Source organism: Bacillus sp. FJAT-27001 (assembly GCF_019039175.1).
Lineage (GTDB): Bacteria > Bacillota > Bacilli > Bacillales > Bacillaceae > Bacillus > Bacillus velezensis.
The window spans coordinates 167,134-282,476 of record NZ_JAHOAA010000001.1 but is presented as its reverse complement, the minus strand read 5'-3'; the positions used below and the strand labels follow the sequence as shown (position 1 = coordinate 282,476).

Here is a 115,343-nt window from a genome sequence, read left to right as displayed (position 1 = left end):
GGCGAAGTAACGAACAAAGCTTATAAAGAGAGCGGGCTATACAGCATCACGAATGCAGAAGGATTACAGCTCCTTGACGGCATACTTCTTGAATCAGCAAGGGGCCCGGTGCTGCCGGCCGTTCTGAATCCTAAGCTGTGGAAGCCGGAGCGATTCCTGCGGCGGAGCAGGCAGGATCAGCCAATGAGTCCGGCTATGGTAAAACCGGCGGAAAAAACCGCTGATACTGCCGCAGACAACGCTCAATTAACAAGGAAAACAGAAGAATGGCTGAAAGAATTATTTTCTGAAGAGCTGCGGATTGACCAGGATCAGCTTGAGACAGACGTATTATTCCAAGATTACGGAGTGGACTCCATTATCCTTGCCCAGCTTCTGCAGCGGATCAATCGGAATCTCTCGGCATCGCTTGACCCGTCCATTCTGTATGAATATCCGACGATTCAATCTTTCGCAAATTGGCTTCTCGAAGGATATACAGAAGTTTTGTCAGAACGGTTTGATTTGGCGGCGGCGGAGCCTGTTCTGAAGAAGCCGGCTGAGCCGGTGATTGAAACACAAGCCGTTAAGGTGCAAGAAGAGCCGGCCGGAAAACAGATTCACCGGGAAGATATCGCGGTCGTCGGCATGTCCTGCCGGTTTCCGGGAGCGGCTTCTTTAGAGGCGTACTGGTCGCTTTTGGCTGAAGGCCGTTCGGCTATCCGTCCTGTTCCGGCTGAACGATGGGGGTGGAAGACGCCTTATTACGCGGGAATGCTTGACGGAATCAATCAATTTGATCCGGACTTCTTTTTACTGGCAGAAGAAGATGTAAAGGCAATGGACCCTCAAGCTTTGGCCGCTCTGGAAGAATGCCTTAACCTGTGGTATCACGCGGGCTATACGCCGGATGAGATAAAGGGAGAAGCAATAGGTGTGTATCTCGGCGGACGCAGCCGTCACAGACCGGGTGAAGAGAAACTGCTGGACGCGAAAAACCCGATCGTCGCACTGGGCCAGAATTATTTGGCCGCAAATCTCTCTCAATACTTTGATATGCGCGGCCCGAGCGTTGTCCTCGATACGGCTTGTTCTTCTGCTTTAGTCGGAATGAATATGGCCGTGCAGGCTCTTGTAACAGGAGAAATAAAAGCGGCCGTCGTCGGCGGCGTGAGCCTGTTTGAATCAGAAGAAACCCATAAATTATTTGCACAGCGCGGCATATTAAGTAAAGCGCAGTCGTTCCATGTATTTGACGAACGCGCCGATGGAGTCGTGCTGGGCGAGGGTGTCGGAATGGTTCTATTAAAAACCGTGTCTCAGGCGATTGAAGACGGAGATTCTATTTATGCCGTAGTGAAGGCGGCATCCGTCAATAATGACGGAAGAACGGCCGGCCCGGCTACGCCGAGTCTGGAAGCGCAAAAATCCGTCATGAAGACGGCTCTTGAAAAAAGCGGAAAACAGCCGGAAGACATTACTCATATTGAAGCGAACGGTTCAGGCACGGTCGTGACGGATCTGTTAGAACTGAAGGCCATTCAATCCGTCTACCGTTCAAAAGACGCCGGCCCGCTCGGAATCGGATCTGTGAAACCGAACATCGGGCACCCGCTTTGCGCGGAAGGAATTGCAAGTTTCATAAAAGTTGTTCTCATGCTGAAAGAAAAGAGCTTTATTCCGTTTTTATCAGGCGAGCATGAAAACACACATTTTGATAGAGAAAAGGCCAATATTCAGTTCAGCCGCACTCTGGCAGACTGGCCGTCACCAATACCGGCGGCAGGAATTAACTGCTTTGCCGACGGCGGAACAAACGCCCACGTCATTGTGGAAGCGTGGCAGGAAGACGAAGGGCGCCGAATCAAGCGCCATCCTTTAACACCGCCTGCATTAAATAAGCGGCTGATTTCGCCGGACAGCAAAGAAGAAACGAACGAAAAAGCTGCGGCAAACATCTGGGATACCTATGAAGTGGAGGTTTAACGTGAAGAACTTCAATAAGCAAATCACTTTATCGCTGAAAAATCCGTTTATTTTACATCATGACGTTTACGGACAAAAAGTCCTTCCGGGATTGGCTTATATTGATATGTTTTATCAGATTTTCAAAGAGCGCGGCTATTCATACGACGGGCTTCAGCTGCGCCATTTATCCATATATCAGCCGCTTATTGCGAAAGAAGACAGCGCCGTCAAGCTTACGGTTGAATGTACAAAGGTAAAAGAAGGGCGCTGGAAACTTACCGCAAAAGGGGCTGAGGTCAGCGGCGGACGAGTACAGCCGGAAGAACGTATTTACGTCAAAGCGGAAATGCACGAGACGGCACCCGCAATTTTCAGTGACACGCTTGATCTTGACTCTGTCAAACGCGAGGCGGAACGCACCATCGATTTAAATGAGCTGTATGCACAATGCAGAAGCCAGGAATTGGTTCACAGCGGATATATGAAAGCAGAAGGAGAAGTGTTTGAGGAGCGGGACGGCGTCATCTTTGATGTATCGCTCGGAAAAGACGCGATGGGACAGGCCGGGGGGTTTTTGTTCCATCCGACTCTCCTTGACGGAAGCGGCGTCGGCGCAAACCTATTGATCTCATCGCTGTTAAATGGGGAAAAGAGGCTGTTTCTGCCTCTTTTCTACGAATCTTTTACAGCTTCCGAACCTTTGCAGGCCGGCTGCATCACGAGAATCAAACGTTCGTCGCTTCGGCAGGAAAAGGAGCTCATTTACATTACACTGGAGTTTTTTAACGCATCCGGCCGAAAAGTAGCCGAGCTGAAAGATTTCACAAGCAAGCTCGTGCGGGATGCCGAGCTGATCAATACAGAACGAAAGACTGCTGAGAAGTCTCCTGAAAAAGCCGGTTTACCGGAAGTTGCGGCATCGCTTGAAGGCGGACACCCGCATGAGGAAGCAGAGCGGTATGTCATGAATCTGATGGCGGAAAAAATCGGCAAGCCGCTTGAACAGATTGATTCTCAAGTCGGCTACTATGAAATGGGGCTGACATCGTCCGGACTGCTTGACGTCGTCGAAACGATCAGCGAAAAAATCGGCGAAACCCTTTCTCCGACTTTGCTGTTTGAATATACGACGGCAGCAGAGCTGGCAGCTTTCCTGACTGAGCAGTACGGGAGCCATTTCAGCGCGTCTCCGGCAAAAATGGAGAAGCCGGTTGAGCCGCAAACAGAGAGAAGACGGAAAAGCAGTGTTCCGCAAGATGAAGATATCGCGATTATCGGCATGGCCGGCCGCTACCCGCAGGCCGAAAATATTCATCAATTCTGGGAAAACCTGAAAGAAGGAAAAAACTGTGTCACCGAAATTCCGGAGTCTCGCTGGGACTGGCGCCGGTTTGAAAATGTAAAGTCGCCTTCCGGAAAGAGCATTTCAAAATGGGGCGGATTTATTGATGATCCGGATTGCTTTGATCCCCAATTTTTCCGGATTACGCCGCGGGAAGCTGAAACAATGGACCCTCAGGAACGGCTGTTTTTACAAACATGCTGGGAAACGATTGAGGATGCCGGATATACGCCGAAGTCGCTCGCAGAGGCGCGCGGACGGAATAAGAGACAGCGCGTCGGCGTCTTCGCAGGGGTGATGCATAAGGATTATACGTTGGTCGGGGCTGAAGCTTCTTCTGAAGATCATGTATTCCCGCTTTCTCTTAATTATGCGCAAATCGCAAACAGAGTTTCATATTTTTGCAATTTTCACGGGCCGAGCATGGCGGTCGATACGGTCTGTTCATCTTCGCTGACTACGGTTCACCTTGCTGCGGAAAGCATTCGGCGCGGGGAATGTGAATCGGCGGTTGCCGGAGGGGTCAATTTGTCGCTGCATCCGAATAAATATCTGACATACGGTTTATGGGACATGTTTTCAACAGACGGGGTTTGTCATACATTCGGGAAAGACGGAGACGGCTATGTACCGGCTGAAGGAATCGGTGCCGTTTTATTAAAACCGCTGCGAGAGGCGGTAAAAGACGGCGACCGGATTTATGCGGTGATAAAGGGCAGTGCCGTCAATCACGTGGGGACAGTGAGCGGAATTTCCGTGCCGAGTCCTGTCGCGCAGGCTGATTTGATTGAAGAATGCCTGGACAAAGCGGGCATCGATCCGCGCACGGTCAGTTATATTGAGGCGCACGGGACGGGAACTTCTCTCGGCGATCCGATCGAGGTTCAAGGCCTTGTCAAGGCGTTCCGCCAGTACACACAGGACAAACAGTTCTGTTCGATCGGATCAGTGAAGTCCAATATCGGCCATGCGGAATCGGCTGCGGGCATCAGCGGCTTAAGCAAGGTTGCCCTGCAGCTTCACCATAAAACTTTGGTGCCGTCTCTTCATTCGGAGGAGCTGAATCCGTATTTAGATTTTGAACAATCACCGTTTTACGTCCAGCATCATACCGAAGCATGGCAGCAGCCATCAGTGACGGAAAACGGAAACGAAACCGTATATCCTCGGCGTGCGGGCATCAGCTCTTTCGGGGCGACAGGTTCAAACGTGCATCTCATTCTGGAGGAATTTATCCCTGAAGAATCACACGGAACAAATGCTGAACCGGCAGAAGAACAGACATTCATTTTCCCGGTTTCAGCCCGGAATGAAGAACGGCTAAAAGAGTATGTTGCGAAGCTGTCTGCATTTATTCATCCCGGCCTGCCGCTTGAGGATGCGGCGTATACACTTCAGATCGGCCGTGAACAGATGGAGGAGCGGGTTGCGTTCACCGCTCAGAATATGACACAGCTCAAAGAGCGGCTGGAAGGCTTTCTGGCAGGTAAAACGGTCAGCGGGTGCTGGCGGAACCGAGCTGATAAAAGCAAACAGGCAGAGCTTGCTCCGGACTTGATACATAAATGGCGTTCTTCCGGAAGTCTGGAGATGATTGCCGAAAAGTGGGCCGGCGGAGGAACGATGGATTGGAATCTCTTGTACGGTGAAAACAAACCGAATCGGATCAGCCTGCCGACATATCCGTTTGAAAAAATCCGGTATTGGGTGCCGAAGGCGGAGAAAAGAGAATCGCTGCCGCAAAAAAATGCAGGCATGCTGCATCCGCTCCTGCATGAAAATGTATCAAACATGTCAGGCGTCCGTTTTCGGTCCTCGTTTAGCGGTGGAGAGTTTTTCCTGAAAGATCACGTCGTCAAAAACGAGCGGACGTTACCGGGCGCGGCTTATCTGGAAATGGTCCGGGCGGCCGTTGAACATGCGGCAGAAACGAAGGAAGAAGGAACAGTCCGTCTGAAACATGTCGTATGGATACGTCCGTTTACAGCGGCGGATGAGTCCGCAGATCTGTATCTCCGTCTTTATGACGAAGAAAATGGGGAGATGGGATTTACGGTTTACAGTGAATCGGCTTCCTCGGAACAAGAGCCCGTTCTCTATGCGCAAGGAAGCGCAGCGTTTGTCCGAGCGGGCGAACCGGCCAAAATCGAGATTGACAAATTGAGAGAGTCACGCCGTCTGATCACACCTGACGCTTGCTATCAGGCATACAAACAAATGGGGATTGAATACGGGGATGCTCACAAAGCGGTCACGGAAATCTATGCAAAAGACAGCAAAGTGCTCGCGAAGCTCTCACTCCCGTCATCTATTTCTCATACAAAAGATCAGTTTGTCCTCCATCCGAGCCTTTTGGATGCGGCCTTCCACGCGACAATCGGGTTAATGCTGGACAGAGACGGGACTGACATACGGCCGATGCTGCCGTTTGCTCTCGAACAGATTGATGTGTTGAAAAGCTGTAAAAGCGATATGTGGGTTTCCATTGCGTACAGCGGCGAAAGCAAGCCTGAAGATGCCGTGCAGAAGCTGGATATTGATGTATGTGACGAACAAGGCAATGTATGTGTGAAAATGACTGGCTATTCCGCACGGGAAATTGAAACGGATAAAACAGATACACTATTTTTTGAACACGTATGGGAAGAGAAGGCCGCTGTACGTGAAAAAGCGCCGATCCATTTCAAAGCCCGTCACGTGATGATATCTGACCGGTTTACGGATCAAATGAACAGCATACAGACGGACTTCAGCTGTCATGTGCTCCGTGATCAGCATAAGAGTGAAGACGAACGGTTTGAAGCTTGTGCGCTTCAGGCGTTCGAAGAAGTGAAGAAAATCCTTTCTTCAAATTCCGGCGGGCGCGAGCTCATACAGATTGTCGTGCCTCAAGAAGCGGATACGCAGCTCCTTTGCGGCTTAACGGGGCTTTTGAAAACAGCGGCGCTTGAAAACCCGAACCTGACCGGCCAGCTGATTGAATTGGAGCCGGACGTCAAGGCAGACACGCTGTCCCGATATGTAAAAGAATGCAGCGCTCATCCTGATGACAAGCATATTCGCTATGAAAACGGCAGGCGCTATACGGCACAATGGCAGGAAACAGGGCTTGAACAGTTCGGCGCCGAAAAGCCGTGGAAGGATAAAGGTGTTTATCTGATCACAGGCGGTGCGGGCGGACTCGGATTTTTATTCGCCAAAGAAATCGCCCGGCATGCAAAAGACGCCGTTCTTATTTTAACGGGGCGTTCTCTGTTGGATAACCGTAAAAAAGCCCAGCTTCAAGAACTGTCCGATCTCGGCGCGCAAGCTGTGTACAAACAAACGGACATGACGGAAAAACAAGAAGTTCAATCGCTCATAGCGGACATCTGTCGGCAGTACGGCGGATTAAACGGTATCATACACAGCGCCGGAACGATAAAAGACAACTATATTCTCAAAAAACACAAAGATGAAATCCGTGATGTACTGGCGCCAAAAGTCTCCGGGCTGGTTCATCTTGATGAAGCGGCAAAGGACATTGAGCTTGATTTTCTGATTCTTTTCTCTTCCGGAGCCGGAAGCGCCGGAAGCGCGGGCCAGGCTGATTATGCGATGGCCAATGCGTTTATGAACGCCTTCAGTGAAAAAAGAAACCGTAAAAAAGCCCGAAATGAACGCTATGGACATACCCTTTCAATCTGCTGGCCGCTTTGGAAAGACGGCGGCATGACGGTTGATGCTGAAACGGAAGCCATGCTGACAAAAGAAAGCGGCATGGTCCCTATGCAAACAGAAAACGGCATTCAGGCTTTATACCGCGGGTGGGCGGCAAACACATCCCAAGTCATGGTGACGGAAGGCTACGCCGCAAAAATCCGGGCGTTTCTGAAAAAATCAGCGGATGATCAGCCGGATAAGGGCAGCGAAACGGAAGAAACGGCAGGTCTTACAGCAGGCGGAGAGAACATGCTTGCAGAAAAAACGGAGCATTTCTTGAAACAAGTGCTTTCGGAAGTGACCAAACTTCCTGTCGGCAAAATTGATGCCAAGGCGCCTATGGAAGATTACGGAATTGATTCGATTATGATTATGCATTTGACGGGCCGGCTGGAAAAGAGCTTCGGCTCATTATCAAAAACATTGTTTTTCGAGTACCAGAATATCGAATCGCTGGCGCAGTATTTTATGAAAGCACACCGGGACACGCTGCTGGAAGTGACCGGGATGAAAACAGAAGAAACCCCTGAAGCCAAACCGGCGCTGTCTGAGAAAGCGAAAGTAAAGCCCGTTTCCAAACGGAATGAAGGGAAAAAAGGCTTTGCGCAAGTCCGTCCGGAAACGCGGAAAAATCAGCAGCTGACAGAACGTGAAGATATCGCAATTATCGGTATATCAGGACGATATCCGCAGGCCGAAAATCTTCAGGAATTTTGGAAGAATTTGAGTGAAGGCACTGACTGCATAACCGAAATTCCAAACGATCGCTGGGATCACAGTCTTTATTACGACGCTGATAAAGATAAAGAAGGCAAGACGTACGGAAAATGGGGAGGATTTTTGAAAGACGTGGACAAATTTGATCCGCAATTCTTCTCTATTTCGCCCCGGGATGCAAAATTGATGGACCCGCAGGAGCGGTTATTCCTGCAATGTGTCTACGAAACGATGGAAGATGCCGGTTACACGCGCAAAAAGCTCACGGAAAAATCGGGTGAGTTGCTTGGCGCCAATGTCGGTGTTTACGTCGGCGTCATGTACGAGGAATATCAGCTTTACGGAGCCGAAGAACAGGCGCGCGGAAAATCGCTTGCGCTGACCGGAAATCCGTCATCAATTGCGAACAGGGCTTCCTATGTATTCGGTTTTAACGGCCCGAGCATGGCTCTGGATACGATGTGCTCTTCTTCTTTAACAGCCATTCATCTGGCATGCCAAAGCTTGCGGAACGGGGAATGCGAGGCAGCATTTGCCGGGGGCGTCAATGTATCCGTTCATCCGAATAAATATTTGATGCTCGGCCAGAACAGATTTTTATCAAGCAAAGGCAGATGTGAAAGTTTCGGAGAAGGCGGAGACGGTTATGTGCCCGGTGAAGGAGTGGGCGCCGTACTCCTTAAGCCGCTTTCTAAAGCGAAAGCGGACGGTGATCATATTTACGGCCTGATCAAAGGAACGGCCGTGAACCATGATGGAAAAACAAACGGGTATTCCGTACCGAATCCGAACGCCCAAGCCGCGGTGATCAAACAGGCGTTAAAAGACGCGGGAACCGATCCGAGGGCGGTCAGCTACATCGAAGCCCACGGCACCGGGACTTCACTCGGCGATCCGATTGAAATCACGGGTCTGACAAAAGCCTTTTCAGAACAAACACAAGATAAACAGTTTTGTGCCATCGGCTCAGCGAAATCCAATATCGGCCACTGTGAAAGCGCGGCGGGCATCGCCGGGCTGACGAAGGTGCTCCTGCAAATGAAGCATAAGCAGCTCGCACCGTCATTGCATTCCCGGACGCTTAACCCGAATATTGATTTTCCGAGTACGCCGTTCAAAGTGCAGCAGACGCTTGAAGAGTGGAAAAGACCGGTCATAAATGAAAACGGAGTAAATAAAGAATTGCCGAGAACCGCGGGGCTTTCCTCATTCGGAGCCGGGGGCGTCAACGCTCATATCGTCATCGAAGAATATTCCGCTGATGAGGATAAGGAGACGGCTTATGCTGCGCCTCATCCGTCGATGATCGTCCTTTCCGCGAAAAATGAGCAACGGCTTCAAAAACGGGCGAAACGTCTTCTTGATGCACTGCGGAGCGGGCGTTACCGGGAAGCAGATCTGAGCCGGATCGCATATACGCTTCAAATCGGCCGTGAACCGATGGAAGAGCGTCTCGGAATGATTGTCAGCAATTTGCGAGAGCTTGAAGAAAAGCTTGACGAATTTACGGGCGGCAAGGAGTCAATTGACCAGCTCTACCGCGGACAAGTCAAACAGAATAAAGACACGATGGCGCTGTTTGCGGCTGATGAGGACATGGAAAAAACCATTGAGGCGTGGCTTGAAAAAGGCAAAGCCGCAAAGGTATTAGAGCTTTGGGTGAAGGGTCTTCCGCTAAATTGGGATAAGCTGTATCAAATGGGCAGACCGCAAAAAATCAGTCTCCCTGCCTACCCGTTTGCAAAAGACCGTTATTGGATCGACACATCAGCTGATACAGCTGTCAAAAGACCGGCCGACACACAGTCTGCGCCGATCGCACCGGCGGCCGCCCCGGAACCGGTCATTGAAGTAACAACTCTTCACGAGGAGACTGCCAAAGAAAAACCGTCAAACATTTCATTGCAGCCTTTGAGCGGCGCGAAACCGAAAAGAATCGTACAGTCTGTTTCCCGTCCGGCGGTTTCCGCTGAAAAAGTAAGTGCCGTATTAACCGAAAGTTTGGCAGACGTTTTATATATGGATGCCGACGATATCGACGCAGACGACACATTTATTGATATCGGCATGGATTCAATTACAGGTCTTGAATGGATAAAGTCTGTTAATAAAGCATACGGCACGTCCCTTACGGTGACGAAAGTATATGATTATCCGACAATCCGCCAGTTTGCGGCCTTCTTGCAAAAAGAGCTCGGGACAGAACCGATCCTTGAGGAAGCAACCGAACCGCAGAAAACAGAAGCCGTGAAAAAACCGTCAAACATCATGCTGCAGCCTTTAAACGCTCATAAGCAGCATGTGATCCAAGCAGAAGCGGATATTCTGGAGGCGATGTCAGAAACGGCAGCTTCCGCCGAACCGGAAGAACCGATTGAAGCGGTGCATGATGAGTTATCAAAAGCACTGGCTGATGTATTGTACATGGAGCGGCATGAAGTAGATATTGATGAGGCCTTTATTGACTTGGGTATGGATTCGATTACCGGTCTTGAATGGATAAAGGCCGTCAATAAACGGTACGGCACGGACTGTAACGTAACGAAAGTGTATGATTATCCGACAATCCGTCAATTTGCCGATTTTCTGCGTACGCAGCCGTCTGTCCGCGGAAGAAAAAAACAGACGGTTCCCGTACGTCCAAAGCCGCTTACGCAGCAACATGCCCCGCAGGAGAAAACACCTGCCGAGCCGGAGAGATTAACGGTTCAAAAGGAACCTGAACCGGTGCAGGCCAAACGGGAGCCTAAAGACGAGATAGCGGACGCGATAGCCATCGTCGGCATGTCGGGCAAGTACCCGGATGCGCCGGACCTAAAGACATATTGGGACAACTTAGCCCGTGCGAAAAACGCCATTCGCGACATCCCGCTTTCCCGCTGGGATGTAAACAAATACTATGATCCGGCCTTAAACAAGAAGGGCAAAGTATACTGCAGATCAATCGGTATGCTTGACGGCATTGAAGAGTTTGATCCGCTGTTCTTTAATATATCTCCGTCTGAAGCGGAACTTATGGACCCGCAGCACCGGATATTTTTACAGGAAGGTTTTAAAGCCTTTGAAGATGCGGGTTACAGCTCAAAAGAATTAAACGGGAAAAATTGCGGCGTTTATTTGGGGATTATGAACAATGAATACGGCATGATGTTAAACAAACATCAGACAGGAGGAAGCGCGACGGGCAACAGTTTCAGCATCGCGGCGGCCCGCCTGCCTTATTATCTCAATTTGAAAGGGCCGGCCATTCCGATCGATACGGCATGCTCTTCATCTCTCGTCGGGACTCATTTGGCGCGTCAGGCGCTGTTGAATCATGAAATTGACATGGCGCTTGTCGGCGGTGTGACCTTGTATTTAACGCCTGAATCATACATCAGCATGTGTGAAGCCGGAATGCTGTCTCCTGACGGCCAATGTAAAGCATTTGATAACAGTGCGAACGGATTTGTGCCTGGCGAAGGCGCGGGGGCGCTCGTTTTGAAGAGGCTGAAAGATGCGGAAGCCGATCAAGACCATATTTACGGAGTCATTATCGGATCTGGAATTAACCAGGACGGAAAAACCAACGGCATTACCGCACCAAGCGCGAAAAGCCAAATGGATTTAGAGCGCCAAGTGTATGAAGCGCACAACATCCACCCTGAGAGCATCACCTATGCGGAAATGCACGGCACCGGCACAAAGCAGGGGGATCCGATTGAATTAGAAGCCCTGTCTTCTGTATTTAAGGAAAAAACGGATCGCAAACAATTTTGCGCCATCGGTTCGGTTAAATCGAATATTGGGCACACGTCGGCGGCGGCAGGTGTAGCAAGCGTCCAGAAGGTTCTGCTGTCGATGAAGCATCAGCAGCTTGTGCCGACCCTTCATTTCAGCACGCCGAATGAACATTTTGATTTCGATGACTCGCCTTTATTTGTCAATACCGAACTCAAACCTTGGGAAACAGGCGGAGCACCGCGGCGGGCCTGTGTCAGCTCGTTCGGCTACAGCGGCACAAACGCTCATCTCGTTATCGAAGAGTATCAGCCGAAAGACCGGGGAAGCCGAAAGCCTGATGAGACAAACATTTTTGTGCTGTCGGCGAAAAAAGCGCCTCAGGTAAAAACCTATGCCGAGTCTGTGATCGAATTTGCAAAAGCCAATCAGAATATCAATCTTTCAGATATGGCGTACACGCTTCAAACCGGGCGTGATGCGATGGATTACCGTCTTGCGGTTACAGCCGGTTCGAGAGAAGAACTGATCAGCCGTTTAACCGATTTTGTAAACGGAAATACGGGTGAAGGGATATATGAAGCCCATATCAAAACGGCTAAAAAAGAAATCAAAGCATTTGAAACGGACGATGACCTGAAGCAGCTTGTGAGGTCATGGTTCGATAAGAAAAAATACGCCAAAATAGCGGAATTGTGGGCCAAAGGGCTTCAGATGGACTGGGACAGACTCTATCAAGGCAAAAAACCCCGCAGAATCAGTCTGCCGGCTTACCCATTTGCGAAGGAGCCGTACTGGCTGCCTGAGCCGAAAGCCGTACCGCAGGAAACAGAAGACCGGCGCGAGGCTGTGCTTTTAGAAAAGCAATGGGTTCCGTGTGAGATCGATTCGGCCGGTGAGAAAAGCGGCAAGACGGTCATGATTCTGGCTGATGCAAGAACAGCGGAGCTAGCCGAAGAGACTGCAAAGCATTTCGCTGACTCATTCATTCTCCCGGTCGATTCGGCTGACACTGCAGCTAGCGATTGGAATCACATAGATGGAGCAATCGATCTGACGGGATGCGGAGACGAAGACCCTTCACTGGAAGGGATCAGCCGGCTCCAGACTCTGATTGATACAAGCCGCCGGCAAGCGCGGCCGCTGACGCTGCTATATGTAACAAAAGGCTTGGAGCCATTTCAGCAGAAAACGATTCATCTTGCAGGAGCGGCAAAAAGCGGCCTGTACAGAATGCTTCAAAATGAGTATCAAAACGTGACGTCCAGACACATGGATGCCGATACAGATACGGATCAGCAGACGCTTGCCAAACAGATTGCAGATGAATTTTCGGCGGACTGCACAGAACCGGAAATCTGCCGCCGAAACGGACAGAGATACCGTGCTTTATTCAGGGAGATACCAAGCGGGAAGCGAGCAGAACATAAGCCCGCACCGTTTCCTGAAGACCATGTGCTTTTCATTACCGGAGGCACGAGGGGACTGGGTCTCTTATGCGCCCGCCATTTCACAGAAAAACACGGCGTGAAAAAAGTAGTGCTGACAGGCAGGGAGCCGATTCCTCCCCGCGATGAACGGTCAGCCGTTAATACGAGACTGAAAGAGAAGATACGGGCGATTGAAGAGCTTGAAGCAAAAGGAGTGCAGGTGGCGGTGATCAGTCTGAAATTGTCTGATCATGATGCGGCGGCAGCGGAAATTGAAACGATCCGGCGCACGATGGGACCGATAGGCGGCGTCATTCACTGTGCGGGATCGGTTAATTCAGTAAATCCGGCGTTTATCAGAAAGACTGCTGACGATATACAAGAAGTGCTGGAACCGAAAGTCGCCGGGCTTCAAACATTAAGCAGCCTTTTCACAAATGATCCTTTGAAATTTTTTGTCTTATTTTCTTCAGTATCTGCAGTCGTTCCGGCGCTCGCGGCGGGACAGTCGGATTATGCGATGGCAAATGCGTACATGGATTATTTCGCGGCGGCTCATCAGCATCAATATCCGTTAGTCAGCATTCAATGGCCGAACTGGAAGGAAACCGGATTGGGTGAAGTCCGCACAGAAAGCCTGAAGCAGACCGGGCTGCTGGGACTGTCCAACGCGGAAGGACTTGACTTGCTGGACCGCATTTTATCTGAAAACATCCGCCCGTCCGTTCTGCCGGCTATCATTGATCGGAGCGAATGGCATCCTGACAGGCTGCTCTGTCAAGAGAAAAAACAAAAAGAGACTGAAGCCGTAATAAACGGCAAAGCCGCTGAAAAACATTCAGACAGAGAACTGCTTATTGATACGAAGGCGTGGCTTGTGAAACTGTTTTCCGATGAGCTGAAAATCGCTCCGGAAGAACTGGAAACAGACGAACCGTTTCAGGATTACGGGGTTGATTCGATCATTTTAGCGCAGCTTTTACAGCAAATGAATCAAGCGCTCAAAGAGGACTTAGATCCGTCTGTTTTATATGAACATCCGACGATTGACGCGTTTTCCGAATGGCTTGTATCCAATGGGCAGCCGCTGCTTGCAGAAAGGGAGGAACCTGATACAGCATTGTTGGTTCCGGCTGCCGTACAAACGGTTCACACTGACCAAAAGCGTGATGCCGTAACTGAAGACATTGCTGTCGTCGGAATGAGCTGCCGTTTTCCGGGAGCGGAATCGTTAGAACAATATTGGGACTTGCTGAGAAGCGGCAGGTCCGCAATCGGCTCCGTCCCGGCGGAACGTTTCGGATATGCAAATCAATACGTTGCGGGATTGATTGACAATATGGATCACTTTGATTCCGAATTCTTTTTCATTCCGGAAAACGACGCGAAAGCGATGGACCCTCAGGCATTGGCGGTGTTGGAAGAGAGCTTGAAACTTTGGTGCCATGCCGGCTATTCCCGTGAAGAAATCAAGGGTATAGAGGCCGGTGTGTATATCGGAGGCCGAAGCCAGCATCAGCCTGATCCTGAAATTCTTGCGAATACCCGCAACCCGATCGTTGCGGGCGGGCAGAATTATTTAGCGGCAAACGTTTCGCAATTTTTTGATCTGCGCGGGCCGAGCATCGTGCTTGATACGGCTTGTTCATCGGCTTTGACAGGAATGAACATGGCCGTTCAGGCACTGAGAAGCGGCGATATCAAAGCGGCGGTAGTTGGCGGCGTCAGCCTGCTGAACACGGATGCGGCGCACCGGATGTTCCAAGAGCGCGGGCTGTTAAACGAAAAGCCGGCATTTCACGTATTTGACAAGCGTTCAGTCGGAGTTGTCCTCGGTGAAGGCGTCGGCATGGTGCTGTTAAAAACAGTAAGCCAGGCGCAAAAAGACGGCGACACGATACACGCGGTCATTAAGGCCGCCGCCATGAACAATGACGGCAGAACGGCAGGCCCGTCAGCTCCTAATATGCAGGCGCAAAAAGACGTCATGCAAAGCGCGCTTTTCAAAAGCGGCAAAAAGCCGGAAGACATCACTTATATCGAAGCAAACGGATCGGGTTCCGCGGTGACTGATTTGCTTGAGCTGAAGGCGATTCAATCCGTATACCGCTCAGGTCAGCATGTTCCGCTCGGCATCGGGTCAATCAAGCCGAACATCGGGCATCCGCTTTGCGCAGAAGGCATCGCAAGCTTCATTAAAGTCGTATTAATGCTGAAGCATAAACAAACGGTTCCGTTCCTCTCAGGAGATGAACCGATGCCGCATTTTGATATAACAAAGACAGATTTTCATTTTCATAAAACAGCCGGTGAATGGGATGCAGCCAGACCGTCAGCAGCCATCAACTGCTTTGCCGACGGCGGAACGAACGCCCACGTCATTCTGGAAGCTTGGGAAGAAAAAGACACCCGAATGAAAAGAAAGCCGCTGCCGGTACCGTCATTAAGACGTAAGGCTCTGGTAAAAGAACCTGACGCACCGGCGGAGAAACAAGAGCTTCCTGCGAAAAAAATGTTTTGGAAAGCATTTAAATGAGAGAGGAGTGGGAAGGAATGATATCGGAAAAAATCAATATCTCACTGGATCATCCCATCATGAAGGGCCATAAGGTCTTTGGTGAAGCGGTATTGCCCGGTCTTGCTTATATCGATTTGATTTATCAGGTTTTTCAGGAACACGGTTATGTATACAATGAGCTCGAATTGAAGCACGTTACGATTTATCAGCCTTTAACCGTCAGTGAAACGGCTGCAATCATTCTGACCATTCAATGTTCTGATAGCGGAGATGGAAAGTGGCTCATCTCCCTTTCAGGGCAGAAACAGCAAGGTGACGAGCTGTCAGACAATATACAATATGCGACAGCTGAAATGGTGAAAAGAGACGCTGTGACATTTGACGAAACCATTGATTTCGGCGATGTGAAGCAGTCAGGCAGATCTCTGAATCTTGATGACATGTATAACCGCTGCCTGGATCATGACTTGGTTCATTCCGGCATGATGAAATCGAACGGACGATTGTACGAAACAGAAGACGGCATGCTGGCTGAGCTTTCTTGCGAAGAAGGAAAAGATTTCTTTTTATTCCATCCGGCCCTTTTGGATGCGAGCGGAATCGGGGGGAGCGGTGTGCTTTCTGAAACAAACCGGCTTCACCTGCCTTTATATTATGAATCGTTCACGGCTGCCGACAGACTGCAATCTGAGTGCACGGCGCGTATCGCCGCTTCCGGCGTCCGTCAGGAAAAAGAACTCACAACGATGACGATCGAGTACTTCAGCCGATCCGGACAGAAGGTGGCGGAGCTTAAAAACATTACGGGAAAAGCGGTTCGGCTTGAAGAAGACGAGAATACAGCCGAACAGAATCAACAGGCTGTAACTGAGCCGGAAAGCACAGATGAAAAAGACATCATTCTGTTTTTAAAGAAGCTTTTGGCTGATAAGCTTAGGCAGCCTTGGGAGACGCTGGACGTTCTTGCAGGCTACTACGAACTTGGGCTGGATTCATCTTCTTTGCTTGAGATTGTACAGGATATCAATAAAAAGACGGGTGCGGACCTCTCGCCCACTCTTCTCTTTGAATATACAAATATAAAAGAACTCGCAGCCTATCTGAAAAAGACCGTTTCATTTGAATGTGCGGAACGTGCAGCCGAACCACAACGGTCTGAAGCTGAAGCACCGGACGCGCCAGAACATCATAAAAACACCGGAGACATCGCGATTATCGGAATGGCCGGCCGCTATCCGAAAGCGAAAAGTGTGGCGGAGTTTTGGGAAAACCTGAAGGCAGGCACGGATTGCATCACTGAAGTTCCGAAGTCCCGCTGGGATTGGAAAACATATAAAAACGTAACGTCCCCGTCAGGAAAAACAGTATCAAAATGGGGCGGTTTCATTGACGATGCCGACTGCTTCGATCCGCAGTTTTTCAGAATCTCACCGCGTGAGGCGGAAACGATGGACCCGCAGGAGCGCCTGTTTTTAGAAACATGCTGGGAAACGATTGAAGATGCGGGGTATACGCCTGAAACGCTGGGAAATAAAGGGGAAAAACAGCATCCGATCGGCGTATTTGCAGGGGTGATGCATAAAGATTATTCCTTAATCGGCGCAGAACAATTATCTGAAACTGATCCTTTTCCGGTTTCACTGAATTATGCGCAGATCGCCAACAGAGTGTCCTATTATTGTGACTTCCACGGGCCGAGCATCGCGGTGGATACCGTTTGTTCCTCATCATTGACCGCCGTCCATCTGGCCATTGAAAGCATCCGCCGCGGCGAATGTGAGGCCGCGCTTGCGGGAGGGGTGAACTTGTCGCTGCACCCGGCGAAATATCTCAGCTACGGAAGCGTGGGCATGCACTCAAGTGACGGCCGCTGCCGTACATTCGGCGAGGGCGGGGACGGCTACGTTTCCGGAGAAGGAGTCGGTGCGGTATTGCTGAAGCCGCTGGAAAAAGCCGAACAAGACGGCGACCGCATTTACGCGGTCATTAAAGGAAGCGCCGTTAACCACGTCGGGAAAGTAAGCGGAATTACCGTCCCGAATCCTGCTGCACAGGCAGAAGTCATTAAGGCCTGTCTGAAAAAAGCAGGTATCAGCCCGCGGACCGTCAGTTATGTGGAAGCCCATGGCACAGGTACTTCGTTAGGAGACCCGATTGAAATTGAAGGTCTGTCAAAAGCGTTCAGCCAAGGGACGCAGGATCAGCAATTTTGTTCCATCGGTTCGGTCAAATCAAATATCGGTCACGCAGAATCAGCGGCGGGGATCAGCGGGTTAACAAAAGCGGCGCTGCAGCTTCATCACAAAACGCTTGTCAAATCACTGCATTCTGCGGAATTAAATCCTTACCTGAAATTTGAGGAATCTCCTTTTTACGTACAGCAGCAGACTGCTCCGTGGAAGCAGCCGTCAGCTGAAGAAAACGGTAAAGTCACACATTATCCGCGCAGGGCCGGGCTCAGTTCCTTCGGTGCATCAGGTTCGAATGCCCATATCATTTTAGAAGAATACATTCAGCCTGAACAAAAAGCGCCTGCACCTGAGAACGATGCAGCAAAACTCATCCCGCTGTCAGCAAGAAATAAAGACAGGCTTCTGGCCTATGCGGAAAAACTAGCCCGATCGCTTTCAGAAAAGACGGTGCTGTCTGAACTGGCTTATACTCTTCAGACAGGACGTCAAGCAATGGAGGAGAGAGCTGTCTTCCTTGTAAATGACATCCGCGACTTGAAGCAAAAGCTGAATGATTTCGTAAAAGGAAACGAAAACATCCCCGGTTTATGGCGCGGACAAGCTGAGCTGCCGGAGATGAGCGAAGCCGCTCCCGAGACGGACGATCCGAAACGGCTTGCCGCGTTATGGGCAGAAGGGAAAATAATAGATTGGAATAAGCTGTACGCTTCGGGTAAACCGCGTAAAACAAGCGTTCCGACTTATCCGTTTGCAAAAGAACGCTATTGGATTCCGCAGCAGAAAAAACAGGAGAAAAGCCCGTCAGGCACAGTACTGCATCCGCTTTTACAAGAAAATACGTCAGATTTTTCGCAGCAGCGCTTCACGTCTCTTTTTACGGGAGATGAATTTTTCCTATCTGACCATGTCGTCAACGGACAAAAAATACTACCGGGCGTCGCCTATTTGGAAATGGCCGCAGAGGCGGTCAAAAAGGCCGCTGCCGTGACGGAAAAAGGCCATAGCGTCACACTCAGACAGGTTGTTTGGGTCCGGCCGGTCATGATTGAAGACAAACCGAAAGAAATACATATTGCCCTTTACCCAGAAGATAATGGTGAGATTACCTATGAAATATACAGTGAGGCAGAAAACGGCGAAGATCCGGTTATTCACAGCCAGGGTGAAGCGGTCATTACCGAACCGGGAAGCGCCCAGATTGATATCGAGTCTGTCAAAACTTCCTGCAATTTAGGAATTGTGACTGCGGAAGAATGTTACGGTGCTTTTGAGAAGATCGGTCTGGATTACGGAGAGGCATACAGGGGCGTACAGCAATTGCTGATCGGAGAAGACCGATTATTGGCCCGTATTTCACTCCCAGCAGCCGTACATGACAAAAAAGAACAGTATACGCTTCACCCGAGTATGATGGACGCCGCTTTTCACGCATCCGTCGGTCTGCTTGTCCGATCGATACATGACGATGCAGACAGCCACGAGCTTTCTTTGCCGTTTGCGATGCAGGAAGTGGAAGTGTTCGGGCCGTGTCCTGAACATATCTGGTCATATATCCGGTACACAGAAGGCAGCAAAGCAGATGACAACGTAAGAAAATTTGACATTGATATGTGTGATGATGCCGGTACGGTTTATGTCCGGATGAAAGGCGCGTCCGTCCGGGCGCTTGACACAGGCCAAACAGCGGGCGGAGAAACCTCGGAGGCGCCTGTCGGCCATACGATGCTGATTCCGGCTTGGGAGCCTGTTGCGCTTGAAAAAGCCGGGGAAGCAGCGGCGGATAAGCAGACGGCAGTATTCGGCGGAACGGATTCGAGACATACGCGCATAAAAGAACATCTGCCGAACGCTTCCTATTATCCGATCAGAGGTACGGATGATATCACATCTCTTACGCACATGCTTGAAGGACAAAAAGAACTGGAGCAAATCATTTGGCTTGCTCCGCAGGCTGAGAGTGCGGACAGCCTCAAGGAACAGGAAAGAAACGTTCTTCATGTGTTCAAGCTGATGAAAGCATTACTTGCCTTAGGGTACGGAGAAAAACGTTTGGACTGGTGCATCGTCACAGCAAATGCCCAGCCGATTTCGGATCAAGACAGCGCCGACCCGTCACAAGCCGCAGTCAGCGGACTTGCCGGAACAATGGCGAAAGAATATCCGCACTGGCATATCCGCATGATTGACACAGAAACGGACGGCAGCTGGCCGATCGAAGAGGCGCTCAGTCTTTCTGCCGGGAAAAACGGTCAAATTTGGGCGTACCGCAATCAGCAGCTGTTTGAGCGGCAGCTGATACCGCTTGACAATATGCCGAAAAACGGCACGCTGTACCAAACAGGCGGGGTTTATGCCGTGATCGGAGGCGCGGGGTATCTTGGCGAGGCATGGAGTGAATACATGATCCGCCGCTACAAAGCACGCATCATTTGGATCGGAAGAAGCACACTGAATGATTCCATACAGGCGAAACTCGACCGGCTCAGCGCATTCGGCCCGGCGCCTGAATATGTTTCCGCCGATGCCGCCGACAGTGCTTCCTTAGAGAGGGCTTATCAGTTCATAAAAGAGCGCCACACAAAAATGAACGGAATCATCCACTCGGCAATGGATCTGTCTGAGCAAAGCTTAAATAATATGAAGACAGAAGAGTTCAAATCGGTGCTGCGGGCAAAAGCCGATGTAAGTGTGTCCATGGCGGAGGTATTTGGACGGGAGCCGCTTGACTTTGCGCTCTTCTTCTCCTCGCTTGTGGCATTTATCCATAACGTGAAACAAAGCCATTATGCCGCAGGATGCGCTTTCAGTGACGCATTTGCGAAAGAACTTGATCAGACATGGAATTGTCCGGTCAAAGTGATGAATTGGGGCTATTGGGGCAACAGCGAAGCGGCTGAAGACGGCGACTTTATTCAGCTGATGGATCAGATCGGATTGGGATTAATCGAACCGGACGCTGCAATGGAGGCGCTTGAAACCCTTATGACGCTGCCGGTTGATCAGGCGGCTTTCATTCATACGACAAAACCGGTCGCAGTCGAAGGGATGAATGAAAGAGAAAAGATTTCCGTTTATCCGCCTCAGCCGCTTGTCTTTTCACAACAGCCGAAGGTCGCTCCGCCCGGCGCACGTCTTGTTAGAGAGGCTGAACATCAGGAGCTTGATGATTTTCTGTATCAGCTGTTGATCGCCCAGCTTAAAGAAGCAGACTTGCTGACGCCGCAAAGCCTTAAAGCGTATGAGCCCGAACATGAATACTTTAAAAAATGGCTCAATCAAACGATCGCTTTCCTTCTGGAACATGGCTATCTGGAAGGGAATGCGGATTCATATAAACTGTCGGCGCGAGCCGAAAACACAACCGCCGCGCTATGGCAAAAATGGGAGCGGGAAAAAGAGGAATGGCTCAATAACGCCGATACAAAAGCGATGACTGTTTTAGCCGAGACGATGCTTAAAGCACTGCCGGACATTCTGCGCGAAGACGTGCCGGCGACAGACATCATGTTCCCGCACTCTTCAATGGAACTTGTTGAAGGAATTTATAAGCACAATCAAGTCGCGGATTACTTTAACAGCGCCCTGTCAGATACATTAACGGCTTATGTGAAAGAAAACATCAGCAAACATTCAAAAGCCGAGATCCGCATACTGGAAATCGGAGCGGGCACAGGCGGCACAAGCGCAGGCATATTTGAAAAGCTTAGGCCGTATCAAAACCATATAAAAGAATACTGTTACACCGATGTATCGAAAGCTTTTCTCGTGCATGCGGAGACGGAATACGGCAAACGGAATCCTTATCTGACGTATAAGCTTTTTAACGCAGAAGCGCCGCTTGCCGGCCAGGACATAGAGCCGGGCGCATACGACATCGTCGTTGCGGCCAATGTGCTCCACGCGACGAAAGACATCCGACAGACGCTGAGAAACGCCAAAGCCGTTTTAAAAGACAACGGTTTGCTGCTCTTAAATGAAATGGCGGGAAACAGCCTGTTCCCGCATATTACTTTCGGACTGCTTGAAGGCTGGTGGCTGCATGAAGATTCTGCCCTTCGTATTCCGGGGTGCCCGGGCTTGTATCCGGAAAGCTGGAAACGCGTGTTAGAAAGTGAAGGCTGGCATTCTGTCTTCTTCCCGGCAGAAGCGGCACATGAATTAAGCCATCAGATTATAGCGGCAAAAAGCAACGGCATTGTTCGCCAAAAAACGCTTAAAGCAGGGGCCGGAAAACGGACCGCTCCGCCAAAAGCAGTACATGCGCCGGAACTTCAGGCGCAAACAACGGTGCAAAAAGGCGACACGTCTTTAACAGAAAAAAGCACCGAGTACTTGAAAACGTTAATCGGAGAAACATTAAAAATTCCGCCGGCTCAAATTGATCCGAAAGCGCCGCTTGAAAAATACGGAATTGATTCTATCGTCGTCGTACAGCTGACAAACGCGTTACGAAATGTATTGGACCAAGTCAGCAGCACTTTATTTTTTGAATATCAGACGATTGAGGCGCTCGTCGCTCACTTAATCAAGACGAAAAAAGACGCGATGATCAAACTGACGGGACAAACGCCTGTTCAGGAAAAACGGAAGGCATCACTAGAACCGCAGGCTGTACAGCCTGCTAAGCCGCTTCGCACTGACTGGCGGCGGAGGGAAAAACGGGCAGCCAAAGAGACCGTCCGGCAAAGTTCGGTTCGCGACGTGGCCATCATCGGTGTTTCAGGACGCTACCCGCAGGCAAAAACAGCGGCTGAGCTTTGGGCTAATATTAAAAAAGGAAAAAACTGCATAGAAGAAATCCCGCGGGAACGCTGGAACTGGCAGGATTACTACGATGAAGAGAAAGGTAAAGAAGGCTCTATTTATACGAAATGGGGCGGCTTCATTGAGGATATGGACAAGTTTGATCCGCTGTTCTTTCAGATTTCTCCTTTGGAAGCGGAGCGAATGGACCCGCAGGAGCGATTATTTTTAGAAACGGCGTATGCGAGTATCGAGGATGCCGGCTATACGCCTGACAACCTGTGCCAAAGCAGAAAAATCGGTGTTTTTGCCGGCGCGATGAACAAAAACTACCCGACAGGCTACGGCTATTGGTCCATTGCCAACAGGGTATCTTACCTTTTTGATTTCCAAGGGCCGAGCATTGCCGTTGATACAGCCTGCTCCTCTTCTTTGACGGCCATTCATCTGGCGCTTGAGAGCATATACAGCGGTTCAAGCGAATGTGCGATTGCCGGGGGCGTAAACATAGTGACCGACCCGATCCATTATATGAATCTGTCAGTCATGAACATGCTTTCCGCAGGCGACACGTGCAAATCGTTCGGAGACCGCGCGGATGGTTTTGTCGACGGAGAAGGGGTAGGAGCGGTCGTATTAAAGCCGTTGGACCGGGCGATTGCCGACAACGATCACATTTACGGTGTGATTAAAGGAAGCACCATTAACAGCGGAGGCAAAACGAACGGATACACCGTTCCGAATCCGAATGCGCAGGCCGCCTTAATAAAAGAAGCTTTCGAAAGGGCAAACGTCCCGGCGCGCACCGTCAGTTATATTGAAGCCCACGGTACTGGGACCGCATTAGGAGATCCGATTGAAATCGCCGGATTAACGAAAGCATTTGAAGAGGATACAACAGATAAACAGTTTTGCGCCATCGGCTCCGCAAAATCAAATATCGGTCATTGTGAAAGCGCCGCGGGCATTGCGGGTCTGACAAAAATACTATTCCAGCTCAAAGACCGCCAAATTGCGCCGTCCCTGCACGCGGAACAGCTGAATCCGAATATTGATTTCGCGTATACGCCGTTTGCCGTTCAGCAGGAGCTCGGTGAGTGGAAACGTCCCGTCATCGGCGGCCAAGAGCTACCGAGAAGGGCGGGGTTAAGCAGCTTCGGCGCGGGAGGAGCAAACGCCCACCTCGTCATAGAAGAATATACGGCAGACAAAGAACCTGATGAGACGCCGGCAGATCAGCCCGCCATCATCGTCCTGTCCGCGAAAAGCAGCGAACGGCTCACTGAAAAAGCAAAACAGCTCAGAGACGCCATCCGTGAAAAAAGATACAGCGGCAGCGACCTTATGAGCATAGCCTTTACTCTTCAGACGGGCCGGGTGCCGATGGAAGAGCGTCTCGGTTTTATCGTCCATTCACTTCATGAACTTGAGGAAAAACTGAATGGATTTATCGCCGGACAAAACAGCGCCGGACTGCACCGTGACGGCACGGAAGAAAACAAACGGATGCTTGCCGTATTTTCGGCGGATGATGATCTGGAAACAATCATAGACGCTTGGATCAGCAAACGGAAATATTCTAAGCTGCTTGAGCTTTGGGTAAAAGGATTGGACATCGATTGGGCGAAATTATACGGAGACCGTCCTCCGGCCCGCATCAGCCTGCCTGCTTATCCGTTTGCGAAAGAACGCTTCTGGCATCAGCAGCCTGTACAAAGCAAGGCTGCGCCCGTTAAGGCGCCGGCTGATGAAAGTGATCCGGCGGAACAGTTTGAAGTGATGGCTTTTAGAGAAGTTCTTAAAGAACAGGCTCTGCCGGCTGCCGGAGAAAAGCAAGTCAAAACGGTGATTTCTTTCTTATCTGATCAGAAGAAGCAGCAGGAAGCCGTCTCTGTGATCAAATCGTATGACAGTGGCATTGACGTTATTTTTATCGCTCAGGGAGACCGGTATGAGGCTCTGTCCGCCGGCCGCTGCCAAGTGGTGCGGGAAGATCCGCAATCATATGTGAACGCTTTTGCGGATATTCAAAAAGAGTACGGTGAAGCTTCTGCCATTTTGTATTTATGGGCGCTTGAAGATAAAAGCTGCATCGAAGATTATTCATGTATCGTCCATATTCTCAAAGCAATGGCTGAGACCGGTCTGCAGCCGGAAAGGCTGTTATTGGCGGGGGAATATGCATCCGGTCTGGAAAGGTGCTACTTGGAATCATGGATCGGCTTTGAGCGTTCGCTCGGCATTGTTCTCCCGAAAACAAGTGTTACCGGCCACTTCAGAAAAGCCGGAGCGGCCATAACGGACTGGATGAGAACCATTTGGGACGAGCTGAAAGCTGAAACAGACCATACCGTTTTCTTGGAAGAGGGAAAACGATATGTCTATCACACCGAACCAACCGGACTAACGAAAGAAAACGGCAGGATCAGAACCGGCGGAACATATCTCATTACAGGCGGATTAGGAGGGCTCGGCTGCTTATTTGCCCGCCATCTCGCCCGGAACTACCAGGCAAATGTCATTCTCACGGGGCGGTCGCCGATCAATGAAGAAAAGAAAGAAAAAATGAAAGACCTGGAAAATCTCGGCGCGGGTGTTCTTTACGCCGAAGCCGATGTTTGTGATCCGATCGGAATGGGCGACTGCATCAAGCGCGCGAAAGAACGATTCGGAGCCATTCACGGCGTCATTCATGCGGCCGGCATCGAAAGCAGAACATCCGTCTTTGAAAATGAAATCGGGAATTTCCGCAGTACGCTTGAACCGAAAATAAACGGAAGCCTGCTTCTTGACGAGTGGCTGAAAAACGAAACGCCTGATTTCATCTGCTACTTTTCATCCACATCGGCTGTTTTAGGAGATTTCGGCTGCTGTGATTATGCGGTCGCGAACAGGTTCCAAATGGCGTATGCCAACTATAAAAACGAACAATCAGAAAGCGGAAACGCTTTTGTCATCAACTGGCCGGTCTGGAAAAACGGCGGAATGGCCGTCGGCGGTGAAGAGACGACGGGCATGTACCTGAAATCAAGCGGCCAGCGCCTGTTAGAAACAGATGAAGGCATTGAGCTATTTGAGCGCGTCATTTCTCAAGACAACACCCAGTGCCTTGTCATTGCCGGCAAAAGAAGCCGTGCCGAACGATTTTTAGGCATACGGCGGGACGATTCATCAAAACCGGATGCGCTTTTGGAAACCGTGAGCCGCCGCATCCCGGAAGAAAGCGCAGAAAAACGGCTCGAAGCGGATTTGAAAGAGCTGATACACAGTCTGCTGAAAATATCCAAAGATAAACTCGTCCTGCATAAAAACTGGGCGGAATTCGGATTTGATTCCATCTATTTAGCCAAATTTGCCGCTCTTTTGACGAGTCATTACGGCATTGAAGTCACTCCGGCGTTATTTTACAGCTATGCCACGCTCGGAGACGTCACCAGCTATTACCTGACAGAACATAAAGAAACGATCGAAACGTTTTACCGAACGGAAGAAACCGAAACAGAAGCCGCCCCTCCGGATAACAAGGAGTATACGGATCAGGAGATCATCGCCATGATGAAACAGGTCTCTGAGGGGACATTAGATTTTAAAAGAGTGCAAGTCATCATAGAAGGGAGTAAGACCTATGAATCATAAAGAACTTCTCGATGCCTACAGATCAGGAACGCTCACCATCGCTGAAGTAGAACAAAAGCTTCAGGCTTTCAAGCGGACAACTGCAAAACGTCCGCTTTCTGAAGGCCAGAAAGGTTTGTGGATGCTTCAGAAAATGTTTCCGGAGATGAGCGCATATAACATTCCGTTATGCTTTCGTTTTCAAAAGCTGGATATCGAGACATTCAAAAACGCCCTTTTGTCCGTGCAGCGCCAGCACCCTATTTTGACCAGTGTGATAAAAGAGGAAAACGGCCTTCCGTATCAGATAGAAGATACGGATCGGCATTTTCCGATTGAAGAAATGGATCTTTCTGAATTAAGCGGGCGTGACGCTCTTTCGTTTATTAAAGAAAAAGCAAAAGAACCGTTCGCGCTTGAAACCGGGCCGCTCCTGCGTGTTCAAGTATTCCGGCGGGCGAAGCGGGAGCCGATTGTGTTAATCACCATTCACCATATCATTTTTGACGGCGTCTCTCTTATGACGTTTATGTCGGCGCTGCTGGACGCTTATGCAAAAGCAAGTGAAGGCAAAGAACCTGTCATGCTTCAGCAGTCCGCAGATTATCATGACTTTGTGAAATGGGAAAAAGAGCTGCTGGAAAGCGAAGCGGGAAAAACGCATCTCTCTTATTGGAAAAAGCAGCTGGAAGGACCGCTGCCGGTGCTTGAGCTTCCGTCGGATTATCCGAGATCATCGGTTCAAACTTGCAGGGGGCAGGCGTATCAGCGCTTGCTTCCTGATGAACTGAACCGGCAGATTAAAGTGTGCGCCCAAAAACATAATGTCAATGAATCCGTTGTGTATCTCGCTATTTTCAAAGGGCTGCTTTATCAATATACGAATCAGGAAGATGTCATCGTCGGCATGCCGACGATGGGGCGTTCTGAGGCTCAATTTGAGTCTGTCATCGGATACTTTATTAATATGATCGCGGTCAGGAGCAGGGAGACGGGCGCCAAATCTTTTACGGCATTTTTGAAGGAGCTGCAGCTGACACTGGCAGAAGGGCTGGACCATGCCGCGTATCCGTTTCCCGCGCTTGTCAAAGAATTGAAGACGGAACGCTCGCCTGCGGTGTCGCCTGTTTTTCAAACCGCGTTTTTCTATCAAAACTTCTTCCGGACAGAAGGAGCGGAAAAGCTGGCGGAACTATATCAATCACTCGGCATTGAAATGATAGAAGACATTCATCAGGAAGGCGAATTTGAGCTTGCGCTTGAAGTCTATAAAAAAGAAACGGGAACCGTCCTGCAATTTCTGTACAACCCGGATGTCTACAGCCCTTCTTTCATCGAACGAATGGCGGAGCATTATATGAAACTGGCAGAAAAGGTGCTTTCTGATCCGGAGATCGCTTTTGAAGCCTGTTCCGGTCTGCTCAATCAAAAACGGGATGAAAGCCGTTCATCCCATCAGTCGAATGAGCGCTGCATTCATGAAGTGTTTGCGGAAAAAGCCGGACGCCACCCTGACAGAGAAGCCGTCACATTCGGTGAAAACAGTCTTACATATCGCGAATTAGATGAACGAAGCACGGCGCTCGCTGTGTACCTGCAAGAAAAGGGCGTCACACCGGAATGCCCGGTCGGCATTTGTACGGAGCGTTCTTTTGAGATGGTCATCGGCATCCTCGCCATTTTAAAAGCGGGAGGCGCGTATGTACCGCTGGACCCGGCTTTTCCAAACGAACGGATGGCGCACGTGTTGACTGACAGCGGCGTGTCAATCGTATTAACGCAGGAAAAGACGCGCGGCATGATTGAACAGTTGGCCATCGGCGGTGTGAGCACGGTGGAAATTGAAAACAGCGGACGTTCTGTCAGCGGGGCAAAACTGACGCCGCGTTCAAAACCGCATCATCTCGCTTATATTCTATATACGTCCGGAAGCACGGGAAAACCGAAAGGCGTCATGGTTGAGCACAGGGCCATCATGAATACGCTGCAGTTTTTGGAAGCTGAGTACCCGGTCGCTCAAGAGGATGCCTATCTGTTAAAAACGAATTACGTATTTGACGTTTCGATTTCTGAATTATTCGGCTGGTTTATCGGAAACGGACGGCTTGTCATTTTGCCGCCTGGTGCAGAAAAAAATCCGCAGCTTTGCATGGAATATATCCAAACCCACCAGGTCACGCATCTGAATTTTGCGCCCGCCGTGTTTAATGTATTTCTGGAAACGGTAAAGCGGCATACGGCATTTACAGAAGACGGCCCTGTGAAATATGTGATGGTGGCCGGTGAGGCGTTTCCGAAAGATTTAGTTAAAAAGTCAGTTTCCATCTTCAAACATGCCAGAATTGAAAACATATACGGCCCGACGGAAACATCCATTTATGCCGCTTACTACAGCTGCGGCCAAAAGGAAATCACAAGCAGGAATACGCCGATCGGGAAACCGATTCACAATACGCGGCTTTATATCGTCGATGAAAAGCTCAGCCCCGTCCCTGACGGTGTGGCCGGGGAGCTTTGCGTGGCCGGCGCCGGTCTGGCCAGAGGCTATTACAATCAGCCTGAGCTGACGGCGGCATCATTTATTGATAATCCGTTTAGTGAAGGAGAAAAACTTTACAAGACAGGTGATTTGGCCAGATGGCTGCCTGACGGAAATATAGAATATGCCGGCCGGATTGACAGTCAGGTGAAAATTCGCGGCTTCCGCATCGAATTGGGAGCGATTGAAACGAAATTGAGCGAACATCCGGATATCCTTGACCAGGCGGTTGTGGTTCAGGAAAAGAACGGACATAAAAAGCTGATTGCTTATTATACGGCCCGCTCCGGTCATACGGCAGACGAAAAAGCGCTCCGCAACCATCTTTTATCGAGTCTGCCGGATTATATGGCGCCTGCCCATTTTATCCGTCTGGATGCGCTGCCGTTAACACCGAGCGGAAAAGTGAACCGCAAAGACCTAAAACAGCGCAAGGTAATCGTTCACCGGTCTGAAAAGACGGGCAGACTGCCGTTATCAGAAGCGGAAGCGAAAGTGACCGCAATATGGGAAGACCTGCTGAATACGGCGGGCATCAAAATCGAAGACGGCTTTTTCGATGTGGGAGGCGACTCGCTTCTGGCTGTTGCGGCGGCAGAACGCATTAAACAGGAGCTTGAATGCGATTTTACCGTCACGGATTTATTCGAACACTCTACCATTCAGGCGATCAGCCGATTTATTGTTGAAACAAAACAGGCGGCTGAATCAGTGGCGCCTGGCCAAGATGAGAGAGAAAGAGAACAAACACCGCAAAACGGGGTGCCGTCTTACTTTGATGACAGTGTGGCGATAGTGGGGATCTCCTGCCAGTTCCCCGGCGCGAAAAATCATCATGAGTTTTGGAAGCAGTTAAGAGAAGGAAAGGAAAGCGTCCGCTTCTACTCGGAAGAAGAACTTCGGGAAGCCGGCGTGCCTGAAGATTTGATCGAAAATCCCGACTATGTGCCGGCATTATCGACGATAGAAGGAAAAGATCTCTTTGACCCTGAGTTCTTTCACATTTCTCCGAAAGACGCAGAATTTATGGATCCTCAGCTTCGGCTTCTGCTGCTTCATTCTTGGAAAGCCGTCGAGGACGCGGGATATGTATCGAAAGAGATTCCGAAGACAAGCGTATATATGTCGGCAAGCAATAATTCGTATCGGTCGCTTTTGCCGGAAAAAACGACAGAAGGCCATGAATCTCCCGACGGCTATGTGTCATGGGTGTTAGCGCAGAGCGGCACGATTCCGACGATGGTTTCCCATAAGCTCGGATTAAAAGGGCCAAGCTATTTCGTTCATTCCAATTGCTCATCATCATTAGTCGGTCTTTATTCAGCCTATAGAAGCATAACGAGCGGAGAATCGGAATACGCGCTCGTCGGCGGAGCAACTCTGCATGCAGCGAGCAGCATCGGCTATGTGCACCAAAACGGATTGAATTTTTCAAGCGACGGGCATGTCAAGGCATTTGATGCTTCAGCCGACGGTATGGCGGGCGGAGAAGGAGCGGCCGTCATTCTGCTGAAAAAGGCGTCACAAGCCGTTCAGGACGGAGATCACATATACGCCATGCTCAGAGGCATCGGTCTGAACAATGACGGAGCGGATAAAGTCGGTTTTTACGCACCGAGTGTAAAAGGTCAGACTGACGTCATCCAGCATGTTTTAGACAGCACGAATATTCACCCGGAGACGATTTCCTATATCGAAGCGCACGGCACAGGAACGACATTGGGTGATCCGATTGAAATGTCCGCGCTGCAGCAAGTGTATAAACGTTACACGGACCGGGAGCAGTATTGCGGGATCGGCTCCGTAAAAACGAATATCGGACATTTGGATACAGCAGCAGGTCTGGCCGGGTGCATCAAAGTCGCCATGAGTTTATATCATCGGGAGCTGGCGCCTACCATTAATTACACGTCACCGAATCCGAATATCAAATTCAGCGGTTCGCCGTTTTATGTGGCGGATAAGAGAAAACCGCTGCCGGAGAGGGAGACGCCGCACCGCGCAGCGTTAAGCTCATTCGGACTCGGAGGAACAAACGCACACGCCATTTTTGAACAGTATGAAAACAAAACGATCAGCGGATCAAATGACGGACAGCCGCCTTATATCGTTCCGCTGTCAGCGAGAAATAAGCAGCGTCTTACTGCCTATGCATCTTGTTTATCCGGCTTTCTGGATGAAGCCGAAAACGATGTTTCCTTGCATGATCTGGCATTTACGTATCAGACCGGACGTGAAGCGATGGAAGAGAGGGCCGTTTTTATCAGTCATGATCGTCACGATTTGAAGCGTCAGCTGCAGGATTTCATCAACGGCAATGACCAAAACATCTTACGGGGCGAAAAAGTGAGAAGCAGAGAAGTGTCAGCTCAGGAGATGGAAGAGCTTGCGGCATGTCAGACACGGGATGAAAAGCTGAAAGCACTCGCGGCGCTCTGGGTTGAAGGAGCGCGTGTCGATTGGGGCTTATTGTATCCGGATTCCGCGCCGCAAAGAATCAGTGCGCCGACCTACCCGTTCGCAGAGGAGCGCTTCTGGCCGGAGGAAACGGTGAAGCAAACGGATACCAAGCTTTTGCATCCGCTGGTACATCAGAATACATCCGTCTTGCAGGAGCAGCGGTTCAGTTCGGAATTCACGGGAAAAGAGTATTTTATTGCCGAGCATATCATTAAAGGAATGGCGATCGTGCCGGCTGCCGTTACCCTTGAGATGGCACGGGCCGCGGCGGAGAAAAGCATCGGCGGGGCAACAGAGGAATCTCTGGGCCTGCGCTTAAAGAATATTGTATGGGTCCGTCCGGTGATAGCCGATCAGGAGGCTGTCCGTGTCCATATCGGACTTTATGAAGAAGAGGACGGACAGATTCAATACAGAATGTACGGGGGTAACGATTCTATCGGTGAAGAAGCTCCTCTTTATAATCAGGGCATCGCTGAAATCATCCGGAAGGAACCGGAGGAAGCGGCGGATATTGAGCAGCTGAAGCGCCGGTGCACACAGGGAACAATCGAATCTCAAGCGTTTTACAAAGGAATGATCGGTGCTGATTACGGGCCGGGTTACAAAGGGGTGCAGCTTGTATACAAAGGCGAAGACCGGCTGCTTGCTAAATTGAAGCTTCCTGAATCCGTCTCTCATACAAAAGCTGATTATATCCTTCATCCGAGTATGATGGACGGTGCGCTTCAGGCCGCCGAATATTTGCAAAACGTGACGAGAGCGCTGCTTGCAGAAAGCGGGGAACCATTCAAAGCCGCATTGCCGTTTGCTTTAGAGGAGCTGGACGTTCTGAATCCGTGCGCTGATGATATGTGGGTGCACGTCACATTCAGTGCGAACAATAAAGCCGGCGATCCTATCCAAAAAGCCGATATTGATTTATATGACAATAACGGCGGGCTTTGTGTGCGGATGAGAGGTTTCTCAACACGGATCATGGAAGAAAACGCGGGTGCCGGCGTTTCGGTCAACCGTACGGACACATTGCTCGCTGAACCGGTCTGGAAAGAGCAGCCGGAACCGGCCGATCACAAGCCAACGTATGAAGAGCATATCATTTTCCTTTGTGAGTACGATGAAGCCGTAAAACAAGCTGTCGAAGCAAAGCTTGAACATGCAAGCGTCATTATCTTGGACGAGCGTCCCGCATCTATTGCAGAGCGGTATCATTCTTATGCGGGCCAGCTGTTTGACCATATCAAAACCATAATGAAAAGCAAGCCGAAGGGCCGCGTTCTTTTTCAGGCTGTTACGCGGTCAGCAGGCTTACAGCGGGTGTTCTCAGGCATTACCGGCCTCTTCAAAACCGCATGCCTTGAACATTCCAAGCTGATTTGTCAAATGATCGAAGCCGAGGAGAAAGAAAGTGCTGAAGGCATAGCGGAAAAAGCGTCCGAAAACCGTATGCATGCCGAAAGCGTCCATGTGAAATATGAAAACGGCAAGCGCTTTGCCGCTGATTGGGAAGAGATGGATATTTCTCAAGCGGAGCCGGACATTCCGTGGAAAGACGAAGGCGTTTATCTCATTACAGGAGGTGCGGGAGGTTTAGGTCTGATCTTTGCAAAAGAGATCGCAAACCGTACAAAAGACGCCGTCATCATACTAACCGGCCGGTCCGCTCTCAGAGAAAAGCAGAAAGACATGCTGGAAACAGTACGTGCTGCCGGCGCTTCTGTTTTCTACGAGCAGACCGATGTCACGGACGAAGCAGAAGTATACCGATTGATCCGCAATATACGCAAACGGCACGGCAGGCTGGACGGGATTGTTCACAGTGCCGGCATTATAAAAGACAACTACATGGTGAAGAAGACGGCAGAGGAATACCAACACGTTCTCGCTCCGAAAGTGAAGGGCCTTGTGTATCTTGATGAAGCGTCACAACATGAGAAATTAGATGTCTTTATTGTCTTTTCATCCTTATCAGGTGTGCTTGGAAGCGTCGGCCAGGCTGATTATGCGTCTGCAAATGTCTTTATGGAGATGTATGCCGAGTACCGCCGTTCTTTACAAGCCGCAGGACAAAGATACGGAAAGACGCTTTCTGTCAGCTGGCCGTTATGGAAAGAAGGCGGAATGCAGGCAGGAAAGCAGACGGAAGATATGCTGATGCAGGAGGCGGGAATCGCACCGCTCGGCACAGATGCCGGCATCAAGGCTTTATATCAAGGCTTGATGAGCGGGACAGCCCGGATGACGGTTCTTGAAGGAGATGTGAAACACATGAAAGCAAAACTGTTCCGCAAAGAGAATGATCATCCGGAAGCAGAGACCGGCGTACGTCATGACATTGATGCTGACAGCCTGCTTGAAAAAGTGAAGCATCTGTTAAAACAGCAGACGGCCTCACTGTTAAAAGTAAACATTGACAAAATTGATCCTCATGAAGAAATGACAAAATACGGGCTGGATTCTATCTCGATGACTGAGTTTACGAACCAGTTAAACAAAACGTACCGGCTTACGTTAACGCCGACGATTTTCTTTGATCATCCGACAATCCATGAATTTGCCGTTCATTTAATCAGTGAATACGAAGAGGAATTTGCCGGGCGGTTTGCGGTAAATACAAAAACGGTTCAATCGGCAAGACCGGTAAAAGAGACTCAAATCACGCGCCCGGCCGTTAAGCGGCGCCGCACTCTGCCTGAGACACTTCCGCAGACAGTGCAGCGGGACCAAGGGCAGGAACCGATTGCAATCGTAGGCATCAGCGGGATTTTCCCGATGGCAGAAGACATTGAAGCTTTCTGGCAGAACCTGAAAGAAGGCAAAGACTGCATGACCGAGATTCCGAAAGACCGCTGGGACTGGCGGGACTATTACGGGGATCCCGCAAAAGAAGCCAATAAAACAAACGTCAACCAAGGCGGGTTTATTGACGGAATTGCTGAATTTGATCCGTTATTTTTCGGGATTTCACCCCGGGAAGCGGAGCAAATGGACCCTCAGCAGCGTCTCTTGCTGACGTACGCGTGGAAAGCGATCGAAGATGCCGGATATGCGTCAAAGAGTCTCTCAGGCACAAAGACAGGTGTGTTTATCGGGACCGGAAATACCGGCTACGGTTCGCTTTTAGCCAAGACCGATGCGGCGATTGAAGGGTCATCCGCGGCGAATACAAGTCCGTCTGTCGGACCGAACCGTGTCAGCTATACGCTCAATCTGCACGGGCCGAGCGAACCGATTGATACCGCCTGCTCAAGCTCGCTCGTTGCCATACACCATGCCGTTTCTTCAATTGAAGAAGGAACGTGCGACATGGCTTTGGCGGGAGGAATCAATACGATTGTTCTTCCGGATGTGTATATCAGCTTTGATAAAGCGGGCGCGCTGAGTAAAGAAGGAAGATGCAAAACGTTCTCTGATCAGGCTGACGGTTTTGCCCATGGTGAAGGAGCAGGGCTCTTTTTCCTCAAAAAGCTGAAAGCCGCTGAGGCGGATGGGGACCATATTTACGGCGTCATTAAAGGAAGCGCGGTGAATCACGGCGGCCGCGCGGCATCTTTAACAACGCCTAACCCGAAACAACAGGCGGAAGTCATTAAAGCCGCATACAAAAAAGCGGGCATTGATCCGAAAACAGTCTCTTATATCGAAGCGCACGGCACCGGAACAGAACTGGGAGATCCCGTTGAAATTAACGGCCTGAAACAAGCGTTCAGCTCGTTTGCAGACGGAAAAGAGAAAGCGGCCGGCTATTGCGGCTTAGGGTCGGTCAAAACGAATATCGGCCATTTATCCCTTGCCGCGGGAGTAGCGGGCATTATTAAAATTTTGCTGCAGATGAAGCATCGGACACTAGTAAAAAGTCTCCACTGTGAGACGGTAAATCCGTACATTCAGCTTGAAGACAGCCCGTTTTATCTGGTGCGGGAGACAATGGAATGGAAGACGCAGACGGACGAACGCGGAAACGAACAGCCTCGCCGCGCGGGCATCAGCTCATTCGGCATCGGAGGCGTAAATGCCCACGTCGTCATCGAAGAATACATTCCAGAAGACAGAGAGGAAGCAGATGATTTTCATATCGACCCATGTCTTTTCGTTCTGTCCGCCAAAAATGAAAAACGCCTGAAAGAGCAGGCAAAACAGCTGAAACGTGCGCTTACTGAAAAACGGTACGATCAATCCTCCCTCGTTTCTATGGCATATACCCTCCAAATCGGAAGGGACGCCATGGAAGAACGTCTGGCGATTATTGCCGGATCTGCAGAAGAACTGCAGGAAAAACTGTCACAGTTTATCACTGGAGATAAGCACGCGGACTTGTACAGAGGAAGAATAGACAAAGGCACGCTGCAAATGCTGACGGAAGATGAAGAAATTCAAGAAGCCGTTGAAAAATGGATGGCACGCGGCAAATACGCGAAGCTGCTTGAATTATGGGTCAAAGGGCTGAACGTCGATTGGGCGAAGCTGTATGGAGACCGGCCGCCTAAACGCATGAGCCTGCCATCGTATCCTTTTGCAAAAGACCGCTATTGGGCGGCAAAAAGCACCGGAAAACACGAAAAAACAAGCACTGTATCTGCCGGAAAACAAGACGCGCTTCATCCGCTTCTGCACAGAAATACTTCAAACCTTGCAGAACAGCGGTTCAGTTCAATCTATACAGGAAAAGAATTTTACCTTGCGGACCATGTTGTAAAAGGCGTACCGATTTTACCGGGAGTGGCACATCTTGAAATGGCGCGCGCAGCAATGGAACAGGCATCTGAAGTTCCGGCCGGACAAGGAAGCGTCAAGCTTAAGAATACGGTTTGGGTGCGGCCGATCACCATTGAAGACGAGCCGGTTCATGTCAACATCCGTCTCATTCCTGAAACGGCAAATGACGTTCAATTCGACATTTACAGCGGCCGGGAAACAGATCAGCCGTCCGTTTACAGCCAAGGGGCAGTATCAGTCCGCCCTGACGCCGAGGCTCCGGTCATTGATCTCCAAAAGCTGAGATCACAATCCGCCGAGACACCGTTTTCTGCAGATGAAGTGTACGATATGTACCGCAAAATCGGTTTTGATTACGGCCCGGCTTTCCGGGGTGTCAAAGCGATTTATACAGGTGGTGATTTCGTATTGGGCAGACTGTCACTTGATGCGGCTTGTGCGGACACGGTACAGGAGTATGTCATGCATCCGGGCTTAATGGACTCTGCATTGCAGGCATCAAGCATATTAACCGGAACAAATGATGAGAAACTGATGCTTCCGTTTGCGGTTCAGGAGCTTGAAGTATTCAGCGCATGCGCTGCCGAGATGTGGGTTTACGCCAGACTTTCTGAAGACCACAAAGCCGGCCAGATTGAAAAACGCGATCTTGATATTTGTGATGAAAACGGCAAGGTTTGCGTAAGACTGAAAGGTTTGTCATTCAGAATGGCTGAAAAAGAACCTGAGAAAAAAGAAAAAGCTCCGGAAACGCTCATGCTTGAGCCGGTATGGACCCGAAGCGATGAAACCGCCGTTCAAACGGAACCGGTTTTTGCCCGGCATATCGTGTTGCTTTGTGACACAGACGCCGGATTGAAACAAGCCGTTGAAGCCGCGGGAGCTGAATGTATTGAAATGACCTCCCGGCACGGGAAAGCGGCGGCGCGCTTCCGTGATTATACAGGACGGATATTGGAGACGCTGCAAAAACTGCTGAAGGAAGAGACGGATGGAGATGTCCTCATCCAGACGGTTCTCTCTAAAACAGATAAGCATCAGCTGCTCTCAGGCATTTCAGCTCTGTTAAAAACAGCCGGCCTGGAACATAAAAAACTGAAAACCCAGCTGATTGAAATAGAACCGGCGGAAAACGGCAGAATCACAGACATCATCAGAGAAAATAAAACACGGGCTGATGACAGCCATATCAAATATGAAAACGGCATCCGATACAGCGCAGATGTCAAAGAAACGGCCGTGTCCGGCGGCAAAATACGCATTCCGTGGAACGACGGAGGCATTTATCTCATTACCGGAGGAGCCGGGGGCTTAGGCTTTATTTTCGCGAAAGAAATCGCCCGCAAAGTCAAAGAGCCGACACTGGTTTTGACAGGCCGTTCCGCATTAAGCGAGAATCAGCGGATGCAGCTGCAATCGCTTGAATCACTCGGAGCAAAAGCGGAATACAAGCAGGCTGACGTAACAAACGCTCAAACTGCGGCAGACCTGGTCAAAACAATTGAGACGGAATATGGCGGCCTTCACGGCATCATTCATAGCGCGGGTGTGATGAAAGATCAGTATATCGCAAAGAAAACAACCGAAGAGTTTTACAGTGTATTGGCTCCTAAAACGGACGGATTTGTCAACCTTGATGAAGCAACCGAGCATTTAGCGCTGGACTTTTTCATCGTTTTCTCATCCATTTCCGGCGTCACCGGGAATGCGGGACAGGCGGATTATGCGGCGGCAAACGCATTTATGGACAGCTATGCGGCATACCGCAACGCACTGGTTACCGCAATGTACCGGCATGGTCACACATTGTCAATCAATTGGCCGCTTTGGAAAAACGGCGGAATGCAAGTCAATGAAGAAATGGCGAAGCTCACCGAAAAAAGAACCGGCGTAACGCCGATGCGCACTGAGACCGGAATAGAAGCTCTTTACAAAGCATGGAGCACGGGGAAAACAAGCGTGCTCGTCATGGAAGGAAACCGCGCCGTAATGCGGGAAAAGCTGCTTCAAAAGACTCCTGCAGCCGCTTTTGCACCGGTTAAGAAAACGGAGGAAACGCCTGTGCCGAAAGACCTGACGCCAAAACTTCAGGAATTGCTGGCAAAAGAGGTTTCCGGGCTTCTGAAAATAAACATTGAAGAAATCGATATCGAATTGGAGTTTAATCAATACGGATTTGATTCCATTACGCTGACGGAATTCGCCAACAAGCTGAATGACACTTATCAGCTTGATCTGACACCGACCGTATTTTTTGAATATGCGACGATTCAAGCCTTGGCGCATCATTTAGCAGAAGACTATCAAACACAATTTGCCGGCAGCACACAGCCGAAAGAAGAAAAACAAAGCAGCGTAACTGATGATGGCGGCATCAGACTGGCGGGGAACAAACGATTTGCAAAAACTGCCGTACAGCCTGTTCAGACGGCGGCTGAACATAAACCGGAACCGATCGCCATTGTCGGCATGAGCGGAGTGTTTCCTAAGGCCGCAAATATTGATGAGTATTGGCGCAACTTAGAAGAGGGAAAAGACTGTATAACAGAGGTGCCGGCGGATCGCTGGGACTGGCGTGAGTATTACGGTGACCCGCTTAATGAAGCCAACAAAACAAATGTAAAGTGGGGCGGATTTATTGACGGAGTTGCGGATTTTGATCCGCTGTTCTTCGGAATTTCACCGCTGGAAGCCGAACAGATGGATCCCCAGCAGCGCTTGTTAATGATGTATGCGTGGAAGGCGATAGAAGATGCGGGATATTCCGCTAAAAGCCTTTCCGGCACGAAAACAGGCCTGTATATCGGCACGGGGAATACCGGATACGGCTCACTGTTTTCCGACCTGGATATCGGCGGTGCGTCAGCCGCAAATATGAGTCCGTCAGCGGGGCCGAACCGCGTCAGCTATATGCTTAATCTGCATGGTCCGAGTGAACCGATCGACACGGCTTGTTCCAGCTCGCTGGTCGCGATTCATCACGCCGTATGCGCCATTGAAAACGGGAACTGCGATATGGCGATCGCCGGCGGCGTGAATACCGTCGTCACACCGCAAGGCCACATCGCTTATGACAAAGCCGGCGCTCTGAGTAAAGAAGGGAAATGTAAAACATTCTCCGACAGGGCGGACGGATTTGCCGTCAGTGAAGGTGCCGGAATTCTGTTTTTGAAAAAGCTGTCAGAAGCGGAAAAAGCGGGCGATCATATTTACGGCGTCATTAAAGGCAGCGCGGTCAACCACGGCGGACGCGCGAACTCCTTGACGACACCGAACCCGAAAGCCCAGGCGGAAGTCGTCAGAACGGCTTATGACAAAGCCGGCATTGATCCGAGAACCGTCACTTATATAGAAGCGCACGGAACCGGAACGGAGCTTGGCGATCCGGTCGAAATCAACGGCCTGAAATCCGCCTTTCAAAAGCTGTACGAAAAAACAGGCGATTCCGCCGTTTACGCGAGTCACTGCGGTCTGGGTTCGGCCAAAACCAATATCGGCCACCTGTCACTGGCAGCCGGTGTCGCGGGTGTGATCAAAGTGCTGATGCAGATGAAGCATAAAACACTTGCAAAAAGCCTCCACAGCGAGGTCATCAACCCGTATATCAAGCTGAAAGACAGTCCGTTTTACATCGTACAGGAAAAAAGAGAATGGACGGCATTGAAAGACGAAAACGGCAATCTTCTGCCGCGCCGTGCGGGAATCAGTTCTTTCGGCATCGGCGGCGTAAACGCCCATGTCGTCATTGAAGAATATATCCCGAAGGAAGAAAGAAAAACAGCTGTTTTCACACACCCTCAAATCTTTGTGCTGTCGGCCAAAGAAGAAGAGCGTCTGCAGGAACAGGCGCAGCAGCTGGCGCAAGCTTCTTTTACGGATGCGGATCTTGCCGATGTTGCTTACACGCTTCAGCAGGGGCGTGATGCCATGGAAGAAAGAGCGGCCATTATCGCTTCCTCGGCCGAAGAACTGCGGGACAAGCTAAAGAGCTGTGCGAAAGGACGTTATGATATAGCGGGCATTTATAAAGGAAAAGCGGGTAAAACCTCCCTGAAATCCATTCTGGCAGGTGCAAACGGCGAGGCGGATATCGAAGAGCTGATAAGCCGCCGAGAGAATGACAAGCTTGCGGAATTATGGGTGCAGGGCGCGGATATCAAATGGGACGGCCTATATTCTGATATCAAGCCTCAACGGATGAGTCTTCCTGCTTACCCGTTTGCGAAAGAGCGGTACTGGATCACGGACAATCGGCCGAAAGCAGAGAAACCGCAAGCTGTGCCGACGTCGCGGGTGCTGCACCCGCTGCTTCACGAAAATGTATCAGATTTAACAGAGCAGCGGTACCGATCCGAATTTACGGGACAAGAGACGATTTTCACCGATCATCTTATTAAGGGCAAGCCGGTTATGCCGGGCGTTGCCTACTTGGAAATGGCTAGGGCGGCGGTTGCTCAGGCAGTCAAAGGGCAAAAGGAACGTCCATCTGTCACCCGCCTGAAAAACATCGTTTGGGTTCGGCCGATCGAAGCGGGAAACCGCCCGATTGAAGCGCAAATCAGCCTGAACCCGAGGGAAAACGGTGAAATCGTGTATGACATTTACACGGATTCACAAACAGAAGCAAGCGGCAGGCAGATACACTGTCAGGGCGCTGCCGGCATTCTCAGCGCCGGGGAGGCTCCGCACCGTGATATAGGCGCACTGAAAGCTCAATGCGGCCTCAGTATACTGACTTCTGAACAGTGTTACGGCTTATTCAGCAAAATCGGCATTGACTACGGTCCCGGACAACAAGGAATTCAGCAGATTCATATCGGAAGCAATCAAGCGTTGGCTGAGCTCCGGCTGCCTTCCTTCCTCGAAGAAACGGCAGATCAATACGTTCTTCACCCGTGTATGCTTGATTCAGCTTTGCAAGCGACAATCGGTCTGAAGCTGCACGCCGATGATAACCAGCTGTCACTGCCGTTCGCCCTTGAAGAACTGGACATTTTCAGCCCGTGCACGACAAGCATGTGGGCGTATGTCAGCTCCCGGGGAACGGATGAAAAAATACAGCGTATGGACATTGACTTATGTGATGAGACAGGCCGGGTCTGTGTCAGAATTAAAGGGATTTCTTCCAGAATGATGGAAGGCCCCGCGCCGGAAACATCATTAAATGGAGCAAACCTTCTGGCTCCGGTGTGGGATCTCGCGGAATTCCGTGATCAAAGCCCGGCATATAAGACGGAAGAGGTTGTCTTTATCGCGGGGGATGAGGAAAGCGCGGCTTTTCAATTGCATCATCCTTCTGCGAAACGGCTTCATATCAACCCGGAGGATGAAATAGAGGCTGTTGCGGCTGAACTGAAAGCAACAGGGTCTTTCGGGCATATCGTATGGATCGCTCCTTTTCACAGCGCTGATGACATGGTAAAAGCTCAGGATGCGGGCGTCATCCAGATGTACAGAGTGATTAAGGCCATGCTTGCTTTAGGATATGGAGGCAAGCGAATCAGCTTGACTACAGTCACAATAAAAACACAGTCCGTACAGCCGGCGGACATTATTGATCCGGCTCATGCAGGCATTCACGGTTTGGTCGGCTCGCTCGCAAAAGAGTATCCGAACTGGCAAACAAGGCTGATTGATGCCGGATGTCCGGAAGATGTTTCAAAGGCGGAGCTGTTCTCAGCGCCGTTTGATGAGCAAGGCAATACATGGGCGTACCGGAACAATCACTGGTACAAACAGCGCCTTATTCCTGTACAGCAGCCGGTGTCAAGCCGGCCCGCCTACCAAAAAGGCGGCGTTTATGTCGTCATCGGCGGCGCGGGGGGCATCGGCGAGGCATGGAGCGAATATGCCGTGAAAACATATCAGGCGCGAGTCGTTTGGATCGGCAGACGAAAACATAACAGCGCCATTCAGGAAAAAATCGACAGACTCAGCCAATTCGGCCCGGCGCCGATTTATATTGAAGCTGACGCGGCAAATCCGAATGAGCTCACACGGGCGTATGAAACGATCAAACGCACGCACCCGCAAATTAACGGAATCATCCATTCCGCAATTGTTTTAGAGGATCAGAGCCTGGCAAATATGCCGGAAAGCCGTTTGAAAAGCGTGCTCGCTGCGAAAGTCAATGTCAGCGTGAATATGGCCCGCGTGTTCCAAAATGAGCCGCTGGACTTTGCTTTGTTCTTCTCATCTGTTCAATCATTTGCACGAGCGGCCGGACAAAGCAATTATGCTGCCGGATGCAGTTTCAAAGATGCCTTTGCCGCTCATTTGGCTCAAGTTCGGCCGTATTCGGCGGCAGTGATGAATTGGAGCTACTGGGGCAGTGTCGGAATCGTATCATCTGCCGACTATCAAGAACGGATGAAACAGGCGGGAGTCGGATCAATTGAAGCACCGGAAGCAATGGCGGCGCTTGAACGATTGCTCGGCGGCCCGTTGAATCAGTTCGTCATGATGAAACAGGCGGAAGAGCCGGAGGAAAAACCGGAAGAAATGATAGAAGTATACCCTGAACATCACGGCTCGGCGATGCAAAAACTGCGAAGCTATCAGCCTAAAGTAACAAGACATGTACAACAATTGAGTTAAGGAGGAGACGGCTTTGCAAAACACTGAAGATCTTCTTTACAAACTATTGGCAGGCCAGCTGAAATCTGTCGGATTTTTTACGGAAAACGAAACGCAGCCTGTCATGCAGGGGTTTTACGGCAGGTGGCTGGAAGAAAGCATCTCCATCTTGGTGCAAAAAGGCTTTTTGAAACAGTCAGGCAGTACGTATGTGTTAACAGGTCCGATAGAGCGTACGGACGTTCTGTGGCAAGAATGGGATGAAAAGAAAGCTCCTTTACTCAAGGACAGCAGCAAACAGGCGATGATCACCTTAGTGGAGACCGCTCTCAGAGCTTTGCCGGATATTTTATCCGGCAGAGTTTCTGCCACTGATGTTCTGTTTCCTGATTCCTCAATGGAATTGGTGGAAGGAATCTATAAAAACAATGAAACGGCAGACTACTTTAATGAGGTGCTCGCTGACACATTGACGGCTTTCATTGAAGAACGCCTGAAAGAAGACCCGAACGCGGAAATCCGGATATTAGAGATCGGAGCGGGGACGGGCGGGACGAGCGCGGCCGTTTTCAAAAGATTAAAAGAGTACAAACATCATGTGAAAGAATATTGCTACACCGATCTGTCAAAGGCCTTTTTCATGCATGCTGAAAAAGAATACGGTCCCGACAATCCGTATTTGACTTATAAGCGGTTTAATGTGGAAGAGCCCCCGGCTTTGCAGGGTATAGAGGCGGGCGCATATGACGCGGTAATTGCGGCAAATGTGCTTCACGCGACAAAAAATATTCGGCGGACACTTCGCAATGCCAAAGTGGTGCTTAAAAAGAATGGGATTTTGTTATTAAATGAGATTAGCAGCCATTCGGTTTATTCTCATCTGACATTCGGTCTTTTGGAAGGCTGGTGGCTGTATGAAGACGCCAAACTGCGCATTCCCGGATGCCCGGGGCTGTATCCTGAAGCGTGGCAGTCTGCGCTGGAAAGCGAGGGATATCGGTACGTTACATTTATGGCGGAATCGTCACATCACCTCGGCCAGCAGATCGTGGCGGCAGAAAGCGACGGCGTCATCAGGCAAAAGCAGCCGGACGCGCAGGCGGTTGAAGAAACTGCGGCTTCCAAAGAGCAGGCTGATTTCACAGAACCGTCTTTCTCAGTCACAGACCGGACTGTGCAATTCATAAAAGAAACGTTAGCCAAGTCCATAAAGCTTGCTCCCGAGCGCATTCAGCCGGAAACCAGCTTTGAAAAATACGGCATCGACTCCATTTTGCAGGTGAATTTTATCCGTGAACTGGAAACATTGACGGGCGAGCTGCCGAAAACGGTCTTATTTGAACACACGAATACGAAAGAACTTGCCGAGTATTTGCTGGAAACTTACCCGGATAAGCTGCAACAGGCATTCGGAGCCGAACAAGCGCCTCCTGAAACAAAGCATCCGGAACCTGCAATGAATGAACCGGTGCCGCTTGTCACGGAAACGCGGCGGTTTATCACTGAACAAAAAGAGCCAAAAGCGCCAAAGCCGGAAACAGAAACCGTCACCGTTAATCGTTCTGATCGTGACGACATTGCCATTATTGGCATCAGCGGCCGCTATCCCGAGTCTGAAACCCTCGATGAGCTGTGGGAGCATTTAAAAGCCGGAGACAGCTGTATTACGAAAGCTCCGGAAAACAGATGGAAGTCCGGTCTTCTGAAAACGATGGCAAAAGAAACACGAAAAGAAGAACACAAAACACGGTACGGCGGATTTCTGCAGCATATTGACGCTTTTGACCATCACTTGTTTGACATCCGGGAAGACCATGTGATGGAGATGACGCCTGAGCTCCGTCTAAGCTTAGAAACCGTATGGGAAACATTTGAAAACGGAGGCTACTCGTTAGAAAGAGTAAACGAATGGCAGGAATCAGACAGCGGCATCGGTGTATTTATGGGCAGTATGTACAATCAATATTTCTGGAATATCCCGTCATTGGAAAAAGCTGCGCTCAGCTCTAACGGAGGGGATTGGCATATCGCCAACCGCATTTCCCACTTTTTCAATTTAACGGGCCCGAGCATGGGCGTTACGACCGCATGCTCCAGCTCACTGAGCGCCATTCATCTCGCCTGTGAAAGCCTGAAGCTTAACAGCTGTTCCATGGCGATTGCCGGAGGGGTCAATCTCACGCTTGAACCGTCTAAATATGATGCGCTCGAACGGGCGAATTTGCTTGAACAGGGAAGTGAAAGCAAAAGCTTCGGAACCGGCACGGGCCTGATGCCGGGAGAAGGAGTCGGGGCGGTGCTCTTGAAGCCGCTCTCCAAAGCGCTTGCCGACAAAGACCATATTTACGGGGTCATTAAAAGCAGCGCGTTGTGCCATAGCGGCGGAAGGCAGATGTACACGGCTCCGGATCCGAAACAGCAGGCGAAGCTCATGGCGGCTTCCATCGACAAGGCCGGAATCAATCCGGAAACAATCAGTTATGTTGAATCAGCGGCAAACGGCTCTGTATTGGGAGATCCGATTGAGGTCATTGCCCTGACAAATGCGTTCGCGCAATATACTGATAAAAAACGTTTTTGCGCGCTTGGATCCGTCAAGTCAAATCTCGGTCATTTAGAGGCGGCTTCCGGCATGTCCCAGCTCGCGAAAGTGCTGCTGCAAATGGAGCGGGAAACATTAGTCCCGACGATTAACGCAAAACCGCAAAATCCGAATATCAACCTTGAACAAACGGCTTTTCACCTGCAGGAAAAAACCGAGTATTGGGAGCGTATGAGGGATGCCGAAACGGGGGACATCATCCCGCGGAGAAGCATGATTAATTCCTTCGGGGCAGGCGGGGCATATGCAAATCTCATCGTAGAAGAATATATCAGCCCGAATTCCGATCAGGCCCGTCACGGCGATGAGGAATATATTTTCCCTGTGTCAGCGAAAACAAAATGGAGTTTTGAAGCCTATCTTGACAGACTGGCGGCCTTTTTAGAAAAGACGCCATCTCTTCATCCGGCCGCCATCGCATCCGCGCTGCAAAAAAGAACGCATCATTCGGAGTATCGGGCGGCATTTACGGCTGCTTCCGTTCAGGAACTGCTGGAAAAGCTGGCCGCTTACCGCATGGATCAGCGGAATCTCAATTTCTCTGAATCTGATATTGGCCGGCGTGCGCGGCAATGGGAAAAAGGAGAGAATATCGCGTTTGATCAGTTGCAGCAAGAGCACGCCGTTCATCTGCCGGCCTACGCTTTTGACCACGGGACTTCTTTTCAATTCAGTGAATCAGAAAACGCTGCCGGCGTTCAGGCGGTATACAGTGATGACGATCCATACGTGAAAGGGCATCAATTCAGCGGAGAACCGGTACTCGTCGGCGCTACATATAACAGTCTGGCAGTCGATCATTTTTGTGATCTTTTTCCTGAAGCGGAAGGAGGACAAATTAAAAAACTGAATTACGTCAGCCCCATTACCGTAAAAAAAGGCGATCGCATCGAGCTGAAAACAGAATCGAAACAAAACGGGGATGGATTTGAACTGAGCATAATGCACCGCAGCCGCACGTCTCCTGATTGGAGCATAGCGGCGTATGCCGAGTGCAGCCCCTATCCGTTTCAAAAGCAGCACGCGGATCTGGCGGCCATTCAGCGCTCTTACCGGGAAGTGGGCCGGATAGATGAGTTATACGGAGACGGAACGGGACCCGTCGTGTGGGGAGAAGAATTTAAAACGATTACCCGCCTGTACAAAGGCTCTGATGCCGTTTTAGCGAAAGTGAACCTGAACAATAGCGACTCACAACAAGCGCATCATTATGCCGTAAATCCGTTCATCGCCAACAGTGCTTACTTGGCCTCACTTTCTTTATTGGATCAAACGGAGGCGGAAAGCTATCTGCCGTTCGGCATTAATTCCGTCACCTTCAGCAGCCCTGAAGATCTTATCGATTGCTGGCTGCACATCAAGCTGACCAAACAAACGGGGGAAATGATTCTGATTAACGCAGATGTCATCAGCAGCCGATCGGAAGTGGTGATGCGTTTTGAAGGCTATGCCCTGAAACGGTTCCGTCCGAAAACCGAACAGATGAATCAGCCGGCCCGAACGGCTGTTAAGAATGCGGGAGCACCGATTTCTGCCGGCAGTCTGACAGATGATATCCGCAGCTACGTCCTTGGCAAGCTCGCCAAGATGATGGATGAACCCGGGCCATCTCTTCGTTCTGACGCGAATATCATGGAATTGGGACTTGATTCAGCAAGCCTGATCGGGCTGACAAAAGAGATCGGCCAAGAGGCGGACATCGATGTGAATCCAACATTGTTTTTCGAGTATCCGACCGCGGAGGAGCTGACCCGCCACTTCGCGTCAGCATATGAGAGCAAGTTTTCTCAATTGCTTGCCGATCATAAGCATTCAGAAGAGGCCAGGGTCACGGAAACAGAAGAGCGCACTTTACCGAGGAAACAGCATACGCCTTGTGATAACGCCGATGTCAAGCAAGGAATCGCGATTATCGGTATGTCAGCTCAGTTTCCGCAATCCCCGGATATCCAGTCTTTTTGGGAGCACATCGTAAACGGGGATCACTGTATTACCGAAATTCCGGCGGACCGCTGGGACTGGCGCCGTTACGCCGGTGATGAGAATGACACGAGTCTCAGATGGGGCGGTTTTATTGACGGTGTCGGCGAATTTGACCCGCTCTTTTTCGGAATTTCCCCTAAAGAGGCATCACAAATGGGGCCGGAGCAGTTTCTGCTTTTGATGCATACATGGAAAGCAATGGAGGATGCGGGCCTGACAAATAAGGCGTTATCAAGCAGACCGACAGGCGTTTTCGTTGCCGCGGGCAACAGCGATCCGAACAATGGAACAGCCATCCCGTCCATCATTCCGAACAGAATATCATATGCCTTGAATTTACAAGGACCGAGTGAATATTACGAGGCTGCCTGCACGTCAACCCTGGTGGCATTGCACAGGGCGGTTCAATCAATCCGTCATAACGAATGTGAGCAGGCTGTCGTGGGCGCCGCCAATATTCTGCAGTCGCCGAAGGGCTTTATCGGTTTTGACTCAATGGGATATTTAAGCAAAAACGGCCGGGCGAAATCGTTCCAAAAAGATGCCGATGGCTTTGTCAGAAGCGAAGGGGCGGGCGTTATCATCATCAAACCGCTTGAGGCGGCAATTGAAGACGGCGATCATATTCACATGGTCATTAAAGGAACAGGAGTGTCTCACGGCGGTAAAGGCATGTCGCTTCACGCACCGAATCCGGCGGGAATGAAGGCCGCGATGAAAAAAGCGTACGAAGACACCGATGTTGATCCGCAAACTGTCACTTATATTGAAGCGCACGGCATTGCCTCCGAAATGGCAGATGCGCTGGAGTTTAATGCAATCAAAGCGGGTTACGGCGAGTCTGCAAATCAAGAGGAAAGCGCGCCTTGTTATATCAGCACCGTGAAACCTTGCATCGGGCACGGCGAACTCGCTTCCGGACTGGCCGCCCTTATAAAAGTGGCGATGGCCATGAAGCATCATACCATCCCGGGTATTCCCGGATTTACAGCTGCAAATGAGCAAATGGCCATTCAGAAAAGCCGCTTCCGTTTCACCGAAGACAATCAGGAATGGACACAGCTCACCGACCATACGGGCAGACCGATCCCGCGCCGGGCCGCAATTAACAGCTATGGCTTCGGCGGCATGAATGCGCATGTCGTCTTGGAACAGTACAGCCCGAGCCATAAAGACAAAGAATCTGTGCATGAACCGCAGCTTATCGTGCTTTCTGCTAAGAGCGAAGGGCGTCTTAAGGCGGTCGCAAGTCAGCTGGCTGATTTTGTGCAAACTGGAGATACTCTGTCATTGCGGGATATTGCTTATACGCTTCAGACCGGCCGTGAGGCGATGAACTGCCGCCTGGCACTCGTTGCCCGCAATCAAGATGAATTGCTGGAAAAACTGAAAGAGTACAGAGCATTTTCCGAAGAAAGCAATGGAATGAAAAGCTTCTTTACAGGCAGTCAGCAGACTGGATCAGGAGATATCGGCGTTTTACTGGAAGGGACTCTCGGTACAGTCGTCACGGAGACGCTGTTGGCTGAAAACAATCTCGAAAAACTTGCATTTTGCTGGGTGAAAGGTGCGGATATACCGTGGGACAGACTCCACCAAGGCAAATCTGTTCAAAGAGTGCCGCTTCCGACATATCCTTTTGAAAACCATAAGTATTGGAACGGCGGTCAGCCAGAAGACATCAGCCTTGCACCGGTTTCACAGAATCCTCAGATCCGCTGCGAGAGCGCGGCTGACATTGTGGCAGACATTTTGGGGATGAAGGCAGCGGAAATTGATCAAAATAAGCCGCTGACTGAATACGGCTTCGATTCAATCTCCTCTATTCAGCTGTTGAAGAAACTTGAGGACGGAGACAGCCGCATCAGTCTGGAGGCTCTTCAGAAATGCAGCACTCTTCAGGAGATCTGCATGCTGTTAAAAACGAACCAACCGCAGGAGACGGGCCGGAATTTTCCCGAACTCGTCAAGCTGAATGAAAGAGAAAAAGGCCGTCCTGTTTTTTGGTTTCACGGCGGAACGGGAGGCGTGGAAGCATACCAGCCATTCGCCAAAAAGAGTCAGCGACCTTTTTACGGCATCCAGGCAAGAGGTTTGACAGGGAAAGAGCCGCTGCAAGGAATCGAAGAGACGGCCGCTTCTTATAAGAGAATCATCCAAGCGGTACAGCCGAAAGGCCCTTATGATCTCGGCGGATATTCCTTGGGCGGAATGCTTGCATATGAAACCGCGCGCCTCTTGCAGGAGGAAGGTCATACGGTAAAAAGCGCCGTCATGATCGACACCCCGTACAGTGAAAAATGGAAAGAAAGAAAACCATCTGTTAAGTCAGTCATGCTGCAAACGATCAATACGATGCTTACAGCATATCTTAAGCCTGAAAACCTTGAAGAGGCATTAATCAGCAGAGAAGACATTACCGTCCAGGCTGAGGAAGAAGAAGTATTGAAAGAATTGATCGGCCTTGCCAAAAAGCGCGGTCTGCCAAAATCCGAAGAAGCAATCCGGATGCAGCTGGAGCAAATGATGAAGACGCAGCTCGCTTACGGAATGGAAGAGTATGACATGAAGCCGCTGCCTCATCCGGAAGCGCTGCAATGCTACTACTTCCGTAATAAAAGCGGTTTGTTCCTCGGAGATCTTGAACGTTATCTGACGGCAGAGGAAGAACAAATTCCGTTAGACTATGATGCGTATTGGAAAGAATGGGAACGCCAGATGAAACAGTTTCACCTGCTGGACGTCCACTCTTCCAATCATGTCACGATGCTGTCGGAACCGAAGCCGCAAAACGCCATTAAGGCATTCTGCGAAAAACTGTACGCAAACAAAGGAACGATAAGCGCAAATTTCCTTAAATCTTTCAGAAAAAAGCTGGACGAAACAAATGAGTTGGTAAAACGGTAATAGAGAACGGCCGGAGCAATCCGGCCGCTTTTTTTATCCATATAGAACTAAACTTACTATGTACTAAATTTTCATTGTCATATTGATTTCTGTTTATAAGACATTAAAAAAACCCCCGATAAACAGGGGGGGCGATGTTAAAATCTGACAGGAAATGTTTCAAGCCCTCTCAAAAACACATTTTTTCTCCATGTTACATCCTCGGGCGCGCCTTTCAGCTCTATATTCGGAAACCGTTTTAAAAGCGCGGTAAAGGCAATGGATGCTTCCATCCGGGCGAGCGGAGCCCCGAGACAAAAATGAATGCCGAATCCAAAAGAGATATGACGGTTCGGTGTTCTCGCTATATTTAATGTATCAGGATCATCGAAATATTCCGGGTCCCGATTGGCTGAACCGATGCCGATAAATATCATATCGCCTTTTTTAATGGAAACATCTTTATAGGTGAAATCTTCAATCGCCCATCGATTTGCCATCATGATGACGGGAGAGGTATAACGCAAAAGCTCTTCGACCGCCGTCTGGATATTTTCCGGCTGCCGCTTTATCTTCTCCATCTGGTCTTTGTGCAGAAGAAGCGCCAGGGTGCCGGAGCCGAGAAGGTTAACCGTTGTTTCAAGCCCGGCAACGACTAACAAAAACAGCATGGAATACAGCTCTGATTCACTCAGCTTTTGGCCGTCCTCTTCAGCGTAAATAAGCTTGCTTGTCAGGTCTTCACCCGGATGTTTTCTTTTTTCTTCGATCAGTGTTTTCATATATTGTTTAAATTCTTTGAGAGCCTGGTTGGTCGCATCTTGTCCGCTTTCTGACGTGTCGACCATTGCGTTTGTCCACACTTGAAATTTGGCGCGGTCCTCTTTCGGAATCCCGAGCAGTTCGGAAATGACGATAAACGGAAGCGGTGCGGCGAAATCTCTCATGATATCAGGGTCTGCTTTTGTTTCCATTTCATCCAGCAGCTCTTCTGTGATCTGCTCTATCCCGGTGCGAAGCTGCTCAATCATCCGGGGAGTGAACCCCTGATGCACCAAAGATCGAAGTCGTGAATGATCCGGAGGGTCTTTTGCCAGCATATGCTCTGAGACAAAATCGATATCTTCACTGACATTCAGCTTCGCGATCAGCTCCTTCGGCATGACTCGTTTTACATCTCTCGTAATTCTGCCGTCTTTCAAAAACGCCATACAATCATCATAACGCGTGATGAGCCAAGCCGGAAAGGTGCCTCCGAAACGCTGCAGTTCGAATTTATGTATGGGGTCCTGCTCTCTGAATCTGCTTAAAACCGCAAAAGGGTTTTCGTGAAACTCGGGTGAGTGTGGGTGAAACATTGTTTTTTCCATCTGGATTTCCCCGCCTTCATGTTTTTGAAAAGACATAACAAACAGCCGGTGCCTGCCGACCGGACGGCATTCCTCCTTTTATCTGCCGAAGACACTGATCACAACGGCTCATAAGTATGTCTAAAATATATAAGGAAACAGAAGCCGGTTCAATAGACAAATCGTAAAGCCGCCATTTTCGTTGATTATCAACAAAACAGCAAACTTTTTTTGCCATTTCATCATGTGTGTTAAATCCGGCTAATATACATATTTACGCTTCATATCAACTTCTTAAGGAGGATGTGAATGAATGCGTTTATGAAATGGGCGGCAAGTCTGCTTTTGGTGATCTCTCTTCAGTTCGGCCTTACGGGCGCCGGCATCCATTCGGACAGTGCTGCTCGTGCCGCATCCCGATACGATCAGGTGCTGTATTTCCCGCTGTCAAAATATCCGGAGACGGGAAATCATATAAAAGACGCCATTTCGGCAGGTCATTCTGAGATTTGTACAATTGATCGGGGCGGAGCGGAGAATAGAAGGAAAGAATCATTGAAAGGAATTCCGACAAAGCCCGGGTTTGACCGTGATGAATGGCCCATGGCAGTCTGCACAGAAGGCGGGGCGGGGGCTGATGTCAGATATGTAACCCCGTCGGATAACCGCGGGGCCGGTTCATGGGTTGGAAATCAAATGAGCGGATATTCCGACGGCACGAGAGTATTATTTATCGTTCAGTAGCTTCTCCGGTTCGCCGGAGTTTTTTTATGCTCTGAAAAAGCGGCACGCCGGCTGGACATATGAAATGGCAAAGAGTAAACTTATATGTTGGAATCAGCATGAGAAAGGATTGGATCACATTGACAGTGACTACATACCGAAATATTGCACTTTTACTTCTTTGTTTAACAGCGGGAATTGTGGATGTGATCGGTTATTTAAGCCTGGGACATATCTTTACCGCCAATATGACGGGGAACATCGTTCTGTTCGGCCTGGCGATCGGCAACTCGTGGCACCTTGCCGTACTCAAATCGTTAACCTCGTTAATCGGATTTATTGCCGGCGTTATTGCCGCGGCCCTGCTTGTGGGCAATAAAAAGAAATCATTCTGGCCCCCTGCGGTAACTGCCGCTTTAGCTATTGAAGGAGCTGTTTTGCTGCTGTTTGCTTTGTTCTCCTGCTTTTTTGCAGATGCCATTTCTGTTTATGTGCTGATTATGCTGCTCAGCTTCGCAATGGGAATGCAGACGACAGCCGCGAGAAAACTTGGTGTAGCGGGGATTTCCACGACCGTATTAACGGGAACGCTCGCTAATTTTTTTGAAGATCTCACCGCAAGGTTTTACAAAGCGGACAAGCGGAAGCAGTTTACGAGAGATGCTGTATTGCGCGCGCTTGCCTTGGTGCTGTATTGCTTTGGAGCGGTCATCGGCGCTTTTGCCGAACCGGATTATAAGTTTGCCGTGATCTGGCTCCCGATTATCATTATTTTAGGCATTATGCTTTGCGCATTCACGATGTTCCACGGATATTCAGAAGAAAAAAACCAATAAAAAAACGCCGCTGATTCAGGGCGTTTTTTCTTTTTATTGCTCTTTCCGGGTACCGATTGTATAAACGGCCCGATCTGTATGTACCTTTAATCCGTCTTGCTCCTTTTGGATGGTAATGTCGCCGAGCAGAGGGATTTCATACGCATCTTGGGGAAGCGGGACATTTCCTTCCTCCGTATAGGTTGTGCCATGCCCTTTTAAGACGAGTTCTTCGTCCGCTACATAGTCATCGGGATGGTTTGTCCGGCGGACGAGAACATCATCAAGGTGAAGCATGATCTGATCCATATCAGAAATCTCGTTTCGGCTGTCTGTCAGCTCTCCTTTCCTGATATCAAGCGTTTGTCCGATCTGTTTTTGCAGCCATTCAGACAATTCGGTGTTTGTAAGTGCCATTGTGATTCCTCCTTTTATCTACACCATACTTATTCCCTATTTTTTTAGAAATACACTGCCTTGCATTGATCTTTTTTTCTGACAGCCGGTTCTGAAGCATTCCGAGTTCCTTCATTATAAATGTTTCATCTGTTCACCTAAAAACGGGGTCATCTGCAGGTTTAGACGACCCCGTTCTCATGATAAAAAGGTTACTCTTTCGGCACGGCGTTTTCAGCGTTTACTGCGCCCGCTCCGTAAATGTTCGGATCTTCATTTGTCCATTGATCCGGACTTTGTTTGATCAGTGTTTTCACTTCGTCAGGCGAAAGCTGCGGGTTCTGCTGAAGGATTAAGGCGGCAATGCCCGCACAGATCGGAGTGGCCATGGACGTGCCCGACAGACTGAAATACAAGGAGCCTACACGGTTTGATTTCTGTAATTTGTCAAGGTATGAACGCGGAGAACGGAGAGATACGATATCGACCCCGGGCGCAAGAATGTCAGGCTTCTCTTTTCCGTACACCGTCGGGCCGCGGCTTGAGAAAGAAGCGACCGTATCGTCCTCATTGCCGGCCGTATCATTGTCATCATAGGCGCCTACTGTGATGACCTTCTCGCTGACACCGGGGCTTGAAATCGTTTGAGCTTCCGGACCGGAGTTGCCCGCGGCGACGCAGACGACGATTCCTTCATTCCATGCCTCTTCAACGGCCTTGACGAGCGGGTCGTCCGTTTCTTTATCATATCTGAGCGCATCTCCGCCCAGTGACATGCTGATGATTCTGATCGGATTCTTTGTGTGTTCTTTATTATATTGTATGCACCATTCCACACCTTCAATGATATCAGCCAAGGTTCCTGATCCTGATTTGTTTAATACCTTGACTCCGATCAGATCGGCTTCCGGCGCCGGCCCCTGATATTTACCGGAAGATGAAGCGCCGCTGCTTGCGATATCACCGGCGCAATGGGTGCCGTGTCCGTTGTCATCATACGGTTCTGTCTTTTGGTTGACAAAGTCCGCAAATCCGATAACTCTGCCTTCTAAATCGGGATGCTGATAGATTCCGGTATCAATAACGGCGACGGTTACGCCTTTTCCTGTTAATACGGTGCCGTTACGGGTCACTTCTTTTGCATGAGACGATTCAGCTGCCGTATCAAGGAGCGCTTTTACTTCACGGTTTAAATAGATTTTACGGATATCCCGGCATTGCGAAAGAAGCATGTGAAGGGCGGACGGAGTGACTTCGGCGCTGCAGCAATTGATTGTTTGAAACTGCTTTTTTATGGTGCAGCGTTTTTCTTTTGATAAGACCTGTCCTGTGCTGTGAAAACCGGATTCATGGCAGCCCTCTTCAAATTCAATGATGACTGACATTTTCTTTCTGTTTTTCACCTTTTTTTCGAAAAACTTGTGCAAAAAGCAAGGTGTCCATTTGAAAGGTTTATATAACTGTAATACGTTTTCTCTGAGCGGCCAGTCCAGCTTATGAGCATTTGACCGCACCATTTGTACCATTGAGTAACCAAACATATATACTTTTCCTCCCATTCTGGCGATTCTCTCTATACCATATGAACAGGCCTTATGTTCGGTCAGTTCGTTTGTCCTTCAGGAGCGCTGGTTACTTGCGGCTTTTTCAGGAGAAGAACTCGAGTTGAAACGGAACGTTTGTTCGTTTATAATGAAGCCGGCGGAAGGAGGTATATACATGAACATAATATTGAGACATTCCTTGGAAAAACAGCTTCCGATTGATATTATATATATGAAAAAAGACAGCTCCATTTCAAAACGGACCATTATGATAAAAAAAGGGGATGAGCGGGCTGTAACGGCATTTTGCTGTACAAAAAGGCAGATGAGAACTTTTTTGACGGGCTCCATTCTGTCCTGTGCATTTGCTTCGGGAGGCGGATATTCATTTTTAAAAGCGTATTCTTGATGCCGTCCGTTTCCGGCCGTGAATCTCCCGCCCCTGAAAATTCGGGCGTTCCTCCCTTTTTTTTTGCCCTCTCTCAACCTTTTTTCACTGATGCCCGGCATTTGAGCGCTTGAACCGTGACAATCCATTGATTTTTCGAAACCGGGAAGTTTTTCACTGATGATAATGTTAATAGAATGTTAAGATAAGACCTATTGACAAAAATCCATATAATGAACATGTCATTTTTCAGAAAGGAGCAAAGAAGGAGAGCTGATGAAAAGAATTTTACTTAATGTCATCATTATCGTAGCAATGGTCTTACTAATAAGATGTGCTCATTATGCGTCAGACCCTGATCCCTCGAATTCTTCTGATACATACACAGATTTTAAAGATTTGGCTGAACATGAAGACCCCGATGATTATCATATATCGTACAATAAGCGAAAGGGGAGCCCCGTATTGATCATGTCGCCGCACGGAGGGAGAATTGAGGGCGGGGTGAGCGAGATCGTCCGCTCTTTCAGAGATGATTATTCAACCTATCTGTTTGAGGGATTAAAAACGCATGATAACCAGACTCTTCATATTACGAGCACCAGGTTCGATGAGCCTTCAGCAGTCGAAAGCATTAAGCAGCACCATTATGTTATCGCAGTTCACGGTTATAAAGGCGACGAGAAAAATACTCTTGTCGGAGGAAGCGACCGGAAGCGGGCGAAAAAATTGGTGAGAGCTCTCGAACGAAACGGATTTTCTGCAGAATTGGCAACCTCAAAAACCGGTCTGGCCGGGGTTGACACCGAAAATATCAATAACCAGGCGCAAACCGGGCTGAGCATACAGCTTGAGATCAGCAGAGAACAGCGGGAAGCGTTTTTTGATAATTTTGATTACCGCGAAAGGGAATTCACAAAAACGGAGGAATTTTACCGGTTTGTCCGTACGATAAAAAGAGTGATCAATCAAGAGTATTCGTAAGCTTAAAAAAAGACAAACGAGTGAAAGATGAGTAAACTGAAAAAAAGGAGGTTTGTCCCTTGGCAAAACATCACTTTTATTTAAAAGCAAATTGGCCCGGAAATCGCAATGACGTCGGCGATATTAAAAGCGGCCGGCTGGAAACGGCTGTGTCCATTCCTAAGGAAATGGACGGACCCGGAGAAGGCACAAATCCTGATGAAATGCTGCTTGGAGCGGCCGCGACCTGTTATATTATAACGCTTGCGGCGATGATGGAAAGAAGCGGCTTGGATAAAGAAGATCTACATATGGAATCTGAAGGAATTGTAGACGTCACAAACGGTGTGTTCACGTACCAGAAAATCATTCACCGCCCGTTTATATTATTAAAGCCGGATGCAGCCGAAACGGACTTTATGCTCGCCAGGAAGTTAGCGCAAAAAGCAGAGTCCTCATGTATGATTTCACGAGCGGTCCAAGGAAACGTGGAGATGGAGCTTGAGGTTGAAGTAAAAGCTGCCCGCGCTTGACGAGTTCAAACGGTCAGCTCCGGGCCGTTTGATTTTTTTTAGCTTTTTGAGACTTGGAACGGTTCAGCAGGATGACGCCCGTGATGACCAAAACAAGCCCGATCATCATTTTGACTGTCATGGCCTCCTTAAAAACAAAAAAGCCGACAATTGCCGTTAAAGCGGTGCCGACACCTGACCATGTCGCGTATGCGGCGGATAAATCAAGGCTTTTCAAAGAGAAGCTCAAAAACATAAAAGAGGCTCCGATTCCGGCGATGACGCCGAGAGCGGGCCACAGGTGCGTAAAACCGTCCGACAGCTTCAGCATCGTGCTCCCGAACACTTCTGATACAATGGCTAATGCCAAGCAAAGTAATCCTTTCATCAGCATGCCTCTCCTTTCTACCAATTCATCAAAATGACACCGGCCAATAAGAAAAAGAGTCCGATGACGGCCTGCTTGTCCAGTTTTTCATGAAACCATTTCGCTCCGATAATGGATGCGAGCACCGTTCCGGCTCCGCTCCATGTTGCATAGGATAAGCTGAGCGGAATGAGATTCAGTGTCAGTGAAAGCATATAAAAGGCCAATGAATAGCCTGCCACTACAAGCGCGCTCGGCAAAAACCGCGTAAATCCGCGGGAGACCTTCAGCATGGCCGCGCCGATTGACTCTGATAAAATAGCAATTGTGAGGAAGATATAACCCAGAATCATATCAAATCCCCCTCTCATCATAATCCTTATGCCTTTTGTTTAAGGCAGTAAAATAATATCCGAACTTTGCCCGCCAAGTCAAGACATTAGGCCTATACAAAAAGGCCCCTGAAAGGAGCCCTTTTTGATTGTCTTAGTAGTAATACGGATAGTAAGGGTAGCCGTAACCTCCGTACAAATACGGATTGAACAAAGCGCTTCCGACAAGCCCCCCGACAAGCCCTCCGACAAACGGTCCGCCGTAAAAACCAAACGGCCGTCCGAACCCGCCAAACCAAGGGCGGCCAAACCAAGGCCGGCCAAACCAAGGCCGGCCAAAACCAAAACCCGGCCGTCCGAAGCCGAATCCGAATCCGGGACGCCCGAACCCGAATCCCGGCCGTCCGAACCCAAATCCGGGCCGTCCAAACTGTCTCATATCACTATCTGCTTCGTATGTGTATTCTTCATTCATAATTTAGGTACCTCCAAGAATAAATTTGAGATGATAACAGAGTATTCAGCCCACCAATTTTTGATTGGGCGTTTATCAAAAAAATGAAGGAGTGAGCTTTTGTGGGCCTGTATCAGTCCGATTGGTCAAAAAAACCTCCGCACACACACGCATACCGGGCGGTTACGGATGTAGTGCAGGGACATTACCATGTGATCGAAGGCTTTTCGCAACCGGAGAACGGCAGCAATACAGATGAGCATACACATTTCTATACGGGCATCACCTCGTTTGAAAACGGCCATTTTCATAGGTATTACGGCATTTCCGGCCCTGCCATCCCGAGGGTTGACGGAACACATTACCATGAGCTTTCAGAGACCACCTTTGCCGCCTACAATGAGCCGATTCAGATCCAGCACGGCGGCGTCGTTTACGATCCGCGGGAGGAAGGACGGAAAACGCACCGCCATACGCTCAAAGGAAAAACGAGAGAGGTTGTCGGAAACGAGCCGATCGGGTGGTAGCGGACGTTTAGCGCTCAGGAAAAAGGGCAAAATGGATAGGTGCCTGAAGAAATGAATGCTATAATTAGGGGGAGATTTATAAAAGAGAGTGATACATATTGAAAAATAAAAAACAGCCTGTCGTCATACTTGTCGGACCGACGGCAGTCGGAAAAACAAAACTAAGCATCGGACTCGCGAAAATGCTGAATGCGGAAATCATCAGCGGAGATTCCATGCAGGTATATAAAGGGATGGACATCGGAACGGCCAAAGTCACCGAAGAAGAGACAGAAGGCGTGCCGCATCACCTGATTGATATTTTGGAGCCGTCCGACACTTTTTCAACGGCGGATTATCAGAAAATGGTAAGGGGAAAAATCACCGAGATTGCCGATAGAGGAAAGCTGCCGATGATTGTCGGGGGAACGGGTCTGTACATTCAGTCCGTGCTGTATGACTATACGTTCACGGAAAACTCCGGCGACCCTGTATTCCGGGAGCGCATGGAGAAACTGGCGGCTGAAGAAGGGGCGGAAGCGCTTCATGCCAAGCTTGCGGCAGCCGACCCGGAAGCGGCGGCAGCCATTCATCAAAACAACACGCGAAGAGTCATCCGCGCGCTCGAAATTCTGCATGTATCGGGAAAAACAATGTCAGAGCATCTTAAAACCCAAAAACGGGAGCTGCTTTACAATGCGGTTCTTATCGGTCTTACAATGGACAGAGAAGTGCTGTACGGCCGGATTAACGAGCGCGTTGACCTGATGCTGGAAACCGGCCTTCTTGACGAAGTAAAGCGGCTGTATGATATGAATATCCGGGACAGTCAATCGATTCAGGCGATCGGCTATAAAGAGCTGTATGAATATCTTGATGGAAAAGTGCCGCTCCCTCAGGCTGTGGAGCAATTAAAACAAAATTCAAGGCGATATGCGAAACGCCAGCTGACCTGGTTTCGCAATAAAATGCCCGTTTCATGGACAGATATGACGCCGCCTGTTGATATTGAGCAGAAAAAAAAGGAAATTTTCGAGTGCATAGCAGGAAAACTGGAAATTTAATCGAAACAGTATTGTATTGAGAACCAAGGAGGACGAAACATGAAACCGATTAATATTCAAGATCAGTTTTTGAATCAAATCCGAAAAGACAATACGTTCGTCACGGTGTTTTTACTCAACGGCTTCCAGCTTCGCGGCCAGGTAAAAGGCTTTGACAACTTTACCGTTTTGCTCGAAACGGAGGGGAAGCAGCAGCTTATTTATAAACATGCCATCTCCACGTTCGCCCCGCAAAAAAACGTCCAGCTTGAGCTTGAATAGACTTTTTGAAAAAGACCATGAACAATGGTCTTTTTCTATGCGCATCTGTATATTGCAGGCTGTATATCGGAAACATAAAAGGGGGTTCGGAAAATCGTGTTCGAAAGTGAAAATGAACTGAGAAGAATCAGGATTACGCTCGTTTGGATCGCTGTTTTTTTGCTGTTTGGAGCTTGCAGCAATCATGAGACGGTGGTGACGGATGATGACGGCGGCTCATCGGATGCCGAACCGCAGACAGAAGGCATGGTGCAGCTGGAACATAATCGTTTCGGCATCGTCGAGGACGGTTACTTAAAAATATACCGCTATGATGAAAAAACGAATAAAATCGAACTGAAAAAAGAAACGGCGCTGGATGAGCTTGAATAAATTTCACAAGCGTTCGAATTTACAAAGCGGGCCGCACAAGCTACACTAGGTACTGACATTGATCATGCAGAGGGTGAGACGATTGAAACACAAGGTGATAATCAACCATTGGGAAGAAACTTGTGAAGATGATTCCTGCTATGAATATGGAACCAGCATCATCGTTGACGGCAAAGAACTGATCAGAGAGGCTTCCATCACAAGCGCTCTGAAAGCCGTACTGAAAGAAATCGGTGCTGATGTGGAGATTGAAGAAACCGTTGAAAGCGAAAAAAAATGTGATTCTTACAAAAAATAAGAATAAAAGTCTAGACTACTAAGCAGTTTTTTTTCATGTTATGATAGACATCGGCTTACACATGACACCTTGAGTAGGATGAGAGATGATTCTCGTTCTGCTCTCTTTTTTGGGCGTTAATCGGGCCAGAGCCAAAGTCCGCTCTTTCAAAAATATGAATTTTTTATAAATCGATCTCAATATGTTGTGTTTTTCTGAGAGGTTAGTATACTATATATAGTGTTAAGAGATTCATTATTTTTGATAGGTCGTGATAAGGATGGTTCAAATCATATTTGATTCAAAGACAGGGAATGTTCAGCGTTTTGTGAATAAAACAGACTTTCAGCTGATCCGCAAGGTGGACGAAACGGACCACGTGGACACTCCGTTTGTTTTGGTCACCTACACGACAAACTTCGGCCAGGTACCGGCGTCAACACAATCATTTCTCGAAAAATACGCCCATCTCTTATTAGGAGTCGCTGCGAGCGGCAACAAAGTATGGGGCGATAACTTTGCAAAAAGCGCCGATACCATTTCAAGACAATATCAGGTGCCGATCTTGCACAAATTTGAACTCAGCGGCACATCTAAAGACGTTGAATTGTTTACTCAGGAGGTAGAAAGAGTTGTCACAAAATCAAGTGCCAAAATGGATCCAGTTAAATAACGAAATCATGATCCAACAAGATGGAAAATTTCAGTTTGATAAAGATAAAGAGGCTGTACATAGCTATTTTGTTGACTATATCAATCAAAACACAGTTTACTTTCACGATTTAAAAGAGAAGCTGGATTATTTGATTGAAAACCAATACTACGAAGAGGAATTCTTAAGCCTTTACTCTTTTGAAGACATTAAAGAAGTGTTTAAGACAGCTTACGCAAAGAAGTTTCGTTTTCCTTCCTTCATGAGTGCGTTTAAATTTTATAATGACTATGCTTTGAAAACGAATGACAAGAAAAGAATCCTCGAGCGCTATGAGGACCGAATCTCAATCGTCGCGCTGTTCTTCGCAAACGGCGACACTGAGAAAGCAAAAGAATATGTAAACCTGATGATCAACCAGGAATATCAGCCGAGTACACCGACATTTTTGAATGCCGGCAGAAAACGCCGCGGAGAACTGGTGAGCTGCTTCTTGCTCGAAGTCAATGATTCCTTAAACGATATTTCACGGGCGATCGATATTTCCATGCAGCTGTCTAAATTGGGCGGCGGGGTTTCTCTTAATCTGTCCAAGCTTCGCGCGAAAGGTGAAGCGATTAAAGATGTTGAAAACGCCACAAAAGGTGTTGTAGGCGTCATGAAGCTTCTTGATAATGCGTTCCGTTACGCTGACCAAATGGGCCAAAGACAAGGCTCAGGCGCGGCGTATTTAAATATTTTCCACCGCGATATCAATGATTTTCTTGATACGAAAAAGATTTCTGCGGATGAAGATGTGCGCGTCAAAACGCTTTCTATCGGTGTCGTCATTCCGGATAAGTTCGTTGAGCTTGCGCGTGAGGATAAAGCGGCTTATGTATTCTATCCGCATACGATTTATAAAGAATACGGCCAGCATATGGACGAAATGGACATGACGGCGATGTATGAGGAGCTTGTCGACAACCCGCGTGTCAAAAAAGAAAAAGTGAATGCGCGCAAATTGCTTGAAAAGCTTGCCGTTCTCCGTTCTGAGTCAGGTTATCCGTACATTATGTTCCAGGACAACGTAAACAAAGAGCACGCGAATAACCACGTATCAAAAGTGAAATTCTCGAACCTTTGCTCTGAGGTGCTTCAAGCGTCACAAGTTTCGGCTTACACAGATTATGATGAAGAAGACGAAATCGGCTTGGACATTTCCTGCAACCTTGGTTCATTAAATATTTTGAATGTCATGAAACATAAATCGATTGAGCGCACGGTGAAACTCGCGACGGATTCCCTGACTCATGTATCTGAGACGACGGATATCCGCAACGCGCCGGCAGTCAGACGCGCGAACAAAGCGATGAAGTCGATCGGTTTAGGCGCCATGAACCTCCACGGCTACCTTGCCCAAAACGGCATCGCTTATGAAAGCCCGGAAGCAAGAGATTTCGCGAATACGTTCTTTATGATGGTGAACTTTTATTCCATCCAGCGTTCAGCTGAGCTTGCGAAAGAAAAAGGCGAAACGTTTGAGCATTATGAAGGCTCCACTTATGCAACGGGAGAATATTTCAATAAATACATCGAAAAAGAGTTCTCACCGGCATACGAAAAAATCGCTGCGCTCTTTGAAGGCATGCACATTCCGACAATCGAAGACTGGAAAGAGCTGAAGGCGTTTGTCGCTGAACACGGCATGTATCACAGCTACAGACTGTGCATCGCGCCGACAGGCTCCATTTCCTACGTCCAATCCAGCACGGCGTCCGTTATGCCGATCATGGAACGGATCGAAGAAAGAACATACGGAAATTCAAAAACGTATTACCCGATGCCGGGATTAGCGTCTAATAACTGGTTCTTCTACAAAGAAGCTTATGATATGGACATGTTCAAAGTGGTGGATATGATCGCGACAATCCAGCAGCATATCGATCAGGGAATCAGCTTTACCCTGTTTTTGAAAGATACGATGACAACTCGTGATCTGAACCGTATTGATCTGTATGCCCACCATAGAGGCATCAAAACCATTTACTATGCAAGAACGAAAGATACCGGGCAAGACAGCTGCCTTTCTTGTGTTGTTTGATTAAAGGAGAGTTTATAGTGACGAAAATTTATGACGCAGCAAACTGGTCAAAGCATGAAGACGACTTTACCCAAATGTTCTATAACCAAAATGTGAAACAGTTCTGGCTTCCGGAAGAGATTGCTTTAAACGGCGATATCCTCACATGGAAGTACCTCGGGAAAAACGAGCAAGACACGTATATGAAGGTACTGGCCGGATTGACTCTTCTTGATACAGAGCAGGGGAATACAGGAATGCCGATCGTGGCTGAACACGTAGACGGCCACCAGCGGAAAGCCGTGCTGAATTTTATGGCGATGATGGAGAACGCCGTTCACGCAAAATCGTACTCTAATATTTTCATGACACTGGCACCGACTGAAACGATTAATGAAGTATTCGAATGGGTCAAACAAAACAAATTTTTGCAGAAAAAAGCGCAAATCATCGTCGGACTCTACAAAGCGATTAAAAAAGATGACGAGATTTCACTGTTCAAAGCCATGGTTGCATCTGTGTATTTAGAAAGCTTCCTATTCTACAGCGGTTTCTATTATCCGTTATATTTCTACGGACAAGGAAAACTGATGCATAGCGGTGAAATTATCAACCTGATCCTTCGTGATGAAGCGATCCACGGTGTATATGTCGGACTGCTTGCCCAAGAAATATACAATAAACAAACAGAAGCGAAAAAAGCGGAACTTCGCGAATTTGCGGTTGAGCTTTTAGAAGAGCTTTATCACAATGAGCTTGAATATACAGAGGACTTGTACGATCAAGTCGGACTCTCACACGATGTAAAGAAATTCATCCGCTATAACGCCAATAAAGCTTTGATGAACTTAGGGTTCGATCCTTACTTTGAAGAAGAGGATATTAATCCGATCGTATTAAACGGATTAAACACCAAAACAAAATCACATGATTTCTTCTCCATGAAAGGGAACGGCTACAAAAAGGCGACGGTAGAACCGATTAAGGACGAAGATTTTTATTTTGGCCAAGATGAAGAGCAGATATAATATCTGCTCTTTTGGCTTGAATGGAGAGGTAAGACAGGAGGAACGGGCATGAATAAAATGGATGAAATCATTTTGGCTGCACCGCGGAGTGACGTTTTTCAAAACGAAATGCTGACATTTCAGGGAGTCAACAGCGAGGATGAACGTATCGTAAACATTATGGCTCAAATTGAGGCGCATTTTTTTGAAATCAGAAGAGGCGACGCGGAAGAGGATCCGCGATTTAAACAGCCGATTCCGTATGTCGTCATCCGCCGTGACGATGAGATATTTGTGTATGAACGGCTCGCCGGCGGAGGGGAATCGCGCCTCCATAATAAGCTTTCTCTCGGCTTCGGCGGACACATGAACCCTATGGAAGGGGCGGCTTCATTTTCGGAAGTGCTGAAACAGAATACCGACCGGGAGCTGGCGGAAGAACTGTACATTCGCGAGGAGGACAAACAAAACATTGTCACACTCGGCCTGATCAATGATGATGAAAACGATGTAGGGAAGGTGCATATCGGCATCCTTTCTGCGCTCCAGTTAGCGTCTGCGGCACAAGTCGAAGTGAAAGAAAAAGATCAAATCGCCGGGCGCTGGATGAAGCTGAGCGAACTGAAAGAGGAAAATGTGTATCAGCGTCTTGAAGCTTGGTCTCAGTTTGTCGCCGATATACTTCAATAACAAAAAACCCCGTTCGTCCCAAAAAAGGGAGAGCGGGGTTTTTTCATTTAGTCTTGCACAATGAAGGCATCAAATCCGGCTTTTTCGGCCCGCGCGGCCAACGCTTCAGCGTAATCTTTGGAAGAGAATGCGCCGATCTGCACTTTAAATAAGCCGCCTTTTGGAAGCACAATCGCGTCAAAACCTTTAGACACCGCATCGGCGGCAAGCGCATCAGCATTTGCTTTCACTTTGAATGCACCGATTTGCACTTTATATAAGTCAGCCTTTTTTTTTAGACCGAAAGCTTGCTCCAAGCCCTTGGCATGTCCTCTTGCAAGGCTTTCAATAAAACTGGCTGTTTTCAGTTTGTTTGCATCAGCTGACGTATCAACAAAACCATTCTCCGTCAAAATCGCCGGCATACTTGTCTCCCGCAGCACATGGAAGTTGGCTGTTTTTTTTCCTCGGTCATTAAAACCCGATGCTTGAATCACTTGCGTGTGGACGGCTGATTGGTAAGTCGAGGTCGGCGCTCCGACACCGGGGTAAATATAGCTTTCGAATCCGGTTCCGCCTCCTGAGTTAATATGAATGGATAAAAAATAATCTGCGCCCCAGCTGTTGGCGGCATCCGTTCTTTCCGTCAGGCTGACCGTCTTATCGCTTGTCCTGCTCATCGTGACAGAAACTCCTTCATACTCATTCGTCAGAATCGTGCGCAAAGCCAGCGCGATCTCCAGCGTGACCGCTTTTTCCTGAAGTCCGTTTCCGGTTGCACCTGAATCAGTTCCGCCATGACCGGGGTCTATAAAAATTTTAACCATTCTCCATCACCTCATTACAGCATATGATGATATTCAAATGGTGCTTGTACGGCTGTCATTCATGAAAAAAATGAGAAATATACCCAACATTTCCCGGAAAATAAAAATAAATGGTTTGTCCTCCCGTTTCTGCTGAATACAATAAGAAATGAAAAATATTTCTCGGGAAAGCGCAGGATTCAACATCATTCCCGAAGAGAACGGAAAAAGTGACAGATAAAGAGGAAAACGGGTCTCATGATGATAGGCGGATGTCACGGAACCGCTTCATCATGAGTAAGATAAAGAGAGAACAGAGAGGTGAGCATGTTGGAGCGCGCTGTAACCTATAAAAATAACGGACAAATTAACATCATTCTTAATGGCCAAAAGCAAGTGCTGACAAATGCGGAAGCTGAGGCGGAATATCAGGCCGCCCTGCAAAAAAATGAAGCCAAGCACAGCATTCTGAAAGAAATTGAAAAAGAAATGAACACATTAGTGGGTATGGAAGAAATGAAACGCAACATTAAAGAAATTTACGCGTGGATATTCGTCAACCAAAAACGGGCCGAACAAGGGCTTAAAGTCGGAAAACAAGCTCTTCATATGATGTTCAAAGGGAACCCCGGCACCGGGAAAACCACCGTCGCGAGACTGATCGGCAAGCTTTTCTTCGAAATGAACGTGCTTTCCAAAGGACATCTGATCGAAGCGGAACGTGCCGATCTGGTCGGTGAATACATCGGACACACGGCGCAAAAAACGAGAGATCTGATTAAAAAATCGCTCGGGGGCATTTTATTCATTGATGAAGCATACTCACTTGCAAGGGGCGGAGAAAAGGATTTCGGTAAAGAGGCGATTGACACGCTTGTCAAGCATATGGAAGACAAACAGCATGAATTTATTCTGATCCTGGCAGGGTACTCGAGAGAAATGACACATTTCCTGTCATTAAATCCCGGCCTGCAATCGCGTTTCCCTATCAGCATCGATTTTCCGGATTACTCTGTCACTCAGCTGATGGACATCGCAAAGCGCATGATAGCAGAGCGGGAGTATCAATTAAGCCAGGAAGCCGAGTGGAAGTTAAAAGATTACTTAATGACAGTGAAAAGCACGACAAGCCCCATTAAATTCAGCAACGGGCGCTTTGTCAGAAACGTGATTGAAAAATCAATCCGCGCTCAGGCCATGAGACTTTTAATGGGAGACCAATACTTAAAAAACGATTTAATGACGATCAAGAGCCAGGATTTACTTATAAAAGATGAGGCGGCAGCTCACGAATAGACCTCTCAGCCGGTCTGAGGGGTCTCTTTTTTATTTCTCTCTTTAAAACCCGCCGGATGTGTGGTATACGCCCTGCGGGTTTGGTATGATAGTACTACTGCCCAATACGACACAGAAAGGAACATCCATTTGAACGAACAGGAAGGAAAAAAAGAAACGGTCATTTTGGTCGGCTGCCAGCTTCCGCATATGACAGATGAGCACTTTGAACATTCCATGGAAGAGCTTGCTTCATTGACAAAAACGGCTGACGGAACGGTGCTGACCCGGATTACGCAAAAACGGAACAGAGCGGATGCCGCTACATATATAGGCAAGGGGAAAGTAGACGAGCTGAAGGCGCTGTGTGAAGAGCTTGAAGCGGATCTGGTCATTTTTAATGATGAACTGTCACCGAGCCAGCTTAAATCACTCGCCACTGCAATTGAAGCGAAGATCATCGACCGCACGCAGCTTATTTTGGATATTTTCGCAAAAAGGGCGAAGACGAGAGAAGGAAAGCTTCAGATCGAATTGGCCCAGCTTCAATACGCGCTGCCCCGTCTGAGCGGACAAGGAATCAATCTCTCAAGACAAGGCGGCGGAATCGGGACGAGAGGGCCCGGTGAGACAAAGCTTGAAACAGACCGGCGCCACATTAGAAACCGCATACACGAAATTAACGTGCAGCTTTCAACGGTTATCCGCCACAGAAGCCGTTATCGGGAGCGGCGCAAAAAGAACGGCGTGCTTCAGGCTGCACTAGTCGGTTATACCAATGCCGGAAAATCAACGTGGTTCAATCAATTAACGAGCTCAGACAGCTATGAAGAAGATCTGCTGTTTGCAACACTTGATCCGATGACGAGAAAGATGGCGCTCCCAAGCGGCTACAGCGTCCTTTTGTCTGATACGGTCGGCTTCATTCAGGACCTGCCGACGACGCTGATTGCGGCTTTCCGCTCAACGCTTGAGGAAGTGAAGGAAGCAGACTTGATCATTCATGTCATTGATTCATCCAATGAAGATTATGCCGGACATGAACAGACTGTCCTCGGTCTGTTAAAAGAGCTTGAGGCAGATGATATTCCGGTGCTGACCGCTTATAACAAACGTGATGATACACTTCCTGACTTCATCCCGACAGCGGGAGAAGGCCACATCATGATCAGCGCCAGAATCGCCGGGGATGAAGCAAAACTAAAAGCGGAAATCGAAGCTTATTTGCGCCGGGAGCTGATGACGCCGTATGAAGTTCATGTGCCTGCCGCCGAAGGCAAATTGATGTCACGCATCAAATCAGAGACCATGATCGACAGCCTTTATTTTAATGAAGAAAATGAACGCTACGAAGTCTCAGGTTATGTACAGGAAGAACAAAGCATACTCGGAGAACTGAAGAAATTCATGTAAGGAAGGTATACACAACATGTTTGATACACTGACCCACGGCGCTCTTTTACAAAAAACCGCCGAAGAAACAGAAGCGGAAATCTCCGCCGTTCATAAAAGAATAGAAGAAATCAGTGAACGGAATGAATGGAGAGTCCTGCAAAGCTACAGAAAACATAAAGTAAGCGATACGCATTTTACGCCTTCAACCGGATACGGTTATGATGATATCGGACGAGATACACTGGAGAAGATCTATGCTGATGTGTTCGGAGGAGAGGCGGGACTCGTGCGGCCGCAAATCATTTCCGGAACGCATGCGATTTCAATCGCGCTCTTTGGTGTGCTGAGACCCGGGGACGAATTGCTTTATATAACAGGCAAGCCTTACGATACACTCGAGGAAATCGTCGGAGTAAGAGGCGGGGAGTATTCAGGCTCGCTTAAGGAATTTCAAATCGGTTACAATGCAGTCGATTTAACATCAGAAGGCAGAGTGGACTTTGAAGCGGTCCGGGCTGCAATCCGGCCGAATACAAAAGTGATCGGCATCCAGCGTTCAAAAGGATATGCGAATCGTCCGTCTTTCAGAATAAATGAAATTGAAGAGATGATTCGTTTCGTAAAGGAAATCAAAGAAGATGTCATTGTTTTTGTGGACAATTGCTACGGAGAATTTGCAGAAGAGCGGGAACCCTGCCATGTCGGAGCGGATCTTATGGCCGGTTCCCTGATTAAAAACCCGGGCGGCGGCCTTGCTAAAACGGGCGGCTATCTTGTAGGGAAAGCCAAGTGGATTGAGGCCTGCTCTTACCGGATGACCTCCCCGGGAATCGGAAGTGAAGCCGGCGCTTCGCTTTATTCACTGCAGGAAATGTATCAAGGTTTCTTTCTCGCTCCCCATGTAGTGGCGCAAAGCTTGAAGGGAGCGGTATTTACCGCCCGTTTTCTTGAAAAGCTCGGCTTTACGTCAAACCCTGCATGGAATGCGCCGAGAACGGATCTGATTCAATCAGTTGAGTTTCAGGACCCTGATAAGATGATCGCTTTTTGCCAGGCGATACAATATGCTTCACCGATTAATGCGCATGTGACGCCTTATCCGAGCTATATGCCGGGATATGAAGACGATGTCATTATGGCAGCGGGCACATTCGTACAGGGAGCAAGCATTGAATTATCAGCAGATGGACCCATCAGACCGCCTTATGTCGCGTATGTCCAAGGAGGATTAACCTACGCGCACGTGAAAAATGCGATTTGCAGCGCCGTAAATGCTTTAATGGAAAAAGAGCTGATTTAGGCCGTTTGCAATTTTCAAAGAATTTGATGTTAAGATTCCTTACATTGTGTTGACACAAAATATAACATCACCTATAATGAGACTAAGATAAGAAAAGGAGGAAATTGAGATGAGTGATAACATTCGCCGCTCAATGCCTTTATTTCCAATTGGGATTGTCATGCAGTTAACAGAACTTTCTGCCCGGCAAATTCGATATTATGAGGAAAATGGATTGATATTTCCAGCGAGAAGCGAAGGAAATAGACGATTATTTTCATTCCATGATGTAGATAAACTGTTAGAAATCAAAAATCTGATTGAACAAGGCGTCAATATGGCGGGAATCAAACAAATTCTGGATAAGGCATCTGCCGAACCGGAAGAAAAATCCGAAAAAACCGCCAAACCGATGAAGCACAATCTGTCTGATGACGAACTCAGAAAGCTTCTGAAAAACGAACTGATGCAGGCAGGCCGTTTCCAGCGGGGAAATACTTTCCGCCAAGGTGACATGTCCCGATTCTTTCATTAATCCGTTAGCAACTGTTTTGCTATATACATTTACCTTTTAGAGGAGGAGTTTTACGAAATGGCAAAGTACACAAGAGAAGACATCGTAAAATTAGTAAATGAGGAAAACGTAAAGTATATCCGCCTTCAATTCACAGACATTCTCGGAACGATTAAAAACGTGGAAATTCCTGTGAGCCAGCTTGAAAAAGCACTTGATAATAAATGCATGTTCGACGGTTCTTCCATCGAAGGTTTCGTCCGTATCGAAGAGTCTGATATGTACTTATATCCTGATCTGAACACATTTGTAATCTTCCCATGGACGGCTGAAAAAGGTAAAGTAGCACGCTTCATCTGTGACATTTACAATCCGGACGGCACGCCGTTCGAAGGTGACCCGCGTAACAACCTCAAACGGATTCTGAAAGAAATGAAAGAACTCGGTTTCAGCGATTTCAATCTTGGACCTGAGCCTGAATTCTTCCTGTTTAAATTAGATGAAAAAGGCGAACCGACGCTTGAATTGAACGATAAAGGCGGATACTTCGACCTGGCTCCGACTGACTTGGGAGAAAACTGCCGCCGCGATATCGTGCTTGAGCTTGAAGAAATGGGCTTTGAAATCGAAGCATCTCACCATGAAGTTGCTCCGGGTCAGCACGAAATCGATTTTAAATATGCCGGTGCCATCCGTTCTTGTGACGACATCCAAACTTTCAAACTGGTTGTCAAAACGATCGCCCGCAAACACGGTCTGCATGCGACATTCATGCCAAAACCGCTGTTCGGCGTAAACGGTTCCGGTATGCACTGCAACCTATCACTCTTTAAAGATAGCGTTAACGCGTTCTTTGATAAAGACGCTGATCTTCAGCTGAGTGAAACAGCAAAACATTTCATTGCCGGTATCGTAAAACACGCGACAAGCTTTACGGCTGTCACAAACCCGACAGTGAACTCTTACAAACGCCTTGTTCCGGGCTATGAAGCACCTTGCTACGTGGCATGGAGCGCGCAAAACAGAAGCCCGCTGATCCGTATCCCGGCTTCCCGCGGCATCAGCACGCGTGTTGAAGTCCGCAGCGTAGACCCGGCGGCAAACCCGTACCTGGCGTTAAGCGTATTGCTTGCAGCAGGCCTTGACGGAATCAAAAACAAACTTGAAGCACCGGCTCCGATTGACCGCAACATCTACGTCATGAGCAAAGAAGAGCGCATGGAAAACGGCATCGTAGATCTTCCGGCGACACTGGCGGAAGCTCTCGACGAATTCAAATCAAACGAAGTCATGGTTGCGGCACTCGGTGAGCACCTGTTCGAACACTTCATCGAAGCAAAAGAAATCGAATGGGATATGTTCCGCACACAGGTTCATCCGTGGGAGCGCGAACAATACATGTCTCAGTATTAATCTCTCAATCCCTTGGCACTATTGGTGCCAGGGGATTTTTTGGTTTTGGTCATAAGATTAAAAGAACAACATTTTTGGTCCTTGACCAGAATATGACCAAAAAAAATTGAAGTTATAATTGAGGACACGTATTTATTGTAATCCCTTATTCGGTTTAGGATGAAGGCTAAATGAAGCTAATTATGTTCTAAAATTGAACCGGCCATTTTTATTTTCAAAAAGCAGGAGCAGGAAATTCATCAATTTTTATACGAAGTAAACTATAAGGTTTCTGTCGTAAGTCTTTTCCATAATGAAATCTAGCCTGCCGATGTAATTGGTTCACGATGACATATAAGTATTCATCCGGACCAATCGAAAAAGTATCCGGCCATAAAATTCTCGGATCATGTGCGATGGTTTCCATTGTGCCATTCGGCAGCATCTTTCGAATACTATTGTTCTCATAATCTCCGGCATAAATGGCTCCTTTTGCATCTGTAATCATTCCATCAGACGCGCCTTTTTCTCCCCAATACGCCACATGATAAAGTAAATCCATGTCCGGTATATTTCTATCTCTCAGGGCTTCTGTTGAGATCGAGAACAGATGACGGCTGGTCAGTGGACAAAAAAATAATACCTTTCCGTCAGGAGAAATCGCAATACCGTCGGATGCCAGCCTAAATGGGGAAGTTGAACCATCCCTGTTACGATTCATCAAAATTTTGCCTTCTACTTTCGGTATAAAATAGGAATCCGGTGAAGTTGGATTTGCTCCATTTAACCGTCTAAATGCGTTTCCGGTTTCTAAATCCACGACGATAATAGCTCCTGGTCCTTTGGAAGAAGAATCCGTTATATAGGCATAACCTGCAGTTCCAACACGAAAATCAAATCGGACATCATTCAGGTAAGTTGTTGGAAGGACAACATCTTCTGTAAAGGTATAAACTCTGCTGATTGTATTGGTTTTTAAATCAACAGCGACTAATTTTGCCCCGCCTTTAATTGGTTCAGAAAAATTGGGTGCCGCCGTATCTAGTACCCAAAGGGTTCCTCTTCCATCAGTAACTACACTTTGGACACTGATGAAAGTCATTTTGATATTCTCAGGGTTAACCAAATTGGTTTGTAAATCAGGATAAGGCTGCAATTTATCCCCAATTATTTCCGCCACCGTAAATTTAACATCGTCTCCCCATTTCGGAAAACAAATGAAAATACGACCAGTTTCTGAAACAGTAACACCAGTAGGCATAGCTCCATAAAATGCATAAACCAGTTCTAAATCCCCAAAATATTTTTCAAAAGGCAGCATAGGTTTCATAATATCCTCCTCAACCAATTAAACGGGATATCACTTATATATGATTCGCATTTTTTCTAGTGCATGTTTCTTAATAAGTTTTTCTAAACACAAGATGATGGAAGTGCTTATCATTTAATAAGTCAGTCAGGTGACACAGGGGGTTTTTACTTAACGTCTGTCGAAGCAGTCGGCAATTACAACATGGTATGTTCTTTGGTCGGTTTTAAATTCTCTGAAAAAAGAGTTGAAAAAGCAGAAAAGATTTTATAATATGAAATCAAGTTAGTTTGTTCGATCAACAAACTAATAAAACCACTTTAATTGTCCATCATGTAAAGGTCTTAAATGGGAGGGGGATAAGAGGATCGATTTAATTGGAGGTATATAAAAAGCGAAAGCCAAGCTTTTATCCTGTTCACTGCTATCTGATCACCATTTGGATGTTGAAAATGCTCTGTGAAAGTAAACCGTTGTCATTTTTGAAAGCGCTTTTATACGCCGCTCACTGGCTGATAATTTTAAAGAAATGTTATACCATTCATCATGTTCCTTATGTAAAGGATCGAAAAGGGGAGAAATCATGCTCAGTGAAAATGTAAAGAAGATCAGCATGGTTGAAAAAGTTGGATATGCGTCTGGAGATTTTGCATGTAATTTAATTTATGCAACAGTGTCTACGTATCTTTTGTTCTTCTATACAGATGTTTTTGGTTTATCGGCAGCAACAGCCGGTACGATGTTTTTAGTGGTTAGAATCATCGACGCTCTCGCTGATCCTTTTATTGGAACAATAGTTGACAGAACAAATAGCAGGTTTGGCCGCTTCAGACCGTATCTTTTATTCGGAGCTTTTCCCTTTGTCATATTGGCAATACTCTGTTTTACAACCCCGGATTTTTCGGATATGGGGAAATTAATATATGCCTATATCACCTATGTCGGCTTATCGCTTACATACACCATGATAAACGTGCCATATGGCGCGTTAACATCTGCAATGACCAGAAATAATCAAGAAGTTGTTAGTATAACGTCTGTCCGTATGTTATTTGCAAATCTTGGAGGACTTGTCGTTGCATTTTTTGTTCCCTTACTGGCTGCTTATTTAAGCGATAATTCCGGCAGCGAATCTCTTGGCTGGCAGCTAACCATGGGTATTATGGGAGTTATAGGCGGGTGCCTTTTAATCTTTTGTTTTAAAAGCACAAAAGAGCGTGTCACGCTTCAAAAATCCGAAGAAAAAATTAAATTTTCGGATATATTTGAGCAATTTCGTGTTAATCGGCCTCTAGTTGTATTAAGTATTTTCTTTATTATTATTTTTGGAGTGAATTCAATCAGTAATTCGGTTGGCATCTATTACGTAACGTATAATTTAGAAAGAGCGGATTTAGTGAAGTGGTACGGTTTGTTGGGAAGTTTGCCTGCTTTGGTCATTTTACCGTTTATTCCAAAGCTTCATCAATTATTAGGGAAGAAGAAATTACTAAACTATGCATTATTACTGAATATGATCGGCCTCTTAGCTTTACTTTTCGTTCCGTCAAGTAATGTATTCCTGATACTTTCCTTTCGATTGCTGGCTGCTGCAGGAAGTCTCACTGCCGGGGGATATATGTGGGCGCTTATTCCTGAAACAATAGAATATGGAGAGTATAAGACCGGGAAAAGAATGGGCGGTCTTATATACGCTATTATCGGATTTTTCTTTAAATTTGGCATGGCCTTGGGAGGGGTTGTACCGGGTTTGGTTCTAGATCAGTTTGGATATGTGGCAAATCAGGTGCAAACGCCGGAGGCATTGACGGGAATTTTAATTACAACAACCATTATTCCCGTGTTCTTACTGGTTCTGGCCATGATTGATATTAATTTCTATAACTTAGATGAGAAAAAATATAAAAGCATGGTTCGAGAATTAGAGAATAGAGACAAAGTTTATTTGGATCATATTGACGATTTCAAAGCTTAAAACATGATGAGTCAACAGAAAATAGCTGAGGAGGAGTTCAAAATGAAGATTACCAATCCAGTACTTAAAGGATTCAACCCCGATCCGAGTATTTGCAGGGTTGGAGAGGATTATTATATCGCTGTATCTACATTTGAGTGGTTTCCGGGAGTCCAGATACACCACTCAAAAGATTTAGTCAATTGGCGCTTAGTTGCACATCCATTAAAGAGAGTTTCGCAATTAGACATGAAAGGAAATCCTAATTCAGGCGGGGTCTGGGCGCCATGTTTAAGTTACAGCGACGGAAAGTTTTGGCTGATCTATACGGATGTTAAGGTAGTAGATGGCGCCTGGAAAGATTGCCACAATTATTTAGTGACTTGTGACACGATTGATGGTGATTGGGGGGAGCCGATCACATTAAACAGCTCGGGTTTTGATGCTTCTTTGTTCCATGATACGGATGGGAAAAAATATTTATTAAATATGTTATGGGATCAGCGTATTGATCGGCACTCCTTTGGAGGCATTGTCATGCAGGAATATTCTGATAAGGAGCAAAAACTAATCGGTAAACCGAAAGTGATTTTTAAAGGAACTGAAAGAAAGCTGACAGAAGCGCCGCACCTTTACCGTATCGGGAACTATTATTATTTATTAACCGCAGAAGGAGGAACACGGTTCGAACATGCTGCTACAATTGCCCGTTCTGCAAATATTGAGGGTCCATATGAAGTACATCCTGATAATCCTATCTTAACGTCATGGCATGCGCCGGAAAATCCGCTGCAAAAATGCGGACATGCATCCATTGTACAAACACATACAGGTGAGTGGTATTTAGCTCATTTAACGGGACGTCCCATTCATCCGGACGATGATTCAATTTTTCAGCAGAGGGGATATTGTCCTTTGGGCAGAGAAACTGCTATTCAAAAACTCTATTGGAAAGATGGCTGGCCTTATGTAGAAGGTGGAAAAGAAGGGAGCTTGGAGGTGGATGCGCCTTCTATACCTGAAACAATGTTTGAAGAAACCTATCCGGAAGTTGATGAATTTGAGGATGCAACATTAAATATTAATTTTCAAACGTTAAGAATTCCGTTTACGGAGAAATTAGGATCATTAACTCAAGCGCCAAATCATTTACGATTATATGGCCATGAATCCTTAACTTCGACATTTACTCAGGCATTTGTAGCCAGACGCTGGCAAAGCCTCCATTTTGAAGCGGAAACGGCTGTTGCGTTTTATCCGGAAAATTTTCAGCAAGCTGCTGGTTTGGTGAACTATTACAATACAGAGAACTGGACGGCTCTTCAAGTCACGTATGATGAAGAACTTGGCCGTATTCTTGAATTAACGATATGTGATAACTTTTCTTTTTCACAACCGTTAAAAAATAAAATTGTGATTCCTTGTGAAGTCAAGTATGTCTATTTAAAAGTGAATATTGAAAACGAAAAATATTATTATTTGTATTCATTTAACAAAGAAGATTGGCACAAAATCGACATTGCATTAGAATCGAAAAAATTATCAGATGATTACATCCGCGGCGGGGGATTCTTTACAGGAGCTTTTGTAGGGATGCAATGCCAAGATACGAGCGGTCATCATATTCCGGCCGACTTCAGATATTTTCGTTATAAAGAAAAATAATTAGCACATGAAAAAGGAGATTTCTATTTTAGAACTCCTTTTTCATATTAGAAGGTGCCTATGTCAGTATTGATTCAGAAATACTCCTAGAATAAAAAAACCCATCTTTAAAGATGAGCGTAAAACATAGAAGTATGTACATTTCAGTTATGAACCATGTCGAGAAAATGATCAATAACAATAGAGGACATTCCTAGAGCAGGGGCATTTTTTCCTAAGATAGATGGTAATAATTCATAGCTATTGTCTAGTTGGGAATAAACCCTGGATGACACTTCGCTTTTAATTGAATGTAAAACCATAGGATGCGATTCAATGATGCTGTTTCTTAAAATGATGGCTTGCGGATTAAATGTATTTAAAATATTGGTCAGGCCTATTCCTAAATAGAAACCAAAATTCTGTAATGCCTGTAAAGTTCCAACATCATTCAGATGGGCAAGGTCTATGATATCTTGGCTGGACACTTTTTTCTCTTTCGTCTGAAGAGATGTTAATAAAGCCTTCTCTGAAGCATACAATTCCCAGCAGCCTCGGTTTCCGCAGCTGCATTTAGGACCCTTAAAGTCTATTGTCATATGTCCCATTTCTCCAGAGAATCCGCCAACCCCTCTATATAAATGATTGTTGATCATAACGCCGATCCCTATTCCTGTACCGATACTTGCATAAATAATGTTATCGTGATTTTTTGCAGCACCAAATACTTTTTCTCCATATGCACCGGCATTTGCCTCATTTTCAATAAAAACGGGCACATTGAACTTCTTTTGGATGAAAGATTTTAAGTCAATATCTCTCCAGTTGGCGTTCGGAGCGAAAACAATTTTTTGATTTTTGTCAATCAGCCCGGGCGCGCATATCCCTATACCAATAAGACCGTATGGAGATTGCGGCATTTTTGCAATAAAGTGATGAATCATCTCAATTAAAATATCTTTAGTGATTTCTGGAGAATTGCATTCCAAATGATGGTGTTGATCAAGGACGATCGTCCCTTCAAGATCTGTTAAAATGCCATTAACATAATCCACGCCAACATCTATTCCTACGGAGTATCCTGCTTTTTTATTAAAAACAAGCATAACGGGTCTTCTGCCTCCGCTTGATTGTCCCTGACCGATTTCAAATACGAGGTTTTCTTTCATTAATGTGTTTACCTGTGACGAAACAGTTGATTTATTTAATCCGGTCATTTCAGATAATTTTGCTCTTGAAATAGGTGAATTTTTAAGTATTTCGTTTAGTAATAACTTTTGGTTAACTTTTTTGACAAAGGCTTGATCAGCGATATCCACTTCATCCACTCCATTTGTATAATCTTTAAATTAAGTTGAACGTTCTGTGTTATCGTGCGAAACGCAGTACATAGCGAATCCAACCTTTATTATATCTAATGTGTTCGTAAAAAACTAAAAAAAATATTGAAAATACTGATGAGGTTATATAAGATGAAAATAAGTTAGTTTGTTTGGGCAACAAACTAATGTGTAACATGACATAAAAGCATCTGTATTTGAATGATCATGTTTAGAATTTATTTTTAAGGGGGAAATCACACATGGCTCACTCTCATTCCGGTTCAGTCAACTATTTTGAAAGCGCAAACAAAGTGATTTACGAAGGGAAAGAATCCACGAATCCTTTAGCATTTAAATACTATAATTCTCAAGAAGTAATTGGCGGAAAAACGATGAAAGAGCATTTGCGATTTTCTATTGCCTATTGGCATACATTTACCGCTGACGGCACAGACATTTTTGGCGCAGCTACGATGCAGAGACCGTGGGATCACTATAAAGGCATGGATCTGGCGAGAGCGAGGGTAGATGCAGCGTTTGAGCTGTTTGAAAAACTGGATGCGCCATTTTTTGCTTTTCATGACCGGGATATCGCACCGGAAGGAAGTACGTTAAAAGAGACAAATCAAAATCTGGATATAATCGTGGACATGATAAAAGACTACATGAGAACCAGCGGCGTTAAGCTATTATGGAATACTGCAAATATGTTTACGAATCCCCGTTTCGTCCATGGTGCGGCGACTTCTTGTAATGCAGATGTATTTGCGTATGCCGCAGCCCAAGTAAAAAAAGGATTAGAAACAGCAAAAGAGCTTGGCGCCGAGAACTATGTATTTTGGGGCGGACGTGAAGGGTACGAAACTTTGTTAAATACCGATTTAAAATTTGAGCTTGATAATATGGCCAGATTTATGCATATGGCAGTGGATTATGCGAAGGAAATCGGGTATACAGGGCAGTTTTTGATTGAACCAAAACCAAAAGAGCCGACCACCCATCAATATGATACGGACGCAGCAACAACCATTGCCTTTTTAAAGCAATATGGGTTAGACAATCATTTTAAATTAAATCTCGAAGCCAATCATGCCACATTAGCCGGGCATACATTCGAACATGAATTACGCATGGCGAGAGTGCATGGCTTGCTTGGCTCTGTTGACGCGAATCAGGGTGATCCGCTTTTAGGCTGGGACACAGATGAATTTCCGACAGATTTATATTCTGCGACATTAGCAATGTACGAAATCCTGCAAAATGGCGGTCTTGGAAGCGGAGGATTAAACTTTGACGCAAAGGTCAGGAGATCTTCTTTTGAGCCTGATGATTTACTATATGCCCATGTTGCAGGGATGGATACATTTGCAAGAGGGTTGAAAGCCGCCCACAAATTAATCGAAGATCGTGTGTTTGAAGATGTGATTCAACACCGTTACCGCAGCTTTACTGAAGGGATTGGTCTTGAAATTGCAGAAGGAAGAGCTAATTTTAAGACACTTGAGCAATATGCGCTGAACAATCAGCCAATTAAAAATGAATCAGGGAGACAGGAGCGGTTAAAAGCGATATTAAACCAATACATTTTAGAGGTATAACAAATGAAAAAAGAAGCTCCAGATCCCGCTATAAAAAGATGCAGGCAGCCGAGTTCCCGGAATTGCCCGTCATGAAGTTACTGTTATGGCGGGTCAATTCAATGGGGATCTATTTAGAGAGGAAGGAGTGAAAAAATGAAGTATGTCATTGGAATAGATCTTGGTACGAGTGCCGTTAAAACCATTTTAGTCAATCAAAACGGCAAGGTTTGTGCAGAAACGTCCAAAAGTTACCCGCTCATCCAAGAGAAGGCGGGATATAGTGAGCAAAATCCTGAAGACTGGGTGCAGCAAACAATTGAAGCATTGGCTGAATTGATTTCGATATCCAACGTTCAACCCGGGGATATTGACGGGATTAGCTATTCAGGACAAATGCATGGGTTAGTACTGCTTGATCAAGATCAGCAGGTGCTGCGTCATGCGATTCTTTGGAATGATACCAGAACGACGCCTCAATGTAGCAGGATGACCGAGACATTTGGCGATCATCTGCTTGATATCACAAAAAACCGTGTCCTTGAAGGGTTTACATTACCTAAAATGTTATGGGTGAAGGAACATGAGCCTGAACTTTTTAACAAAACCGCTGTTTTTTTGCTTCCGAAAGACTATGTGAGATTCCGCATGACTGGCGCCATTCACACTGAATACTCCGATGCGGCGGGAACGTTACTTTTACATATGACCCGCAAAGAGTGGAGCGATGAGATTTGCAATCAATATGGTATTTCAGCGGAAATTTGTCCTCCGCTTGTTGAATCCCATGACTGTGTAGGATCGCTGCTTCCGAGCGTTGCGGCGGAGACTGGGCTGTTGGAAAAAACAAAAGTGTACGCCGGGGGAGCAGACAATGCTTGCGGTGCTGTCGGAGCCGGTATTCTTTCTTCCGGAAAAACATTATGCAGTATCGGGACGTCAGGAGTCATACTTTCCTGTGAAGAAGACAAAGAAAGGGACTTTAAAGGGAAAGTGCACTTTTTTAATCATGGAAAGAAGGATTCTTTTTATACGATGGGAGTCACGCTCGCTGCTGGATACAGCTTAGACTGGTTCAAAAGAACGTTTGCGCCGAACGAATCGTTTGAACAATTATTGGATGGGGTGGAAGCTATTCCGATAGGAGCAAATGGACTGCTGTACACTCCTTACTTAGTCGGTGAAAGAACGCCGCATGCTGATTCATCTATTCGGGGAAGCTTGATCGGAATGGACGGAGCCCATAAAAGAGAGCACTTTTTGAGGGCGATAATGGAAGGCATCACATTCTCTTTATATGAATCAATTGAGCTATTCCGCGAAGCGGGAAAATCAGTTGATACGGTTGTCTCTATTGGCGGGGGAGCTAAAAATGAAACGTGGCTTCAAATGCAGGCTGATATTTTCAATACGAGGGTTGTTAAGTTAGAGAATGAACAAGGTCCCGCCATGGGGGCTGCGATGTTAGCTGCCTTCGGAAGCGGGTGGTTTGACTCTCTTGAAGAATGTGCAGAGCAGTTCATTCATGAAGCAGCTGCATTTTATCCAAAAGAACAAAATGTTCAAAAATATAAAAAACTATTCGAGTTGTATAAGAACATTTACGTTCACACAAAAGATCTCAATACAGCTTTAAAGAGCTTTCGACAAAAATGAAGAAAGAACCTCGCCAAATTGGCCAGGTTCTTTTTATATTGCACAAAAACAGACACGGTGATATAATCAGAACACGCGCGCTTTTTGTGTGAAAGTCATAGTTATCCATCTTATATTATGATTATATCATGCTGAAAAGCTCTTGTCAAATTTTTTTGAAGGGGAGATATAGAATGAGTTCTTTGGTTCTCGGCATTCACGAAATTGAAAAAACACAGCCTTTGCTCGTTGGAGGAAAAGGGTTACATTTAGGGGAATTATCAAAAATTCAAGGAATACAAGTACCGGAAGGATTTTGTGTCACAACCGCAGGATATCAAAAAGCCATTGAACAAAACGAAACGTTACAAGCGCTGTTGGATCAACTGACCATGCTGAAAGTGGAGAATCGGGATCAAATTGGTGAAGTCAGCAAAAAAATCCGGCAAACCATTATGGAAGCAGAAATTCCTTCAGATGTAGTCAAAGCAGTTGCTTATCATCTCTCCCGGTTCGGCGAAGAACATGCCTATGCCGTACGTTCCAGTGCGACAGCTGAGGATTTGCCGCATGCCTCTTTTGCCGGTCAACAAGACACCTATTTAAATATTACCGGCGTCGATGCGATCTTGCAGCATATCAGTAAATGTTGGGCGTCCCTATTTACGGATCGCGCTGTCATTTACCGTATGAAAAATGGGTTTGATCACAGCCAAGTTTATTTATCCGTTATCACCCAAAGGATGGTGTTCCCTCAGGCTTCGGGAATTTTATTTACCGCTGATCCGATGACCGGAAACCGAAAGCTGCTATCCATCGATGCCGGTTTTGGACTTGGTGAAGCACTGGTCTCCGGATTAGTCTCTGCCGATTGTTATAAAGTACAGGACGGGCAAATCGTCGATAAGAGAATAGAAACTAAAAAATTGGCTATCTATGGACGAAAAGAAGGCGGAACAGAAACACAGGAGATCGCTCTTGATCAGCAAAAGATTCAAACACTGACTGATGAACAAATTTTACAGCTGGCACGTATCGGGAGACAGATCGAAGCTCATTTCGGCCAGCCGCAAGATATCGAATGGTGTTTGGACCGCGATACTTTTTATATTGTTCAAAGTCGTCCGATCACAACGTTATACCCCGTTCCTGAAGCGAACGATCAAGAAAATCACGTCTATATCTCTGTTGGTCATCAGCAAATGATGACGGATCCCATAAAACCCCTTGGATTGTCTTTTTTTCTGTTGACGACTGCTGCACCCATGCGTAAAGCCGGCGGAAGGCTATTCGTTGATGTCACACATCAACTGGCATCCCCTAATGTCAGAGAAGTTTTCTTAAAAGGCATGGGGCAGCACGATCCGCTCTTAAAAGACGCACTTATGACCATAATAGAGCGAGATGATTTCATTAAGCCGATACCTGATAAAACGGCACCGATTCCCGGCAAAGGCGATGCAGATATGCCGGAACAAGCTGAAAACGATCCGGCAATTGTTTCTGATTTGATTAAGAGCAGTCAAGCATCGATAGAAGAGTTAAAACAAAACATCCAGACGAAATCAGGATCTGATTTATTTCGTTTTATTTTGGAAGATATCAAGGAATTAAAGAAGATTCTATTTAACCCAAAAAGTTCGGTGTTGATTCGAACTGCAATGGATGCTTCATCATGGATTAACGAAAAAATGAACGAGTGGTTAGGTGAAAAAAACGCAGCAGATACGCTTTCTCAATCTGTACCCCATAATATTACTTCAGAAATGGGGCTTGCGCTATTGGACGTCGCCGATGTGATCCGCCCTTATCCAGAAGTAATTGCCTATTTAGAGAATGTAAAAGATGATCACTTTTTGGATGGGCTGGTGACGTTTGAAGGCGGGCGGGAAACCCGTGACGCTATCTATGCTTATCTCAACAAGTACGGAATGCGATGTGCCGGAGAAATTGATATGACAAGAACTCGATGGAGCGAAAAACCAACTGCACTTGTCCCTATGATTCTTAATAATCTCAAAAACTTTGAGCCAAATGCCAGCCAGCGGAAATTTGAGCAAGGGCGGCGGGAGGCGTTGAAGAAAGAACAAGAGTTATTAGACCGATTGAAGCAATTACCGGATGGTGAACAAAAAGCCAAAGAAACTAAACGAATGATCCGCATCATCCGGAACTTCAGCGGGTTCAGAGAATATCCAAAATACGGCATGATCAGCCGCTACTTCGTTTATAAGCAGGCTTTACTGAAAGAAGCCGAACAACTCGCAAAAGCGGGCGTTATTCATGAAAAAGAGGACATATACTATCTCACTTTTGAAGAACTTCAGGAAGTCGTACGCACACATAAATTGGATTACCAAATCATCAGCACACGAAAAGGCGAGTACCAAGTATATGAAAAACTATCTCCGCCGCGTGTTATCACATCTGACGGTGAAATCGTTACAGGCGAGTACAAACGAGAAAATCTCCCGGCCGGAGCGATTGCAGGGCTGCCCGTTTCCTCGGGAGTCATAGAGGGGCGGGCACGGGTTATTTTAAACATGGAAGATGCCGATTTGGAAGATGGGGATATATTAGTTACCTCCTATACTGATCCCAGCTGGACACCATTGTTTGTATCCATAAAAGGCCTGGTCACTGAAGTTGGCGGACTGATGACCCACGGAGCGGTTATCGCGCGTGAATACGGCTTACCTGCAGTTGTCGGAGTTGAAAATGCAACCCAATTGATAAAAGATGGGCAGCGAATACGCGTTCATGGAACAGAAGGCTCTATTGAAATATTATAATAGCGGGGTGTGCAGCACGTCACCAGATATTTCCCGCATTTTACTAAGAAAAGCCGGAACCTCTTAGAGGAGGAATCCGGTTTTTTTTATGTGAAAATGACTTAATGTGTGAACACCGTATTTTGTGGGCGGACCCTTTTTAAATGAGTGTGGAAGGCCGCTAAGATACCAAACAACAAAAAAGATTCAGTGACTAAATCTAACGAATGACAATTTTATAAAGGAGGTGAGTAATATCCTTTTTAAGTTCACAACATTTGTAATCCTGATGAATTAATAACAACTATTTAGGGGCTATGTTCATGAACAAGTCTTTATTCAAAACAAAATGACATTTTGGGTTAATGGCGTTAAAGATGAAGATAAGTCTAGTGTCTTTGAAAGAGAAAAGTCTGCAGAAGATACAACGGGCCCATCATCAAACATGATGAGCGGTTGGACTGGATATGTATCAGATTGTTTAGGCGATAAGAATATTAGCCAATGGGCAATCACTGGTTTAGCTATTTTATATGGAACTGCTTGCGAATTGTTGATTTTCGGAATCGTTTTTAAAGAATGGATCACAACGCCTTTTGGATTGTTCGCCTCATTCTTCATAGCGGCAATATTGGCGCAGGCAGGGGAGGAAACTCTCCCGCTTACCAGAGTAAAAATAAAAAATGTTTATCTCAGATTGGTTTTTTTAAAAAGTAAAAACGCCATAAAACTTCTTATGGCGTCTGTCCGAACTAAGGGATGCAATGTTTGGGAGACGAATATAAATCGTCAATGTGCTAGAAAAGGAATGCAGCACCTACAATGATTAACAAAATGAACAGCACAACGATCAATACGAAAGAGCTTCCGCCATAATTTCCACCGTAGTTCCCCATATTATTGCCACCTCCTGTTGTTAGGATAGTACATAATATGCCGGACGATAAAATTCGACATAGATTTAAGTCTAAATAAGAAAAAATGAATGTTATGTCTAAAATGAAGAGCTTCTAAAACAATAAAATAATGGGAGGTTAACTGAAAGAGAGAAATGGATGGGACGGTTTGCTGTTTAAAGAGGAGGGATATGGCTAAACATGCAATAAAACTGTGTATGAAAGTGGTGAGCCATGAAGTTACTTCATCATGCAGAGCCACATACGAAGAGGTACAGGGAAATTATAGTTAACGAAAATATTCATCATTTCCTGGGCAAGCGCAGTATACGACAAATCACAAAGGGACGGAAGGTAAGATAAAAGGAGGCTGCTTGCGGGTTTGTGGTGCAGATAAAGTTTCCGTTTCAAAAAGGTCATATGTTTATTCGAAACTTTACGTTTATTCCTGCAGAATGCTTGTAAAAGAAAGTCGGCAAAACTGCCGACTTTCCTAACGGAATTTAGATCTCAACAGATCTAAAGAAACCATCGACACTATCACCGGTGCCGCTATCATATTTCAGGATGTATTCTCCTTTTTGGTTAACGCTGAATTCCTGAATGAACGTTTTCCCCGCATTTAATGTCGTAGAGGATATAAGGAAGAAGCTTCCTGATTGAGCGAGGGTATAACGATGCCGGGGCGGCTGCGGATCAACTGAAACGAAGTATATTCCCAGGCAAGGAGTATTTCTTTAACCTGAAACTTTTATAAAGCATTAACGTATTACTTTATAAAGGTAAATAAGGAGGCTTATGAATGGGATTAAAAAATTTCTTTAATACTGAGTTAAAATGCTCTATCTGCGGAAAAACATTAAAATCAGGGGATGAGATAACAGCTTATCTTACACTTCCGAGTGAGAAGAAGATGCCTGTGGGGAGAATGGATAAAGTGTTAAGCAAACACTCTGATAAGGTCTGCTGTAAAAAGTGCAGTGAGTAGGTTTTTAGTGTTATGAGGAACCTCTGGCGGGTTTCCTCATAACAAATATCAACCAATTAAATTAGAAAAAAGCGAAATTGTGATGATTAAAGTAGATAAAGAACTGAGGGATACCAAAGGGATCATTTTTCGTTTACTTTGCTTTTTTGAAGGTTTGTTTAGCTCGTGGATCACTGCACCCCATAAAAGCATGGATGCTAAAATGATAAGACTCATATGTAACAACACTCCTTTGTTTCTATAAATTTTACCATATATATCACAAGGATGTCGATTGAACGAACATCTCTATAAAAAGAAGATGTTTATCTAAAATTGTTGAAAGATTCAGTGAACTATTATGCAGATTAAATTGGGCCTGTGAAGATGAAGCTGTATACATAGCAAAGGTTCAACAGCCGTTTTATTGAATATCAGATGAATTTGCGGCGTCTTATGAAGAACTGGCTTCACAGTTTGAAGAATGGATGAATAGCCAAACCGATGTAGAACAAAAAATGAACTTAAATAACCCTTGGTTAGGTTACAGAGAAACTGCTTACTCAGAAATTTTATTCCATGTTGCCAATCACGGAACTTATCATCAGGGCAGCATAACAACTATGTTAAGACAGCAGGGCTACGCTTCGGCAATGAATGACCTGGCATTATATTGGTATCAGGGTTAGTTCAGGCAGTACTTGCAAAATGAATAACCGACGAATGGTCTGCAAAGTTTCTTTTCTGAACTAAATGACAAAGTCTCATTCAGTTTGGGTGGGGCGCCGAGCAAGAATCGAGATCAAAGGCTGCCGTATCATTCCCGGCAGCCTTAATGATTAGGAAGTAAAATCGATAACCATGCGGCCGGTCACTTTACCTTGCTCCATTTCTTCAAAAATATCATTCACATCTTCAATCGGGCGTTTTGTCACTTTAGGTACAACTTTACCGTCTGCAGCAAATTGAAAAGCTTCCTTCAGGTCTTCTCTGGTACCTACTAATGAACCTACTACCTGAATTCCATCTAACACGAGACGGGGAATATCTAAATCCATTTTGTCCACCGGTAAACCGACAGCGACTACGCGGGCTCCTGCTTTTACAACATCAATCGCTTGATTGAAAGGGGTTTTAGAGACAGCCGTGATGACCACAGCATCAAGCCCTAAATCGTTAGTCACTTCTTTTGCTTTAGCGACGGGGTCTTCGTTTAAACTGTTTACAACCGCATCAGCGCCTAAGCTCTTAACAAAATTCAATTTTTCGTCGCTAATGTCGAACGCAATCACTTTAGCGTTAAAGACATTTTTTGCATATTGAACAGCCAAGTTGCCTAAACCGCCGACTCCAAATACACCGATCCATTGACCTGGCTTAATTTCACTGACTTTAACGGCTTTATAAGTTGTTACACCTGCACAAGTAATGCTGCTTGCTGATGCAGGGTCTAAATTTTCCGGCACCTTTATTGCATAATCAACCGCTACGATTGCTTCTTCAGCCATTGCGCCGTCAACTGTATAACCGGCATTTTTTACATCACGGCACAAGGTTTCACGGCCAGTTAAGCAATATTCACAGCAGCCACAGCTTTCAAACATCCAGGCAATAGAGACGCGGTCGCCCTTTTTCAAACTTGTTACACCTTCACCAATCTCAGTCACAATGCCTATTCCCTCATGACCTAAAGTGACGCCAGTAACATCCCCGAAATCAGCATTTTTAACATGCAAGTCAGTATGACATACACCACAGTATTCCATCTTAACTTTGGCTTCACCATGTCGTAAAGGACGTAATTCTTTTTGTACGATCGCTATACTTTTGTCTTTTGTTGCTACTACTGCTTTCAAATCATGCACCCCTTTCGAATATTAGCAGAAAATTTTTACTTATCTTACAATTTAGCACACTGCTCTCCTTTTGAAAACCCTTACATTTTTTGCGGACAAGTGTCTCTACAAAAGTTGAGGGCGCCATGCAGGGAGGAATCTATGGATATCATGTGTCTTCTCCAAATGCACAGAATTTACATATATACATAAATAGATACGTTTTCAAAGGAGGTTTTTTTGAGCGATAAAAAGCTGACGGAAGATAAATTTGACAATCACCGGCTCACTAAGTTTTTGCCCTTTATCAGCCCTAACCCTGTTACATCATGTAATCCGGTTCAAAGATACCTTAAAATCGATAAAACCTCGTTCATAAGTCCGTTTTCCAGCGTGAAAGGAGACGTGAGAATAAAGTACAATGTTAAGTAGCGCCACATGCTGCTATTCGTGCAGATGAAGGAACACACATACAAATCTTCAAGACGGAGTCATTTTACATGGTTTGTTAAAACAATTTGTTTCAGTCAAAGATAAGGCATATTCCATTTATATCGGAAACAAAGTAAGTGTCGGACATGATGCTCTCATTCATGGCCCTTGTTATCTTGGAAATCACACATTCATCGGTTTTAAAGCAATCGTGTACAATCCAATTATAGGAAGGATCATTTATTTCATACAATGCTGTTATCACAAATGTTGTACGAATTGCACCGAATCGGTTCGTTCCTCCAGGTGCCGACATGGATACACAAGAAAAAGCTGACAGACTCAGACGAGTGACAGAAGAGGAACGTGAATTTACATTGGAAGTGCAGCGCGTAAATCAAGAATTTTCCGCTTCTTATAAAGCGTTATTCAGCTAACGAAAAGCAAAATGCGAATATCCTGAATTAAATTGATGCATGAGAATTGGCGCCCCACGATGCAAGGCCAGATCAGTTTTGAGAAGAGTCAGATTTCGCTCAGGGATCCACAGAGGGAAGAGATGAAAGCTGTTCATCGGATATTTGTGGGGAAGCTGCAAGAAGGGTCGAAGGTGAGCAGGGCGGCGGATTAAAACTGACTTTCCCGCAAATTTATTCCAGCAGGACTGACAGGAGGATACAATCATAAAAATAAAATGATAAAGCTTCGGGAATGAGCCTAAAAGCTGCTCTTTTATGATGCTTCTTTGACGCTTTAATGGGAAACGCAGCACTCATGGTTCTGCTGGATAAGACAGCTTTTCTTATACAATTAGACATCTTACAAGTTACTTATTTTTACATAACTGTTGGAAATCATCTTTCTATCTGAGATAATAAAATTCATCTTGATTGATTCATGGGGGAGTAAGGATGGGCTGTTTTTATCAAGCGGCACGCAAACCATTTTACAAACAAATTCCTCAAGCGGTTTTTATAACCGAAGAAATTAGTGCTTTGGATAAACGCTGTAAGAAGGACTCTCTGTTTAAATAAACGAGGTGAAAATCAATGAATGGTATAGAATTCTTAGAATCTGTGTCGCGACTTGGACAACTCATTTTGGTGTTTTCCTGCTACGCCGTTTATTGGAAATTGGGTAAAACGAAAAGGGAGCGAAGACTTACAAAATTCGAAGTTTTGCTTAGGTTCTTTGTAATGTTTGGTCTATCTGCATGGGGGCTGTCGTTTCTTGCTTTGAATTTGTGGTCGTAATCTTTCTGTCGATATTTGACTTGATGGGCTGTTACACCACTTTACACTTTCGGGAAACTCACTAGACATCATCTTCTGATACTGTCTTTAGTGATTCAATAAACGATGTAATATTGTATTTAAAATATTATGTGCGAACATCCATCATGAGAATCGGACGTATTCCGAGCGTATTTATGGGAAAATTGACTGTTTTATGATTATGTGTTAATATTATGCAGTAAAAATATTGAACTATTATGTGATTATTAGATTACGGAGGTACATATGAATAGAAAAAGTAGCATGTTAATGAAAATAGTTTCCTCAGTTTCTATTTTGGGCTGTGTAGGTTTTGTAACTGAGTCAGGTTCACAAACTTCTTTTATGAATAACGTAGCTTCTGCTGCGGAAGCAGGCATTCTTCCTAGTGAAAATGCTTCATTATTATCTGAGTCGGGAGATATAAGTCATTATCATTTTGTTAATTCTAGTTCTGTTTTTAATTATGCTGATAACAAATGGGTTTATAAATCATCTACAACACCAATTAAAGATGTTAAATCATTTGATGGCAAAAACCTATATGCTACTGCGGACGATGGTTATTATGCAAAAATACTAAAATGGAATAATAGTTTAAAAGCATGGGATCAACTTGTGAGTTTTAGAGGCGGGCCAATTTTTGATTTAATCAAAACAAGTGATAATAAATTTGCCGCCGGTGGAGGAGAATCACGCAACTATGGGATCAGTTCAACAATTTTCACATCAATTGACGGTGATGCGAACTGGTCACAGAAGGTCAGTGGTTATAAATCCAAAGAGTCAAGTTACACCACGGGTGGCTACTTAGGTATCGTGTACACTGGAGTTGCAATTGATGAAAAGATTCTTATGTTCGGTAACTCATATGCTACAAACTATATAAGTGAGTCTTCAGATGGTATTAAATTTACCAGAAAAGGAAGTTTTGATGGTGAATATTTTGATGCTATTTACAATGGAGATAAGGTGGTGGCCGTTGGACAACAAGCAGGAGGGACATTTAGCGATTATGGTTTAGTTGCTGTTTCATCTGATAAAGGCGAAAGTTTTCAAACGACGGTACTGGGGTATAATGCTCCTCTGAATTCTGTTACTTATAAAGATGGAGTATACATTACTGTAGGAGATCTTGGATCAATTTATTATTCTGAGGATGCGCACAATTGGACTAAAGCATCTTCCCCTACAGCCAACAAACTAAATGATGTTGAATGGGATTACGTAAATAAACGTTTTGTTGCAGTAGGGGATTCCGGCACTGTTTTATTCTCCTTAGACGGAAAACGATGGATTTCAGTAAACAGTGGAATAAAAAATAATATTACCAATGTTGTTATGATGGAAAACTCATAATGACAAATGAAAAAAGCAATACCTTTTTAGGTATTGCTTTTATTATATTAATTCGACTAATTCTATCACTTAAATCAGCTGTTTAATTCGTGAGGAGAGTTATATATTGAGGTATATTAAGTTACTTAGCTATACTTTTTTTGCAGACCTATGTGCCAAACATAGTATCCTCCCCCTATAACCAAGCTGAATATGTTCCTTATTTAATAATTAGTGGCGTGTTGATAGGCTATTTTAGTTTTGTAATTAGTCTATAAATGCTCTTTAATATTTTGTTACATAATGTATGATGAGGAAGTGAGGGGATGAATATGAAAAAGATAGGGTTGGGTATCGCAGGAGTTTTTTTAACATGGTGCTTGGGGATCGGAACTGTTTCGGCCAAAATGACAAAAGATGAACATAAGGTCAGCTTTAAAATGACAGAGAATGAAACAGGTTTCTTTATGGCTGACGACAAAAACCTTCATTATTGGCCGACTAAGCTGGGATACAGGTTCACCATCTACAATGCTGACGGATGTACATTGAATATCAAACTGCAGAGAATTACACTGGCAGGAGATGATTTTACCCTTAGTGAAAAGAATTTCACGGGTAATCATTTGAACTTGAGCGCGGCTGATAAGGTGAATGGTGATGCAAACAGAAATCATTACTTATTGATCACAAAAGGAGCCGGCTGCGGAGATGTGTGGATTAAAGGCTTTTACGGATTCGAACACGATGAGCCGGATGCAGATTGGTGAGCGATACACAGTCAAGGTATTTCCTTGACCTTTTTTAATGGCAATAAAATTTCTGGATATTAAGATAGTGAATTGATGATCTGCCAAAAAAACATAGATCTTTTAAAGTGATGGATATATACTGATTTTAAACAATAGGAAAAAAATGAGAAATGTATTTTTATAAAAAGCAGGTGAAATATATGGGAGCGGCGTCTTGGAGCAAAAGTCAAAGCTATACTTACACATTGGCTTTTTCAAGTTTGTCGTATGGTTTGATCTTCGGGCTATATATGTTTGTATACTCGGGTTTTGTGCCATTTGCATTGGTTACTGTAGTTATCATTGCTTTTTATGCATTTATTACTTACTTTTTGTTTGCTGTTCCTGTGCAACTATGGCTAAGAAAGAAGCCTAAAAAGTTTAGTTTGGTTCATCTTTTCATTTATACAGCAGTCGCTTTTTTAGCTGTGTTCTTGTTCTGGTACATAGATAATCCGCCAATTGATTTCACAGTTTTCAGAATGCCCATTTATTACATAATGAGCATTGTTGCTGCGTTCATATATTGGTTCTGGGACTCTATATTTCTGAGAAATTACAATGTTCACTGCAAGTAAAGCTGGTGTTTCCAAAAGAAAGCGGGTGAGGAAAAATGAAATACATTGAGTTGACTAGAGGCAATATTGATGACAATCATATTTGCTGTGCATTAGGTGCGAAACAATATGAGGATGCGGTAAATGAAAAGAAGAGCTGGCTCAAAGATCGGATGATTGATGGCTTGGTGTTCTATCGCCTAAACGAACGGGCAAAAGTTTTTATTGAATATTTACCTGCAGAAGAAGCGTGGGTTCCGGTAAGCGCACCTCATTTTATGTTTATTAATTGTCTTTGGGTCTCAGGTAAATATAAGAATAACGGACATGCGAAACACTTGTTAGAAAAATGTGTGTCAGATGCAAAATCCCGCGGTATGGATGGGATAGTTCATATAGTGGGGAAGAAAAAACTCCCTTATTTAAGTGATAAGCATTTCTTTGAACATATGGGATTTGCTGTGCAAGATGAAGCAGAACCCTATTTTCAGTTGATGTCACTGACGTGGAATGAACATGCATATCCTCCTGTATTTAAAAAACAGGTGAAAAGTAATTCCGTTAATGATGAGGGAATCACAATATTTTATACAGCTCAATGCCCATTTGCAGTCGGATTGTTAAAGGATTTAAAGGAACTGACTGAAAAGAAAGGACTTCATTTTCAGGCCCGGCGAATAAAGTCAAAAGATATGGCGCAAAAATCCCCGGCAGTTTGGACGACTTTCAGCGTGTTTTATAATGGGACATTTCTCACTCATGAGATGATGAGCGTGAATAAGTTTGAAAAAATACTCAATAAGCTTTTAATGGCTTAACTTTGTTTTAATTACTATTCCTCGTTTCTATATTCGATACTGAGGGTTTTTCACGAAAATTGTTCAGTACTTTACATCGCGGGCGGCAAATGAATGATTATTGTTTTTGACAAAGATGATAACGTCCATCATTATAGTAAAAATAGATTGAGATAAGTTCTTCAACAAACGAAGAAGATCTGTTGAAGAAGTTCTTTTCAAAGATCGATAACAATGAAACAGGAGACTGCAAATGCAAAAAATTGAAACCCATCGCTTAATTTTAAGAAATTTTACGGAGAGAGATGCGCAAGGTTTGTTGGAATATTCGGCACATCCGAGAGTGAATTGCTTTCTTGATGACAGAATGTCTACGTTAGAAGAAGCTGCCGTAAACGTTCAAAAAAGAAGCCGAGATGACTCTTATATTGCAGTTTGTTTAAAAGACAGTAAAGATCTGGTCGGAGAACTATTTTATTTAAAAGAAGAGCCAGATACCTATTCTGTTTGTTGGAATTTCAATGCCCGTTTTGAAGGGAAGGGATACGCAAGTGAAAGTGCGAAGGCTTTCTTTGAGTATCTCTTTATGCAAAAAGAAGCAAGAAGGCTTTATGCATATGTTGAAGATGATAACTGCAGGTCACAAAAATTATGTGAAAGATTAGGAATGCGTAAAGAAGGTTATTTTCTTGAATTTATTTCATTTACTGCACACGAGGATGGAACACCTAAATATGAAAACACTTACCAATACGCATTGCTAAAGAAAGAATGGTTAAAACAAAAACATAGTTAATAGAATTTGTGGGGAAATAATCTCCCCTTTGTCGAAAAAACCTTGCTGAAAGCAGGTTTTTTTGTATTTAAGTTAAATACTTCATTAGGTTACCGATCATACCAATGGATTATGGAATTGAAAAAAGTACTTAGATTAGTAACGATCAAAAAGATTAAGCTTGAAGGTTGGGAAAAACATAAAATTCGTTATAGCAACGTTGTAAAATTGGAGAGAGGATGAATGTGATGGACATTTTGCAGTTTAACGACAGAAGGAGCGGGAAGTAATCGAATCAGCAATGATGCGCTCGAGAATGGAAAAATGGTTGATACTCAAAATGTGAAAAGCAGTTCAGAATGAAATCACCAGTTTGATTATTGGAAATCCAGAATAACTGGTGGATGAGCTGTAACTGAAACGGATAATCAAGTGCTGGATATCATCAAACAAGCATACAATCTTGGAATGGTTGCGAAAGATAATATGCTTTTGAGAAATCAAGCAATTAACGCTTATAAAACATCTATTTAATTTTAAATCGGCGTTTCAGGTGAACTTTATATGATTTCTGTTTTCGTAAACATATTTAAAAACGAAATAAGAATTAAAATATGCAGACAAAGCAGCGAAGCATATCGCATAAAAGGTGTTATCAGATGTATGACCGTGCCTAAAAATAAAACTTATGAAGAAAGGAACTCTAACGTGAAATCAAATTTAGTTTCGTTTCTATTAGCATTGTCAGGATTTATATTCAGTATTTATATGCAGTCAATGGCTTACTGGAGCAATGACTCTATGCTGTGGTATTGGGTCGGTGCGGTTTTGTCGTATCTATTTGCTGCAGGATCAATGGTTACTCTGATTCTTCACAAAAACAAAGACTCAATTCTAACAATAAGTTGTCTCATTTTAATGATTGTAACCGTTATGCTTATTTTAGTCACAACTTTTTGGACGACTTTTATCATTATTGCATGGCAATCTGGGATGTGAAGCTAAGGGGAATATGATCTTCTTAGTATTTTTTTTATTCCTGGGATTAGAATCCCTTTTTATTATTCTTTCAAATTAAATGTAACAATTCTAATATTCATACGTTCTAAATGATAAAGGCGGGATGTCATGAAAAAACGTAAAGTCATTAAAACATTGCTGGTTATTATCACTGTTCTCATAATAGCAGCCGGATTTGCACTGTTTTCTTTAATTTCAGGAGAAAAAGTTAAATATATCGGCTATAGCCAAAGCAAGACGTGGGAAGCGTCAATCGAAAAATCAGGCAAGACCTCTATCGGCCCTAACTATTTCTTGAATTTGTATTACAGAGGTAATAAAGTGAATGAAAAGAACACGGTGATTAAGAGATTAACATTATTTGTTGACGGCCGGAAATATGGTGAAGATAAAGACTATCATCTTTCAGAATACACCGGAGAGAAATTAGAAGGCGGCGGAACGGGAGAAGACCATATTCAGACGTTTGAATATATGCCGGAACATGAAGTAATCGGTCATGAAATCACTGTTGAAGCAGCATGGAAAACCGATCATGAGTCCTATTCAGAAAAATTCAATCTGAAAAGAACGCATTGGTATGACTGAAAGAATAAAAAGAGGGCGGTATAACCTTCTTTTTGACGCAGAGCCTTTATTTTTGTCTGTTTTTCCTCGATTTGCTGAAGTCGATAAAAGAGGCATTGGAGCCGATAAAATTACTTACTAAGACATACATAAAGAAACCATTAAAAGCTCCCTGCCGGCATCCGTAAAAAAGAATGGATAATGAGATAAGCAATACAGCCGTAAGCAAGTCTGCAGCCAGACCTATTTTACGGTGAGACCGGAAAAATTCTCTTAATCTTCTGATGTTGTTCAAAGCGGACACCTCTTGATGCTCATGTATAAGAAAATAATACCATTGAAATATATGTAATATCAATGAATAGGGTTGGAAACAGAGGGGTTCAAAGTTGGGCGATCTTGTGTAAAAGAAAGGATCAGGATGAATGTGACCAGCATCCACCCTGATCAATGGGGTTCACAGTGTTCTATTTCATTGTATTCCAATCGGAATAATATTACAAGGGTGAAAAAGAAATAAGCGGAATGTTTTCGGCTTCTTCTGCCTCTGGAGCGGGAAAAGGAAAGTGAGATGTTTGAATGAAAATAAATGATTATCTGAAGGAAAGGTTTCCGACTTTAAAATTAGTGCCCGGCATTTATCATCAATGGGACGTGGGAATTCATTTTTCTCTCGGCGGCAATATGTATCAATTTAATGAAAGCGGTGCTTTGAATCTTGAGTGTTTTCAGCTTGTCCATCATCAAACCGCCGCACTTTTCAATGAGCTGTTTGAACATAGCGATGACTTGTTTCTTGTTGCCAACGTGTATAAGCACAAAACTCAAGGTAATCCGCGAGAAAATTAAAGGTTTATCAGCCGTTTCTGAAGTGTAAGGATGATTTATATCGGATTCAAGTGAAGACCTGTCCATGCCCGGTCGAAGAAGAATATGAAATGCAGCAGTTTTCTTTATTATGTAAACGGAAAGATCTGCGTATCCCCAAATTACTTAAGGCAGCCGTCCACGAAGATTTTCCGCTGAAGCCAAGGTTCGGGGGCTGTTCCGTTGGGTATCCTGATGTTTTCTTTGTGAATATGACAAAAGATATTATTTTCTTTCTGTATGATGACAGAAGGTGTGAAGTCATTGCTCTTGATGCCGGAAGAATACGAAAGCTTTATGATCAATATCACGATTGGATTGAATTGGACTGAAAATGAACACATGAATTCGAATCCGCTTGTGCCGGCTTTGTTCTTGCCTAGTCCGGCTGCATGAGTATAATGGGCAGAATTGAAGGACGCCAGAAACTTTTTTTTCTCTCATACCACCTTCTGCATGTTAAGCTTCTGTATTTATTTTGAACGAATTCCTATTTGTAAAACGGCTGAATAGAATAACATAAAAGCTTTTTTACACAGTGCAGGAGGAGAGAAATGTGAGGGCTGAACACCGTGATTGTATGGAAATTGGAATTTATTCATTTGCAGAATTATATCCCGATCCTCTGACAGGGAAAACAGTCAGCGCAAAGCAGCGGATAGATGAATTGATGAAGCTGGCGAAACTGGCAGACGACGCAGGGCTTGATGTATTCGGTGTAGGCGAGCATCATCGTCTTGATTATGCGGTATCTTCGCCGTCGGCCATCTTATCAGCGATTTCACAGATCACTGAAAATATTAAGCTGACCAGTGCCACGACTGTATTATCCACCGCAGATCCCGTCCGTTTATTTGAGGATTTTGCAACGCTTGATCTGATTTCAGACGGCCGGGCGGAAATCATTGCGGGACGGGGCGCATTTTTAGACTCGTTTCCTCTTTTCGGTTATGACGTAGGCCATTATAAAGAACTGTTTGAAGAACACATTGACCTTTTTTTAAAATTAAATTCCGGGGAAGAATCGGTTACCTGGAAAGGACGTTACCGGCCGCCGCTGCGCGAGGCAGAAATTTCTCCTCGGCCTTTTCGCGGAAGCATTCCGCTATGGTTAGGTGTTTCGGGGACTCCGGAAAGCGCAGAACGGGCCGGGCGTGCAGGTGCGGGGTTGGCATTAGCTGTACTGAGCGGTGATCCGATGTCATCTAAGCCGCTTGTTGACAAATACCGGAAAGCGGCTTCTAAAGCCGGTCATCCTCCGGAAAATGTGAAGGTTGCCGTAACCGGACATATGTTCATTTCAAAAACGAATGAACAGGCAATACAAGAATTTTATCCGTATCATTCAAATTACTGGTCTCACGTTCATTCATATCACGGGATCGATGAGCCTTTAACGAAGGAAGATTTTGAGCGGGCGTCCGGAAAAGAAACAGCTTTATTTGTGGGAAGCTCACAGCAGATCATTGAAAAAATCATGCATCAATACGAGTTATTCGGACATCAGCGATTTCTCGCGCAAATCGATATAGGAGGTATGCCGTTTAAAAAAGCCGCGGAAAACATCGAACGATTAGCAGCGGAAGTAGCACCGGTTATCCGAAAGGAAACCGGCAAATCCAGCGAATGAAGTTCTGCGCAAAAGGGGCGGGCCGGTCAATCGCGGATTCGATAACAGAATCGGCCCGGCTTTTTCTTTATGATTATAAAAAACAAAGGGAAAAGCGCCAACCTCATTGCTTTTTCCTATCAAGAAAAGGAAGGTCATTTCATCCTCCATCGTGAAGTGTATACACTGAAGGGTTTTTATTAACAAAAGAGGGAGGATGATGCAGTAATGAAAGGTTTAGTAAAAGCTGCAGTTTTAACTGTTACTCTTGGTATTGGAGGCGCTTTTTATTCAAGTGATGCATCTGCGCACGGGTATATAAAAGAGCCCGTCAGCAGAGCGTACATGGGAGCATTAGAGAAACAAACATTGGGCTGGACGGCCGCTGCGCAGAAATATGGCTCCGTCATTGATAATCCTCAGTCTGTAGAAGGGCCGAAAGGATTTCCGGCCGCAGGTCCGCCTGATGGAAGAATTGCGTCTGCAAATGGGGGATCTGGACAAATTGACTTCGGTTTAGACAAGCAGACTGCAGATTATTGGGTGAAACAAAACATCCGCGGCGGTTTTAACACCTTTACTTGGTACTACACGGCCCCTCATGCGACATCAAAGTGGCACTATTATATCACCAAGAAAAACTGGAATCCGAATAAACCTTTGTCAAGAGATGAATTCGAATTAATCGGAACGGTAAACCACGACGGTTCCAAGGCAGATACGAATCTGACTCATAAGATTTTTGTGCCGACTGATCGAAGCGGGTATCATGTCATTTTAGGGGTATGGGACGTTGCGGATACTTCCAATGCCTTCTATAACGTCATCGATGTAAACCTTACACAATAATTTATGAATTACTGATCGGCTGCATGTTGATACATCGGCCGATCTTTTTAGTTTTAATGTGTGAATGAAAAGGGGAAAACAGCAGAGCGCCATAAACATTTCATTTATGGCGCCGTACGATCATGGAGGTGCTGCTGACATGGATGCGGAGGTAAGAGGATTCTTAATAACCGCCGAGGAAAGAAGCCCCAACGATGATTAATAAAATGAATAGCACCACGATTAACGCAAAGGAGCTACCATAACCACCTGAGAATCCCATATAATCTCACCTCCTAAAGAGGATTAATACATATTATGCCGAAATGAAAAGTTTGATAGGGATGCTAGTTTACTTTTTGAAAAAAAGTTTTTTTAGTCTGCATATATTTTCTTCTCACATTTCTTTTAAAGGGGGACCGTAAATGCTTCCTGTAATAGAAACGGACAGACTTATTCTTAGAGAAGTTGAAAAGAAAGATGCAAAGCAAATATTTGCTTGTTTTTCAAATGCAAATGTAACACGCTATTATGGTTTGGAACCTTTTGATTCAATGGAACAGGCTGAAAAAATGATTGGCTGGTTTAAAGATCAATATCATGATAAAAAGGGAATGCGATGGGGAATCGAGAGAAAAGATGCGAAGGGAATAATCATCGGAACTATTGGTTTTAACTCTTGGGTGCCCAAGCATAAGCGGGCGGAGGTCGGTTATGAGATTCATCCGAATTATTGGAGGAATGGCTATGCTTTTGAAGCGTTGGAGAATGTTCTTTCTTTTGGGTTTGAAAAGCTTGGGCTGCATCGTATAGGCGCTGTTGTTTTCATTGAGAATGCAGCGTCTCATCAATTACTGATAAAGGCGGGGTTTCAATCTGAAGGAATTTTGAGAAGATATATGTATCAAAACGGACTGCCCCATGATACACGTGTATATTCTATACTGAATGAGATCGTTAACGAATAAATTGAAAATTCGTCGTTTTGTCAAGTGTTCTGCTGTAAATAAAAAAAGCCGATAAAGGCTTAACATTGATTAGACGCTGTAAAGCATTCTTTTTGCTGCGCTTTCTGCAGACGGAGTTTGATTGTAAGAAACGATTCCGATAATCACTGACAAGATGATGAACACCAATATGCTCCACAACACTATTTTTAAAGACTTTGACATGGTATACCCTCACTTTGAAAGACTTTACCGGGGCTGCGATCGGAGCCCGCACTTCAAGTATAGTCGTTATAACGGTGAAAAATGTGCAGTCCAGTTAAAAAAACTTGCGGGCACTGCCGCAAGTTTTCTCCGTATTAAGGTCTGTGGAATTCAATATGCTGATTATCACGATCGAACCACCCTCTGAATGCCCAATTGATCCAGCCCCCGTCTCCTTTGTTATCGAAGGACCCGTCTTCGAAGACCCAGATTCCGTAAGTAATACCGTCATAAACGGCTGATCCGTAAAATTGAACGCCGTTAAACCGGTCTTCATATTCTTGATTTAAATTGAACACCATGACGTTGTACTTCTGTCCTGATGCGTAAAATGTTGTTTCCATGACATTTTTTACCCAGCCGGTTCGGTTTTGATCTGACTTAACCGCTTCAGCAATGCGATCTGAGATTCCGAGAACATCTACGTTTACGTTCAGCCCGGCATCAACACCTGCTGCTTTTACGTTTTGGTCTGCTGTTTGGGATAATTTACTTTCTAACGGATTTGCAACGGGTGAAACGTGAGGCGCGTTTGCGTGTTCAGACTGACTGGCTGCTGAGGCACTGGCTGTGAAAGGAATTGTTAGAGATAAAGCTAAGCATGATCCGACTATCGTTCTGGCGATTTTCATGGCTATGACCTCCTGAGGAAATTTTTAAAAATTGTTGCAAATTCATGGTATCGCAGAAAAATTGACCAAGCAAAGAGTAGATTTTCTCAAAAGTCATGTCATTCTATTTGTGTTGTTTTCTGTAAATGAAATACTTTTAATTAGGCGAAAAGGGAAGAAAATAATAGAGTCTTTTTATGTATTGTGATAGGATGACCGGATTTTGGGTGAAAATAGCCCGGAGAAACGCCATAATAAGAAAAACACCCGGAGTTTACCGGGTGTAAAAAGTGTTGATATGATAAGTTAGCAGCATTTTTTACATTTTTTGCATTTTCTTTTATAAACAACGATGTAATCATAATCAAGATTCTTTTTATCTTGTTTCTTCTTTTTTTGTTTAGGCTGCTTTGGGTGGTGATCATAATGTCCGTTCATATCCATATCCATACCCATATCCATACTCATATTCCTCCTTTTTTCATCTGACGGTAGTATTCTATGACAGAAAGCATGGATGGCTTGGACAAATGAAACGGTATGCTGAAAAAGAGGCATCTCATTCGGTATAAAAAACAGGATCATACCCGCCCGATAGAAAAGAGAGGAGATGATCCTGATATTGAGACCCTATTTGATAACCGCAATTGCAATGCCGTACCCTTTTTCAGAACTGTATAAGGCTGTCAGTTTCAATACCTTCCAGCCTTCCGCGGCTTTAGTCCCGATTCCGTTATGAGCCGTGATATAATCTCCCGGGCTGACCGTACTGTCGACCCGTACGTAATGCCGGCCGTTGAGTCCGACAATGTGCCATTCGTCTCTGGCCGCGCGTGCTTCATAGTCAGCTTCAAGAGCCGGACTGCAGTCTGGGTTTTGTTTCGGCACGCGTACCGTTTCTCCTGTTTCCTCGTCAGTCACATTTTCGTATATGAAACCGCCGAACTCGTTTGTCAAAAAGCGGCTTTGCCATCCGAAGCTTGCGGCTCCTGAGATAAAAGCGGCTGTTTCTGAAATGACGCCGAGCATGTAATCTCCGACGTGAGCCGATTCAATTTTTTCGCCTTTCACTGTGACGATCGTCCCGGCGGGAATTGTCTGGCCGGTTACACTTTCAAAATATTCTCCGTACCCTGACAGGGAAGAGGTGACAGCTCCGGCGAACGTACCGTGGCCGCCCGCTGAATCCAATTTCCATTTGATGGACTGATGCCCTCCGGCAACCGTGTATGGTTCTTCCAATGTAATGCTTTCTGATGACAGAATTGTTCTGGAGACTTTGCTGCCCGTAATATGGACATTGTTAGAAGCGGCGATAAATGCCCTTGAACCTTCAGAACTTGAACCTCCGGAAGAGCTGATGATCGCATTTCTGTCACCTCTGGCCGTAATATCGCCTGTTCCCGCAATAACGGCGCTTGTCGGGTTGAATGCAAAACCGGAGCTGGTCGCGAGCTGTGCGCCTCCCTTTAAATTGACGGGGATCTGCTCATAAGTCTGTCCTTTTATAGATGCGGCCGCGCTGTAACCTTCCGCTTGCACCCCGAGAATGACGGCCTGACTGTTAGGGGACGTAATTCCGACGGAACCGCCGTCTCCGATCATCGTACCGTTCATAATATTTACGTTATATTGGCCTCCGCCGATTGAGATGCCTTTAGGAGATGACTTGTATATATCAAAATTTAAAATTTTAACATAATCGGTTTTATTTGATCCGCCGGATATATTGATGTCAACACCTGCTTGTGTAAAGCCGCGTATTTTAATGCCGTTGATCGTGATATTTTGACTGCGGTATTGAAGAGCCACGACTGGATTCCCGCCATAGTCGTATGAGGGATCACCAATAGCTGTGAATCCGTTTACATTAACGTTTTTATAGGCAGAGATGACCAGCGCCCTCGGGGTCACACCGTCATAGAGAGCATTGAATACCGGTTCAATCGCGGTGCAATCGGTTAAAGTAACATCATAAGCCGTCGTGCTTTCGGGGTCTGAGGCCTGATGATGGCCGATATGACGAATATCAAATGAACGTACATCACGATACGAAACATGACCGATAATATGAACATTTTGAGAAGCCGGCCACAGGCTGTGCGCCTTTACCTCAATCCCGCGGATATTTCCGCTCGTATAGTTATTTAAAAGCCATACATGTTTAGAGCCGTCGTCAATTTCAATGCCGTTCGAGTTTGCGCTGCCCTCAGCATGCTCTGTGCCGCGGGGGTTTCCGGAATGGCAGTTGGAAATGAAAATATACTCGCTGTAATGGGTGGTAATGCCGTCGTCTCCGGCGCCGTATGCCACACAGTTATCAATCCATATATATCGGCAGCCGTCTTTCGTCCATTCTGTTTCAGGCAAATGATCGTAAGTCGGAGATGTAATATCAATACCATGGAGACCCGCGTTAACCGTTTCAACATTCTTAATCCAGCCGTATTGCACATTAGCAAACGTTAAACAGCTGGAAAACTGTCCTCCGGGGTTCCTGACCCCGCATTGACGATCAGGATTCCAGTCTAAAGTCATGTTTTCCACAAAAATATTACGGTTTCCATTTTCGTAATCATCGTTAGTAATGACCCATTCGAATGCGGGAGTGTCCTCATGAAGCTTAAGCACGGTAATCCCTTGTCCCTCACCGGAAATGGTAGTCCATGAGGGGAGTTTTATCCCTTGAACCAAAAATTCTCCTGCGGGAACATTTACTTTGACCCGGCCGTTCCCGATCGCTCTCCGAAAAGCTTCTGTATTGTCCCGGCCGTCAGGGACCGCTCCGTAGTCCTCCACATTCACTTCCCGGGTGATTTTATTCATAAGCATTTCGTATTCGGTATCAAGCCGTTCTTTTAAAAGTGAGGTGACCATTCCTTCCGCCGTCACCCGGGCATCTGCGATCTCAAGATTATCATCCGTTGCGGAATGCTTAATAAAATTCTGCATCCTTGCTTTGAGATGCTCCAATTCAGAGGGCTGTGCAGGGCGAGACTGCAATGGGGCGTTTAAAGACGGATCAGGAAAGTTTTTAAATTGAACCATTCTAAAGACACCTCTTTCTTTTGATATAAGCGCCTGAGGCAGGGGACAGAAAAGAGTCGTGCGCCCTTTAAGCGCTTATTCTTCAAATTCTTTATTCAGAACGAAATTCCTTTTGAAACCAAGGTGAAATTTTAAAAAAGCTCTGTTGAAAGAACGGATATAAAGCTTTGTATTATTGTAATTGAAGCTGTCATGTGAAAATGGAGGAAAAACTGATAGGAGGGGCCCTCATTTTAGGTTTATTCTCATTGGCTTCGCAGTGCTTCCTCTTCGGCTGCATATACACCAAAATCAACATTTTTATCAGTTAAATGGTATAATGGGGCACGGATTGGTCATCAATACGACTGAAATAGGGAAGCAAAAGGAGCAGCGAAAATGACTTTACAAATCAAAATTAAATATTCAGATGATACGCAAACGAGAATCAGTAAAATTGAACAGGGCGATTGGATTGATCTGCGGGCAGCTGAAGATATAACAATCAAAAAAGGTGAATTCAAACTTATCCCGCTTGGAGTTGCGATGGAACTGCCGGAAGGATATGAGGCCCATGTCGTTCCGCGTTCAAGTACATATAAGCATTTCGGTATCATTCAGACAAATTCAATGGGAGTCATTGATGAATCTTATAAAGGCGACAATGACTTCTGGTTTTTTCCTGCATTCGCGCTTCGGGATACCGACATTTCCAAGGGGGAGCGGATCTGCCAATTCAGAATCATGAAGAAAATGCCTGAAGTGGAGCTGATCGAAGTAGACAAGCTCGGGAACAATGACCGCGGCGGACTGGGATCAACAGGTACGAAATAAAACGAAAAAAGACTGCTTAACAGCAGTCTTTTTTTTATGGAAACAGCAGTTACATTCAATTTGTTTCGGGGATTCTTGAATTGGGAAATCATACGTCACGTTCGAATTTGACTTCGAAATAACCGGCCGCTCCGTAACCGTCTATGCCGGAGCAAATATTTGAGCCGGACGCCAGCCCAGCTCAGCATATTGATAAAATGATTTCCCTGCAGTCCTCACTCTCCTCCAAAACTGGAGAAGGGTTTCATTTTTATCATTTAAGCCTTCCGTCTCTTTGAACAGAAAGACTTTTTTAGGTTAAAGGATAGAAGTTGTTTTGATGTTTTTATTCTTCAAGATGAACGGAGGTTTTGTCCAACGTATATAATATTGTGACAAAAGTGTAAACAAAAGAAAGGATGATGTTATGGCAAAAAGGGTTAGAAGAATAGACCGTAAAGCAGCTGGCAAAGAGGCAGAGCAGAAGAAACCGTCCAAAGTCACCCTGTTCTGCCGTTCGCTTCAAAGGCTGAAGCATTTGTATTGTAACATAAACATACAAATGCCATCAATAACCAAAAAAGGAATTTTAGTTTTAATTTTACCGTTTTTGCTTCTGCCGTTCTTTCGGGCTGATGCCGCTTCAGATATTTACGGCAGTTTCGAGGAATTAAAGCTGAATGAAGATCCTTCCGATTTTTCCATTTCAACGCGAGAGCATGACCCTTCTGTCCTCATATTAGCTATACACGGCGGAGGCATAGAGCCGGGGACCAGTGAGTTAGCCAGAGAAATTGCCGAAAACCGGAGTTTATATTTATTTGAAGGGTTAAAATCAGCCGGTAATGCGGCTCTGCATTTGACAAGTTCGCATTTCGATGAACCTAAGGCCGTGCAAATGGTGAAAGAGCACTCTCATGTCATTTCATTGCACGGTTACGGCAGTGACGATAAAAAGATAAAAATCGGCGGTACAGACAGAGAACGGGCCGAACTTTTGACCGATGTGCTGAAACGGCACGGGTATCCTGCCGTTCTTCTTGGCATAAATGATAAATATGCAGGCGTCAGTCCGAACAACCTTGCCAATCAATCTTCATCCGGATTGAGTATTCAAATCGAAATGAGCACCGGCTTCAGAAAATCACTATTTGACACTTTTACGCTGAAAAGCAGAGCATCCACACAAAACGGGACCTTTTACCAATTCACAAAAACGATTTCTGATTTTATCAGTGACAAATATTAATAAGCACGCCTATTTTGTCGGCGGGGCTTTTTCTTTTGAAATTTATGAAACTTTAAGTTCTTAAGATCGTATACATAATTGACAGGATGAAAGAAAAGAGGTGGGCAAATGAAAGTGATGATCGGGTCTATCATTCTTCTTGTCATCATCGGATTCGGTTTATGGCTGATGCTTAGTCCAATCTTTAAACAAGTGGGAAGCGGAGCCAAAAAATTCAAAAAGTCATGGGAGGAAGAAGATCAGCATGAGCGAAAATAAGCGCGGAAACACAAAAAAAATTATCGGCGGTGTGATTATAGGTGCAGCCCTTTTAATTGCGGGCGTTACAGCGTCACTATTCATTGAAAAAATACCGAACGGTTATGTCGGGGTTGTATACTCACCGAATGGCGGGGTAAAATCCGACACATTGGACCAAGGCTGGCACTTAGTCGGATTATTTAATAAAGTAACGGAATATCCGGTGCGTATGCAGACAGTGAATAATGAAAATATAAAAGTGGCAACCTCAGACGGTAAAAATATAGAAATGGATATCGCTTACAACTATGTCGTGCAGCCTGATAAAGTAGTCGATCTGTTTAACAAATTCGGAGCGGTAGACGTTGAAACGATTGAAAATACATATTTAAAAACAAGGCTGTGGGATGCGGCGCGAAAATCAATCAGCAAATACTCGGTTATTGACACATACGGGCAAAAATCTGCAGAAGCCGCTGCCGATGTTCAAAAGAGATTTGCTGATGATATGAAGAGTCTTGGATTTTTAATTGATGATCTGACGCTTGGCGTACCGAAGCCGGATAAAGCCACACAGGAAGCTATCGATGCAAGGGTGAAGTCTTCACAGGAACTTGAACGGACACAAACTGAAATTAAAATAGCCGAAGCCGAAGCGAAAAAGAAAAAAATTGAAGCGGAAGGGATCGCTGATTATAACGAAATCATAAAGAAATCAATGTCCGATGAGATGATCAAATATAAATGGATTGAAAAATGGGACGGAAAAACGCCGAAAGCGACAGGCACAGACTCACTGCTGCAGCTGCCGCTGGACGATCAGAAGCAAAAATAAAATGAGAAGGAGGCGATTGCCTCCTTTTTATGTTTTTTCCTGAGAGTCTTTTTCCGGCACTAATTCTTCAGACGCCTCGGTTTGATAGCTCCATAGCGTGCTATCCGTCTCTGTTGTGTCCTGATAATCTTCGGGAAGTACATATTGCTGCAAATACCGGTGAAAAAATGCCTCAAAAACAGAAATGCAAAGTGCAGAGATAACCGATGCCGCGGCAGGAGAGACATTAAATCCGCCAATGTTCATAAGGAATATCCATAATATAATGAATGAAATTCCGAAATCAGCTGCAACGGCTGTGAAATTGCTTGTTCTCGGCAGAATCATGCAATCACCCGCAAAATAAGTGATTAAACTTAAGATCACTGTAATAAACAGAACGTTTAAAAAGGTTACTTGGTACATAAGATCCAGAACAATGTACAGTAAAGCAAGTGTGAGCGCCGTTTTAGAAGCGAAAGCAATTACGTGTTTCATTTGAACCACCTTCGTTATTTCGTTTAGTCTTCATTGTAAGCAATCCGCAAATTTTTAAACTGGTATATAGTGGTTATAAAGCATACGTTTTAATAAAATGTGAATAGACATCACAGGATTCACAAGTTAAAATATGTAAAAAGGGGGATACAAATGAAAAAATACTGGATATGTATTGCTGTTTTTTTATTATGTTTTAGCGGAATACACTCAGCTAAAGCGGCTACCACTGAATTCGAATCAAAAACAAGCTTCACTTTGGAGGGAAATGCAAAAGAGTTTCATATTGAAAATCCGGGGGCTGTAGCTGCCGACGATTACTTTTTAGGATATAAGTTCACCATAATGAACAACTCTTCGTGCGGTTTAAGCATCAAACTCCAGCGGATGGCGCTGAACGGGAATTTTTATACATTAAGTTCTAAAAACTACAGCGGCAGCTGGTTAAACCTCAGTGCCCAGGATAAAAAATCAATTGATCCGTATCACAAATACAGAATTCTGGTTGAAAGTTCTTCAAACGTCTGTGGCCCCGTCTATATTAAAGGGTTTTACGGTGTAGAGTATTATCATTTTGATTGAAAATAGATACTCGCTAAAGGCAGCGGGTTTTTTTATATTTAAATATAACTTATTGTACTATGTACTAAATATTCATATATAAATTTTAATGCACCCGCCCAAAGAAAACATAAACAAAAGTAAATTCATCACGCACAAATATACAAAGTTGAAAAATGAATGAAAAGTTTCTCGAGGGAAACATTATTAGTTGACTTCAAAAGTGTGATGTCGGATAATAAGAATGTAAGTTTTTCCTCCTTAGCAGATTCGTTTCTTAAGCCAGGGCGAATCTGCTTTTTTTTATGCAAAAAAACCCCTTACAGAGGGGTTTTTTACAATAAATGAAGTTTAATAGAATTAATGTACGGCCCTGAATACGCCGATAACTTTCCCCAAAATGCTTACGTTTTGCAGGATAATCGGCTCCATCGTCGGATTTTCCGGCTGCAGCCGCACATAATTGTCTTCTTTATAGAAGCGCTTGACCGTCGCTTCATCATCTTCGGTCATAGCTACGACGATTTCTCCGTTATTGGCCGTGTTCTGCTGTTTGACAATGACGTAATCTTTGTCAAAAATGCCGGCGTCGATCATACTTTCTCCCATGATTTCTAACATAAAGACATGTTCGCCCGGAGGAACCATCCGGTCAGGAAGCGGAAAATACTCGTCAATATTTTCAACAGCCGTAATCGGAATACCCGCCGTCACTTTCCCGATGACCGGAACGTTTACGACCTGGCTTTTCGGAATGTGGACTTCTTCTTCATCCAATACCTCAATCGCCCTCGGTTTAGTAGGGTCCCGTCTGATCAGGCCTTTTGTCTCCAGCCGCGCCAAATGGCCGTGCACGGTTGAACTGGAAGCCAGTCCTACTGCTTCTCCTATCTCTCTTACAGAAGGCGGATATCCTTTCGTTTTTACCTCTTCTTTAATAAAACGCAGGATATCAAGCTGCCTTTTTGATAGCTTCGTCATATTTCGCACCTCAAAACGTCGATTTTAAGTAGATTATAGCATGATTTTCCTGACAGTACAAACATAGGTTCGAAAAAAACGATTGACAGAAACGTTTGTTCGTATATACTGAAAGGTATAAAAAGCGAACAAACATTCTTATCGGAGGTTGTTTACATGGCGAAAGAATCTATTATATTTGTCGGACTGTTTACTGCGATTTTAAGTGCCGCTATTTTACTTGTCTCATGTGCGGGAAATGATCAGTCCCTCAGCCAATATGTTAAAATAAAGGTTCAGGACGGCGATACACTCTGGTCACTTGCGGATCATGTAGCAGAAAAGAAACACATTAATAAAGAAGATTTCATTGAGTGGGTGACGGAGAATAATCATCTCCAAACTGCTGATATAAAGCCCGGAGACGAACTTATTCTTCCGGTTAAGAAGAAGCATCCGGCCGTATATCAGCTGGCCATTGTCAATTAGAGAGGAAAGAGAGAAATGAAGGCGCTCATTTATGCCCGCGTAAGCACAAACAAAGAACAGCAGCAAACATCATTAAAAAGACAGGAAGAGGAGCTCAGTGAGATAGCTGCTGCAAACGGCATGGAAGTCGTGAAAGTCATTTCTGAGAAAGCCAGCGGTTACGAAATGGACCGCGACGGAGTATTTGAAATGCTTGATGAAATTAAAAAATCACATATTGACGCGATATTGGTGCAGGACGAAACGAGATTGGGAAGAGGAAACGCCAAGATTGCGCTTTTGCATTGCATTTACAGGGAGAACGTAAAAATATATACGACGGCTCATAAAGGTGAACTGGAGCTTTCCGAAGCTGATTCGATGGTACTCGAAATCGTCAGTATTGTTGAGGAATATCAAAGGAAAATTCACAATATGAAAATCCGGCGGGGAATGAAAAGAGCCGTGAAAAACGGCTACAAACCTGAACGGAATCTGAAAAACAGACATGAAAACAGCGGAAAAGAAAAAAAAGAGGTTCCGGTTTCGGAAATTATCAGGCTGAGAGCCAACAAGCTTACCTTTGCAGAAATCGCAGCGACCTTAAGGGGATTCGGCTACGATGTGTCCAAAGCCACGGTTCACCGGCGGTTTCAGGAATATACCGCAGACACAGAAGGCAGCTGACGCGCATCAGTTGTAAAAAAGACTGCGTTTTAGTAGTATATAATCAACACGCACCAAAGGAGCTTATTATGATTTCTAAAGAAAAAATTGCAAGAATTAACGAATTGGCTCAAAAAGCTAAATCAAACACGATAACGGATGAGGAAAAAGCTGAACAGCAAAAGCTTCGCCAGGAGTATTTGAAAGGATTCCGCTCCTCAATGAAAAATACGTTAAAGAGCGTTAAAGTGTTTGATCCGGAAGGCAACGATGTCACCCCTGAAAAATTAAAAAGAGAACAACAGAAAAATAATCTTCATTAAACAGAAAGAATACGGCAATACGTATTCTTTTTTCGTATATACTAATATCAGGATGTGTTTTACGACAATTTTCAACAAGTTTATCTCAAATTTAAGCTGAAAGAGTTGAGAAAAAGTCAGCATCGCTTTATGATGAAAAGGTACAACAATAAGGAAGGGGATTATAATGGATACAATTGAAAAGAAATCAGTTGCCACCATTCGTACACTATCTATAGACGCAATTGAAAAAGCGAATTCCGGACATCCGGGCATGCCGATGGGAGCCGCTCCGATGGCATACACGCTGTGGACGAAATTTATGAATGTAAACCCGCAGAATCCGGGCTGGTTTAACCGCGACCGCTTTGTTTTATCAGCAGGCCACGGTTCAATGCTTTTATACAGCATGCTGCATTTAAGCGGATATGACCTCAGCATTGAAGACTTGAAACAGTTCCGTCAATGGGGAAGCAAAACACCGGGACATCCGGAGTTCGGGCATACAGCCGGAGTAGACGCAACTACCGGGCCGCTTGGACAGGGTATTGCAATGGCAGTGGGAATGGCAATTGCAGAACGCCATCTGGCTGAGACATATAACCGTGATTCATTCAACGTAGTTGATCATTATACATACAGTATTTGCGGAGACGGCGATTTAATGGAAGGCATTTCTTCCGAAGCAGCTTCTCTTGCAGGCCATCTTGAATTAGGCCGCCTGATCGTATTATACGATTCTAATGACATTTCTTTAGACGGCGATTTAGACCGTTCTTTCTCTGAAAATGTAAAGCAGCGTTTTGAAGCAATGAACTGGGAAGTTCTTTATGTTGAGGACGGAAACAACATCGCTGAATTGACGGCTGCAATTGAAAAAGCGCGCCAGAATGATAAAAAACCGACATTGATCGAAGTGAAAACGACAATCGGTTTCGGTTCTCCAAACCGGGCGGGCACATCCGGCGTTCACGGCGCTCCGTTAGGACAAGAAGAGAGCAAGCTGACAAAAGAAGCGTATGCTTGGACGTTTGAAGAAGATTTTTATGTTCCGGAAGAAGTATACGGGCATTTCAATCAAGCTGTAAAAGAAGCCGGCTCGAAAAAAGAACAGGAATGGAATGAGCTGTTCGCGGCTTATAAAGAAAAATATCCTGAGCTTGCTGAACAGCTGTCACTCGGCATGAAAGGCGAGCTTCCTAAAGACTGGGATCAGGAAGTTCCCGTTTATGAAAAAGGCAGCAGCCTTGCTTCCCGCGCATCTTCAGGTGAGGTGCTGAACGGGATCGCCAAGAAAATTCCTTTCTTTGTCGGGGGATCTGCTGACCTTGCGGGTTCAAATAAAACGACAATCAAAAATGGAGGAGACTTCACGGCCAAAGACTACGTCGGGAAAAACTTCTGGTTCGGTGTCCGTGAATTTGCGATGGGCGCTGCATTAAACGGAATGGCGCTTCACGGCGGCCTCCGCGTATTCGGCGGCACATTCTTTGTGTTCTCTGATTATTTAAGACCTGCCATTCGTCTGGCGTCATTGATGGGTCTTCCCGTCACTTATGTATTCACGCATGACAGTATTGCCGTAGGAGAGGACGGGCCGACTCACGAACCGATTGAGCAGCTTGCTTCTTTACGCGCACTTCCTAACCTTTCTGTGATCAGACCTGCTGACGGAAATGAAACCGCAGCTGCATGGAAGGTTGCCGTTCAAAGCCAAGATCATCCGACAGCTCTTGTATTGACACGCCAAAACCTGCCGACGATTGATCAGCAGGCTGAAGAAGCGTATGCGGGCGTGGAAAAAGGGGCTTATATCGTTTCCAAAGCCCAAACGGAATCACCGGCCGCTCTTCTTTTAGCGACAGGTTCTGAAGTCGGACTTGCGATCGAAGCTCAAGCGAAACTGGCTGAAGAAAACATTCACGTATCTGTAGTCAGCATGCCGAGCTGGGACCGCTTTGAAAAACAATCGGCAGAGTACAAAAACAGCGTGCTTCCTCCGAATGTGACGAAACGTCTTGCGATCGAAATGGGTTCAAGCTTCGGATGGGGTAAATTTACCGGTCTTGAAGGAGACGTGCTCGCAATTGACCGTTTCGGTGCTTCAGCTCCGGGAGAAACAATTATGAAAGAATACGGGTTTACTGCAGAAAACGTGGTTGACCGCGTGAAAAAACTTTTAAACAAATAACGAGACAAAAGAGGATGAGTCAAATCATCCTCTTTTTCCTGTTTATGCGACAAAAATAGAAGGGGCGGCGTAACAGTAATAGACAATTCTTTCTTTTCTCCTTTTGTATAATAGAAAGCAATAACGAAGCGCTGTAAAAGGGGATGAGGAAATGGAACGTCATTACTATACGCACCTGATAAAGGATGAGTTTGCGAACCACTACTTCGGGCGGGAAACGGCTATGTTTGAGTTGTTTCGAGACTATCATTGGACAGACCTGACACCCCAGGAATATCAAATGACAGAAAAGCAAGTTCAATATATAACGGAACCGATTCCGGTGATACATATGCATCAGCGTCTCCAGCTGCATTTAAACCGAATGAGTTACAGCCGTTTGGATTCCATTTACCGGCTTACACTGCCCGGAGAAAAGGGCCGCGCCACCTTCATGATGAAAGACAGTTTAATTGAGATTGCGGCTTCGGGAGATTATGAGGCGGAAACGATTTTCTTTGAGATTCTGCGTAAAATCAGCCCCTGTTTTCTTGCAATGGATTTCAAGACACGGCGCTACGGGTGGTTAAATCCGGTCAGAGAAAGAAATTTTGTCTAAAAACGAGGAAAAAGAGATGTAAATGTTGTATAATAGCCTTTGGTTTAGTACACTTTAAACTAGACAACATGAAGGAGGAAATAAAATGACTTTATGGGTTGGCATACTAGTGGGCGTTGTCGCATTGCTCATAGGTGTTGCACTCGGGTTTTTTATTGCTCGTAAATATATGATGAGCTATTTGAAAAAGAATCCGCCTATTAATGAACAAATGTTACGCATGATGATGATGCAAATGGGAATGAAACCTTCTCAAAAGAAAATTAATCAAATGATGAAAGCCATGAATAATCAAGCGAAATAATACGTACAGATTATGATATAGATATACATGGTTATAAAAATAAAAAACCCGGAGAGGGTTTTTTATTTTGGCGTCATGTTTCACCCCAACTGCCGGTGTGCAGTTCTTTTTGGTATTGTATGAGAAGGTGGTCAAGCTCCTGGCTGAGTTCTATCGTAATGTTTGATGTCATTCCGTTTGTCATGACGATTTTAAGCAGCTCTGCCCGTTTTTTTTCAATTTCATTTAATAGATGCTCTCTAATCACAGGGATATATCCTTTCATACATAAATCTTTCACCTGAGTCGCTATTATTATATCCACATTTATACTGTTTTTCAAATAAGAAGGAGTATAATATCTCGATGTCAAATTAAATTATATAAGCTTTTTCTATAAAAAGTAATCCTTCTCGGAAAAGTGTTAAAAAAATGAAATGATTTTGTCATAACTCGAAGGGAGTGTGTCATCGTGAGTTTTAATTACTTTCTGACGTTTGGGGCCGGATTTCTGTCTTTCATTTCTCCATGCTGTCTGCCGTTGTACCCCGCCTTTTTATCTTACATAACTGGTGTCAGTATGGACGAGGTGAAAACAGAAAAGGTGATGCTGCAAAAGCGTGGCCTCGTGCATACACTTTGTTTTTTGCTTGGTTTCTCCGTGATTTTTATCGCATTGGGATATGGAACTTCATTTATCGGCAGTTTTTTTACCCAATATCATGAAGCGATCCGCCAGTTTGGCGCTATCATGCTGATCCTTTTCGGGCTGATTACTGCCGGTGTGTTTCAGCCGAAATTCATGATGAAAGAGCGGCGCATTCACTTTAAGCGCCGTCCGGAGGGGTTTATCGGTTCGGTTCTGATCGGTCTTGCGTTTGCAGCCGGCTGGTCGCCGTGCAGCGGGCCCATTTTAGGGGCTGTGTTTTCGCTGGCCAATACAAATCCTTCTTCAGCAGTGCCGTATATGTTTTTATATGTTCTCGGATTTGCGATTCCTTTTCTTGTTCTTTCATTTTTTATTACTAGAATGAATTGGATTCGCAAGCATCAGCTGATTATCATGAAAATCGGCGGCATTCTTATGATTCTGATCGGAGTTATGCTGTTTTTTAACTGGATGAGCTACATTCTGATCGTTCTGTCAAATCTTTTCGGAGGATTTACGGGTCTGTAACGGATTAATAACTTTTGAACTATTATATACCCTTTTGTTTTTGGTACAATAAGACTAGTTAATGTTAAATATGTGGAGGGGAATATGACACGAGTTTTAGTTGTAGATGACGCCAAGTTCATGAGGGTGAAAATCAGAGAGATTCTGGAATCGGCGAATTACACAGTTGCCGGGGAAGCGGCTGACGGTGAGGAAGCCCTGGCAGTATATCAAAAAATCCGTCCCGACCTGGTGACAATGGATATTACCATGCCGGTCAAAAACGGTATACAGGCGCTGCAGGATATTTTAGCTTTTGACCCGAAAGCCCGGATCATCATGTGCACCGCCATGCGGCAGCAGCGGATCGTTCTGGAAGCGATTGAATTAGGCGCTAAAGACTTTATCGTTAAACCGTTTGAAGCATCTAAAGTGCTGGAGGCCGTAGGCCGGGTAACGGGAACGTAAACGTGTTCTCTTTTCAAATTGGTTTTTTTTATGTTTTTGGAGTATAGTATATAGTATCAAACTCCGTGCAAGCAAAGGAATGATAAAGATGATGATTATAATTTCATCCGTTATTGCAGCGGCCATGGCAATTTCCGTGATGATCGTCAGGATTAAATCCTCCGACAAGCCCGCTTCACCTAAAAAAATAATTCTCCCGCCGATTTTCATGAGTACGGGAGCGCTTATGTTCCTTTTTCCGATTTTCAGAGTGACGGGCGAAGAATTTTTGGAGGCCATTACGCTGGGCGTGATCTTCTCTATTTTTCTGATTAAAACATCTAAATTTGAGATTAAAAATAATGAAATCTATTTAAAACGGTCAAAAGCGTTTGTGTTTATCCTGATTGGTCTCTTGGTTATCAGAATCGCTATGAAATCCATTTTGAGCACGACGATTGATTACGGAGCTTTAAGCGGAATGTTTTGGATTCTGGCTTTCGGAATGATTGTCCCGTGGCGCATCGCGATGTTTTTGTCTTACCGCAAACTTTCGAATGAACTGAAGACCGCTGATATTCAGATGAATTAAAACCTTTCCGTCCGCCGGAAAGGTTTTTTATTTGAGCAGAGCTTGATAAGGAGTAAGATCAATCTGTTTTTCACGGAGATGCTTTTTTAAAAATTGATGATCACGCTTAGGAGTGGCCAGTATGTAACCCCTGATGATTAAATCACGGTTTATTTGTTCAGCTTCCTCCGCTAAGGAAAGTTCACCGATTTTTCCGGCGATTTTCGCTTTGGCTACATCCCGAAAGAGCTCCGGCACGGGGGCGACCAATTCATCCAAAAACGCCTTGTCACCCTCATTCCATAAGTGCCTGCTTTTTTCAATATAATAGTCCTGCCAATCCAGTTCTGACCGGCCGTCTTCTTTCGGTAAGCGTTTTAAAAATTTTCGAAACATAAAAAACCCGCCGATAGACAGCAATCCGATCATCACGATGACCCAAAATAAAATAAACCACATAAACCAGCCTTCCAGCATTGTTCTATCTCCTCCTTACTTTAACCATATTGTAAACGAAGACAGAATAGAAGAACACATGAAAAAAAGAATAGAAAAAATGATAGATGTCCAGTCATTCCGGTTGGTAGAACATATTCTATCGTATAGTGATTCTGCTATTTGGCCATGGGAGTTTCACTTTGAGGGTATATGACTGATATGACCGGACAAAAAAGCCGCTTCCATTGAGGGATGAAAGCGGCTTTTTTATGTTATAGAGGAAATTGAAAGGAAAAAGAGGCAGGAGTCTCATTTGGCTCCTTGTTCATGGAGACGGTCAGAATATGGTTGGTGAAATCAGTGAAAATATGTTTGTCATTCAGATAAAAAGGAAGCATCATTTGTTTGTTTA

At 45.7% G+C, this 115,343-nt stretch carries 77 protein-coding genes and 4 pseudogenes (2 of these 81 only partly in view); 60 read left to right on the top strand and 21 right to left on the bottom strand.

The features are described 5' to 3' along the window. The 5 genes in view from BGM27_RS00860 to BGM27_RS00840 are tightly spaced (at most 17 nt apart) and all read left to right on the top strand, a layout consistent with a single transcriptional unit that may run on beyond the window. On the top strand, positions 1-1,965 hold the 3' portion of the coding sequence (locus BGM27_RS00860; protein WP_020954016.1) for a non-ribosomal peptide synthetase. 12,987 nt of this gene lie to the left of the window's left edge; 1,965 of the gene's 14,952 nt are visible here — the last part of the coding sequence; the start codon falls outside the window, past its left edge; the stop codon is at positions 1,963-1,965. A gap of 1 nt (position 1,966) precedes the next feature. Then, positions 1,967-15,394 (top strand): type I polyketide synthase, encoded by a 13,428-nt coding sequence (locus tag BGM27_RS00855; RefSeq protein ID WP_007409846.1) that lies wholly within the window; start codon positions 1,967-1,969, stop codon positions 15,392-15,394. A 17-nt stretch (positions 15,395-15,411) separates the two neighbouring features. Then, positions 15,412-25,947 carry a type I polyketide synthase gene (locus tag BGM27_RS00850; RefSeq protein ID WP_038462185.1) on the top strand — a complete coding sequence of 3,512 codons (10,536 nt, stop codon included), beginning with the start codon at positions 15,412-15,414 and terminating at the stop codon, positions 25,945-25,947. Further along, positions 25,937-42,238, top strand: coding sequence for a non-ribosomal peptide synthetase (locus BGM27_RS00845; RefSeq protein WP_020954018.1), 16,302 nt, complete (start codon positions 25,937-25,939; stop codon positions 42,236-42,238). The genes BGM27_RS00850 and BGM27_RS00845 overlap by 11 nt, the downstream gene beginning before the upstream one ends. 13 nt (positions 42,239-42,251) lie before the next feature. After that, on the top strand, positions 42,252-49,709 hold the full coding sequence (locus tag BGM27_RS00840; protein ID WP_020954019.1) for a beta-ketoacyl synthase N-terminal-like domain-containing protein: 7,458 nt from the start codon (positions 42,252-42,254) through the stop codon (positions 49,707-49,709). 137 nt (positions 49,710-49,846) lie between these two features. On the opposite strand, the gene BGM27_RS00835 is transcribed toward BGM27_RS00840, so the two are convergent. After that, positions 49,847-51,058 (bottom strand): cytochrome P450 family protein, encoded by a 1,212-nt coding sequence (locus BGM27_RS00835; RefSeq protein WP_007409852.1) that lies wholly within the window; start codon positions 51,056-51,058, stop codon positions 49,847-49,849. 288 nt (positions 51,059-51,346) lie between these two features. Here BGM27_RS00835 and BGM27_RS00830 point away from each other — a divergent pair, with 288 nt between their 5' ends. Further along, on the top strand, positions 51,347-51,781 hold the full coding sequence (locus BGM27_RS00830) for a NucA/NucB deoxyribonuclease domain-containing protein (RefSeq protein WP_015417516.1): 435 nt from the start codon (positions 51,347-51,349) through the stop codon (positions 51,779-51,781). A gap of 59 nt (positions 51,782-51,840) precedes the next feature. Then, positions 51,841-52,596 carry a YoaK family protein gene (locus BGM27_RS00825; protein WP_003154084.1) on the top strand — a complete coding sequence of 252 codons (756 nt, stop codon included), beginning with the start codon at positions 51,841-51,843 and terminating at the stop codon, positions 52,594-52,596. Positions 52,597-52,629: 33 nt separating this feature from the next. On the opposite strand, the gene ymzB is transcribed toward BGM27_RS00825, so the two are convergent. Beyond that, positions 52,630-52,992, bottom strand: a complete 363-nt coding sequence (gene ymzB / locus BGM27_RS00820; protein ID WP_007410383.1) for a protein YmzB — start codon at positions 52,990-52,992, stop codon at positions 52,630-52,632. 191 nt (positions 52,993-53,183) lie between these two features. Further along, complete coding sequence (locus tag BGM27_RS00815) at positions 53,184-54,512, bottom strand: serine protease AprX (protein ID WP_007410382.1); 1,329 nt, start codon at positions 54,510-54,512, stop codon at positions 53,184-53,186. Positions 54,513-54,690: 178 nt separating this feature from the next. Between BGM27_RS00815 and BGM27_RS00810 the strand changes: the two genes are divergently transcribed. The 3 genes from BGM27_RS00810 to BGM27_RS00800 all read left to right on the top strand — a co-directional run bounded on the left by BGM27_RS00810 (position 54,691) and on the right by BGM27_RS00800 (position 56,399). Continuing rightward, positions 54,691-54,924: a hypothetical protein gene (locus tag BGM27_RS00810; RefSeq protein ID WP_032865298.1), complete on the top strand. Its 234-nt coding sequence runs from the start codon at positions 54,691-54,693 to the stop codon at positions 54,922-54,924. Positions 54,925-55,179: 255 nt separating this feature from the next. Further along, complete coding sequence (locus BGM27_RS00805) at positions 55,180-55,887, top strand: poly-gamma-glutamate hydrolase family protein (RefSeq protein WP_007410381.1); 708 nt, start codon at positions 55,180-55,182, stop codon at positions 55,885-55,887. Positions 55,888-55,946: 59 nt separating this feature from the next. Then, a complete protein-coding gene (locus tag BGM27_RS00800) occupies positions 55,947-56,399 on the top strand; it encodes an OsmC family protein (protein WP_007410380.1) in 453 nt (150 codons plus the stop codon). Positions 56,400-56,412: 13 nt separating this feature from the next. Here BGM27_RS00800 and erbB read toward each other — a convergent pair whose 3' ends face one another. The 3 genes from erbB to BGM27_RS00785 form a co-directional block, all read right to left on the bottom strand. Further along, complete coding sequence (gene erbB / locus BGM27_RS00795) at positions 56,413-56,766, bottom strand: SMR family multidrug efflux transporter EbrB (protein WP_007410379.1); 354 nt, start codon at positions 56,764-56,766, stop codon at positions 56,413-56,415. A 17-nt stretch (positions 56,767-56,783) separates the two neighbouring features. Further along, on the bottom strand, positions 56,784-57,098 hold the full coding sequence (erbA, locus tag BGM27_RS00790) for an SMR family multidrug efflux transporter EbrA (protein WP_007410378.1): 315 nt from the start codon (positions 57,096-57,098) through the stop codon (positions 56,784-56,786). Between the two features lie 133 nt (positions 57,099-57,231). Beyond that, positions 57,232-57,516, bottom strand: a complete 285-nt coding sequence (locus BGM27_RS00785) for a hypothetical protein (protein ID WP_372584023.1) — start codon at positions 57,514-57,516, stop codon at positions 57,232-57,234. Positions 57,517-57,653: 137 nt separating this feature from the next. Here BGM27_RS00785 and BGM27_RS00780 point away from each other — a divergent pair, with 137 nt between their 5' ends. The 9 genes from BGM27_RS00780 (at position 57,654) to BGM27_RS00740 (ending at position 64,422) form a co-directional block, all read left to right on the top strand. Beyond that, positions 57,654-58,058: a YmaF family protein gene (locus tag BGM27_RS00780; protein WP_007410376.1), complete on the top strand. Its 405-nt coding sequence runs from the start codon at positions 57,654-57,656 to the stop codon at positions 58,056-58,058. A gap of 98 nt (positions 58,059-58,156) precedes the next feature. Continuing rightward, a complete protein-coding gene (gene miaA / locus BGM27_RS00775; protein ID WP_007410375.1) occupies positions 58,157-59,101 on the top strand; it encodes a tRNA (adenosine(37)-N6)-dimethylallyltransferase MiaA in 945 nt (314 codons plus the stop codon). A 39-nt stretch (positions 59,102-59,140) separates the two neighbouring features. Next, positions 59,141-59,362 carry an RNA chaperone Hfq gene (hfq, locus tag BGM27_RS00770; RefSeq protein WP_003154064.1) on the top strand — a complete coding sequence of 74 codons (222 nt, stop codon included), beginning with the start codon at positions 59,141-59,143 and terminating at the stop codon, positions 59,360-59,362. 96 nt (positions 59,363-59,458) lie between these two features. Then, positions 59,459-59,734, top strand: a complete 276-nt coding sequence (locus BGM27_RS00765; protein ID WP_007410374.1) for a YmzC family protein — start codon at positions 59,459-59,461, stop codon at positions 59,732-59,734. An 82-nt stretch (positions 59,735-59,816) separates the two neighbouring features. Continuing rightward, positions 59,817-60,032, top strand: a complete 216-nt coding sequence (locus BGM27_RS00760; RefSeq protein WP_003154062.1) for a hypothetical protein — start codon at positions 59,817-59,819, stop codon at positions 60,030-60,032. 259 nt (positions 60,033-60,291) lie between these two features. Next, on the top strand, positions 60,292-60,684 hold the full coding sequence (gene nrdI, locus BGM27_RS00755; protein WP_003154061.1) for a class Ib ribonucleoside-diphosphate reductase assembly flavoprotein NrdI: 393 nt from the start codon (positions 60,292-60,294) through the stop codon (positions 60,682-60,684). After that, on the top strand, positions 60,644-62,746 hold the full coding sequence (nrdE, locus tag BGM27_RS00750; RefSeq protein WP_007410373.1) for a class 1b ribonucleoside-diphosphate reductase subunit alpha: 2,103 nt from the start codon (positions 60,644-60,646) through the stop codon (positions 62,744-62,746). Before nrdI ends, nrdE begins: the two co-directional genes overlap by 41 nt. A 17-nt stretch (positions 62,747-62,763) precedes the next feature. Further along, complete coding sequence (gene nrdF, locus BGM27_RS00745) at positions 62,764-63,753, top strand: class 1b ribonucleoside-diphosphate reductase subunit beta (RefSeq protein ID WP_007410372.1); 990 nt, start codon at positions 62,764-62,766, stop codon at positions 63,751-63,753. A 48-nt stretch (positions 63,754-63,801) separates the two neighbouring features. Next, positions 63,802-64,422 (top strand): hypothetical protein, encoded by a 621-nt coding sequence (locus BGM27_RS00740; RefSeq protein ID WP_007410371.1) that lies wholly within the window; start codon positions 63,802-63,804, stop codon positions 64,420-64,422. Positions 64,423-64,469: 47 nt separating this feature from the next. On the opposite strand, the gene BGM27_RS00735 is transcribed toward BGM27_RS00740, so the two are convergent. Then, on the bottom strand, positions 64,470-65,228 hold the full coding sequence (locus tag BGM27_RS00735; protein WP_007410370.1) for an N-acetylmuramoyl-L-alanine amidase: 759 nt from the start codon (positions 65,226-65,228) through the stop codon (positions 64,470-64,472). Between the two features lie 306 nt (positions 65,229-65,534). On the opposite strand from BGM27_RS00735, the gene spoVK reads away from it, so the two are divergent. The 5 genes from spoVK (at position 65,535) to glnA (ending at position 71,083) form a co-directional block, all read left to right on the top strand. Then, the gene (gene spoVK / locus BGM27_RS00730; RefSeq protein WP_015417523.1) at positions 65,535-66,503 is read left to right on the top strand and encodes a stage V sporulation protein K; all 969 of its coding nucleotides are present in this window, start codon (positions 65,535-65,537) and stop codon (positions 66,501-66,503) included. Positions 66,504-66,632: 129 nt separating this feature from the next. After that, positions 66,633-67,895 (top strand): GTPase HflX, encoded by a 1,263-nt coding sequence (hflX, locus tag BGM27_RS00725; protein ID WP_007410368.1) that lies wholly within the window; start codon positions 66,633-66,635, stop codon positions 67,893-67,895. Positions 67,896-67,911: 16 nt separating this feature from the next. Then, positions 67,912-69,177: a methionine gamma-lyase family protein gene (locus tag BGM27_RS00720; RefSeq protein ID WP_007410367.1), complete on the top strand. Its 1,266-nt coding sequence runs from the start codon at positions 67,912-67,914 to the stop codon at positions 69,175-69,177. Between the two features lie 109 nt (positions 69,178-69,286). After that, a complete protein-coding gene (locus BGM27_RS00715; RefSeq protein ID WP_007410366.1) occupies positions 69,287-69,691 on the top strand; it encodes a MerR family transcriptional regulator in 405 nt (134 codons plus the stop codon). Positions 69,692-69,748: 57 nt separating this feature from the next. Next, positions 69,749-71,083 carry a type I glutamate--ammonia ligase gene (gene glnA, locus BGM27_RS00710; protein WP_007410365.1) on the top strand — a complete coding sequence of 445 codons (1,335 nt, stop codon included), beginning with the start codon at positions 69,749-69,751 and terminating at the stop codon, positions 71,081-71,083. Between the two features lie 214 nt (positions 71,084-71,297). Here glnA and BGM27_RS00705 read toward each other — a convergent pair whose 3' ends face one another. Continuing rightward, complete coding sequence (locus BGM27_RS00705; RefSeq protein WP_007410364.1) at positions 71,298-72,392, bottom strand: L-dopachrome tautomerase-related protein; 1,095 nt, start codon at positions 72,390-72,392, stop codon at positions 71,298-71,300. Between the two features lie 562 nt (positions 72,393-72,954). On the opposite strand from BGM27_RS00705, the gene BGM27_RS00700 reads away from it, so the two are divergent. Both BGM27_RS00700 and xynB read left to right on the top strand, forming a co-directional pair. Continuing rightward, a complete protein-coding gene (locus tag BGM27_RS00700; RefSeq protein ID WP_007410362.1) occupies positions 72,955-74,346 on the top strand; it encodes an MFS transporter in 1,392 nt (463 codons plus the stop codon). 42 nt (positions 74,347-74,388) lie between these two features. Further along, positions 74,389-75,990 carry a xylan 1,4-beta-xylosidase gene (gene xynB, locus BGM27_RS00695; protein WP_007410361.1) on the top strand — a complete coding sequence of 534 codons (1,602 nt, stop codon included), beginning with the start codon at positions 74,389-74,391 and terminating at the stop codon, positions 75,988-75,990. A gap of 143 nt (positions 75,991-76,133) precedes the next feature. Here the strand turns inward: xynB and xylR are convergent, their stop codons facing one another. Then, positions 76,134-77,288, bottom strand: coding sequence for a transcriptional repressor XylR (gene xylR, locus BGM27_RS00690; RefSeq protein ID WP_007410360.1), 1,155 nt, complete (start codon positions 77,286-77,288; stop codon positions 76,134-76,136). A gap of 263 nt (positions 77,289-77,551) precedes the next feature. Here xylR and xylA point away from each other — a divergent pair, with 263 nt between their 5' ends. The 4 genes from xylA (at position 77,552) to BGM27_RS00670 (ending at position 84,100) form a co-directional block, all read left to right on the top strand. Next, complete coding sequence (gene xylA / locus BGM27_RS00685; RefSeq protein ID WP_007410359.1) at positions 77,552-78,889, top strand: xylose isomerase; 1,338 nt, start codon at positions 77,552-77,554, stop codon at positions 78,887-78,889. A 135-nt stretch (positions 78,890-79,024) separates the two neighbouring features. Further along, complete coding sequence (gene xylB, locus BGM27_RS00680; RefSeq protein ID WP_007410358.1) at positions 79,025-80,524, top strand: xylulokinase; 1,500 nt, start codon at positions 79,025-79,027, stop codon at positions 80,522-80,524. 173 nt (positions 80,525-80,697) lie between these two features. Next, complete coding sequence (gene ppsA / locus BGM27_RS00675) at positions 80,698-83,295, top strand: phosphoenolpyruvate synthase (RefSeq protein WP_007410357.1); 2,598 nt, start codon at positions 80,698-80,700, stop codon at positions 83,293-83,295. Between the two features lie 328 nt (positions 83,296-83,623). Beyond that, positions 83,624-84,100, top strand: coding sequence for a hypothetical protein (locus BGM27_RS00670; protein ID WP_007410356.1), 477 nt, complete (start codon positions 83,624-83,626; stop codon positions 84,098-84,100). Here BGM27_RS00670 and BGM27_RS00665 read toward each other — a convergent pair. Further along, the gene (locus BGM27_RS00665) at positions 84,072-84,170 is read right to left on the bottom strand and encodes a YjcZ family sporulation protein (RefSeq protein WP_003154037.1); all 99 of its coding nucleotides are present in this window, start codon (positions 84,168-84,170) and stop codon (positions 84,072-84,074) included. The genes BGM27_RS00670 and BGM27_RS00665 overlap by 29 nt on opposite strands. A gap of 802 nt (positions 84,171-84,972) precedes the next feature. Between BGM27_RS00665 and BGM27_RS00660 the strand changes: the two genes are divergently transcribed. Both BGM27_RS00660 and BGM27_RS00655 read left to right on the top strand, forming a co-directional pair. Next, entirely contained in the window at positions 84,973-85,158 is a 186-nt protein-coding gene (locus BGM27_RS00660) for a hypothetical protein (protein ID WP_003154035.1), read from the top strand. A gap of 413 nt (positions 85,159-85,571) precedes the next feature. Further along, positions 85,572-85,826: pseudogene (locus tag BGM27_RS00655) on the top strand (DinB family protein); the annotation flags it as partial. Between the two features lie 150 nt (positions 85,827-85,976). Here the strand turns inward: BGM27_RS00655 and adhP are convergent. Then, on the bottom strand, positions 85,977-86,993 hold the full coding sequence (gene adhP, locus BGM27_RS00650) for an alcohol dehydrogenase AdhP (protein WP_007410355.1): 1,017 nt from the start codon (positions 86,991-86,993) through the stop codon (positions 85,977-85,979). A 725-nt stretch (positions 86,994-87,718) separates the two neighbouring features. On the opposite strand from adhP, the gene BGM27_RS20705 reads away from it, so the two are divergent. The 13 genes and pseudogenes from BGM27_RS20705 to BGM27_RS00595 all read left to right on the top strand — a co-directional run bounded on the left by BGM27_RS20705 (position 87,719) and on the right by BGM27_RS00595 (position 97,848). Next, positions 87,719-87,841, top strand: coding sequence for an LbetaH domain-containing protein (locus tag BGM27_RS20705; protein WP_007410353.1), 123 nt, complete (start codon positions 87,719-87,721; stop codon positions 87,839-87,841). A gap of 612 nt (positions 87,842-88,453) precedes the next feature. Further along, the gene (locus tag BGM27_RS20475) at positions 88,454-88,657 is read left to right on the top strand and encodes a hypothetical protein (RefSeq protein ID WP_007410350.1); all 204 of its coding nucleotides are present in this window, start codon (positions 88,454-88,456) and stop codon (positions 88,655-88,657) included. Between the two features lie 267 nt (positions 88,658-88,924). Continuing rightward, complete coding sequence (locus BGM27_RS00640) at positions 88,925-90,037, top strand: WD40/YVTN/BNR-like repeat-containing protein (protein ID WP_007410349.1); 1,113 nt, start codon at positions 88,925-88,927, stop codon at positions 90,035-90,037. Positions 90,038-90,342: 305 nt separating this feature from the next. Continuing rightward, complete coding sequence (locus BGM27_RS00635; RefSeq protein WP_007410348.1) at positions 90,343-90,786, top strand: hypothetical protein; 444 nt, start codon at positions 90,343-90,345, stop codon at positions 90,784-90,786. Positions 90,787-90,968: 182 nt separating this feature from the next. Then, positions 90,969-91,385: a UPF0715 family protein gene (locus tag BGM27_RS00630; RefSeq protein ID WP_032865299.1), complete on the top strand. Its 417-nt coding sequence runs from the start codon at positions 90,969-90,971 to the stop codon at positions 91,383-91,385. Positions 91,386-91,420: 35 nt separating this feature from the next. Continuing rightward, complete coding sequence (locus BGM27_RS00625; protein ID WP_007410346.1) at positions 91,421-92,182, top strand: N-acetyltransferase; 762 nt, start codon at positions 91,421-91,423, stop codon at positions 92,180-92,182. A 232-nt stretch (positions 92,183-92,414) separates the two neighbouring features. Next, positions 92,415-92,957, top strand: a complete 543-nt coding sequence (locus BGM27_RS00620; RefSeq protein WP_007410345.1) for a GNAT family N-acetyltransferase — start codon at positions 92,415-92,417, stop codon at positions 92,955-92,957. 303 nt (positions 92,958-93,260) lie between these two features. Then, positions 93,261-93,470: pseudogene (locus tag BGM27_RS20850) on the top strand (hypothetical protein). A gap of 30 nt (positions 93,471-93,500) precedes the next feature. After that, positions 93,501-93,935, top strand: coding sequence for a DUF3902 family protein (locus BGM27_RS00615; RefSeq protein ID WP_007410344.1), 435 nt, complete (start codon positions 93,501-93,503; stop codon positions 93,933-93,935). A gap of 129 nt (positions 93,936-94,064) precedes the next feature. After that, positions 94,065-94,544, top strand: a complete 480-nt coding sequence (locus tag BGM27_RS00610) for a DUF4944 domain-containing protein (protein WP_007410343.1) — start codon at positions 94,065-94,067, stop codon at positions 94,542-94,544. Between the two features lie 558 nt (positions 94,545-95,102). After that, positions 95,103-95,722: pseudogene (locus BGM27_RS00605) on the top strand (DUF3885 domain-containing protein). A 224-nt stretch (positions 95,723-95,946) separates the two neighbouring features. After that, positions 95,947-97,020 carry an LLM class flavin-dependent oxidoreductase gene (locus BGM27_RS00600; RefSeq protein ID WP_007410341.1) on the top strand — a complete coding sequence of 358 codons (1,074 nt, stop codon included), beginning with the start codon at positions 95,947-95,949 and terminating at the stop codon, positions 97,018-97,020. Positions 97,021-97,227: 207 nt separating this feature from the next. Beyond that, positions 97,228-97,848 (top strand): lytic polysaccharide monooxygenase auxiliary activity family 9 protein, encoded by a 621-nt coding sequence (locus BGM27_RS00595; protein WP_003154023.1) that lies wholly within the window; start codon positions 97,228-97,230, stop codon positions 97,846-97,848. 163 nt (positions 97,849-98,011) lie between these two features. Here BGM27_RS00595 and BGM27_RS00590 read toward each other — a convergent pair whose 3' ends face one another. Continuing rightward, the gene (locus BGM27_RS00590) at positions 98,012-98,110 is read right to left on the bottom strand and encodes a YjcZ family sporulation protein (RefSeq protein ID WP_003154022.1); all 99 of its coding nucleotides are present in this window, start codon (positions 98,108-98,110) and stop codon (positions 98,012-98,014) included. 142 nt (positions 98,111-98,252) lie between these two features. Between BGM27_RS00590 and BGM27_RS00585 the strand changes: the two genes are divergently transcribed. Further along, entirely contained in the window at positions 98,253-98,795 is a 543-nt protein-coding gene (locus BGM27_RS00585; RefSeq protein ID WP_007410340.1) for a GNAT family N-acetyltransferase, read from the top strand. A gap of 338 nt (positions 98,796-99,133) precedes the next feature. Here the strand turns inward: BGM27_RS00585 and BGM27_RS00580 are convergent, their stop codons facing one another. The 3 genes from BGM27_RS00580 to BGM27_RS00570 form a co-directional block, all read right to left on the bottom strand. Further along, entirely contained in the window at positions 99,134-99,670 is a 537-nt protein-coding gene (locus tag BGM27_RS00580) for a hypothetical protein (RefSeq protein ID WP_007410338.1), read from the bottom strand. Between the two features lie 285 nt (positions 99,671-99,955). Beyond that, positions 99,956-100,111 (bottom strand): hypothetical protein, encoded by a 156-nt coding sequence (locus BGM27_RS00575; RefSeq protein WP_007410337.1) that lies wholly within the window; start codon positions 100,109-100,111, stop codon positions 99,956-99,958. Positions 100,112-100,279: 168 nt separating this feature from the next. Then, positions 100,280-102,697: a peptidase G2 autoproteolytic cleavage domain-containing protein gene (locus BGM27_RS00570; RefSeq protein WP_007410336.1), complete on the bottom strand. Its 2,418-nt coding sequence runs from the start codon at positions 102,695-102,697 to the stop codon at positions 100,280-100,282. A 378-nt stretch (positions 102,698-103,075) separates the two neighbouring features. Between BGM27_RS00570 and BGM27_RS00565 the strand changes: the two genes are divergently transcribed. Beyond that, a complete protein-coding gene (locus BGM27_RS00565) occupies positions 103,076-103,510 on the top strand; it encodes a dUTP diphosphatase (protein ID WP_003154017.1) in 435 nt (144 codons plus the stop codon). An 88-nt stretch (positions 103,511-103,598) separates the two neighbouring features. Here BGM27_RS00565 and BGM27_RS20470 read toward each other — a convergent pair. Next, positions 103,599-103,705, bottom strand: a pseudogene (locus BGM27_RS20470) (DUF4177 domain-containing protein); the annotation flags it as partial. Between the two features lie 211 nt (positions 103,706-103,916). On the opposite strand from BGM27_RS20470, the gene BGM27_RS00560 reads away from it, so the two are divergent. The 3 genes from BGM27_RS00560 (at position 103,917) to BGM27_RS00550 (ending at position 105,813) form a co-directional block, all read left to right on the top strand. Further along, positions 103,917-104,738: a poly-gamma-glutamate hydrolase family protein gene (locus BGM27_RS00560; RefSeq protein ID WP_007410335.1), complete on the top strand. Its 822-nt coding sequence runs from the start codon at positions 103,917-103,919 to the stop codon at positions 104,736-104,738. A gap of 108 nt (positions 104,739-104,846) precedes the next feature. Then, positions 104,847-104,996: a hypothetical protein gene (locus BGM27_RS00555; protein WP_007410334.1), complete on the top strand. Its 150-nt coding sequence runs from the start codon at positions 104,847-104,849 to the stop codon at positions 104,994-104,996. Beyond that, positions 104,983-105,813 (top strand): prohibitin family protein, encoded by an 831-nt coding sequence (locus BGM27_RS00550; RefSeq protein WP_007410333.1) that lies wholly within the window; start codon positions 104,983-104,985, stop codon positions 105,811-105,813. Before BGM27_RS00555 ends, BGM27_RS00550 begins: the two co-directional genes overlap by 14 nt. 27 nt (positions 105,814-105,840) lie before the next feature. Here the strand turns inward: BGM27_RS00550 and BGM27_RS00545 are convergent, their stop codons facing one another. Then, positions 105,841-106,290, bottom strand: coding sequence for a YndM family protein (locus BGM27_RS00545; protein WP_007410332.1), 450 nt, complete (start codon positions 106,288-106,290; stop codon positions 105,841-105,843). Positions 106,291-106,443: 153 nt separating this feature from the next. On the opposite strand from BGM27_RS00545, the gene BGM27_RS00540 reads away from it, so the two are divergent. After that, positions 106,444-106,872, top strand: coding sequence for a hypothetical protein (locus BGM27_RS00540; RefSeq protein ID WP_007410331.1), 429 nt, complete (start codon positions 106,444-106,446; stop codon positions 106,870-106,872). Between the two features lie 339 nt (positions 106,873-107,211). Here the strand turns inward: BGM27_RS00540 and lexA are convergent, their stop codons facing one another. Further along, positions 107,212-107,832, bottom strand: a complete 621-nt coding sequence (gene lexA / locus BGM27_RS00535) for a transcriptional repressor LexA (RefSeq protein ID WP_003154004.1) — start codon at positions 107,830-107,832, stop codon at positions 107,212-107,214. 156 nt (positions 107,833-107,988) lie between these two features. Between lexA and yneA the strand changes: the two genes are divergently transcribed. From yneA to BGM27_RS00505, 6 genes are all read left to right on the top strand, one after another. Then, complete coding sequence (yneA, locus tag BGM27_RS00530) at positions 107,989-108,300, top strand: cell division suppressor protein YneA (protein ID WP_003154001.1); 312 nt, start codon at positions 107,989-107,991, stop codon at positions 108,298-108,300. A gap of 15 nt (positions 108,301-108,315) precedes the next feature. Then, the gene (locus BGM27_RS00525; RefSeq protein ID WP_003153998.1) at positions 108,316-108,966 is read left to right on the top strand and encodes a YneB family resolvase-like protein; all 651 of its coding nucleotides are present in this window, start codon (positions 108,316-108,318) and stop codon (positions 108,964-108,966) included. 68 nt (positions 108,967-109,034) lie between these two features. Then, the gene (locus BGM27_RS00520) at positions 109,035-109,268 is read left to right on the top strand and encodes a DUF896 domain-containing protein (protein WP_007410330.1); all 234 of its coding nucleotides are present in this window, start codon (positions 109,035-109,037) and stop codon (positions 109,266-109,268) included. A gap of 166 nt (positions 109,269-109,434) precedes the next feature. Beyond that, positions 109,435-111,438, top strand: coding sequence for a transketolase (gene tkt / locus BGM27_RS00515; protein WP_007410329.1), 2,004 nt, complete (start codon positions 109,435-109,437; stop codon positions 111,436-111,438). A gap of 151 nt (positions 111,439-111,589) precedes the next feature. After that, positions 111,590-112,036 carry a sporulation inhibitor of replication protein SirA gene (gene sirA / locus BGM27_RS00510; protein ID WP_003153995.1) on the top strand — a complete coding sequence of 149 codons (447 nt, stop codon included), beginning with the start codon at positions 111,590-111,592 and terminating at the stop codon, positions 112,034-112,036. Positions 112,037-112,121: 85 nt separating this feature from the next. Then, positions 112,122-112,340 (top strand): YneF family protein, encoded by a 219-nt coding sequence (locus BGM27_RS00505; protein ID WP_003153994.1) that lies wholly within the window; start codon positions 112,122-112,124, stop codon positions 112,338-112,340. A gap of 73 nt (positions 112,341-112,413) precedes the next feature. On the opposite strand, the gene BGM27_RS00500 is transcribed toward BGM27_RS00505, so the two are convergent. After that, a complete protein-coding gene (locus tag BGM27_RS00500; RefSeq protein WP_012117647.1) occupies positions 112,414-112,587 on the bottom strand; it encodes an aspartyl-phosphate phosphatase Spo0E family protein in 174 nt (57 codons plus the stop codon). A 201-nt stretch (positions 112,588-112,788) separates the two neighbouring features. Between BGM27_RS00500 and BGM27_RS00495 the strand changes: the two genes are divergently transcribed. From BGM27_RS00495 to BGM27_RS00485, 3 genes are all read left to right on the top strand, one after another. Then, positions 112,789-113,496, top strand: a complete 708-nt coding sequence (locus tag BGM27_RS00495; protein ID WP_124693407.1) for a cytochrome c biogenesis protein CcdA — start codon at positions 112,789-112,791, stop codon at positions 113,494-113,496. An 84-nt stretch (positions 113,497-113,580) separates the two neighbouring features. Then, complete coding sequence (locus BGM27_RS00490; RefSeq protein WP_007410327.1) at positions 113,581-113,943, top strand: response regulator; 363 nt, start codon at positions 113,581-113,583, stop codon at positions 113,941-113,943. Positions 113,944-114,022: 79 nt separating this feature from the next. Beyond that, entirely contained in the window at positions 114,023-114,514 is a 492-nt protein-coding gene (locus BGM27_RS00485) for a CcdC family protein (protein WP_007611735.1), read from the top strand. Between the two features lie 27 nt (positions 114,515-114,541). Here the strand turns inward: BGM27_RS00485 and BGM27_RS00480 are convergent, their stop codons facing one another. Beyond that, on the bottom strand, positions 114,542-114,970 hold the full coding sequence (locus BGM27_RS00480; RefSeq protein ID WP_007410325.1) for a DUF2621 domain-containing protein: 429 nt from the start codon (positions 114,968-114,970) through the stop codon (positions 114,542-114,544). 233 nt (positions 114,971-115,203) lie between these two features. Beyond that, positions 115,204-115,343: the end of an Hsp20/alpha crystallin family protein gene (locus tag BGM27_RS00475; RefSeq protein ID WP_007410324.1), read on the bottom strand. The gene runs 232 nt beyond the window's last position; the window shows 140 of its 372 coding nt (coding positions 233-372); its start codon lies beyond the right edge, outside the window; the stop codon is at positions 115,204-115,206.

Coding starts and splice junctions, on each gene's coding strand:
- ymzB (WP_007410383.1), bottom strand. CDS start 52,992: ATGGCACTTACAAACACCGAATTGTCTGAATGGCTGCAAAAACAGATC.
- yneA (WP_003154001.1), top strand. CDS start 107,989: ATGGCGAAAGAATCTATTATATTTGTCGGACTGTTTACTGCGATTTTA.
- BGM27_RS00565 (WP_003154017.1), top strand. CDS start 103,076: ATGACTTTACAAATCAAAATTAAATATTCAGATGATACGCAAACGAGA.
- BGM27_RS00670 (WP_007410356.1), top strand. CDS start 83,624: ATGACATTTTGGGTTAATGGCGTTAAAGATGAAGATAAGTCTAGTGTC.
- BGM27_RS00575 (WP_007410337.1), bottom strand. CDS start 100,111: ATGGATATGGGTATGGATATGGATATGAACGGACATTATGATCACCAC.
- glnA (WP_007410365.1), top strand. CDS start 69,749: ATGGCAAAGTACACAAGAGAAGACATCGTAAAATTAGTAAATGAGGAA.
- BGM27_RS00525 (WP_003153998.1), top strand. CDS start 108,316: ATGAAGGCGCTCATTTATGCCCGCGTAAGCACAAACAAAGAACAGCAG.
- BGM27_RS00640 (WP_007410349.1), top strand. CDS start 88,925: ATGAATAGAAAAAGTAGCATGTTAATGAAAATAGTTTCCTCAGTTTCT.
- sirA (WP_003153995.1), top strand. CDS start 111,590: ATGGAACGTCATTACTATACGCACCTGATAAAGGATGAGTTTGCGAAC.
- BGM27_RS00520 (WP_007410330.1), top strand. CDS start 109,035: ATGATTTCTAAAGAAAAAATTGCAAGAATTAACGAATTGGCTCAAAAA.
- BGM27_RS00505 (WP_003153994.1), top strand. CDS start 112,122: ATGACTTTATGGGTTGGCATACTAGTGGGCGTTGTCGCATTGCTCATA.
- BGM27_RS20475 (WP_007410350.1), top strand. CDS start 88,454: ATGAATGGTATAGAATTCTTAGAATCTGTGTCGCGACTTGGACAACTC.
- BGM27_RS00555 (WP_007410334.1), top strand. CDS start 104,847: ATGAAAGTGATGATCGGGTCTATCATTCTTCTTGTCATCATCGGATTC.
- BGM27_RS00490 (WP_007410327.1), top strand. CDS start 113,581: ATGACACGAGTTTTAGTTGTAGATGACGCCAAGTTCATGAGGGTGAAA.
- BGM27_RS00630 (WP_032865299.1), top strand. CDS start 90,969: ATGGGAGCGGCGTCTTGGAGCAAAAGTCAAAGCTATACTTACACATTG.
- BGM27_RS00805 (WP_007410381.1), top strand. CDS start 55,180: ATGAAAAGAATTTTACTTAATGTCATCATTATCGTAGCAATGGTCTTA.
- BGM27_RS00610 (WP_007410343.1), top strand. CDS start 94,065: ATGAAAAAACGTAAAGTCATTAAAACATTGCTGGTTATTATCACTGTT.
- BGM27_RS00810 (WP_032865298.1), top strand. CDS start 54,691: ATGAACATAATATTGAGACATTCCTTGGAAAAACAGCTTCCGATTGAT.
- xylA (WP_007410359.1), top strand. CDS start 77,552: ATGGCTCACTCTCATTCCGGTTCAGTCAACTATTTTGAAAGCGCAAAC.
- tkt (WP_007410329.1), top strand. CDS start 109,435: ATGGATACAATTGAAAAGAAATCAGTTGCCACCATTCGTACACTATCT.
- BGM27_RS00595 (WP_003154023.1), top strand. CDS start 97,228: ATGAAAGGTTTAGTAAAAGCTGCAGTTTTAACTGTTACTCTTGGTATT.
- BGM27_RS00735 (WP_007410370.1), bottom strand. CDS start 65,228: ATGGTTAAAATTTTTATAGACCCCGGTCATGGCGGAACTGATTCAGGT.
- BGM27_RS00845 (WP_020954018.1), top strand. CDS start 25,937: ATGAATCATAAAGAACTTCTCGATGCCTACAGATCAGGAACGCTCACC.
- xylB (WP_007410358.1), top strand. CDS start 79,025: ATGAAGTATGTCATTGGAATAGATCTTGGTACGAGTGCCGTTAAAACC.
- BGM27_RS00785 (WP_372584023.1), bottom strand. CDS start 57,516: ATGAGACAGTTTGGACGGCCCGGATTTGGGTTCGGACGGCCGGGATTC.
- BGM27_RS00615 (WP_007410344.1), top strand. CDS start 93,501: ATGATTTCTGTTTTCGTAAACATATTTAAAAACGAAATAAGAATTAAA.
- BGM27_RS00585 (WP_007410340.1), top strand. CDS start 98,253: ATGCTTCCTGTAATAGAAACGGACAGACTTATTCTTAGAGAAGTTGAA.
- erbB (WP_007410379.1), bottom strand. CDS start 56,766: ATGAAAGGATTACTTTGCTTGGCATTAGCCATTGTATCAGAAGTGTTC.
- BGM27_RS00635 (WP_007410348.1), top strand. CDS start 90,343: ATGAATATGAAAAAGATAGGGTTGGGTATCGCAGGAGTTTTTTTAACA.
- BGM27_RS00720 (WP_007410367.1), top strand. CDS start 67,912: ATGTTTGATACACTGACCCACGGCGCTCTTTTACAAAAAACCGCCGAA.
- BGM27_RS00560 (WP_007410335.1), top strand. CDS start 103,917: ATGGCAAAAAGGGTTAGAAGAATAGACCGTAAAGCAGCTGGCAAAGAG.
- BGM27_RS00570 (WP_007410336.1), bottom strand. CDS start 102,697: ATGGTTCAATTTAAAAACTTTCCTGATCCGTCTTTAAACGCCCCATTG.
- ppsA (WP_007410357.1), top strand. CDS start 80,698: ATGAGTTCTTTGGTTCTCGGCATTCACGAAATTGAAAAAACACAGCCT.
- BGM27_RS00540 (WP_007410331.1), top strand. CDS start 106,444: ATGAAAAAATACTGGATATGTATTGCTGTTTTTTTATTATGTTTTAGC.
- BGM27_RS00625 (WP_007410346.1), top strand. CDS start 91,421: ATGAAATACATTGAGTTGACTAGAGGCAATATTGATGACAATCATATT.
- BGM27_RS00485 (WP_007611735.1), top strand. CDS start 114,023: ATGATAAAGATGATGATTATAATTTCATCCGTTATTGCAGCGGCCATG.
- BGM27_RS00815 (WP_007410382.1), bottom strand. CDS start 54,512: ATGTTTGGTTACTCAATGGTACAAATGGTGCGGTCAAATGCTCATAAG.
- BGM27_RS00715 (WP_007410366.1), top strand. CDS start 69,287: ATGAGTGATAACATTCGCCGCTCAATGCCTTTATTTCCAATTGGGATT.
- BGM27_RS00705 (WP_007410364.1), bottom strand. CDS start 72,392: ATGAAACCTATGCTGCCTTTTGAAAAATATTTTGGGGATTTAGAACTG.
- BGM27_RS00620 (WP_007410345.1), top strand. CDS start 92,415: ATGCAAAAAATTGAAACCCATCGCTTAATTTTAAGAAATTTTACGGAG.
- erbA (WP_007410378.1), bottom strand. CDS start 57,098: ATGATTCTGGGTTATATCTTCCTCACAATTGCTATTTTATCAGAGTCA.
- BGM27_RS00830 (WP_015417516.1), top strand. CDS start 51,347: ATGAATGCGTTTATGAAATGGGCGGCAAGTCTGCTTTTGGTGATCTCT.
- BGM27_RS00700 (WP_007410362.1), top strand. CDS start 72,955: ATGCTCAGTGAAAATGTAAAGAAGATCAGCATGGTTGAAAAAGTTGGA.
- BGM27_RS00580 (WP_007410338.1), bottom strand. CDS start 99,670: ATGAAAATCGCCAGAACGATAGTCGGATCATGCTTAGCTTTATCTCTA.
- BGM27_RS00660 (WP_003154035.1), top strand. CDS start 84,973: ATGGGATTAAAAAATTTCTTTAATACTGAGTTAAAATGCTCTATCTGC.
- BGM27_RS00590 (WP_003154022.1), bottom strand. CDS start 98,110: ATGGGATTCTCAGGTGGTTATGGTAGCTCCTTTGCGTTAATCGTGGTG.
- BGM27_RS00480 (WP_007410325.1), bottom strand. CDS start 114,970: ATGCTGGAAGGCTGGTTTATGTGGTTTATTTTATTTTGGGTCATCGTG.
- lexA (WP_003154004.1), bottom strand. CDS start 107,832: ATGACGAAGCTATCAAAAAGGCAGCTTGATATCCTGCGTTTTATTAAA.
- BGM27_RS00550 (WP_007410333.1), top strand. CDS start 104,983: ATGAGCGAAAATAAGCGCGGAAACACAAAAAAAATTATCGGCGGTGTG.
- BGM27_RS00665 (WP_003154037.1), bottom strand. CDS start 84,170: ATGGGGAACTACGGTGGAAATTATGGCGGAAGCTCTTTCGTATTGATC.
- BGM27_RS00850 (WP_038462185.1), top strand. CDS start 15,412: ATGATATCGGAAAAAATCAATATCTCACTGGATCATCCCATCATGAAG.
- spoVK (WP_015417523.1), top strand. CDS start 65,535: ATGTTGGAGCGCGCTGTAACCTATAAAAATAACGGACAAATTAACATC.
- BGM27_RS00825 (WP_003154084.1), top strand. CDS start 51,841: ATGAAATGGCAAAGAGTAAACTTATATGTTGGAATCAGCATGAGAAAG.
- xynB (WP_007410361.1), top strand. CDS start 74,389: ATGAAGATTACCAATCCAGTACTTAAAGGATTCAACCCCGATCCGAGT.
- BGM27_RS00545 (WP_007410332.1), bottom strand. CDS start 106,290: ATGAAACACGTAATTGCTTTCGCTTCTAAAACGGCGCTCACACTTGCT.
- BGM27_RS00835 (WP_007409852.1), bottom strand. CDS start 51,058: ATGGAAAAAACAATGTTTCACCCACACTCACCCGAGTTTCACGAAAAC.
- BGM27_RS20705 (WP_007410353.1), top strand. CDS start 87,719: ATGGATACACAAGAAAAAGCTGACAGACTCAGACGAGTGACAGAAGAG.
- hfq (WP_003154064.1), top strand. CDS start 59,141: ATGAAACCGATTAATATTCAAGATCAGTTTTTGAATCAAATCCGAAAA.
- BGM27_RS00740 (WP_007410371.1), top strand. CDS start 63,802: ATGAATAAAATGGATGAAATCATTTTGGCTGCACCGCGGAGTGACGTT.
- nrdI (WP_003154061.1), top strand. CDS start 60,292: ATGGTTCAAATCATATTTGATTCAAAGACAGGGAATGTTCAGCGTTTT.